The sequence below is a fragment of the Serratia sp. ME47 genome (assembly GCF_903970925.1).
Classification (GTDB): domain Bacteria; phylum Pseudomonadota; class Gammaproteobacteria; order Enterobacterales; family Enterobacteriaceae; genus Serratia; species Serratia ureilytica.
Genome location: NZ_CAJCKE010000015.1, coordinates 1 through 115343, shown reverse-complemented (window position 1 = coordinate 115343; position 115343 = coordinate 1). Strand labels below are relative to the sequence as shown.

Here is a 115343-nt window from a genome sequence, read left to right as displayed (position 1 = left end):
TGCTGTTGAAAGACTGCCTGTGGCACGATCTCACCTCGCTGAAGCTGCTGCAACAGCAGATCGATCAACTGCTGACCGAATCGGCCTATCAGCAGCAGTCGATGTTGATCCAACTGCAACAGATCCATACCCGCTGGATGCAGGACCAGCAGCAACAAAGCGACCGACAGGCCATCAGCCTGGTGAAAAAAGGCGGGATGTTCAGCCGCAAACCGCAATACGCGCCGGCCACGCCGTTCGCCGGCGGCACCCTCACCCTGCTGCTGCAAAAACCGCTGCAGCTGCATGACATTCAGGTCAATCATCTGAGCATCGAAAGCAGCGCGCTGGACAACTGGCTGCAAAAAGGCGGCGACGTGCGCGCCAAGCTGAACGGCATCGGCTTTGCGCAGCCGATCGACCTGGAAGTGGACGATCAACTGCACCTCACGGTGTTGGACGTCAGCCGTCAGCCGTCGCTGCTGGCGCTGCCGGGCAAACAGGCTACCGCTACGCCGCAGGCGCTGCTGGATGAAATGGACGCATTGGCCCAGCGCCTGGCGGAGCAGCGCCGCGCCTTCAGCCAACATCAGCCCTGCCTGTTCACGTCCGCCGCCGGTCTGGCCAAGATCGAAGCCAGTCTGCTGCAGGTCGCGGAACAGGTTAAACAGCAACAGCACCAAATGCGCGGCCAGTAACCATGCTCAGTCTGGAGACGCTCGATCTGCTGCTGGCGATCACCGAAGGCGAGATGATCGAGGAGATGATCGTCGGCATGCTGGCCGCGCCGCAGCTGTCGGTATTCTTTAAAAAGTTTCCGACCCTACGGCGGGCGCTGGATCGCGATCTGCCGCGCTGGAAGCTGCAGCTAAAGGAGCGTTTGCAGGAGGCCATGGTGCCGCCGGCGCTGGCGCAGGAATTTTACCGCTACCAACAGTGCCAGTTGGAGAACAATACCCAGTTCTATCACAACCTCAACGACACGATGGAGCTGCTGCGCCAGCTGGTTTCCCCATTTTATGAACAGGCGCGCGCGCTGGTGGACGCCGCCGATCTGCCTAATCATCCGCTTGACGACAGCTTTCAAACGCTGTTTCTGCAGCGCTGGCGCATCAGCCTGACGCTGCAGGCCACCATGTTGCACCACCAGCTGCTGGAACAAGAGCGCGAGCAGCTGATGGCGGAACTGCAGGAACGCCTGGCGCTGAGCGGCGCGCTGGAACCGCTGCTGTCGGAAAACGACACCGCCGCCGGCAGGCTGTGGGACATGAGCAAAGGCCAGCTGCAGCGCGGCGATTACCAGCGGCTGGTGGAGTACGGCAACTTTTTGCAGCAGCAGCCGGAGCTGAAAAAGCTGGCGCAGCAGCTGGGCCGCAGCTATCAGGCCAAGGCGGTGCCGCAGCAGGACGCGCAGCCGGAGCCGTTCAGGGTTATGGTGCAGGTGCCGGCCACGCTGCCGGAAGAAGTGAGCGGCATTCATCAAAGCGACGACATTCTGCGCCTGCTGCCGCCGGAGCTGGCGACGCTGGGGATTGAAGAGCTGGAATTCGAGTTTTATCGCCGCCTGCTGGAAAAACGACTGCTGAGCTACCGACTGCAGGGCGACGTCTGGCAGGAACAGATCCTGATCCGTCAGGTCACCCACCAACAGCAGGATCAGCAGCCGCGCGGGCCGTTTATCGTCTGCGTGGACACCTCAGGATCGATGGGCGGCTTCAACGAACAGTGCGCCAAGGCGTTCTGTCTGGCGCTGCTGCGCATTGCGCTGGCGGACAACCGCCGCTGCTACATCATGCTGTTCGCCAACCAGATCGTACATTACGAACTCACCGCCGCCAGCGGCATTGAGCAGGCGGTGCGTTTTCTCGGCCAGCAGTTTCGCGGCGGCACCGATCTGGCGGCCTGCCTGAACGCCACCGTCACCAAAATGGCGGAGAGCGGCTGGTTCGACGCCGATGCGGTGATCATTTCTGATTTTATCGCCCAGCGGTTGCCGGAGGAGGTAATAAAGAAGGTGAAACAGCAGCAGCAAAGTCACCAGCAGCGTTTCCACGCGGTGGCGATGTCCGCCTACGGCAAACCCGGCATCATGCGCATCTTCGATCACATCTGGCGCTTCGATACCGGGTTGAAAAGCCGGTTGATGCGCCGCTGGCGGCGCTAGGCAGAATCAGAGCAGGCCTTCAACCGCGCCGCGCACTTCCGGTGACCACACGCCGCACTGCACCTGGCCGATATGCGACAGCTGCAACAGCAACATCACCAAACGCGACTGACCGATGCCGCCGCCGATGGTCTGCGGCATATCGCCGCGCAGCAACGACTGATGCCATTCCAGCTTCATGCGATCTTCATCGCCGGTCAGCGCCAGCTGATGTTTCAGCGCCGCGGCGTCGACGCGGATGCCCATGGAAGAAAGCTCGAAAGCGTCCTGCAGCACCGGGTTCCACACCACGATATCGCCGTTCAGGCCCGCCAGGCCATCCGCCGTCGGCGTGGTCCAGTCATCATAATCCGGCGCACGCACATCGTGCGATTTGCCGTGCGACAGCTTGCCGCCGATGCCGATCAGGAACACCGCGCCCAATTCTTTGGCGATCGCCCGCTCACGCCCTTTGGCGTCCAGATCCGGATAGCGCTGCAGCAGGGTTTCGCTGTGCACGAAGTGGATCTGTTCCGGCAGGAACGGGGTCAGGCCATGCTCACGGCTGACTTCCGCTTCCGTCGCCTTGATCGCGGCGTAAATGCTGCGCACGGTACTTTTCAGATAGTCCAGACCGCGCTCACCGTCGCCCATCACCCGCTCCCAGTCCCACTGATCGACGTACACCGAGTGGATTGGCGTCAGGCGGTCTTCATCCGGGCGCAGCGCCTTCATATGGGTATACAGGCCTTCGCCGGCACCGAAATCGTAGCTGCCCAGGGTTTTGCGTTTCCATTTCGCCAGTGAGTGCACCACTTCGAAGGTGGCGTCCGGCAAAGTTTTGACTTTGACCTGCACCGCTTTCTCGCTGCCGGAGAGGTTATCCTGCGTGCCGTCGCCCAGGCGGCTAAGGATCGGGGCCTGCACTTCGATCAGACCGAGCTGCTGTTCCAGCTGGCGGGAGAAGAAGGATTTGACCTGGCTGATTTGTTGTTGTTTTTGGATAAACTGTTTTTTCATTGCCGTATCTCTTATAAACCTGTCTCTGTTGCCATCGATTAAGCAACAAAATGACACGCCAATTCAATATCCGTTAATCAATATTGCCTTTTCACTTTTAATCGTTCATTTTTACCCGGACTGAATTCAACAATCGTTAATTAATGGGGGATTAAATGGCGGAAATTTATCAGATCGATAATCTCGATCGCGGCATCCTCAACGCCCTGATGGACAATGCGCGCACACCGTACGCCGAACTGGCGAAAAACTTCGCCGTCAGCCCCGGCACCATTCACGTGCGGGTGGAGAAGATGAAACAGGCCGGGATCATCACCGGCGCGCGTATCGACGTCAGCCCCAAACAGCTGGGCTACGACGTGTGCTGCTTTATCGGCATCATATTAAAGAGCGCCAAGGACTACCCTTCGGCACTGAAGAAGCTGGAAAGCCTGGAGGAAGTGGTGGAAGCCTATTACACCACCGGCCACTACAGCGTCTTTATTAAAGTGATGTGCCGCTCGATCGACGCGTTGCAACAGGTACTTATCAACAAGATCCAGACCATCGACGAGATCCAGTCCACCGAAACGCTGATCTCGCTGCAGAACCCCATTATGCGCACCATCGTGCCGTAACCCGCCAAATTGCATACCCACATTATCCACAGGTAGATCCCAGCCGATTCACAGCGTACAATGCAGCCACTTTGAGTGAGAAGGTTGGGATCGTTGGTTCATGGCAGACATTACTCTGATCAGTGGCAGTACGCTTGGCAGCGCCGAATACGTGGCTGAACATTTGGCTGAAAAGCTGGAAGACACCGGCTTCTCTACCGAGATGCTGCACGGCCCTGAACTGGATGAACTGCCGTTGAACGGCCGCTGGCTGGTGGTCTCTTCCACGCACGGTGCCGGCGAACTGCCGGATAACCTTCAGCCGCTGTTGGAACAGATCGCTGAGCAGCAGCCGGATCTTTCCGAGGTGCAGTTCGGCGCCGTCGGTTTAGGCAGTTCGGAATACGACACCTTCTGCGGTGCGATCAAACAGATCGACGATCTATTGATCGCCAGAGGCGCTAAAAGGATCGGCGATCGTCTCGAGATCGACGTGACCGAGCATGAAATTCCCGAGGATCCGGCCGAGGAATGGGTAAAAAACTGGATTAATTTACTCTAATTCGTCTAAAGATCGTGCGAACGATTGTGGATAACTAAGCTTAAAAGCAGGGTAAAAGCCGTAGTTATCCCAATAACAACCGTAGTGCGCTTTTTGTCCTGTGTATAACAAGCCTTTTAGATCCCAGCTTATCTGCGTCGGGATCACCGATCATTCACAGCAAACGATCCTCCTTAATCTGCTGATCTTCATCGTGAATAGTCACTTATCCACAGAGGATCGCAATCCTAATAAGAGATCTAATAAAGAGATCTTTAAATAAAAAAGATCTTCTTTTAATTACCGACGATCCTGACCACTTGGTCGATCGTCTAAACTTGAGTAGAATCCCCGACCCCAGGGCAAATACGATCGTTCGCAATACGGCGAGGTGCAGTTCCATGTTTTATCCAGATCAATTTGACGTCATCATCATCGGTGGTGGCCATGCAGGTACCGAGGCCGCCATGGCTGCGGCGCGCATGGGACGTCAGACTTTATTATTGACACACAATATCGACACGCTGGGACAGATGTCCTGTAACCCGGCGATTGGCGGTATTGGTAAAGGGCATCTGGTTAAGGAAATTGATGCACTCGGCGGCCTGATGGCGACAGCGATCGACCACGCCGGCATCCAGTTTAGGATACTAAACGCCAGCAAAGGCCCAGCCGTTCGCGCCACACGCGCTCAGGCGGATCGCGTGTTGTATCGCCAGGCGATCCGTACCGCGTTGGAGAACCAGCCCAATCTGATGATCTTCCAACAGCCGGTTGAGGATCTGATCGTCGAAAACGATCGCGTCGTGGGCGCCGTCACCCAAATGGGCCTGAAATTCCGCGCCAAAGCGGTGGTATTGACCGTAGGCACCTTCCTGGACGGCAAGATCCATATCGGCCTGGAAAATTACAGCGGCGGCCGCGCCGGGGATCCGCCTTCGATCTCGCTGTCTCAGCGTTTGCGTGAACTGCCGCTGCGCGTCAACCGCTTGAAAACCGGGACACCGCCACGCATCGACGCCCGCACTATCGATTTCAGCGTACTGGCGCCGCAACACGGCGATACGCCGGTGCCGGTATTCTCGTTCCTGGGCGATGCCAGCCAGCATCCGGAACAAATGGCGTGCTATATCACCCATACCAATGAAAAAACCCATGACGTGATCCGCAATAACCTCGATCGCAGCCCGATGTATGCCGGGATCATCGAAGGGATCGGCCCACGTTACTGCCCGTCGATCGAAGACAAGGTCATGCGTTTTGCCGATCGCAACGCGCACCAGATCTTCCTCGAGCCGGAAGGCCTGACCAGCAATGAGATTTACCCTAACGGGATCTCCACCAGCCTGCCGTTCGACGTGCAGATGCAGATCGTCCGTTCGATGGAAGGGATGCAAAACGCGCGTATTATTCGCCCTGGTTATGCTATCGAGTACGATTTCTTCGATCCGCGCGACCTGAAACCGACGCTGGAAAGCAAATTCATTCAGGGGCTGTTCTTTGCCGGCCAGATCAACGGCACCACCGGGTATGAAGAAGCCGCCGCACAGGGGCTGCTGGCCGGTCTGAACGCCGGTCGCTTCGCTGCCGAACAAGAAGGCTGGGCGCCACGTCGCGATCAGGCTTATCTCGGCGTGCTGGTGGACGACCTCAGCACCCTCGGCACCAAAGAACCGTACCGCATGTTTACCTCACGCGCCGAGTATCGTCTGATGCTGCGCGAAGACAACGCCGATCTCCGCCTGACGGAAAAAGGCCGTGAACTCGGCCTGGTGGACGACGTGCGTTGGGCGCGCTACAGCGAGAAGCTGGAGCGGATCGAACGTGAACGTCAGCGCCTGCGCGACATCTGGATGCACCCGCACGCCGAGAACGTCGAACAGGTCAATGCGTTGCTGAAAGCGCCGCTGTCACGCGAAGTAAACGGCGAAGAGCTGCTGCGCCGTCCGGAAATGGACTACGCGCAATTGACCGCCACCGAGGCCTTCGCGCCGCCGTTGGACGATGTACAAGCCGCCGAGCAGGTTGAGATCCAGGTCAAATACGAAGGCTACATCGCTCGCCAGCAGGAAGAGATCGAAAAACAGCAGCGCAACGAGAACACCGTGTTGCCGTTGGATCTCGACTACCGTCAGGTTTCGGGGTTGTCGAACGAAGTGATCGCCAAACTGAACGATCACAAACCGAACTCCATCGGCCAGGCTTCACGCATCTCCGGCATTACGCCGGCGGCGATCTCGATTTTGCTGATTTGGCTGAAAAAGCAGGGGCTGCTGCGCCGCAGCGCATAAATCCCGCATCCAGGCGGCCGTTTGCTCAACCCGTAGCCAAACGGCCGCTGACATCACCTGCGCGCTGAATTATCATAGGCGCCTCATTGCGCCAGCTAACCATCCGCTGGTCGTTCAGCGCCTGCCAGAGGATCCGTTGTGCAAAAAAAATTAGACTCGCTGCTCGCGGCAGCAGGCATTGAGCTGCCCGATCAGCAGAAACAGCAGTTGCTGGGCTATGTCGGCATGCTGGATAAGTGGAACAAGGCTTATAACCTCACGTCGGTGCGCGATCCGCAGCAAATGCTGGTGCGCCACATCCTCGACAGCATCGTGGTCAACCCGCATCTGCAGGGATCGCGTTTTATCGATGTCGGCACCGGCCCCGGTTTACCGGGCATTCCGCTGGCGATCGTGCGTCCGGATGCGCATTTCACGCTGCTCGACAGCCTGGGCAAGCGCGTGCGTTTCCTGCGCCAGGTGCAGCATGAACTGGGCCTGAACAATATCGAGCCGGTTCAGAGCCGCGTTGAAGCGTTTCCGGCCGAGCCGCCGTTCGACGGCGTGATCAGCCGGGCGTTCGCTTCGCTGCAGGATATGCTGTCCTGGTGCCATCACCTGCCGGCGAAAGGGCAGGGGCGTTTTTACGCATTGAAAGGCGTGCGCCCGGATGAAGAATTGGCGCACCTGCCGGAGGGCGTTAGCCTGGAGTCTATCGTGCGGTTGCAGGTGCCTGAACTGGAAGGCGAACGCCATCTGGTGGTGCTTAAGGCAAACTGAGTTTGTTTTTGATCAAACAAGCGTGAATTAACGGTAGTACGGCGTGTAAAGGTAAGCAGGCTAATTAGTTGGTCGCTTTTTTTAGTTAATTTACTTTCTATTAACACAAAAAACGCGGCTAATTAGCGACAATAGAGTAATTGCAATTAGAAATAGTCACGTTAGCAATCATGTGCGAAAGAGTGGCCTTTGCTGCTAATGTTAATTGGCTGTTGGAATATTGCCCCGTTGCTTGTCAATAAAAGGTTTTCATCGGGTATACGGATTGTTTTTGAACAGTTAACTGATAATGTTTTGATTTATATAATCTTTTGATCGCTCAAATTGCTAAAGACGGTTTGATTGTCCATCGGCTATAAATCAGTGAAGGGCATTATTGTGATCGGCTTCGCGTTTCTAAACGCAACACTGGAATAATCAGACAATTAAATGCGCCCTATTATTCCGACCGTTTTCTTGTGAAAATAGGCTGGAATAGGGAAATTTAAATAATTGTTCACCTTTTCGCTACTTATCGATTGAATTCGTTGGTATGCCCCGTATAATTTGCTCGTTTTTTGCTGCTTGACTCAGGACAGCAAAAACAGTTGTATACGTCACTCAGCATACCCCCTCTGGGGTACGGAGAGAACAAACGTCATGTCTGTGTCCCTATACAGCGGGAAAGTCGCACGCAAACTGCTGTTTTTGCAGTTAATGACTTTTGTTCTGATCAGCGTTGCTTTCTGGCTGAAAAGCCCGGAATGGAGCGCTTCGGCGTTGGCAGGCGGTCTCGCCGCCTGGTTGCCGAGTGCAATGTTTATGCTGTTTGCCTTGCGCCATCAGGCGCAAACGCCGGCGCCCGGTAGGGTTGCCTGGTCGTTCGCCATCGGCGAGGGGCTAAAGGTCGTGATCACCATCGTTTTGCTGATCGTGGCGCTGGGGGTGTTCAAGGCGGAGTTTATACCGCTTGGCCTGACCTATTTAGCGGTGTTAGTGGTGCAGATAGTGGCACCGGCCGTGATTAACAGTTACCGAACTTAACTAAATAAGGGTAAGAGGCATCATGTCTGCAGGAGAAGTCTTGACTCCACAGGAGTATATCGGTCACCACCTGACGCAGCTTCAGGTCGGGACTGGGTTCTGGTCGATCAACATCGACTCGATGTTTTTCTCCGTCGTCCTCGGGGCGCTTTTCCTGGTGATCTTCCGCAAAGTGGCCAAAAACGCCACCAGCGGCGTGCCGGGTAAACTGCAAACCGCCGTGGAGCTGGTAGTCGGTTTCGTCGACAGCAGCGTGCGCGACATGTACCACGGCAAGAGCAAGGTGATTGCGCCGCTGGCGCTGACCGTGTTCGTCTGGGTGTTCCTGATGAACCTGATGGACTTGCTGCCCATCGACTTCCTGCCTTACGTTGGCGAACACATCCTCGGCCTGCCTGCGCTGCGCGTCGTGCCTACCGCCGATGTGAACGTCACGCTGTCGATGGCGCTGGGCGTGTTTATCCTGATTCTGTTCTATAGCATCAAAATGAAAGGCGTTGGCGGGTTCGTTAAAGAGTTGACCATGCAGCCGTTCAACCACCCTGTATTTATTCCTATCAACCTGATTCTTGAAGGTGTCAGCCTGCTGTCCAAACCTGTTTCACTGGGTCTGCGACTGTTCGGCAACATGTATGCGGGTGAGTTGATCTTCATCCTGATTGCCGGCCTGTTGCCGTGGTGGTCACAGTGGGTCCTGAGCTTGCCTTGGGCTATCTTCCACATCCTGATCATTACGCTTCAAGCCTTTATTTTCATGGTTCTGACGATCGTCTATCTGTCGATGGCATCTGAAGAGCACTGATTTTCTTAAAACACTTGCACTTTTAAACTGAAACAAACTGGAGACTGTCATGGAAAACCTGAGTATGGATCTGCTGTACATGGCTGCCGCTGTGATGATGGGTTTAGCGGCAATCGGTGCTGCGATCGGTATCGGCATCCTGGGTGGTAAATTCTTGGAAGGCGCTGCTCGTCAGCCTGACCTGATTCCTCTGCTGCGTACACAGTTCTTTATCGTTATGGGTCTGGTCGACGCCATCCCGATGATCGCTGTAGGTCTGGGTCTGTACGTGATGTTCGCCGTCGCGTAAGTAGAGCAACCCTCTACGACGTAACCAAACTATTAACTTTTAAAGAGGCATTGTGCTGTGAATCTTAACGCAACAATCCTCGGCCAGGCCATCGCGTTCGTTCTGTTTGTCTGGTTCTGCATGAAGTACGTATGGCCGCCGATCATGGCTGCCATCGAGAAACGTCAGAAAGAAATCGCTGACGGCCTCGCTTCTGCAGAGCGTGCCAAAAAAGATCTGGACTTAGCGCAAGCCAATGCGACCGACCAGCTGAAAACTGCCAAAGCAGAAGCTCAGGTGATCATCGAGCAAGCGAACAAACGCAAAGCTCAGATCATGGATGAAGCGAAAGCCGAAGCCGAGCAGGAACGTAACAAAATCGTGGCGCAGGCTCAGGCTGAGATCGAAGCCGAACGTAAGCGCGCTCGTGAAGAGTTGCGTAAGCAAGTCGCGATGCTGGCAATTGCCGGCGCCGAGAAGATCATCGAACGTTCCGTGGATGAAGCTGCTAACAGCGACATCGTTGATAAACTGGTCGCTGAACTGTAAGGAGGGAGGGGCTGATGTCTGAATTTGTAACTGTAGCTCGCCCCTACGCCAAAGCAGCTTTTGACTTTGCCGTTGAGCACCAAAGCGTAGAGCGCTGGCAGGACATGCTGGCGTTTGCGGCTGAAGTCACTCGCAATGAACAGATTTCTGAACTGCTGTCTGGCGCGGTTGCGCCAGAAACGCTGTCCAAGACGTTCATCGCGGTTTGTGGCGATCGGCTCGACGAACATGGCCAGAACTTTATCCGTGTAATGGCCGAAAATGGACGTTTACTGGTTCTTCCTGCCGTGCTGCAGCAGTTCATCGAACTGCGCGCCTCGCTGGAATCCACCGTCGAAGTCGAAGTGCTCTCTGCGAGTGCGCTGAGCGACGAACAGCAGGCGAAAATCGCCGCTGCGATGGAAAAACGTCTGTCACGCAAAGTTAAGCTGAATTGCAAAATTGACAAGTCTGTACTGGCCGGCATCGTTGTTCGCGCCGGCGATATGGTGATTGATGGCAGCGTTCGCGGTCGTCTTGAACGCCTGACAGACGTCTTGCAGTCTTAAGGGGACTGGAGCATGCAACTGAATTCCACCGAAATCAGCGAACTGATCAAGCAGCGCATTGCTCAGTTCAATGTAGTGAGCGAAGCTCACAATGAAGGTACTATCGTTTCCGTCAGCGACGGGATCATCCGCGTACACGGCCTGGCCGAAGTTATGCAGGGCGAAATGATCGCGCTGCCTGGCAACCGTTACGCAATCGCATTGAACCTGGAGCGCGACTCCGTTGGTGCCGTGGTCATGGGTCCGTACGCGGATCTGGCCGAAGGCATGAAGGTTAAATGCACCGGCCGTATCCTGGAAGTTCCAGTCGGTCGTGGTCTGCTGGGCCGCGTCGTTAACACCCTGGGCGCGCCAATCGACGGCAAAGGCCCGATTGAAAACGACGGTTTCTCTCCGGTAGAAGCTATCGCCCCAGGCGTTATCGAGCGTCAGTCCGTTGATCAGCCGGTTCAGACTGGCTACAAATCCGTTGACGCCATGATTCCAATCGGCCGCGGCCAGCGTGAGCTGGTGATCGGTGACCGTCAGACCGGTAAAACCGCGCTGGCGATCGATGCGATCATCAACCAACGCGACTCCGGCATCAAATGCGTTTACGTGGCTATCGGCCAGAAAGCGTCCACCATCGCTAACGTGGTGCGCAAACTGGAAGAGCACGGCGCACTGGCCAACACCATCGTGGTGGTGGCGACCGCTTCCGAATCCGCTGCACTGCAATACCTGGCGCCATACGCCGGTTGCGCAATGGGCGAATACTTCCGTGACCGCGGTGAAGATGCGCTGATCGTGTACGATGACCTGTCCAAACAGGCCGTTGCTTACCGCCAGATTTCCCTGCTGCTTCGTCGTCCGCCAGGTCGTGAAGCTTACCCAGGCGACGTATTCTACCTGCACTCCCGCTTGCTGGAGCGTGCAGCGCGCGTTAACGCCGAGTACGTTGAAGCCTTCACCAAAGGTGAAGTTAAAGGTAAAACCGGTTCACTGACCGCTCTGCCGATCATTGAAACCCAGGCGGGTGACGTTTCCGCGTTCGTTCCGACCAACGTAATCTCGATTACCGATGGTCAGATCTTCCTGGAATCCAACCTGTTCAACTCCGGTATTCGTCCGGCAGTTAACCCGGGTATCTCCGTATCCCGTGTTGGTGGTGCCGCGCAGACCAAGATCATGAAGAAACTGTCCGGTGGTATCCGTACCGCGCTGGCGCAGTATCGTGAACTGGCTGCGTTCTCCCAGTTCGCCTCCGATCTGGACGACGCGACCCGCAAACAGCTGAGCCACGGTCAGAAAGTGACCGAGCTGCTGAAACAGAAACAGTATGCGCCGATGTCGGTTGCACAACAGTCTCTGGTGCTGTTTGCCGCAGAACGCGGTTACCTGAACGACGTCGAAGTCGCCAAAGTGGTGAGCTTCGAAGCCGCGCTGGTGGCCTATGCGGACCGCGAGCACGCCGAACTGCTGAACCACATCAACCAAACTGGCAACTTCAATGATGAGATCGAGGGCAAGTTGAAAGACGTCCTCGAGACCTTCAAGAAAACCCAGTCCTGGTAACGCCGAACGGTCCTGCTGTTGAAAGACAGCAGGCCGTCTGGCACTGAGGAGAAGCAGAGATGGCCGGCGCAAAAGAGATACGTAGTAAGATCGCTAGCGTGCAAAACACGCAAAAGATCACTAAAGCGATGGAAATGGTCGCCGCCTCCAAAATGCGTAAATCGCAGGATCGCATGGCGGCCAGCCGTCCTTATGCAGAGACCATGCGCAAAGTGATTGGTCACCTTGCGTTAGGGAATCTGGAGTACAAGCACCCGTACCTGGATGAGCGTGACGTTAAGCGCGTTGGGTATCTGGTGGTGTCTACTGACCGTGGTCTCTGCGGCGGCTTGAACATCAACCTGTTCAAAAAGCTGCTGGCGGAGATGAAAGCCTGGTCCGAAAAAGGCGTCGAAACCGATTTGGCGCTGATTGGCTCTAAAGCGGCCTCTTTCTTTGGTTCCGTGGGCGGCAACGTGGTTGCCCAGGTGACCGGCATGGGGGATAAACCTTCCCTGTCGGATCTGATCGGGCCGGTGAAAGTGATGCTGCAGGCCTACGACGAAGGTCGTTTGGACAAGCTGTACATTGTCAGCAACAAATTTGTTAATACGATGTCCCAAGAGCCGCAAGTGCTTCAGCTGCTGCCGTTACCGCCAGCCGATGACGAAGAGCTGAAGAAAACGCCTTGGGATTACCTGTATGAACCGGATCCAAAAGTGCTGCTTGATACCTTGCTGCGCCGCTATGTGGAGTCGCAGGTTTATCAGGGCGTCGTGGAAAACCTGGCCAGCGAGCAGGCCGCACGAATGGTCGCGATGAAAGCCGCAACCGATAACGGCGGTAGCCTGATCAAAGAGCTGCAGTTGGTATACAACAAGGCGCGTCAGGCCAGCATCACTCAGGAACTCACCGAGATCGTTTCGGGAGCCTCCGCGGTTTAAGCTAGGTTTACGAATTACGTAGAGGATTCAAGATGGCTACTGGAAAGATTATCCAGGTAATCGGCGCTGTGGTGGACGTCGAGTTCCCTCAGGATGCCGTACCAAAAGTGTACGACGCCCTTGAGGTAGAAAACGGCACCGAAAAACTGGTGTTGGAAGTTCAGCAACAGCTGGGCGGTGGCGTGGTTCGCTGTATCGCAATGGGGACCTCCGACGGTCTGCGTCGCGGTCTGAAAGTGAACAACCTGGACCACCCGATTGAAGTGCCGGTGGGTAAAGCTACCCTGGGCCGTATCATGAACGTATTGGGTCAACCCATCGACATGAAAGGCGACATCGGCGAAGAAGAGCGTTGGGCGATTCACCGCGCGGCGCCAAGCTACGAAGAGCTGTCCAGCTCCCAGGAACTGCTGGAAACCGGTATCAAGGTAATGGACCTGATTTGTCCATTCGCCAAGGGCGGTAAAGTCGGTCTGTTCGGCGGTGCGGGCGTAGGTAAAACCGTAAACATGATGGAGCTGATCCGTAACATCGCGATCGAGCACTCCGGTTATTCCGTGTTTGCGGGCGTGGGCGAGCGTACTCGTGAGGGTAACGACTTCTACCACGAAATGACCGACTCCAACGTTCTGGACAAAGTATCCCTGGTTTACGGCCAGATGAACGAGCCACCAGGTAACCGTCTGCGCGTTGCGCTGACCGGTCTGACCATGGCGGAGAAATTCCGTGACGAAGGCCGTGACGTTCTGCTGTTCGTTGACAACATCTACCGTTATACCCTGGCCGGTACCGAAGTGTCCGCACTTCTGGGCCGTATGCCATCCGCGGTAGGTTATCAGCCAACGCTGGCGGAAGAGATGGGCGTTCTGCAAGAACGTATCACCTCGACCAAGACCGGTTCCATCACTTCCGTACAGGCCGTTTACGTTCCTGCGGATGACTTGACTGACCCGTCTCCAGCCACCACCTTTGCGCACTTGGACGCAACCGTGGTACTGAGCCGTAACATCGCTTCTCTGGGTATCTACCCGGCCGTTGACCCGCTGGATTCTACCAGCCGTCAGCTGGATCCGCTGGTTGTTGGCCAGGAGCACTACGACGTAGCGCGTGGCGTGCAGTCCATTCTGCAACGCTACCAGGAACTGAAAGATATCATCGCGATCCTGGGTATGGACGAGCTGTCTGAAGAAGACAAACTGGTCGTATCCCGTGCGCGTAAGATCCAACGCTTCCTGTCTCAGCCGTTCTTCGTGGCAGAAGTCTTCACCGGTTCTCCGGGCAAGTTCGTATCGCTGAAAGACACCATCCGTGGTTTCAAAGGCATTATGGACGGCGACTATGACCACCTGCCGGAGCAGGCGTTCTACATGGTTGGCACCATTGAAGAAGCAGTGGAAAAAGCCAAGAAACTGTAACGCCTTGAGAGGAGGGTGATATGGCTATGACTTACCATCTGGATGTAGTCAGCGCGGAAAAACAGATGTTTTCCGGCCTGGTGCAGAAGATCCAGGTGACAGGCAGCGAAGGTGAACTGGGGATCTTCCCTGGCCATGCGCCGCTGCTGACTGCCATCAAGCCTGGCATGGTGCGTATTGTTAAGCAGCACGGTGAAGAAGAGTTCATCTACCTGTCCGGCGGCATCCTCGAGGTGCAGCCGAGCGTGGTTACCGTGCTGGCGGACACTGCTATCCGTGGTACTGACCTCGACGAAGCGAGAGCGTTGGAAGCTAAGCGTAAAGCTGAAGAACACATTCGCAGCTCTCATGGCGATGTCGACTATGCTCAGGCATCCGCTGAACTGGCGAAAGCGATCGCAAAACTGCGCGTTATCGAGCTCACCAGAAAAGCGATGTAATGTTTGGGTGCAGAGCACCCAACTTTAAGAAAGCGGCCTATAGGGTCGCTTTTTTTTTACTTTAAAATAAGCATTTCAGCCCGGCGTACAGAGTGGTGTATAACCCCTGATATCGGGAAAGAAACGTCGCCGATCGCCGACAGTTTTTTCGTCCCAGCGTCGAATTGGCCGCGATAGCGGCAGGCCAAGGCCCACGCGGCCTGCGCCGGGTTCGTGCAGAGAAATATGTAGTAATATCGCCGCTAAACGGTTTTACTTTCGTCTATCAAAATGGAGTTATCAGGTTGCTTATGTCGAACAGCGCAATGAGCGTGGTTATCCTCGCCGCGGGCAAGGGAACACGCATGTATTCCGATCTTCCCAAGGTCTTACATCCGTTGGCCGGCAAGCCGATGGTGCAACACGTCATTGATGCCGCGATGAAACTGGGCGCGCAACATGTACACCTGGTATACGGCCACGGCGGCGATCTGCTGAAAAGCACACTGACCGAGGGCGCGCTGAACTGGGTGCTGCAGGCCGAGCAATTGGGTACCGGCCATGCGATGCAGCAGGCGGCGCCGCATTTTGCCGACGATGAAGACGTATTGATGCTGTATGGCGACGTGCCGTTGATCTCCGTGGATACGCTGCAGCGCCTGTTGGCGGCCAAGCCGCAGGGCGGCATTGGCCTGCTGACGGTCAAGCTGGACGACCCGAGCGGCTATGGCCGCATCGTGCGCGAGCAGGGTGACGTGGTGGGCATCGTCGAACACAAGGACGCCAGCGAAGCGCAGCGTCAGATCAATGAGATCAATACCGGCATCCTGGTGGCGAATGGGCGCGATCTGAAGCGCTGGCTGGGGATGTTGAACAACGACAACGCTCAGGGCGAGTTTTACATCACCGATATCATTGCGTTGGCGCATGCCGACGGCAAGAAAATTGAAGCCGTGCACCCATCGCGTTTGAGCGAAGTGGAAGGCGTGAACAACCGTCTGCAGCTGGCGACCCTGGAGCGCGTGTTCCAGTCGGAACAGTCTGAAAAACTGCTGCTGGCCGGCGTAATGCTGTTGGATCCGGCGCGTTTCGACCTGCGCGGTGAACTTGTTCACGGCCGCGACATCACTATTGATGCGAATGTGATTATCGAAGGTCACGTCAAGCTGGGCGACCGGGTGAAAATCGGCGCCGGCTGCGTGCTGAAAAACTGCGTGATCGGTGATGACTGCGAGATCAGTCCTTACAGCGTACTGGAAGACAGCGTGCTGGAAGCCGACTGCACCGTGGGGCCGTTCGCCCGCCTGCGCCCTGGCGCGGAGCTGGCAACAGGGGCTCACGTCGGTAACTTCGTGGAAATGAAAAAGGCGCGTTTGGGCAAAGGCTCCAAGGCCGGTCACCTCAGCTACCTGGGCGATGCCGACATTGGCGATGACGTGAATATCGGCGCCGGCACCATCACCTGCAATTACGATGGCGCCAACAAGCACAAGACGCTGATCGGCGATGGCGTGTTCGTCGGTTCCGATACTCAGCTGGTGGCGCCGGTGTCGGTCGGCAAAGGCTCCACCATTGCCGCCGGCACTACGGTGACGCGAGATATCGCCGAAAACGAACTGGTCCTGAGCCGCGTCAAGCAGGTGCACATTCAGGGCTGGCAGCGCCCGGTGAAGAAGAAGCCATAGTGTGTTTTGCGTTGGGCTCTATTCACGAGCCCAATACAAAACATAATAACCCCACCATCTACAGGCTCGGGGACGCACGGTAAAACCGGCAAAAATCAGGTCAAGGCATCGAAAACGTCCACGAAGGACGTTCATTAGGAATACAACTGATGTGTGGAATTGTAGGCGCAGTAGCGCAACGTGATATCGCAGAAATTCTGTTGGAAGGTTTACGCCGTCTCGAGTACCGCGGTTATGACTCCGCCGGTCTGGCGGTGGTCGACTCGCAGGGTAACGTCAGTCGCCTGCGCCGCGTAGGCAAGGTGCAAAAACTGGCCGAAGCGGCGGAGCAGACCGATCTGCACGGCGGCACCGGCATCGCTCACACCCGTTGGGCAACGCACGGTGAACCGACCGAGGCGAACGCGCACCCGCATGTTTCCGACTACATTACCGTGGTGCATAACGGCATCATCGAAAACCACGAGCCGCTGCGCGAACTGCTGATCGAACGCGGTTACCGCTTCAACTCTGAAACCGACACCGAAGTGATCGCGCACCTGGTGCACTGGGAACAGCTGCAGGGCGGTACGCTGCTCGACGTGGTTCAGCGCGTGATCCCACAGCTGCGCGGCGCTTACGGCACCGTGGTGATGGACAGCCGCGATCCGAGCGTATTGGTCGCGGCGCGCTCCGGCAGCCCGCTGGTTATCGGCCGCGGCGTCGGGGAAAACTTCATCGCTTCCGATCAGCTGGCGTTGCTGCCGGTCACCCGCCGCTTCATCTTCCTGGAAGAAGGCGATGTGGTGGAGGTGACTCGCCGCACCGTCAACATCTTCGACAAACAGGGTAACGCCATCGAGCGCCCTGAGATCGAGTCCCAGGTGCAGTATGACGCCGGCGACAAGGGCGCTTACCGCCACTACATGCAAAAAGAGATTTACGAACAGCCGCTGGCGCTGAAAAACACCCTGGAAGGGCGTTTCAGTCATGGCCAAATCAACCTGAGCGAGCTGGGCCCGCACGCCGACGAGCTGCTGGCCAAGGTGCAGCACGTGCAGATCATCGCCTGCGGGACGTCTTACCACTCCGGGATGGTGGCGCGTTACTGGTTCGAAGCGCTGGCCGGCGTGCCGTGCGATGTCGAGATCGCGTCCGAATTCCGTTACCGCAAATCGGCGGTGCGTCCGGGCAGCCTGATCATCACCCTGTCGCAGTCCGGCGAAACCGCCGACACGTTAGCGGCGCTGCGTCTGTCCAAAGAGCTGGGTTATCTCGGTTCGCTGGCCGTTTGTAACGTTGCGGGGTCTTCGCTGGTGCGCGAATCCGATTTGGCGTTGATGACCAAAGCGGGCACGGAAATCGGCGTTGCTTCGACCAAAGCCTTTACCACGCAGCTCACCGTGTTGTTGATGCTGGTGGCGCGCCTGGGCCGTCTGAAAGGCATGGCGGAAAGCGTGGAGCAGGAGATTGTGCACGGCCTGCAGGCGCTGCCGGCGCGTATTGAGCAGATGCTGTCGATGGATAAAGAAATCGAAGCGCTGGCGGAAGGTTTCTCGGACAAACATCATGCGCTGTTCCTCGGCCGCGGCGATCAGTACCCGATCGCCATGGAAGGGGCGCTGAAGCTGAAAGAGATCTCCTATATTCACGCTGAAGCCTATGCGGCGGGTGAGTTGAAACACGGCCCGCTGGCGCTGATCGACGCCGATATGCCGGTGATCGTGGTGGCGCCGAACAACGAACTGCTGGAAAAGCTGAAGTCCAACATTGAAGAAGTGCGCGCGCGCGGCGGTCAGCTGTACGTGTTCGCCGATCAGGACGCCGGCTTCGTCAGCAGCGAAGGCATGACCATCATTCCTCTGCCGCACGTTGAGGAAATCGTGGCGCCGATCTTCTACACCGTGCCGTTGCAGCTGCTGTCTTACCACGTGGCGCTGATCAAGGGCACCGACGTTGACCAACCGCGCAACCTGGCGAAGTCTGTCACCGTAGAGTAACCTGCCGCAGGTAAACTGCAAAAGCCGGCCTTCGCGCCGGCTTTTTTCATGAGCGACCTTAAAGATGACAGCGCGACCGATTCGGCGATAAACATTGTCATATTCAAGCTGATAGGCCGTGCCCAAACGGTTTTTTTGTTGTTTGGCAATTGCGCTATTTTTGAGTTAATTGATTGATTTTTAAATAAACAAACCCCATTCAAACGCACTGTAATATAACTGTCATATTGCGTACATTTTTCTGTCACCAAACTGTCCTATTTTCCCTCCTGCAGCAATACTTACTCTGATTAAAACGACTCGACGTCGATTTTAAGTATCCCATTAGGAGGGATTATGAAACTGATGCGTACCACCGTCGCCAGTATTGTGGCAGCGACCTTCTCCCTGACCGCCGTGTCCGCGTTCGCTGCTGCCAGCCTGACCGGTGCAGGTGCGACATTCCCCGCTCCGGTTTACGCCAAGTGGGCAGATTCTTATCAGAAAGAAACCGGCAACAAAGTTAACTATCAGGGCATCGGCTCCTCTGGCGGCGTGAAGCAAATCGTAGCCAACACCGTTGACTTTGGCGCTTCCGACGCCCCGCTGTCTGACGACAAACTGGCGGCCGATGGCCTGTTCCAGTTCCCGACCGTGATCGGCGGCGTGGTGCTGGCTGTGAATATCCCGGGCATCAAATCCGGCGAACTGACGCTGGACGGTAAAACCTTGGGCGATATCTACCTGGGCAACGTCAAAAAGTGGAACGATCCGGCTATCACCAAGTTGAACCCAGGCGTGAAACTGCCTGACCAGAACATTGCCGTGGTGCGCCGCGCCGACGGTTCCGGCACCTCGTTCGTGTTTACCAGCTACCTGTCCAAGGTGAACGCGCAGTGGAAAGAGAAGATCGGCGCCGGTTCTACCGTTAACTGGCCGACCGGTCTGGGCGGCAAAGGCAACGACGGCATCGCCGCCTTCGTTCAGCGTCTGCCTGGCTCTATCGGCTACGTAGAATACGCTTACGCCAAGCAGAACAACCTGGCTTACACCAAGCTGGTGTCCGCCGACGGCAAACCGGTCAGCCCGACCGAAGAGAGCTTCAGCAACGCCGCCAAGGGTGCGGATTGGAGCAAAACCTTCGCTCAGGATCTGACTGACCAGAAAGGCGACAACGTGTGGCCAATCACCTCCACCACCTTCATCCTGGTGCATAAAGAGCAGAAAAACCCTGCTCAGGGCGCCGAAGTGCTGAAGTTCTTCGACTGGGCCTACAAAACCGGCGGCAAGCAGGCTAACGAACTGGATTACGCCACCCTGCCGAAAGAAGTGGTTGAGCAGGTGCGTGCGGCCTGGAAAACCAACGTAAAAGACAGTTCAGGTAAAGCGCTGTACTAACAACGCAGGGGCGCGGGTTCGCCGCGCCCCACACAGTTCTTCAGGCTCCGATCCCGGTTGGGGCTGCCAGGGTTCAAACAGAGAGTAATCTATGGCTGAGTACAAGCCGACCATCAAAGCACCGGGCAAAAACGGTGACATCATTTTCAGCGCGCTGGTGAGACTGGCTGCGCTGATTACCCTATTGTTGCTGGGCGGCATCATCGTTTCGCTGATCTTCGCCTCCTGGCCAAGCATGCAGAAATTCGGCTTCGCCTTCCTGTGGACCAAAGAGTGGGATGCGCCGGCGGAGCAGTTCGGCGCGCTGGTGCCTATCTACGGCACCGTGGTCACCTCGCTCATCGCGCTGATTATCGCCGTGCCGGTGAGTTTCGGCATCGCGCTGTTCCTGACCGAACTGGCGCCGAACTGGTTGAAGCGGCCGCTGGGCATCGCCATTGAGCTGCTGGCGGCCATCCCGAGCATCGTCTACGGCATGTGGGGCCTGTTCGTGTTCGCCCCGCTGTTCGCCGAATATTTCCAGACGCCGGTGGGCGACGTGCTGTCGGGCATTCCTATCGTCGGCGAGCTGTTCTCCGGCCCGGCCTTCGGCATCGGCATTCTGGCCGCCGGGGTGATCCTGGCTATCATGATCATTCCTTACATCGCCGCGGTGATGCGCGACGTGTTCGAACAGACGCCGGTAATGATGAAAGAGTCGGCCTACGGCATCGGCTGCACCACCTGGGAAGTCATCTGGCGCATCGTGCTGCCGTTCACCAAAAACGGCGTCATCGGCGGCGTGATGCTGGGTCTGGGCCGAGCGCTGGGGGAGACCATGGCGGTAACCTTTATCATCGGCAACACCTACCAGCTCGACAGCGCTTCGCTGTACATGCCGGGCAACAGCATCACCTCGGCGCTGGCCAACGAATTCGCCGAAGCCGAATCCGGCGTGCACACCGCCGCACTGATGGAGCTGGGCCTGATTCTGTTTGTTATCACCTTTATCGTGCTGGCGCTGTCGAAACTGATGATCATGCGTCTGGCCAAGAATGAGGGGCGTTAACATGGCGACGATGGATATGCAAAACGCAGTCGTTCTGGCGGAAAGCCGCCGCAAAATGCAGGCCTGGCGCCGGCAGAAAAACCGCCTCGCGCTGTTCCTGTCGATGGCGACCATGGCGTTCGGGCTGTTCTGGCTGATCTGGATCCTTATCGCCACCGTGACCAAAGGTTTCGACGGCATGTCGCTGGCGCTGTTCACCGAGATGACCCCGCCGCCGAACACCGCGGGCGGCGGCTTGGCCAACGCCATCGCCGGCAGCGGGCTGTTGATCCTGTGGGCGACCATCTTCGGCACGCCGCTGGGCATCATGGCCGGTATTTATCTGGCGGAATACGGACGTAAATCCTGGTTGGCGGAAGTGATCCGCTTTATCAACGATATTCTGTTGTCTGCACCGTCGATCGTGGTGGGCCTGTTCGTTTACACCATTGTGGTGGCGAAGATGGAACACTTCTCCGGTTGGGCCGGCATCGTGGCGCTGGCGCTGCTGCAGGTGCCGATCGTCATTCGCACCACCGAGAACATGCTGAAACTGGTGCCGGATACGCTGCGCGAGGCCGCTTATGCGCTGGGCACGCCGAAATGGCGCATGATTTCCGCCATCACGCTGAAGGCGTCGGTGTCCGGCATCATCACCGGCGTGCTGCTGGCGATTGCGCGCATTGCGGGGGAAACGGCGCCGCTGCTGTTCACCTCGCTGTCGAACCAGTTCTGGAGCACCGACCTGATGCAGCCGATCGCCAACCTGCCGGTGACCATCTTCAAATTCGCCATGAGCCCGTTCGCCGAATGGCAACAGCTGGCCTGGGCCGGGGTGCTGTTAATCACCCTGTGCGTACTGTTACTGAATATCCTGGCGCGCGTGATTTTCGCCAAGAAAAAGCATTCATAAAATTTTGAGCGCCGCTTTGGCGGCGCTGATGAAAAGAGAGAAGTCTTGATGAGTATGGTTACTGACGCTTCCAGCAGCAAAATTCAGGTACGCGATCTGAACTTCTACTACGGCAAATTCCATGCGCTGAAGAACATCACGCTGGATATCGCCAAGAACAAGGTCACCGCGTTTATCGGCCCATCCGGCTGTGGCAAGTCCACTCTGCTGCGCACCTTCAACAAGATGTACCAGCTGTACCCGGAACAGCGTGCGGAAGGCGGCATCCTGCTGGACGGCCAGAACATCCTGACCGACAACTCGGATATCGCGCTGCTGCGCGCCAAGGTCGGCATGGTGTTCCAAAAGCCGACGCCGTTCCCGATGTCGATTTACGACAACATCGCCTTCGGCGTTCGCCTGTTTGAAAAGCTGTCGCGCGCTGATATGGACGAGCGCGTGCAGTGGGCGCTGACCAAAGCGGCGCTGTGGAACGAAACCAAGGACAAGCTGCACCAGAGCGGCTACAGCCTCTCCGGCGGCCAGCAGCAGCGTCTGTGCATCGCCCGCGGCATCGCCATTCGTCCGGAAGTGCTGTTGCTGGATGAGCCTTGCTCGGCGCTGGATCCGATCTCCACCGGCAAGATTGAAGAGCTGATCAGCGAGCTGAAGGCTGATTACACCGTGGTGATCGTGACGCACAACATGCAGCAGGCGGCGCGCTGCTCCGACTCTACCGCATTTATGTATCTGGGCGAGCTGATCGAGTTCAGTGATACTGATAACCTGTTCACTGCGCCGCAGAAAAAGCAGACTGAAGACTACATCACTGGCCGTTATGGTTGATAGGAAGCATCATGGATAACCTGAATTTAAACAAACACATTTCCGGCCAGTTCAACGCAGAGCTCGAGCATATCCGCACCCAGGTGCTGACCATGGGCGGGCTGGTGGAGCAGCAGCTGACCGACGCCATCACCGCGATGCACAATCAGGATGGCGAGCTGGCCAAGCGCGTGATCGAAGGCGACGCCAAGGTCAACATGATGGAAGTGGCGATCGACGAAGCCTGCGTGCGCATTATCGCCAAGCGCCAGCCGACCGCCAGCGATCTGCGTCTGGTGATGGCGATCATCAAAACCATTTCCGAGCTGGAACGCATCGGCGACGTGGCGGACAAGATCTGCCGCACCGCGCTGGAGAAGTTCTCGCACCAGCACCAGCCGCTGCTGGTCAGCCTGGAGTCGCTGGGGCGCCACACCGTGCAGATGCTGCACGACGTGCTGGACGCGTTCGCGCGCATGGATCTGGACGAAGCGATCCGTATTTACCGTGAAGATAAAAAGGTCGACCAGGAATACGAAGGCATCGTGCGTCAGCTGATGACCTACATGATGGAAGATTCGCGCACCATTCCGAGCGTGCTGACCGCGTTGTTCTGCGCCCGTTCTATCGAGCGTATCGGCGATCGCTGCCAGAACATCTGCGAATTTATCTTCTATTTCGTCAAAGGACAGGATTTCCGTCATTTGGGCGGCGACGCCCTGGAAAAGCTGCTGTCTCCGGGCGGTAAAGACGAAAAAGACGACTAACCCTTTCCGGGTAATATCCTTCCAAGGCGCGGTTTCCCGCGCCTTTATTCCATCTTAAGTGCGTAAAGATAAAAAGGTTATAAATATAGCTTTTTATATTATTTCCTGACCTATGTGGCGCTTGCTAGCTTATCCGCCAGCAGGACATCAACCACTTAGGAGCTTTCTATGAAACATCGCGCTTTGGCCTTAACGTTGTTAGCCAGTCTGACCGGTTTCGCCGCCGGCGCCGCGCACGCGGACAAACTTGACGATATCAAGCAAGCCGGCGTGGTGCGCATCGCGGTGTTCGACAGCAACCCGCCGTTCGGCTACATCGATCCGCAGAGCAAGAAGCTGGTGGGCTACGATGTGGATGTCGCCGACGCGATCGGCAAAGCGCTGGGGGTGAAAGTGGAGCTGCGCGCCACCAACCCGGCCAACCGCATTCCGCTGCTGGTGTCGAAGAAGGTTGACCTGATTGCCGCCAACTTCACCATTACCGACGAGCGCGCCAAGGAAGTGAACTTCAGCGTGCCGTACTTCGCCACTGGCCAGAAATTCATCGCCCGCAAAGGCGTGTTGAAAACGCCGGAAGACATCAAGAAGCTGCGCATCGGCGCGGATAAGGGCACGGTGCAGGAAATCACCCTGCGCGAGCGTTTCCCGACGGCGAAAGTGATCTCCTACGATGATACCCCGCTGGCGTTCGTGGCGCTGCGTAACGGCAACGTGCAGGCGATCACTCAGGACGACGCCAAGCTGGTCGGCCTGCTCGGCAACCTGCCGGCGGCGCAAAAGGCGGAGTTTGAAATTTCGCCGTTCAGCCTGACCAAAGAGTATCAGGGCGTCGGCATTCCCAAGGGTGAAGATCGCCTGACCGCCGCGGTGAACGAGACGCTGATCAAGCTGGAAAAAGACGGCGAAGCGGTTAAGATTTACGATCGCTGGTTCGGGCCGGAAACCAAATCCGCCCAGCCGCGCGGCGTTTTCAAAATCGCGCCTTTGGATCAGCAACCAAAAGCCTGACTTAACCGCTTGCGGTGAGATAGGCACGGAGGGGCGCAGCTTGCTGCGCCCCTGATGCATTCTGCAAGACAAGGATTGAACATGAACCTGGACTGGCTGCTGGCGCCGCAATACCTGAGCTGGCTGTGGCACGGTTTTCTGCTGACGCTGTGGCTTTCCGCCTGTGCGGGGCTGGCGGCTACGCTGCTGGGCTTTGTGCTGGCGGCGATGCGCGACAGCAGCCTGCGGCCGTTGCGCTGGCTGGCGATGGGGTACAGTTCGCTGTTTCGCAATACGCCGCTGCTGGTGCAGCTGTTCTTCTGGTACTTCGCCGCCGGGCAGATCCTGCCGTCCGCCGCCATGCAGTGGCTGAACAGCGCCCATCAGGTTGGCCCGCTTGAGTGGCCGTCATTCGAGTTTCTCGCCGGTTTCTTCGGCCTGACGCTGTACTCCACCGCCTTTATCGCCGAAGAGATCCGCTCCGGCATTCGCGGCGTCGCCGGCGGGCAGAAATATGCCGCTCAGGCGCTGGGGCTGACCGGCTGGCAGGCGATGCGCTATGTGGTGCTGCCGCAGGCGCTGAAAATCGCGCTGCCGCCGTTGCTGGGCCAATACATGAACGTGATCAAGAACTCGTCGTTGACCATGGCGATCGGCGTGGCCGAACTCTCTTACGCCTCGCGTCAGGTCGAAACCGAAACCCTGCGCACTTTCCAGGCGTTCGGCGTGGCGACGGTGCTGTATATCGCCATCATCGCGCTGCTGGAAGGCTGGGGCATGTGGCGACAACAGCGTAAACCGCTGGGAGGGCATTGAGATGGATTTCAGCGTGATTCACGACAACCTGGGCTACCTGCTGTGGGGCACCTGGCCGGATGGGCCGCTGGGCGGCGCGGCGCTGACGTTGGCGATCAGTCTGATGGCCGGGGTCGCCTCGGCGGTGCTCGGCACCCTGCTCGGCGTGGCGCTGGCGATGTCGCGCGGCATCGCCGCCGGGCTGCTGGCGGCGGTGTTGGGCTTTTTCCGCGCCATTCCGGTCATCATGCTGATCTTCTGGACCTATTTCCTGTTGCCGATGGTGTTTGGCGTCGAGATCCCGGAAATCACCACCGTCGTGTGCGCGCTGGCGCTGATCGCCTCGGCCTATCTGGCCCATGCGGTGAAAGCCGGCATCGCCGCGATCGGCCCCGGCCAGTGGCAGGCCGGGCTTTCTCTGGGGCTGACCCGCTGGCAGACGCTGCGCATGATCGTGCTGCCGCAGGCGCTGCGCATGATGGTGCCGTCGTTCATCAATCAGTGGATTTCTCTGATCAAAGACACCTCGTTGGCTTATATCGTCGGCGTTGGCGAACTGACCTTCCTGGCGACCCAGGTCAACAACCGCAGCATGGTCTACCCGATGGAAGTCTTCCTGTTCGTGGCGCTGGTCTATTTCGTGTTCTGCCTGGCGCTCGATCTGCTGGCCAACGCGGTCAACCGCCATTTCGGCGCGCAAACCCGCGGCCTGAAGCGCTCCTGGCGCTGGTGGCGCAACAAGCCGCCGTTGCCGGCCAGTTAATCGGCCGTCAGCCGCCAACCGCGTTCGCGCCACAGCGCGGGCAATTGAGCCAGGTCGTCAAACGTTGTCACCAGCGGGTGGTCGATCGGCGGGTTATGCGGATCGGCGCAGAAGTAAAAGACCGGGATGCCGGCATTGATGCCGGCCTGCGCGCCGGCGGGCGAATCGTCCACCAGGATGCAGCGCGTCACCGGCACCTGCATCTGTTCGGCGGCGTGAAACACGATCGCCGGATCCGGCTTCCAGCGCTGAATGTCATAGCCGCTGAACAACCGGTCATCAAAATAAGGCAGCATGCCGGTCAGGCCGAGCGAGTGCTGCATCTTGCTGACCGGCCCGTTGGAGACGGTGCAGACTGGCACCGTCACCTGCGCCAGCAGCTCGCGGGCGCCGGCAATCTGTTGCAGTTCGCTGTCGAACAGCCGCGCCACTTCCTGCCGATACAGCGGCTCCAGCGTCTCTTTTGCCAGGTCAGTGCCCTGCTCGGCGTTGACCCGATCGATGATCTCGTACAGCTTCACCCCTTTGTATTTCTTGAATACCTCTTCCAGCGACAGATGAATGCCGTAGCGGGCGAACATATGGACATAGGCTTTGCTGCACAGCACTTCGCTGTCCACCAGCGTGCCGTCGCAGTCGAACAAAATGCAGTCAATCTGATTCATGCGGGACAGGTTCCTTCGGGTTAACGCCGCTGAGGCCGCTCAGCGATCACTTGATCAGGCTACGCGCCTTGAGATCGTGCAAAATCAGCGCGGCGACGTGTGAACACTGTGGCAGATCGCGGCTGTCGCACCACTTCAGCTCGGCGATTTCGGCGGCCGGTTGCAACTGCCCGGTAAAGTCGGCCTGGTAGCAACGAATGCGCACCTGGGTGCCGTCCTGCTTGCCGTCCGCCGGGCCGGTGAACTCGCCGTAAAACGCGATGGATTGCGGCTGCAGCGCAACGGTCAGCTCTTCGTCGATTTCGCGGCACAGCGCCTGCTCATCGGTTTCACCCGCTTCGCGCTTTCCGCCCGGTACATAAAACAGCGTCTTGTTGTGCGAGCGCACCAGCGCCACTTTGTCATCTTTCAGCGCGATCAACGCGAGCTTATCGATAAAGGTCGAAGACATGCGGGTTCCTGTTTTTTTAGCGGGTAGGGTAAGAGATGCGATAGGCCATTTTATCGGCCGTGCCGGCAAACGGCAACGCGGCGGGCTGTGATGGAGAATGAATGCCTGTAAATACAAGCCGTTGACGCGTTTAGCCGTAAAGACGGCGAAAAAAACTTGTGACCGGCGTCAAAAGCCCCATTTTTTGTTATAGGATAGCCGGCGACTGTCCATTCCCATTTTCGGAATTCTGATAATGACCAAACCAGTATCTGGCCTTGACGCTGAGCAAGGCTTGCTTGGGCGTGTGTTTAAACTCAAGCAACATGGCACGACGGCGCGTACGGAAACGATTGCCGGTATCACCACTTTCCTCACCATGGTGTATATCGTGTTCGTTAACCCGCAAATTTTGGGCGCGGCGGGCATGGATACCCAGGCGGTATTTGTCACCACCTGTTTGATCGCCGCCTTCGGCAGCATCTTTATGGGCCTGCTGGCGAACCTGCCGGTGGCGTTGGCGCCGGCGATGGGCCTGAACGCCTTCTTCGCCTTCGTGGTGGTCGGCGCGATGGGCATCTCCTGGCAGGTGGGCATGGGCGCCATCTTCTGGGGTGCGGTCGGCCTGCTGCTGCTGACCATTTTCCGCATTCGCTACTGGATGATCGCCAACATTCCGGTCAGCCTGCGGGTCGGCATCACCAGCGGCATCGGTCTGTTCATCGGCATGATGGGGCTGAAAAACGCCGGCATCGTGGTGGCCAACCCGGACACGCTGGTGACCATTGGCAGCCTGACCTCGCACAATGTGCTGCTGGGGGCACTTGGCTTCTTCATCATCGCCGTGCTCTCTTCGCGCAACTTCCACGCGGCGGTGCTGGTATCGATCGTGGTCACTACCCTGATCGGCTGGATGCTGGGCGACGTGAAATACGGCGGCCTGTTCTCCTTGCCGCCGAGCATCACCTCGGTAGTGGGCCAGGTCGACGTGGCCGGCGCGCTGAACATCGGGCTGGCCGGGGTCATCTTCTCGTTTATGCTGGTGAACCTGTTCGACTCCTCCGGCACCCTGATCGGCGTTACCGATAAAGCCGGTTTGACCGACAATCAGGGCAAGTTCCCGCGCATGAAGCAGGCGCTGTACGTTGACAGCATCAGCTCGGTGGCCGGCTCGCTGGCGGGCACTTCTTCCGTAACCGCTTACATCGAAAGCTCATCCGGCGTCGCCGTGGGCGGCCGCACCGGTTTGACGGCGGTGGTCACCGGCCTGCTGTTCCTGCTGGTGATCTTCCTGTCGCCGCTGGCGGGTATGGTGCCGGCGTATGCCGCCGCCGGCGCGCTGATCTACGTCGGCGTGCTGATGACCTCCAGCCTGGCGCGGGTGAAATGGGACGATCTGACCGAAGCGGTACCGGCGTTTGTCACCGCGGTGATGATGCCGTTCAGCTTCTCGATCACCGAAGGCATTGCGCTCGGCTTTATCTCCTACTGCGTGATGAAGCTCGGTACCGGCCGCTGGCGTGAAATCAGCCCGTGCGTGGTGGTCGTGGCGCTGCTGTTCGTGCTGAAGATCGTTTTCGTCGACGGCCATTGACAGCCAAAGGGCCGACGTCCGTCGGCCCTGAAACCCTAGACTCCCGGCGTCGCATCCGGCGCCCGATCCAGCACCCATTGCAATGGCCGCCTGAAGCGCGCCTGCCAACTGCCGGCGGCATCCTCCCCCTGGGCGAAGTGCAGCGTTTGCACCTGATTATCCTCTCCGAACAGATTGGCGAAGTGCAACGCCAGCGCCTGCTCGCTGAAGTTCTGCCGATCGTAATACGCCATCACGATTTTCTTTTTCGCCGCCAGCGACTGCTGGGCCGGCTTGATCTCGCCGTTGGGGGCGATCAATAGCGCGCCGGCGTAAAACTGCGGGTACTTCGCGATCAGATTGGCGGCGTGCAGCGCACCCTGGCCGCGAGCGCTGAGATAAATCCGTTGGGGGTTCAGCTTTAACTGTGGAGCCAGCTGTTGCACCGTACGCTGAAGGGCGGCCTGGGTGCTCTCGTCGCTGTAATTCGACCAGCGGAAGCTGTTTTCCGACAACATCTGCGTGCCGTTGATCTCGATATAGGCCACGCCCATTTCGCCGAACAGCAGCCGTTCCTCGGGGCTGATGGCGGCGGCCTTGCCGTAGGTATGCAGGAAGATCACCGTTGGCCAACCTTCGGGCGGCGCTTCGCCGTCCGGTATCGCGTAGCTGGCTTTGCCTTCATAGCGGCGGGCGTGCTGCAGATAGCGCGCTTTGGTGGCGGCCAGAATGGATTGGTAGGTGGCGGAGTGCTGGATGCTGTTGAAGGCGTCGTCCTCCAGCAGATTGTAGTAGTACCACAGGCCGCGATCGGCGCTCAGCTGCAGATAGCGCTCCGCCAGCTCGGTTTGCCCTTTCTCCGCCGACGATACCGCCAGCTGGTAGGGGGCCCAGACGTTGCGGCCGTCTTCGCGCATCAGCGTCAGGTACAGCGACATGGCGCCCAGCTTTTTATCTTCCTGGTTTTGCGCTGATCGCGACAGTTGGGCGTTAAGCGCACTGTGCGCAGGCAGCTCCAGCGGCTCTTCACCGGCGGGATAACGCATGTCTGCGGCGAAAGCGGGACTGGTGATGGAAACGAAAAATAACGCTAAAATGAAAAAATACATGATGCTATAGCTTTAAATTCAATAAATTGGCGGACTTCATGTCCTGTTGCGGCGCCCTGCGGGCGCCGCGAGACCGTCATTCCACGCGGCGAATGAAATCGCTGAACGCGGACAGCTGGCCGGTCAGGAAATCCAACGTTCCCTGATCGCTCAGTTCACCGGCCTGTTCATCGACCTTGTTCTGGATCACGCCGCCCATAAACTCGGGCTTGTTCATCACCATCGCATCCAGGAACACCAGGATCTGGCGCAGGTGGTACTGGCAGCGGGCACCGCCGATGGGCCCCATCGAGCTGGTTTGAATGGCCACCGGCTTGCCGGCCAGCGGTTGATTCGGCAAGCGAGACAACCAGTCGATGGCGTTTTTCAACCCGCCGGGCACGGAATAGTTGTATTCGGGGGTGACGATGATCACGCCGTCGGCCTGGCGGATCTGCTCTGCTATCGCTTCGACCGCGGCAGGGAAACCCTCACCCTGTTGCATGTCGGCGTCGTACAGCGGGATATCGCGGATGGAAGGCAGCGCTTCAATGGTGACGCCCTGCGGAGCCAGGCCTGGCAGAGCGCGGGCCACCATGGCGTTGTAGGAGCCTTTGCGCAGGCTGCCGAGCAGAGTGACGATTTTTAAGGCTTGGTCTGACATGATGATTCTCCCTTTCGAATGAGCAGATTCAGCGGACAACATGGGCGAATAGTAGGCTAAAGCTCGGGTCGAGAATAGGCGATTGCTCAACATTTAGCTGTTTTTACAAATTACGGCAGAAATTCGTGCGGTAAAAACGGCTTTATCCGCCTTGCGCCACGTTAACCGGGCGTCTTCAGACCCGTCAGTTTGACGAAGCGCGAGGACGCCGCCGGGCTGCGGGGCGAGATTTCCCCGTCTTTGTGCAGGCCGCGGCGCTCTTCGTAGCGCCAGCACAGCAGGCGATCCAGCCCGGGGCTGCCGGCGCAGGCCCAGCTCAGGTATTCATCGGCGTCGCTCATCACCTGAACGTCCGGCGTGGCGCTGGAGCGCAGGTGCCCTGAGAACGGATGCAGACGCAGCGTAGACTGGCCGCTGTTGCCCAGGCCGGAAATTTTCAGCACGCTTTGCCGGATGCTCCACAGCTGAGTTTCCGCCTCCAGCCGATCGTCCTGCGCGCCGATCCAGGCACTTTCCGCCGGCGTCTGATGCGCGTGTTGCAGCGCGCTTTGCCGGGTACCGCGCGCCCGCATCACTTCGATATCCAGTCCGACTTTGCCTTCGTCGCTGAGCAGCACGCCCACGGTGTTGCTGGCGTAGGCGAGGCTAAAATCGGGCAGCTGATGATCGGCGAAGCAGGGGCGGCCGGTCGGGGTGGTGGCTATAGGGGGAAGCGTCGGCAGGCCGTACAGGTAAAACATCATTTCGGCGAGCAGAATGCGCCCTTGCAGGTAACGCGTGCGGCGCTTAACGGAAAAGGTGCGGGTGGCGGCTATAACTTCGTCGGAGAGTCTCTGGGTATCCAGGACAGCGGAGGCCGGGGTCCATCGGGCAAAATGACACGCCATTGTTCACTCCATGACAGAGGGTCGCTAAGAACGCAGGGGTGTTAGATTAAGGCTAAGTTGAGGATTTATCATCAAAAAACACTATGCGGATTATCCTATTTATTAACGATGGAAGAGATATCGTCCGACGCGGCATCGCTCCACCATTGGATCATTGATGTGTTCGGTGCCAAATCAAAGTATGGCTTGCCCAGCAAGTGATTGAGGATGCGCGCTGAACGCCAGGCCATCAGGCTCAGTCCGCCTTCTGCGCTGCCATGGCTGTGTATCCCGGCATTTACCGCATAAATTCGATTTTGTTCCGGGCCGAGCCATTCAAGATTAAAATTTGGCAGCAGCGGTAGATGCTGCTTCGAATCGAGCGGGATGCGTGGCACCAGGGGTTTCAGATAAGCGGGCAGAGTGGCGCGATAGCCGGTGGCCAGAATGACGATATCGGCTCTGAAACTTTCCTGGCGATTTTCCAGACCGTGAAGCGTGCGCAGATGAAAAGCCCCATCCTTTGATTCTACGGTCAGTAGAGTGCGATGGGGCAGTAAACGCACATTGCGTGTCTGGCGCATCACGTCAAAACGCATATAAAGCTCACGGTACAAGGTTCGCAGCGTATGATTGCTGATGCCGTCTGCCGGCAATTTCTGTGTTTTGATTTCACGTGCGCGGATCTCGGCCGGCAGCGTATAGAAATAGTCGACGTACTCAGGAGTGAAATATTCGTTGGTGAAGGGGGACTCATCCAGCGGCTGAAAATTGGGACGGCGCGAGAGCCAATCCAGCTGTGCCGGCTCGCCCCAGTGTCCCTGCAACGCGTTCAAAAAAACATCGGCGCCGCTTTGGCCGCCGCCCACTACCATAACCCGCTTGCCGCTGAAGTCTGGATTGCGCAGGGCTATTTCAGCGGCATGCATGCAGTTTTCACCCAGCGCCGGGTAAAATGCTTCCGGCAACCAAGGGTCATGTCCGGTACCCAGACAGATATTTTTCGCCCACAGAGTCTGGTTGTGGGTACTTACCTTGAACAAACCCTTTTCATCGTCAAAATCAATACGCTCTACGGACTGTGAAAACTGTAGTCCGTCTAACCTTTCGCACGCCCAACTCAGGTAGTCGGAAAATTCTTCCCGGCTGATAATTTGCTGCTCGGTGATTAAAAAACGATAAATTTTTTTCTTTTCGACCAAGTAATTAATAAATGAAAATTGGCTGCGTGGGCTGACGGCGGTAACCAGATCCTGCAGTACATAGGTTTGCATATAAGCTGAGGGCAACAGCATACCGGGATGCCAGCGGAAGCTGGCGTTACGATCGAGAAAGGTATAATTGACGGCGTTGCTTTCGGCGGCCAGAGCGGCCAGACTGAGATTGAAAGGCCCCAATCCCACGCCGATCAAGTCTAAAGATTCGTTCATGTAAGCTTATCTCTCAAGCATCAAAATTGATGAGATAAGCTTAGGTGAGTTTTGATGCCGCCGGGAGAAGTAACATGCGGGCGCCGAGTAGGATACGGCGCTCGCAGTCGATTATTTCCCGATACAGAAGCTGGAGAAAATGCGGCCCAGCAGATCGTCGGAGGTGAATTCGCCGGTGATTTCGCTCAGGGCCAGCTGCGCCTGGCGCAGTTCCTCGGCCAGCAGCTCCCCCGCGTAAGCGCTCACTAACTGTTCTTTGCCCTGTACCAGATGCTGCGCCGCCAGTTCCAGCGCCTGCAGGTGGCGACGGCGCGCCAGGAAGCCGCCTTCCATGTTGCTGGTGAAGCCCATGCTCTGTTTAAGATGATCGCGCAGCACATCGACGCCTTCGCCGGTGCGAGCCGACAGGCGAATAAGTGAGTGGTTATTCACTTCCGTCATACCCAGCGTTTCACCGGTGATGTCGGCTTTGTTGCGCACCACGGTGATCGGCAGCGTGTCCGGCAGGCGCGCCATAAATTCCGGCCAGATCTCCGCCGGCTCGGTGGCGGCGGTGGTGGTGCCGTCAACCATAAACAGCACTCTGTCGGCCTGTTCGATCTCGTTCCATGCACGTTCGATGCCGATGCGCTCCACTTCGTCGCTGGCGTCGCGCAGGCCGGCGGTGTCGATGATGTGCAGCGGCATGCCGTCGATATGGATGTGTTCGCGCAGAACGTCGCGGGTGGTGCCGGCGATATCGGTGACGATCGCCGCCTCGCGTCCGGCCAGCGCATTGAGCAGGCTCGATTTGCCGGCATTGGGGCGCCCGGCGATCACCACCTTCATCCCTTCGCGCAGCAGGCTGCCCTGGCGCGCTTCACCGCGCACGTTGTCCAGATCCGCCATCACGTCGTTGAGCTGCGCCTCGATTTTACCGTCGGACAGGAAGTCGATTTCCTCGTCCGGGAAGTCGATCGCCGCTTCCACATAGATTCGCAGGTGAGTGAGCGCTTCCACGAGCTGGTGGATGCGGGTGGAGAACGCGCCTTGCAGCGAGTTCATCGCCGAACGCGCCGCCTGCTCGGAGCTGGCGTCGATCAGATCGGCAATCGCTTCGGCCTGCGCCAGATCGAGTTTGTCGTTGAGAAACGCGCGCTCGGAGAACTCGCCCGGCCGCGCGATGCGCACGTCGGGCAGCGCCAGCACGCGCTTGAGCAGCAGATCGAGGATCACCGGCCCGCCGTGGCCCTGCAGTTCCAGCACGTCTTCGCCGGTAAAGGAGTTCGGCCCCGGGAACCACAGCGCGATGCCCTGATCGAGGGTGGCGCCCGTGGCGTCGCGGAACGGCAGATAGTCAGCGTAGCGCGGCTTCGGCAGCTTGCCGAGCAACGCCAGGGCGACGTCTTTGGCCTTGCTTCCGGAAATGCGCAGAATGCCGACGCCGCCGCGTCCCGGCGGGGTGGCTTGGGCTACGATGGTATCGGTGGTGCTCATAACGGTTCTCTCTGACGATTAAGATGCAAAAAGGCGGTCTAATGACCGCCTTTGGGGTGACTGCAAGGGTCGGCGCGCCGAACCCCTACAATACGCTTAGCTTTTTTTCTTGTCGCGGCTGTGCAGACCGCGTTTTTCCAGACCACGGTAAATCAGCTGCTGCTGCAGGATGGTCACCAGGTTGCTGACGATGTAGTACAGCACCAGACCGGACGGGAACCACAGGAAGAACACTGTGAAGATCACCGGCATGAAGGTCATGATTTTCTGCTGCATCGGGTCAGTCACGGTGGTCGGCGACATCTTCTGAATGAAGAACATCGTCACGCCCATCAGGATTGGCAGGATGTAGTACGGGTCTTGCGCCGACAAGTCATGGATCCACAGGGCGAACGGCGCGTGGCGCAGCTCGACCGAACCCATCAGCATGTAGTACAGCGCCAGGAAGATCGGCATCTGAATGATCAGCGGCAGGCAGCCGCCGAGCGGGTTCACTTTCTCCGCCTTGTACAGCGCCATCATCTCTTGGCTCATGCGCTGCTTGTCATCGCCGATGCGTTCGCGCATCGCCTGCAGCTTCGGCTGCAGCATGCGCATTTTCGCCATCGAGGTGTACTGCGCCTTGGTCAGCGGGTACATGATGCCGCGCACGATGAAGGTGATGATGATGATGGAGAAGCCCCAGTTGCCGATAAAGCCGTGGATGAACTTCAGCAGTTTGAACAGCGGCTGGGAGATGAACCACAGCCAGCCGTAATCCACGGTCAGGTCCAGGTGCGGCGCCAGTTGGGCCATCTGGTCCTGCAGCTCCGGGCCGACCCACAGGGTCGCGTTCAGCTGCTGCTGAGCGCCAGGCTGCACCACGACCGGGGTAGATTTGAAGCCGATGGTGGACAGGTTGTCACCCGGTTTGGCGGTGTAGAAGGTGTTGTCACCCTTGGTCGCCGGTACCCACGCGGTGGCGAAGTACTGCTGCAGCATGGCGACCCAACCGTCTTTGGTGGTGACTCTCAGGTTTTCGTCTTTGTCGAACGCGTATTTCTGGTACTTGTCCTCGCTGGACGAGTACGCCGCGCCGCGGAAGGTGTGCAACGCGAAGTTGCTGCTGCCGGTATCGCGGTGCTTAGGCAATTCGGTGGTCTGCTTCAGCTGGCCGAACAGGGTCAGCTCCAGCGGCGCCGCGCCTTTGTTGTCGATGCTGTAATCCACGCCGACCGCATAGTGGTTGCGTTTGAGCACGAAGGTCTTGGTGTAGACCGCGCCGTCTTTATCGGTGTAGGTCAGCGGGATGCGCAGCTCGTCCTGGCCTTCCGGCAGGGTGTAGCTGTCCTGCGCCGCTTGGTACAGCGGGCGTTCGCCTTTGGCCGGGTTGTCCGGGCCGTTTTTACCGGTCAGGCCGCTTTGCGCCTGATAGACGAACGACGGAGTGGTTTCCAGCAGTTGGAACGGAGTCGATGAACCCAGAGTTTCCGGGTAGGCCAACAGTTTAGCCTGCTCGATATCGCCACCACGGGTGTTGATGGTCAGTGACAGCACGTCGGTGTTCACGGTAATCAGCTTACCCTGACCACTGGCTGGCACGGCCTGGCTGGCGGCATCACCGGCTACTGCGTTCGAAGTCTGTTGCGTGGTCTGTGCGGCCGGCTGCGGAGCGTTGTCCGTTTGCCATGCCTGCCAGATCATGAAAGACACGAACAGCAGAGCGATGAGGAGAAGATTGCGTTGCGAATCCATCGTTAGTGTTCTCTGTTATCGTCGGTTTTTGGCGGCACCGGATCATCGCCACCTGGGTTCAAAGGGTGGCATTTTAATACGCGTTTCAATGCTAACCAACTGCCTTTTATCATGCCAAACCTGCTTAATGCCTCAATTGCGTAATGAGAGCATGTCGGCTGGAAGCGACAACGAGGCCCTAGCAGCGGACTGATGACGAGCTGATAGGCCCGCACCAGCCCGATCAGGATGCGGGAGCCTGGCGACAGTGGCGACGCCATAATTTATCCAAAGCTTCCGTCAGCGCGCGGTTATCCAAATCCGCTATCCCCTTTTTGGCCACCACGACAAAATCCATCGCCGGTAATTCGTGCTGGCGCAGGCGGAAGCTTTCGCGGGTTAGGCGTTTGATCCGATTACGCTCGTGCGCGCGTTTGACGTGTTTTTTGGCGACGGTAAGACCGATGCGGGGATGCCCCAGCTGGTTCAGGCGGCCGAGGATGGTGATTTGCGGCGTGCCAGCCCGTTGTGGCTGCTGGAAGACGAAAGTGAAATGAGTGGGAGTTAACAAACGTAACTCCCTGGGAAAAGCGAGCTTAACCACTCAGCGGGTTAGCTTTATTACTTAGAAACAGTCAGACGAGCACGGCCTTTCGCACGACGGCGGGCCAGAACTTGACGACCATTTTTGGTGGCCATACGAGCACGGAAACCGTGGCTACGGTTGCGCTTCAATACGGACGGTTGGAAAGTGCGTTTCATAGCGATTTCTACCTAAACTTAAAATAATTACTGATCAGTAAACGCGTTTGGCTACTCGGCGTGAAGATGACCGACGCCTCAATCGCAATACATAAAGAAGCGGGATTGTAATAATTGTACAGTCCTGAGTCAATTCGCATCGCGCCAGCCTACCTGGTTGTCTGCCAATAACGGCACAAAATCCGGTCTTGGCCCGTGGTCACCGCAGAATCCTGTCTGGCTAATGACGCACCATAAGGAACCAGGTATCACACGTAGGGCGAAGATTATACGGACTCGGGGTGAAATCGCAAGGATCCCCGTGAGATCCTTTGCGCGCGATCCCAGGATCCGACGTGGATAACAGGGTATAACCGGTTGACAATGTAAAAAACGCGGCGCAGCGGCCGGGATCTGCGCGGTCATTCGGCGCCGGCGGCGAAAAGATCGCCGCCGGCCGCGGCCTGTGGATAAAATGGATCTAATCTGTGAGGAAGGGGAGGATCTCTTGCGCGGATTGCGCTATGATCCGTCATTCCGATCGCGATCCCTCATGCCGGGATCGTGAGGGACACAAACCGTGAAAGGCGGTTCGCATCCCCCACAGGCAAACAGCCGATGCCGGGTATGTGTCAAAAATCATGAGTTATAAAAAAGTTGCCCGTTTCTTTTCTTTATTGATCTTGTTCGAGTGGAGTCCGCCGTGTCACTTTCGCTTTGGCAGCAGTGTCTTGCCCGATTGCAGGATGAGTTACCTGCCACAGAATTTAGTATGTGGATTCGCCCATTGCAGGCGGAACTGAGTGACAACACCCTGGCGCTGTACGCGCCTAACCGTTTTGTGCTGGATTGGGTTCGCGATAAGTACTTAAACAATATCAATGGTCTGCTGAATGATTTCTGCGGCACGGATGCGCCTTTGCTGCGTTTTGAAGTCGGCAGCAAGCCGATCACGCAGGTGATCAGCCAGACCGTGACCGCCAGCGTCAGCAGCGCCCCTGCGGCCCCGGCGGCGCGCACGGCCGCGCCTTCGCGCCCGAGCTGGGACAACGCGGCGGCGCAGCCCGAGCTCTCTTACCGCTCCAACGTCAACCCCAAACACACCTTCGACAACTTCGTCGAGGGTAAGTCAAACCAGCTGGCGCGCGCGGCGGCTCGCCAGGTGGCGGACAATCCGGGCGGCGCCTACAACCCTTTGTTCCTGTATGGCGGCACCGGCCTGGGTAAAACTCACCTGCTGCACGCGGTCGGCAACGGCATCATGGCGCGCAAGGCCAACGCCAAAGTGGTCTACATGCACTCGGAACGCTTCGTACAAGACATGGTCAAAGCGTTGCAGAACAATGCCATCGAAGAGTTTAAGCGCTACTACCGTTCGGTCGATGCGTTGCTGATCGATGACATCCAATTCTTCGCCAACAAGGAGCGTTCGCAGGAAGAGTTCTTCCATACCTTTAACGCCCTGTTGGAAGGCAATCAGCAGATCATCCTGACTTCGGATCGCTACCCTAAAGAGATCAACGGGGTGGAAGATCGTCTGAAGTCCCGCTTCGGCTGGGGGCTGACGGTGGCGATCGAGCCGCCGGAGCTGGAAACCCGCGTGGCGATCCTGATGAAAAAGGCCGACGAAAACGACATTCGCCTGCCGGGCGAAGTGGCGTTCTTCATCGCCAAACGCCTGCGTTCCAACGTGCGTGAGCTCGAAGGGGCGCTGAACCGCGTGATCGCCAACGCCAACTTTACCGGCCGGGCCATCACCATCGATTTCGTGCGCGAAGCGCTGCGCGATCTGCTGGCGCTGCAGGAAAAGCTGGTCACCATCGACAATATCCAAAAGACGGTGGCGGAGTATTACAAGATTAAAGTCGCGGATTTGCTGTCCAAGCGGCGTTCGCGATCCGTTGCCCGCCCGCGCCAGATGGCGATGGCGCTGGCGAAGGAACTCACCAACCACAGCCTGCCGGAAATCGGCGATGCGTTTGGTGGCCGCGACCATACCACGGTGTTGCACGCCTGCCGGAAGATCGAGCAGCTGCGTGAGGAAAGTCACGACATCAAAGAAGATTTCTCCAATTTAATCAGAACATTATCTTCATAGCGCTATGAAATTTATCGTTGAACGTGAGCATCTGCTAAAACCGCTGCAACAGGTGAGCAGCCCGCTGGGCGGCCGCCCGACCTTGCCGATCCTGGGCAACCTGCTGTTGCAGGTGACGGAAGGCTCCCTGCTGCTGACCGGCACCGATCTGGAGATGGAGATGGTGGCGCGCGTCGCCCTGTCCCAGCCGCACGAGCCGGGCGCGACCACCGTGCCCGCGCGCAAATTCTTTGATATCTGCCGTGGCCTGCCGGAAGGGGCGGAGATCGCCGTCACGCTGGAGAGCGAGCGCATGCTGGTGCGATCCGGCCGCAGCCGTTTCTCGCTGTCCACGCTGCCCGCGGCGGACTTCCCGAACCTGGACGACTGGCAGAGCGAGGTGGAATTCACCTTGCCGCAGGCGACGCTGAAGCGCCTGATCGAAGCCACCCAGTTCTCGATGGCCCATCAGGACGTGCGTTACTACCTGAACGGCATGCTGTTTGAAACCGAAGGCGAAGAGCTGCGCACCGTCGCGACCGACGGCCACCGCCTGGCGGTGTGCTCGATGCCGATCGGCCAGCAGCTGCCGTCGCATTCGGTGATCGTGCCGCGTAAAGGGGTGATGGAGCTGGTGCGCTTGCTGGACGGCGGCGATTCGCTGCTGCAGCTGCAGATCGGCAGCAACAACATTCGCGCCCACGTCGGCGATTTCATCTTCACGTCCAAGCTGGTTGACGGCCGTTTCCCGGACTATCGCCGCGTCTTGCCGAAGAACCCGGACAAAACGCTGGAAGCCGGCTGCGATCTGCTCAAGCAGGCGTTCGCCCGCGCGGCCATTCTCTCGAACGAGAAATTCCGCGGCGTGCGGCTGTACGTCAGCCAGAATCAGCTGAAGATCACCGCCAACAACCCGGAACAGGAAGAGGCGGAAGAGATCCTCGACGTCAGCTACGACGGCGCGGAGATGGAGATCGGCTTCAACGTCAGCTACGTGCTGGACGTGTTGAACGCGCTCAAGTGTGAAGACGTGCGCCTGCTGTTGACCGACTCGGTCTCCAGCGTGCAGATCGAAGACGGCGCCAGTCAGGCGGCGGCCTACGTTGTCATGCCAATGCGGTTGTAGTCTCGTTACCTTGAATTACAGCACCGTCATCGGTAAAGAGATTGCATGGCTCTGACGCGTTTATTGATTAAAGATTTCCGCAATATCGAGGCGGCGGATTTGGCGCTGGCGCCGGGATTCAACTTCCTGGTCGGCGCTAACGGCAGCGGCAAGACCAGCGTGCTGGAGGCGGTGTATACGCTCGGCCATGGCCGCGCCTTTCGCAGTCTGCAGGCCGGTCGGGTGATCCGCCACGACCAACCGGAGTTCGTGCTGCATGGCCGCATCGAAGGCGCGGAGCGCGAGCTATCGGTAGGATTGAGCAAGAGCCGTCAGGGTGACAGCAAAGTACGCATCGATGGCAGCGACGGCCACAAGGTGGCCGAGCTGGCGCAGCTGCTGCCCATGCAGCTGATCACCCCCGAAGGTTTTACCCTGCTGAACGGCGGGCCGAAATTCCGGCGCGCTTTCCTGGACTGGGGCTGTTTTCATAACGAACCCGGTTTTTTCACCGCCTGGAGCAACCTGAAACGGTTACTGAAGCAGCGCAATGCCGCGCTGCGCCAGGTGAGTCGCTATGCGCAGATCCGCGCCTGGGATCAGGAACTGATCCCGCTCGCGGAGCGCATCAGCGAATGGCGGGCGGAATACAGCGACGCGATCGCCGCGGATATCACCGCGACCTGCGCGCAGTTTCTGCCTGAATTCGCCCTGAGCTTCTCCTTCCAGCGCGGCTGGGACAAAGAGAGCGACTACGGCGAGCTGCTGGAGCGCCAGTTTGAGCGCGACAGGGCGTTGACCTATACCGCGGTGGGGCCGCATAAAGCGGACTTTCGCATTCGTGCCGACGGCACGCCGGTAGAGGATTTGTTATCGCGCGGTCAGCTTAAGCTGCTGATGTGCGCGTTGCGCTTGGCGCAGGGTGAGTTTCTCACCCGGCAGAGCGGGCGGCGTTGCCTGTATCTGATTGATGATTTTGCCTCCGAGCTGGACACCGGCCGTCGCCGGTTGCTGGCCGATCGCCTGAAAGCCACCCAGGCCCAGGTTTTTGTCAGCGCGGTCAGCGCTGAACAAGTGACCGACATGGCCGGTGAAAAGGGCAAGATGTTCCGCGTGGAACAGGGTAAAATAGAGGTTCAACCACAGGACTAAAATGAGCGAGAAACGTTGATGTCGAATTCTTATGACTCCTCAAGTATCAAGGTATTAAAAGGGCTGGATGCGGTGCGCAAGCGCCCGGGCATGTATATCGGCGATACCGATGACGGCACCGGTCTGCACCACATGGTATTCGAGGTTGTGGACAACGCTATCGACGAAGCGCTCGCGGGCCACTGTAGTGACATTCAGGTCACCATCCATGCCGACAACTCGGTATCGGTGCAGGATGACGGCCGCGGCATTCCGACCGGCATTCACCCGGAAGAAGGGGTTTCAGCCGCAGAGGTCATCATGACCGTGCTGCACGCCGGCGGTAAATTCGACGACAACTCCTATAAAGTTTCCGGCGGCCTGCACGGCGTGGGCGTCTCGGTGGTTAACGCCCTGTCGGAGAAACTGGAGCTGGTGATCCGCCGCGAAGGCAAAGTGCACGAACAAACTTACAGCCACGGCGAGCCGCAGGCGCCGCTGAACGTGGTGGGCGAAACCGAGCAGACCGGCACCATGGTCCGCTTCTGGCCGAGCCACCAGACCTTCACCAATGTGACCGAATTCGAGTACGACATTCTGGCCAAGCGTCTGCGCGAGCTGTCCTTCCTCAACTCCGGCGTGTCTATTCGCCTGAAGGACAAGCGCACCGACCGTGAAGACCACTTCCATTACGAAGGCGGCATCAAGGCGTTTGTCGAGTACCTGAACAAGAACAAAACCCCGATCCACCCGAACGTGTTCTACTTCTCCACCGTGAAAGACGACATCGGCGTGGAAGTGGCGCTGCAGTGGAACGACGGTTTCCAGGAAAACATCTACTGCTTCACCAACAACATTCCGCAGCGCGACGGCGGCACGCACCTGGTCGGTTTCCGTACCGCGATGACCCGTACGCTGAACAGCTACATGGAGAAGGAAGGTTACAGCAAGAAGGCCAAAGTCAGCGCCACTGGCGATGACGCGCGTGAAGGCCTGATCGCCGTGGTGTCGGTGAAGGTGCCGGATCCGAAGTTCTCTTCTCAGACCAAGGACAAGTTGGTCTCTTCCGAGGTGAAAACCGCGGTTGAAACGCTGATGAACGAGAAGCTGGTGGATTACCTGATGGAGAATCCGGGCGACGCGAAAATCGTGGTCGGCAAAATCATCGACGCGGCGCGCGCGCGCGAAGCGGCGCGTAAAGCGCGTGAGATGACCCGCCGCAAAGGCGCGCTGGATCTGGCCGGCCTGCCGGGCAAGCTGGCGGACTGCCAGGAACGCGATCCGGCGCTGTCCGAACTGTACCTGGTGGAAGGGGACTCCGCGGGCGGCTCTGCCAAGCAGGGGCGCAACCGCAAGAATCAGGCTATCTTGCCGCTGAAGGGGAAAATCCTCAACGTCGAGAAAGCGCGTTTCGACAAAATGCTCTCTTCGCAGGAAGTGGCGACGTTGATCACCGCGCTGGGTTGCGGCATCGGCCGCGACGAGTACAGCCCGGACAAGCTGCGTTACCACAGCATCATCATCATGACCGATGCCGACGTCGACGGTTCGCACATCCGTACGCTGCTGTTGACCTTCTTCTACCGCCAGATGCCGGAAATCATCGAGCGTGGCCACGTGTTCATCGCACAGCCGCCGCTGTACAAGGTGAAGAAAGGCAAGCAGGAGCAGTACATCAAAGATGACGAGGCGATGGATCAGTATCAGATCGCCATCGCGATGGACGGCGCTACGCTGCACACCAATGCCAGCGCACCGGCGCTCGGCGGCGAGCAGTTGGAGAAACTGGTGGCCGAGCACTACGGCGTGCAGAAGCTGATTGGCCGCATGGAGCGCCGCTACCCGCGCGCGCTGCTGAACAGCCTGATCTATCAGCCGACGCTGAACGAAGGCGATCTCAGCGATGAAGCCAAGGTGAAAACCTGGATCGCGTCGCTGGTGCAGGCGCTGAACGACAAAGAGCAGCACGGCAGCAGCTATGACTTCGTGATCTTCGAGAACCGCGAGCGCCAGATGTTCGAGCCGGCGTTGCGCATCCGTACCCACGGCGTGGATACCGACTATAAGCTGGACTTCGACTTCATCCACGGCGGTGAATACCGCAAGATCTGCCAGCTGGGCGAGCAGCTGCGCGGGCTGATCGAAGAGGGCGCGTTCATCGAGCGCGGCGAACGCCGTCAGCCGGTAGACAGCTTTGAACAGGCGCTGGAGTGGCTGGTGAAAGAGTCGCGCCGCGGCCTGTCGGTGCAGCGTTATAAAGGTCTGGGCGAGATGAACCCGGAGCAGCTGTGGGAAACCACCATGGATCCGGAAAGCCGCCGCATGCTGCGCGTGACCGTCAAGGATGCCATCGCTGCCGATCAGCTGTTCACCACGCTGATGGGCGATGCGGTTGAACCGCGTCGCGCCTTTATCGAAGAAAACGCCCTGAAAGCGGCGAACATCGATATCTGATGCGTTAATGGCTGTGAAAATCCGCGCCGGGCGACCCGCGCGGATTTTTTTTGGCCTTTTTTGGCGCTGACAGCCGAGGCTGAAACGCGTTAGCATGAATAAAAATCACTGGGAGAAGCGTTGAATGGCTATTGAACTGATTGCGATCGACATGGACGGCACGTTGCTGGATCCGCAGCATCAAATCACGCCGGCGGTAAAGCAGGCTATCGCGGCGGCGCGGCGCAAAGGGGTGCACGTGGTGCTGGCCACCGGGCGGCCTTATGTCGGCGTGCAGGATTATCTGCGCCAGTTGGACATTCAAGGCCCCGGCGATTTCTGTATCACTTATAACGGCGCGCTAGTGCTGCGTGCGGTCGACGGCGCCTGCATTCTGCAAGAAACGCTGGGCTTTGAGGATTATCTGCATTTCGAGCAGATGGCGCGCGAGTTCGGCGTTCACTTCCAGGCGTTTGATTTCGATACCCTGTATACCCCGAACAAGGACATCGGCAAGTACACCATACACGAGGCGGAAATGACCGGTATTCCGCTGAAATACCGCAGCGTGGAAGAGATGGATCGCCAGATGCGTTTCCCTAAAGTGATGATGATCGACGAGCCGGAGCTGCTGGACCGCGCTATCGCGCGCATCCCGGAAGAAACGCGCGCGCGTTACACCATCCTGAAAAGCGCGCCTTACTACCTTGAGATCTTGCACAAAAACGTCGATAAAGGCGCCGGGGTGAGAATGCTGGCCGAGCATCTCGGCGTGGCGCGGGAGAACATCATGACGCTGGGGGATCAGGCCAACGATACGGCGATGATCGAATATGCCGGCGTCGGCGTGGCGATGGGCAATGCCATTCCCGAGCTGAAAGCGGTGGCGCAGTTTGTCACCAGCGCCAATACCGAAGACGGCGTGGCGCGCGCTATCGAGAAGTTCGTGCTCAACGCCTGATCAAGCGGGGCGCTGCGGCGCCCTTTTTATACCTTCGCCAACACCCCTTTGGCGATCTGCAGATCCTGAATCGCCAAGCCGGTGAGATCGGCGATGGTGATGTGCTGCGGCTCGCGTCGTACCCGCCCTCCCTGCGCCAAGACGGCGCCAATTTCGACGATTGGCGTTGAAATCAGCCTATTTTGCCGATAAGCCGTCGCGATCTCGCCATAGTCCGTACACTGCGCCAGGGCATCAACCAGCAGCGCGTCTGCGCGGGCCACCAGCTCGGTCGCCAGTTCCTGCTTGCCGGGCGTGTCGGCGCCCACGGCGGTGATGTGCGTACCGGGCCGAATATCCGCCGCCTGCAATATCGGTTCGCGGCTGGGCGTGGTAGTCACGATCAGCTGACAGTGCGCCGCCAGTTCCGCCGCATTCTGCGTAACCCGCGCCCGGAAACCCTCGGCTTCGGCATCGCGCCGATACGCCGCCAGCGCCTGTTCGTCTCGCCCCCACACCCATACCTCGCGGCAATCGGTCACCGGTTTCAGGCATTGCAGCTGCAGCCGCGCCTGCAGGCCCGTGCCGACAATGCCGATCGCCTGAATATGCGGCGGCGCGCACAGCTCGGCGACGATGCGGCCGGCCAGGGCGGTGCGCAGCGCGGTCAGCCAACCTTCATCTTGCAGCAGCGCCTGCGGCTCGCCGGTTTGGGCGGAGAACGCCATCATCAGCCCCTGATTGCTCGGCAGGCCGTGTTCGGCATTGCGATAGAAACCGGTAGAGATCTTGACCACGAACAGTTCGTCGCCTTCCAACCAGGCGGACTTGATGCAGCAGTCGCCGTCGGCCCGCTCGAACAGGAAATGCTGCACCGGCGGCTGTTGCACCCGCTGTTGCGAGTAGGCGATAAAACCCTGCTTCAGCAGCGGCGTTATGGTCTCGGCGTCGAACGCGGCGAGGATTTGCTGCCGATTAAGGATGTGCATCGGCGATGGCCTTGAGGTATTTCTCCAGCACGATGTTCTTGCCGCACAGCACCACCGCCACCTTTTTACCCTGGTATTCCGGCGCCAGTTTGATCGCCGCCGCCAGCGCCACGCCGGCCGCGCCTTCGATAATCCAGCGATCGCTGGCGGCTATCCGGCGCATCGCGTGTTTAATCTCCGCTTCGCTGACCAGCACTTTGCGGTCGATCAGCTGTTGGCACAGCGGAAAGGTCACGGCGCCCGGCTCGACGCCGCCGGCGGTGCCGTCGGACAGGGTTTCTTGCTCTTCCACCGGGAAGATATGGCCCGCTTCCAGCGCGCTGTACAGGCTGGTGGCGTTTTCCGGCCAGCAGGCGATAAGCTGCGTGTTCGGCGACAGTTGCCGCAGAACGGTGCCGATGCCGGCGATATAACCCCCGCCGCCGACCGCCACGAACACCGCGTCCAGATCGGTGAGCTGTTCAACCAGCTCCATGCCGCAGGTGCCCTGGCCGGCGATCACCTGCTCGTCGTTATACGGCGAGATATAGGTTTTTCCCTGTTCGCGTGCGGCCTGTTCCCCCGCCAGTTCGGCGTTCAGCGCATCGCCCGGCACCAATTCCACGGTGCCGCCCAACGCGCGAATGGTGTCGAGCTTGATGCTCGCCGCCGTCTCCGGCGCATAAACCGTGACGCCAACGCCCATCAGTTGCCCCGCCAAAGCGACGGCCTGACCGTGGTTGCCGGTAGAGGCGGCGATCACGCCGCGCCGGCGTTGCTCGTTATCCAGCAGCCGCAGCTTGTTGCTGGCGCCGCGAAATTTAAAGGAACCGGTGTGCTGCAGGTGATCGCATTTCAAATACAGCTCGCAACCCAATTGCTGAGAAAGCAGCACGCTGCGCTCCAATGGCGTGACTCGCACCTGAGGGCGCAGTTGCTGATGGGCAGAAACAATGGCATCGAAAAGGGGGTTCATACCGGCTCCGAGTTTTTAGACTTAAAATCCAGTTTGTACTTTTTTGTATGGATTGTAAACCCCGTCGGGCAACCCGGCCAGAAAGCGGAAATGGCCGGGGGTACGCATCGCGTATGCGGTGAAAATAAACATTACCGGGCGTTTAGCGGCACAATTTTTTATTTATTTGCGTTAAGTAAGGTGTCGCTGCGGGCGTATTTAATGAGGAGAAGGATAATCAATAAAATAATGCTCGCTTCCTTTACTTATACCGTTTGGGCGTCGTTGAGTTTCCCCATCAGGAATGTGGCCGGCTAGCCGGGCGTTTATTTCCTGCCGGCGTCGTCGATGGGCTTAACGGATAAGTCTCATGGAAATTTCGACGCGGGAAAGCCCCCGGCTCGTCCTCGCCGGCCATATGAAACGCGGCTGCCGATCCGGTAAGATGGCCGTTCAGTGCCAGCATGCGCAGGAGAGCCGCCATGAGCCATCGGGAAAAACAACTGACTTTCGACCCACGCGGGCATCAGTTAACCAATATCAACGTCTGGACGCCGGACAGCCAATGGCTGGCTTATGACGTGCGCCCGCGCGGCGCCTCTTTCACCGGCCTGAGCATCGAGCGGGTTAACGTCGCCAGCGGCGCGGTGGAAGTGGTTTATCGCGCCCAGCACGGCGCACACGTCGGCGTGGTCACGGTCAGCCCCGATGCGCCGGCGCGTTACGTCTTCATCCACGGCCCGGAACACCCGGACAGCGCCTGGCAGTATGATTTTCATCACCGCCGCGGGGTGATCGTCAGCGAACCGGATCGCGAGTTGGCCATTACCCTCGACGCGCTGGATATCACGGCGCCCTACACGCCCGGCGCGCTGCGCGGCGGCAGCCATGTGCACGTTTTCAGCCCGGACGGCAGCCGCCTCAGCTTTACCTACAACGATCACGTGATGCATGAATGCGATCCGGCGCGCGATCTGCGCAACGTCGGCGTGGCTGTACCGCTGCACGGGGTCAATCCGCCGAAACAGCATCCCCGTGAATATGACGGCAGCCACTATTGCGTGCTGGTTAGCGAGACCGTGCCGCAGCCGCAGCCGGGCAGCGATCAGATCAATCGCGCCTACGAAGAAGGCTGGATTGGCCGCGAAGGCTACCGTAAGGCTGACGGCAGTCGGCAGCGTTGGGCGCTGGCGTTCATCGGCGATACGCTGTCCGCCGCCGGCGAGAAACTGCCGGAGGTGTTTATCGTCGATCTGCCGGAGAACGACGCCGACTACGCCAGGGCCGGCGCTGTGCCGCTGCAGGGGACGGAAAGCGAGCTGCCGGCGCCGCCGCTTGGCGTCAGGCAGCGGCGGGTGACCTTTACCGGTGAACGCCGTTTTCCGGGCGTGGTCGGTGCGCCGCGCCATTGGCTGCGCAGCTCGCCGGACGGCAGCCAGATAGCTTTTCTGATGAAGGATGACGGCGGCGTGGTGCAACTGTGGACGGTGTCGCCGAACGGCGGTGAGCCGCGCCAGGTCAGCCGCGGCGAGCATGACATCCAGTCGGCGTTCAGCTGGCACCCGCAGGGCGGGACGATAGCCCTGGTGTGTGACAACAGCGTGATGCTGTGTGAGGTCGCCAGCGGCCGCCTGCAGCGTTTAACGCAGCGCAGCGTGCAGCCGCCGTCGGGGGATGCCGTGGTGTTTTCGCCGGATGGCAAGAAAGTGGCATTTATGCGCGAGATTGCCGGATTCAACCAGATCTTTGTGGTTGAGGCGTAAGGCGGGCCTGATGGCCCGCTGCGTGCGTGATTAGTGTGTGGCGGTGCTGTCGTTGCCCTCGCCGGGGTTGCCGGTTGCCGCCAGATTCTGTTGCTCGCTGCGCAGGATGCGCGCTTTTGGCGAGTCTGCGGTGGCGTCATTGCCTGAACGCAGATAGTCGTAAGGCAGCAGCACGGTATCCATCACTGCGGAGAACGGCAGATCCAGCGCCACCAGCGGCATCATCGCCCAGCTGGTGTTGTCGTCCTTCAGCATGTCCACGCTGGCGCGGGTGCCGGGATAGTAACCCTGATTCGGGCCGGTATGGCTCATCACGCTGGAGCAACCGCTGGTCGCCAACAACATGCAGCCCGTCGCTATCGCTTTCATCGTCGTCATTAATCCATCCTGCAGGGTTGCTGTGCCCCTAAATTAAGCTGATTTATAACATCCTGTTGCTGCTTTAAAAGAAGCAAAATCCCGCTCTGTGGCGGCTCTCTCACTTTAGTGTAAGTGGTAAAAAAACTTTCACCTAACCGAAAAGCGCTTTTTTTGATCCTCGCCCGTTGAATTGATGAAATCAACCCCCATTTTATCATCAGAGCCGGATTGAGAATTTGCCGTAAGGAAATTCTGGCTTAATTAGCCTGTCCAGAATGGAAGGCGTATTTATTTCAACCTCGCTGAAGTGCCTTAGGAGGCTGTTTTATGCGTAATTTCGATCTTTCTCCGCTATACCGTTCCGCCATTGGTTTCGATCGCCTGTTCAACGCGCTGGAGGCCGGCCAGAGCCAGGGCAACGGCGGTTATCCCCCTTATAATGTCGAGCTGGTGGACGAAAATCATTATCGCATCGCCATTGCGGTAGCCGGGTTTGCCGAGCAGGAGCTGGAGATCACCACGCAAGATAATCTGCTGATCGTGCGCGGTGCGCACAATAACGAACCGGCAGAAAAAACCTATTTATATCAGGGCATCGCTGAGCGTAATTTCGAGCGTAAATTCCAGCTGGCCGAACATATTCAAATTAAAGGCGCCAAACTGGAAAACGGTCTGCTGTATATCGATATGCAGCGCATCGTGCCGGAAACATTAAAACCGCGCCGTATCGAAATTAAATAATTCCGTTTTCGCCGGCAGGAACGCTGTCGGCAAATATGCAGTAATAATCCGCCTGCCGTCAGGGGGCTGAATAAACACATCTCGCTTAATGAAAGGAGTTGTTCCTATGCGTAATTACGATCTATCCCCGCTTCTGCGTCAATGGATTGGTTTTGATAAACTGGCCAGTTCCATGGGGGGCCAGGAACCCCAGGGGTTCCCGCCGTATAACATCGAGAAAAGCGATGACAATCACTACCGCATTTCTCTGGCGCTGGCCGGTTTCCGGCAGAGCGAACTGAATATCGAAGTGGAAGGGCCGCGGCTGACCGTCAGCGGTAAACCCACGCCGCCGGAAAAACAGGTCGAGTACCTGCATCAGGGGCTGGTGTGCAAAGAGTTCCAGCTGACCTTCACTCTGGCGGAACACCTGCAGGTGTCCGAGGCCAAATTTGAAAATGGCCTGTTGCACATCGATCTGGTGCGTCAGGTTCCGGAAGCCTTGCAGCCTCAGCGCATCGCCATCGGCGCGACGCCGGAGCTGGAAGCCAAATAACCGACTGAAAAACGGTCATCATCATGCGGGGGAGATCCAGACGGATCTCCCCCGTTGCGTTATGTGGCGCACGCCACAGTCCCCCCGTCTGCCCGATGCCATAATCCTTGTTAATTGTGTGTCTATGTCCGCAAATCCCCTATTCAACTTTGGCAAGGATGTGACCTATGAGCGATATCGCCCTGACCGTCAGCATGTTGGCGTTGGCGGCCGTCATTGGGCTGTGGATGGGGAACTGGAAGTTGTACGGTGTCGGGCTGGGGATTGGCGGCGTGCTGTTCGGCGGCATCCTGGTCGGCCACTTCGCCCAGAGCGGGCAAATCAGCCTGAACGGGGACATGCTGCACTTCATCCAGGAGTTTGGCCTGATCCTGTTCGTTTACACCATCGGCATTCAGGTTGGCCCCGGCTTCTTCTCTTCGCTGCGCGTCTCCGGTCTGCGGCTCAACGCCTTCGCGGTGCTGCTGGTGCTGACCGGCGGCGCAGTGGCGGCGGCGGTGCACAAGCTGTTCGACGTGCCGCTGCCGATCATCCTCGGCGTGTTCTCCGGCGCGGTCACCAACACGCCGGCGCTGGGCGCCGGTCAGCAAATCCTGACCGATCTCGGTTCCGATCCGGCATTGGTGGACGGCATGGGCATGGGTTACGCCATGGCCTATCCGTTCGGCATTTGCGGCATCCTGCTGGTGATGTGGCTGATCCGATTGGTTTTTCGCATCAACATCGAGCGCGAGGCGCAGGCGTTTGAAAGCAGCCTGGGCAATCAGCGCGAGCTGTTGCACGCCATGAACGTGGCGGTGCGTAACCCCAATCTGCAGGGCATGGCGATCAAAAGCGTGCCGCTGCTCAACGGTGAAGCGATCGTCTGTTCGCGCCTCAAACGCGGCGAGATGTTGATGGTGCCGGCGCCGCATGAGCGGCTGGAGCTCGGCGACTATCTGCACCTGGTGGGCAAACGCGAAGATCTGGAGAACGCCCGGCTGGTGATCGGCGAAGAGGTCGACGCTTCGCTGTCCACGCGCGGCACTGCGCTGCAGGTGGTGAGGGCGGCGGTGACCAACGAGCAGGTGCTGGGGAAAAAAATCCGCGATCTGAACCTGAAGCAGAAATATGACGTGGTGATTTCACGCCTCAACCGCGCCGGCGTGGAGCTGGTGGCCGGCAGCAACGTGACGCTGCAGTTTGGCGATATTCTCAACCTGGTCGGCCGGCCGGAGGCCATCGACGCGGTGACGGCAATCGTCGGCAACGCCCAACAAAAGCTGCAGCAGGTGCAGATGCTGCCGGTCTTTATCGGCATCGGCCTCGGGGTGCTGCTGGGCTCCATTCCGCTGTTTGTGCCCGGCTTCCCGGCGGCATTGCGGCTGGGGCTGGCCGGCGGGCCGTTGGTGGCGGCGCTGATCCTGGGGCGCATCGGCAGTATCGGCAAGCTGTACTGGTTTATGCCGCCGAGCGCCAACCTGGCGCTGCGCGAACTGGGCATCGTGCTGTTTCTGGCGGTGGTCGGTTTGAAATCGGGCGGCAATTTTATCGATACGTTGCTGCATGGCGAGGGGCTGACATGGATTGGTTATGGCGCGTTGATCACCGCCATTCCGCTGCTGAGCGTCGGCATTCTGGCGCGCACGGTGGGCAAGATGAACTATCTGACGCTGTCCGGCATGTTGGCGGGGTCGATGACCGATCCGCCGGCGCTGGCGTTCGCCAACGGCCTGCATCCCACCAGCGGCGCTGCCGCGCTGTCTTACGCCACCGTATATCCGCTGGCGATGTTCCTGCGCATCATGTCGCCGCAGCTGCTGGCGGTGCTGTTCTGGACGTTGTAGTGCGGATCGTCTACAGCCGATAAGGCATCAACACGCCATTGTCAGTGCCGAAATCTTTGGGGTTGCGGGAGATGAGCATCCGGAATCCCACCTGCGCGGTGGCCCAGATAATGGCGTCTGGCAGTTTCACATGTTGTGAGTGGCGCAGTTCTACGGCGCGTTCGGCGACTTCATCGGTAATAGGCAGCAGCAGAAATTGCCCTAAAAACTGACGTGTTTTCAGCTCCAGTGCCGGACCCTGTTTTTTAGCACCTACCATCACTTCCATCCAGGTGATGGCGCTGATGGCCGGATTGATGTGATACTCGACCAGAACGTCCCTGGCTTGAGGAATGCCGTTGAGATAATCGATCAGGATATTGGTGTCGAATAACGCCCGTTGAGCCACCATTATTCCCACTCCTCGCGCTGACGATTTTCGTACTCCACGCCATCTCCCATCGCCCCGGACCAGAGCCCGAAAGCGTTGCTGGGATCTTCCACGTGGTTCTCCGTCAGATAGCGGGAGACTGCTTGACGAATGATTTCGGCCCGGGGAACGTGGCGGATATTTTTCAGATTATCGAGCTGCCGCAGGTCTTCTTCAGGTAAATCGATCACGATGCGAGTCATCGTTGGCCCTCCAAAAAAGATATACGATATATGCATCGTATATCTTTGTCGGTCGATTTTCAATCAGTCGGCGTTAGCCTTCCTGATGTGCGCGTTCGATCTCTTCCGCCAGAATAGCCACGCCGCGCTCGATTTTCTCCGGATCGGGCACGTAGTTCATGCGCATGCACTGGTGGGTATGTGGCCATTCATGCTCCAGTCCCGGGAAGAAGTAGTGGCCGGGCACCATCAGCACGCCGCGCTTTTTCAGGCGCTGATACAGCACTTCGGTGGTGATCGGCAGATCCTTGAACCACAGCCAGAGGAAGATAGCCCCTTCCGGTTTGTGGATCAGGCAGCGTTCCGGCGACAGGTAGCGGCGAATGATCTCGATGGTGTGCTCGACGCGCTGTTTGTAAAACGGGCGAATCACCTCGTTCGACAGGCGCAGCAGATCGCCGCGCTCGATCATTTCCGTCGCCATCGCCGGCCCCATGCTGCCTGGGGACAGGCTGATGATGCCGTTCATGTTGGTCAGCGCGGTGATCACCTTCTCGTCGGCGATCACGATGCCGCAGCGCGAGCCGGGCAGGCCGAGCTTGGACAGGCTCATGCACAGGATGGTGTTTGGGTTCCACAGCGGCGTGGCGTCGCTGAAGATAATGCCGGGGAACGGCACGCCGTAGGCGTTGTCGATGACCAGCGGAATATCGCGCTGTTGCGCCAGCAGATCGAGCTTCATCAGCTCTTCGTCGGTGATCACGTTGCCGGTCGGGTTGGTCGGCCGTGAAACGCAGATCATGCCGATGTCATCGCCGATGGTGAGATGTTCGAAATCGACGTGATACTTGAACTGGCCGTCCGGCAGCAGCTCGATGTTCGGTTTGGCGGAGACGAACAGCCCTTCATCCAGCCCGGCATCGGCATAGCCGATATATTCCGGCGCCAGTGGGAACAACACGCGGCGGCGCGAGCCGTCGGCGTAGCGGCCGGCGAACAGGTTGAACAAGTAGAAAAACGCGCTCTGACTGCCGTTAGTCAGTGCAATATTCTGTGGCGAGATCTCCCAGCCGAGCTCGTCGCGCAACAGATTGGCCAGCGCTTTCAGCAGCGCGTCCTTGCCTTGCGGGCCGTCGTAGTTGCACAGCGCTTCGGTCAGTTTGCCCTGGTCGAGCATCTCCTGGCACAGCTGTTTGAAATACGCTTCCATCTCTGGGATCTGTGCGGGGTTGCCGCCGCCGAGCATGATGGCGCCGGGGGTGCGCAGGCCTTCGTTCAGGTCGTCCATCAAACGGGTAATGCCCGCATAACGGGTAAATTTTTCGCCGAAAAGTGAGAAAGTCATAGGTGCAGCAGTACTGTTTTTTAGCAGGTAATCACCCACCATACCGCCAGATAAACCCCGCTGCAATGCGGCTGACAAATCGACCGGTGGGCACAAGTTTTGCCCTGCGTTCGATTAGCAGCATATTACGCTGGATTATTATGACCGTTCGCCGGCCCACGTCATTATCGCCTCAACCTTTCAGCCACGCGATCTTAGGGTTGGCACAGGTTTTGCGGTCCCGACCCAGATCACACTTTTTCGCTGCATTTCATTAACACCATGGCAATTTATAACCATATCGAGTAACTTCCGCATCCGTTAAATTTAGCTTAACAATAAAGATTGTCTAAACTAATGCTCGGAAAGGGATGAGTAGTGCGGTAGCGTGGATGAAGCCATGCCAAAAGCACGGCTTTCAAGGCGATTTTACTTGCCTGACCATGGGTTGATTGCCAGTTTCGTCCCTGTCTCTCTACAGAGTAATCGGTTTGATGAGCGGTGTCTCCTGCTGGCCGGCATGGGGCATGTACGTTGCCGTTGCTGAAAATTGGCTATTTTGTATAAAAAACACTAATCATACTACCCGCGAGGGAGCCGCAAATAGCATTCAGCGGCGTAACGCCAGGGTAGGGCGCTCTGTGTCCGGCAGATGCGCATCGCCAGGCATCGCAGCCCATTAGGCGGGTAGGGTTGGAGGATAAAGGTTTCGCGCCGATTCACCTGGCGTCATTTGAAAACCCGTATGCAGCGTAGACTTTCGCTCACCGCGCACAAGTGAGATGAGGTCAGGTAGCAATGAAAAACAGCGCAAGTCTGGTTTCGATAAATAAGTGGAAAAGAAATTTATAAAATTCTCTTTCGCACTTTTTAGCGTGCAGGAAGTTTAAATAATAAATAATCAAGCTCTTTTATTTGTGAGATGAATTCCTTCACTTGAAAAACAGGGAAGCATTTGCTGTTCAATGTTCATGAGCATTGCGGTGAACATCAATATGTCGTTATTCCAATCAGAGTAAAAAGGAAGATTGCACGATGATTCGTGGTAACATTAAAGAGTTTGAGAACACACTTGAGTGCCGTGTGAGCGCATACCCCATGATGACAGATGTAGGGTATTGCAAATTGGCTTCGGATGACTTTAACCTTACCGATGCGCAAAAATCAGACTTAAGTATTATTCAGCGGCATTTCGATACGCTTGCTCTGGATCCCTACGGCGAAAATGCGGGGCGCTATCGGCAGCACAGTAAATATGTGCTTTTACCTTGCTTTAATCTCTTGATTCCTCAATCTTCCGAACACGCCTACAGTTACAAACAAGATGTCGGATTTAATGATGAAGTCGTTGAGGAGGCAAGGAAGTTTCAGCCTGTTCCAAACGAAATTTTGTCAAATAATCTGATCACATCGCTTGTCCTGCATGATTTTAAAAACTCCCCGTTACATGAGTATGCTTCCACGATTCCCATGGAGGTCGGCATTCACTTCATCAGAATGAAAGCGACGGTTGATGCGCCGGGGATTTCCGTACCGAATCGACTTCATAAGGATGGCGAGCCTTGCACCTGGATACATTTGATCAATCGTGATGGTGTTTCTGGCGGTGAGAACATCATTACAGATAACACCAAGACGAACATCCTGTGTAATGAGGCGATGCTCAAACCGCTGGACTCCATCGGCATCGTTGATGATCTAGTCTGGCACCAGGTGAAACCGGTTCATGTGGATGGGCACGGTAAGGTGGGCTTCCGCGATGTCATTTTAATCGATTTCACCCCGATGTTCGCGGTGCCAAATAACCCATCGTAATAAAGACTCACATGAACGGGGGGATCCTTTATTCAAGGCATGCCCCCCACTTCCTGATACTCGAAAATAGGCAGTAACCGTGTTAGCAAAAGAAACTCTTGCCGTTCACAGCGGGACCATTATCGACGAAATGCATGGTGGCATTCTTTCTCCGCTATTCTCCGCGAGTTCTCACAAGCATCTTGATATGACAGAAGATGTCTATCCAAGACATGGTAACTTACCCAATCAGCGCGCCGTTGCCGAGAAGATGTGTGCATTGGAAAGCGGTGGTGAGGCCGCTCTGGTATTCAGTTCCGGTATGGCGGCTTTCGCGACGGCGATGCTTTCGCATTTAAAAGCCGGTGACCATATTGTTTTACAAAACGGCGTGTATTCAGGTGCGCTCAAGTTTGTACAGAATCATTTTGCAAAATTAGGCATCACATACAGCGTTTCGGAGAGTTGTGAAGTAGAGAGCATCATCGCATTAGTCAATTCGAATACGCGAATGATATATATCGAAACACCGACTAATCCATTGCTTAAAATCCTGAACATTGAGCTATTGACCCGATTCGCCAAGAGTCGGGGGGTGTTCACCATTATTGATAACACCGTGGCGACGCCGATCAACCAAAACCCTCTGGAATATGGCGTCGATTTGGTATTGCACAGCGCCACCAAGTTTTTGGGTGGCCACGGCGATGTGTCAGGCGGCGTGGCTGTCGGCAGTGAAGAGTCCATTGCTGCAATGGCCGAATATATGAATGACTTTGGCGGGTGTCTGAACGCGCAGTCATGTCATCTGCTTGAGCGAAGCTTGCGCACGTTGGCCATTCGAATGAATGCCATTAACCGCAACGCGATGGAACTGGCCAGCCGTTTAAATGAGCACCCTAATGTGACGAACGTGTTCTATCCGGGGTTGCCGAGTCATCATAATCATAGCGTTGCCCGCGAACAGATGCGGGGGTTCGGCGGCATGGTCAGCTTTGAAATCGCCCCGCGGTTTGACGCGACAAGTTTTCAGAAGAAGTTAAATCTCATCGTCCCTTCCAACAGTTTGGGGGATTTGGAGACCACGCTGAACTCGCCTTATCAGGCCTCATCGTCGTTCAGAAGTCTTAGCGAGCAGGAGCAGAAAAAATCAGGGATTACGAGGCAATTAATACGAATGTCAGTCGGCATCGAAGACGTTAATGACTTGTATGAAGATTTGCATCAAGCGCTCAAGTGAATGATATGGAATTAGAAATGCAAACAGGCTCAACGTTGAATAGTGATGAAGTTCACCGCATAGAATCTCTTTATGGGCTGACGGTAAAAAGCAGCGCCTTCTTGGGGATGGGATCCGGCAATACCAATTACTGCCTCGAAACGGATATCGGCCGCTGTGTTTTCAGCATTATTGAAGAGCAAAGCCGTGATGACGTTGAGATCATGGCGAAGACGCTGGTATGGCTGGAAGCACATGATTATGAGACCTCCTTGCTGGTCAAACCCAAAGGGCAAGAAAGCTATTCAATTATATTAAGGGGCAAGCACTCTCTATTAAGAACCTATATGGATGGCGCCGTCCGCCGGGATTTCAACGAACATATGCTCAGGCAGCTCGGCGTTGCCATGGCGAAACTGCATACGATCCCCGTCCCTAATTTCTTAACAGACTCAGTCTTCTATGAGCAGAAAAAGTTCATGGATGCCCTCGATGCCAATATCGATCAGGATTATGAGCGCTGGGCCAAAGACAGACTCAGGCATCTTGCCGTAGAACGCATCAGCGGCTTGCCTACCTCTGTCATCCATTCCGATCTTTTCTACGACAATATGCTGTTTGAAGGCGAGCAGTTCGTCGGCATGATAGATTTTGAGTTGACCTGTATTTATCACTCCGTTTTCGATATCGCCATGGCGATTGTCGGCACCTGCGGCATCAATGGGACGCTGTCGCCGGAAAAAGCGAAGCATATCATCGCGGGTTATAATTCTGTAAGAATGCTTGAAGCGCGCGAAATTAAGGTGTTGAAAACCTATACGGAATACGCCGCCATCCTGACATCTCTTTGGCGTTATTGGCGGTATAAAATCTATCAGCCGGGTGGTGATAAATCTGATAAATATCGCGAAATGACAAACCTGGCTAAAAGTATTGAACGCACCGACTTCTCACAAATTTGCTGACACGTTCCCTTCATAAAGTAAAAGGGCGTCGAGCGTAAATTCGACGCCAAGACAATCGAACGTTAATATTCGGCCCTGATTATAGTACGGAGTAACCCGCTGCATGGACATCAAAGACACGAAAAAAATCGTCATCCTCGTTGACGCCTACTCATCCGGAAATGATGTGGCACCGGAATTCAATAAAAAAGGATACGGGTGCGCGCACATTCAAAGTCGAGAAGATATCCCGGCGAAGCTGCTGAATAGCTACAGAGGGGATGATTTCTTTATCAGTTTGCAATATACGGGGGATGAGATCCTCAATCAATTGCAAGAGTATGATGTTATCGCGGTGATTGCAGGCTGTGAAACAGGCATTGAACTCGCAGATCATCTGGCTGAGCTTCTGGACCTGCCCGGTAACGCTACCGGCACGAGCCGTTCTCGCAGGAATAAATACCTGATGCAGGAGTGCCTGAAAAATAGCGCGATCAATCATATCCCCACGCACCGGTTAACTACCCTTAAAGACGCTACGCAATATGCGACCGAGCTGTTTAAAAAATACCGGAAGCTGGTCCTAAAACCCGTTGACAGCGCAGGCACGGACTCCGTTTTTGTTTGCAAAACGGTTGAAGAAGTTGAAGCTCATTCGGGTGATTTGTTCAAAAAAAGCAATCAGCTCAATTTAAAAAATGAAGTCATTATTCTGCAGCCTTTTATTGAGGGGGAAGAGTACGTCGTCGATACTGTCAGTTATCAAGGCCGTCACAAGATCTGTGCGATATGGAAGATGGGTAAGGGCAGTTACAACGGGGCCGATTCCATCTGTGAGTTCACCGAACTGACCTCCTTCGATGCGCAGAATCACGCTCAGCTCAAAGATTACATCTTTAGCTGTCTGGATGCTTTAGGGATCACGTTTGGCGCAGCGCACTCGGAACTGTTTTTAACCAAAGACGGTTGGACGCTAATTGAAACCGGGGCCAGACCGCACGGCGCGGGTTTTCCGGCGTTGTCATCCCTGGCGTTGAAGCGCACGCAGATTGACGAACTGGTACTGAGCGTGTGTTCAACCGAGGCATTCCTGGAAGCGGTCGCAGAGGAATATAAACCGTTAAACTATTTAAAAATTAAAGAGCTGATATCTTTTAGCGCTGGCACTATCAAGGCCGTTAAGCATGTCGATACCATTGCCGGTTTGCCTTCCTACAAGAAATCAAATCTGCCGGATGTTGATCAGGAAATAAAACTCACGACGGACGTTTACAGCTCTCCGGGCTGGATTGCGTTAAGCCACCGTTGCGCCGATCAGCTCAATGCCGACTATCAATATATCGTTGGCCTTGAAAGTAAGGGCATGTTTGAAGTCTATGAACACTAAAATCAAGGCGTCCGGCCCAACGTACATTCTTGGATATTGCATCTTGGGTGCGGCCATAGATGTTTTTCTCTCAGGTTTGTTGCAGAGCATCGATCTGTTCGTATTATTGTTTTGGACTTTCACCTTGACCTGGCTCGGTTTCTTTGTGATCTCCGTGCTGTTTTTCCCCGTCAAGCTGCGAGCTTGCCTCAACGCCTGGAAATTAATTCTATTATTGAATATCTCTACGCTGGGAGCTTGGGTTGGGCTTTTCGTTGGGTTGAAATGGACGGAGCCCTCCATTCTGGTGGCCATGCTTTTTGGACTGAGTCCGATCATTTCTGTTTTCATTGAGATTTATAACCGAAACTCGGTGGGTGCAAAAAACATCGTTATAGCCGTGATGCTGGCTTTTATTGTCGCCGTTCTGATGATATTGGCCGTGAAAGGGCAGCGTTTTAACCCCTTCGATTCAAACACCCTATTTGTTCTGGCGCTTGGCTTAGTGTGTCTCGTCACCTCAACCTGTATGGCTGTCGGCACCTATATTGCAAAATCATTGTCCAAACAAGCGTTTAACGCCGTCAATATTCAGTCGTTCAGATTTCCCTTGCTCATTGGCGTTTGCGCGCTGATGTTGCCGAGCGAAGGCGTATTGGCAACAACGCAATCCAGCTTCTGGATGTACCTGCCGATCATCGTCATATTAGGGAATATATTGCCGCTATGGATGCTGCAAAAGGGTATTGAACTCACCAGCGCCTTGACCACCAACATTATTGTGAATGTTTCACCCTGCATTACGCTGTTGCTGGAGGCTTTTGACCCGTCGATAGCCTACAGCCATATGAAACTGGCGGTGTTGGTGATGCTGCTGCTGGTCATGCTGATCGCCAATGACGACGTGGGCAAATTTGTCGTCAGCAAGATAAGGGGGAAGCCCGTGAGGTTGACGGAGTGAAGATACTCCGTCGATAGCCGCAAAAAGCGGCGAGGCCGGCGATCCGCAGATCGCCGGCCTCGATAAGTTATTTCTGCAACAGCTGCGGGTTGACGCAGTTTTCTTTCACCGTGCCGGTCAATGCCGCGATCAAGTTATCCACCGCGCAGGCGGCCATGCCGTAGCGCGTTTCATGGGTGGCGGAGCCGATGTGCGGCAACGCCACCACGTTCGGCATGCTGAGCAGCGGCGAGTCGGCCGGCAGCGGTTCCTTCTCGAACACATCCAACCCCGCGGCGTGGATCACGCCGTTTTGCAGCGCTTCGATCAGCGCCTGCTCATCCACCACCGGCCCGCGGCCGGCGTTGATCAGAATGCCGCTTTTCTTCATCTTCGCCAGCTGATCGCGGCCGATCAGATGGAAAGTTTGTTCGGTCAGCGGCAGCGTGATGCAAACGAAATCCGACTCGGCCAGCAGGGTATCCAGATCGCAGCGGCGGGCGTTGAAGCGTTGCTCCGCCTCTTCGTGCGTGCGGCGGGCGTTGTACAGCACCGGCATGCCGAAGCCGAAGTGCGCGCGCTGCGCCAGCGCCAGGCCGATGCGGCCCATGCCGAGGATGCCGATGGTTTTGTGGTGCACGTCGACGCCGAACCAGTCCGGCCCGATGCTGCCGCGCCATTCGCCGGCCTTGACCCGTTCCGCCACTTCCACCACCCGGCGCGCCGTCGCCAGCACCAGACTCATGATGGTGTCGGCGACGGTTTCGGTCAGCACCGTCGGGGTGTGCATCAACAGCACGTTATGGGCGTTGAGCGCCTCGACGTCGAAGTTGTCGTAGCCGACGGAAACGGTCGAAGCCGCGCGCAGTTTGGGCGCCTGCTGCAGGAAGGCTTCGTCAATTTTGCCGCCGGAACCGATGATCCCTTCGGCCTGCTGCAACGCCTGGCGCAGTTCCTCGCGGTTCTCCGGCTGCAGGCCGTTGAACGCGTGTACGGTGAAGTGTTGTTCCAGACGTTCACGCAGGTCGGCGGGCAGGCTTTTGTACAATACGATAGAAGGTTTCATCACGAACTCCAGCTGGGCCAAAGGGGGCCTGGCGCCCCCTCGGGTTGATTGACAGAGAAAAAGTATAACCGGATCAAGCCATCTGCGGCTGGATCTCGTTGCGGGCGGGCTTGACGATCAGCGTCAACACCACCGCCACCACCAGTGCGATAGCCATAAACATGTAGGAAGCCGCCGGGCTGCCGGTGGCGCCGTTCAGGTAACAGACGAACCAGGAACCGAAGAACGAACCCAGCGCGCCCATGCTGTTGATCAGCGCCATGGCGCCGCCGGCGACGTTTTTCGGCAGCATTTCCGGAATGATGGCGAAGAACGGCCCATAAGGGGCGTACATCGCGGCGCCGGCGACCACCAGCAGGCCGTAAGAGATCCAGAAATGGTTGGTGCCGACGGCGTAAGAGCCGAAGAACGCCAGCGCGCCGATCAGCAGCAGCGGCCAGACAAACAGCTTGCGGTTTTGCATTTTGTCCGACGCCCAGGAGACCACGATCATGGCGATGGTCGCCGCCAGGTAAGGCACCGCCGACAGCCAGCCGGCTTCCACCATGCCCATCTGCATGCCGCTGCGCAGGATGGAAGGCAGCCACAGCACGAAGCCGTATACGCCGATGCTCCAGGCGAAGTACTGCACGCACAGCAGGATCACGTTGCGCGAACGGAAGGCTTCGCCGTAGTTGCGCACGGCCTTGATGCCTTTCTGTTCTTCGTCCAGCTGCTGTTGCAGCGCCTGTTTCTCATCGGCGCTCAACCAGCCAGCCTGCGCCGGTTTGTCTTTCGCCAGCACCCACCAGCAGAACGCCCAGATGACCGCCGGAATGCCCTCGATGATGAACATTTCGCGCCAGCCGAAGGCGTGGATCAGGTAACCGGACACCACCGACATCCACAGCACCGTCACCGGGTTGCCGAGGATCAGGAAGGTATTGGCGCGTGAACGCTCCGATTTGGTGAACCAGTTGCTGATGTAGATCAGCATTGCCGGCATCACCGCCGCTTCCACCACGCCGAGGATAAAGCGGATGGCGGCCAGCATCGGGATATTGCTCACCACGCCGGTCAGCGAGGCGCAGCCGCCCCACAGGATCAGGCACCAGAAGATCAGTTTTTTGACGCTGCGGCGCTCGGCGTAGATGGCGCCGGGAATTTGGAAGAAGAAATAACCGAGGAAAAACAGCGCGCCCAGCAGCGAGGCCATGCCCTTGGTGATGCCGAGATCCTCATTGATGCCGGCGGCGGAGGCGAAGCTGAAGTTGGCGCGATCGAGATAGGCCAGGCTGTAGGTGATAAACACGATGGGCATGATGTACCACCAGCGTTTGGCCGCGACAGTCGCTTTGTTCATGTTCAGTATCCTTCAGTGGTGTTGCATCCCCTTCGCCCAGCCCGTTGGGCATGAAAGACGAAGGGGCAGATGCTCTCCCGACGCGTCCCGGTTGTAGGGCCAGAGGCTGACGTCATGGGGAGAAGTCGTTTTTTTATTGTTATTCGGCCAGCGCCGCGCGGGTCGGCAAGCCTTCGCTGTCGCCGATGGCCTGGATCGCCAGCGAGCCGATTTTGTTGCCACGTTGCACCGCCTGTACCAGCGTTTTGCCTTCCAGCAGGGCGCTGAGGGTGCCGACGGCAAAGCCGTCACCCGCCCCTACGGTATCCACCACGTTGTCGACCTTGACCGCGGCCACCGCCGCTTTATCGCCGGCGGCGGTTTTAAACCAGGCGCCGTCCGGGCCGGTTTTGATGATCACCGCCTGCACGCCGCGCTCCAGATAGAAATCGGCGATGCCTTCCGGCGTCGACTGGCCGGTGAGGATCTGTCCCTCTTTCAACCCCGGCAGCACCCAGTCGGCGGCGAACGCCAGCTGGTTCAGCTGCTCGATCATCACCTCGCGGCTGGGCCACAGCACCGGGCGCAGATTGGGATCGAACGAAATGGTTTTGCCCATGGCGCGCATCTCGCGCGCCGCATGGTGGCACAGCGCCAGCGATTCGCCGGACAGCGCCGCCGCCACGCCGCTCAGGTGCAGGTGACGCGCGGAACCGAAATATTCGCGGTTAAAATCGGCGACTGACAGGCGGCTGGCCGCCGAGCCTTTACGGAAATATTCCACGCTGGGATCGGTACCATCGATAGTCTTGGATTTCACCTGAAAACCGGTGGGATAGTGGCCGTCGACCGTCACCTGCCGGTAGTTGATGCCTTCTTTTTTCAGCTGCTGCAGGGTGAAGCGGCCAAACGAGTCGTTGCCGACGCGGCTGACCCAGCCGACGTTCATGCCCAGACGGGCCAGGCCGATCGCCACGTTCAGTTCGGCGCCGGCGATGCGTTTGGTGAAGGTTTCCACCTCCGCCAAATCGCCGGTCTGCGCCGCCACGAACATCGCCATGGCTTCACCCAGCGTGACCACATCCAGGGGCGCTTGGTGCGCCGTCGTTGCCGTTAACGTTGTCATCATGGGGTTACTCCGCACGCAAAATATTGACGTAATGGCGGGTGACGGCTTCCAGGTCATCACCCTGCAACGGGAATTCGATGCCGCGCGGCGCATCGTGCGGCAGGCGGGCCAGCAGATCGCGCCAGCTGCCGTCGGTCTCGTCCAGCGCAATGGCGCGCCAGCCGCGCGGGCCTTGCGTCGCGGCCTTGACGTGCACGTAACCCACGTGGCGGGCCAGGCGCTCGGCGGCGGCGGAGGCGTCTTGCCCCACCCACAGCCAGTTGGCCATATCGAAGGTCATGCTGACCGGCAGGTGGCTATCTTCCGCTGCATGGAAAAAGGCGTTCAGCATCGACAAAATGCCGCAGTCCGGCGTTTGGTCGTTCTCGACCACCAGTTTGACCGGATGTTGCTCCAGCGCCACTTTCAGCTCGGTAAAATCGAAGCCGGGGCGGAAATGGCCGAGGGAGAGCTTCAGCTGGCGCGCGTTCAGCGCCTGCGCTTCCGCCAGCAGCGCCGGCAGGTTGGGATTCAGCGTATGTTGCGGAGTGAACAGCGCCTCAGGGGCGGAATAGACGGCGAACAGCTGCTGGCGTTCTATCTCCTGGGCCAGCACAGGCAGGCTGTCCAGTTCGCCGGCGGCGAACAGTTCGCGGCGGATCTCCACCCCGTCGGCGCCCGCGCCGGCGATGATGGGCAACAGCGCGCGCTGGCCGCCCTGTTGTTTGACGGTATCGGCGCCGTAGGCGCCGGTGACCACGATGATTTCTGTTTTCATTTTGACTCCTGAGGCGGCATTGTCGCCGCCGCTGCTGTTACCGGTACGTTAAATGGAACCGGTTCCAGTAGAAAGCGACAGAGTGTAAAAATATGATCGCAATCACGAAGCTGAGCAAAAAACAGCCGATGAAGGCGGGGCGGTTAAGGCCCCGGAGAAGGCGGGTTAGCGGGTGGTGGAGCCGCGGACGATCAGCTCGCCGGAGAACATCTGCTCGCCGCTGGGGGCGGCCAGACCCTGAATACGCTGCACCAGCCGCTCCAGCGCCGCGTGCCCCATTTGGTAGGTGGGTTGTTTCAGCGTGGTGATGCCGACGCCCGCCAGTTCCGCCCACTCCAGCTCGTCGAAGCCCAGCAGGCCGATGTCGTTGCCCCACTGGATGCCGAGCCGGCGCATGGCGCGCGCCACCTGCAGCGTCAGGGCGCCGTTGGCGGAGATCACCGCCTTGCGCATGCCGCGATGACGGCCGCTGAAATCGCTCAGCACCTGTTCCAGTTTTTGCCGATCGTTGAGCGGCGTTTCGGCCTGCTCCGCCAACAGCGCAGGGTACTGCGCCATGGTATGCCTGAAGGCGTGCAGGCGTTCCAGGCGGGTATTGACCGTACCGAGCGGTTCGCTGAGGAACAGGATCGCTTCGAAGCCTTGTTGCAGCAGGTGCTCGGTGGCGACGGTGGCGGCTTCACGGTTGTTCAGCCCGACTACGTCGCAGGCGAAGTCGGGGATTTTGCGGTCGATCAGCACCATCGGCAGCATCGACTGTTGCAGCGTGGATAACGCTTCCTCGCGCATGCCGACCGCGTTGACCACGATGCCTTCCACCCGGTAACTGCTGAGCAGCTGCAGGTAGTGCTGTTCCTGATTGACTTCGTTGTTGGTGTTGCACACCAGCAGGGTAAAGCCGTGTTGGCGGCAGGCGGCCTCGATGCCGCGCATCACGTCCACCGAATAGGGGTTGGTGATATCGGCGAGGATCAGGCCGATCAGGCGCGTTTGGCCGCCCTTCAGGCTGCGCGCCATCTGGCTTGGGCGGTAGTCGAGCTGCTGGATCGCCTGTTCGATGCGCTGTTTGAGATCGTCGGAAAGCAGGTGCTGTTCACCATTCAGATAGCGTGACACGCTGGTCTTGCCGGTTTTGGCGATGCTCGCTACATCGCTGATGGTGGCGCGTCCTGAGGCGCGCGTTGCCTTGACAGTGCTCACAGCCGATCCCTCCTGCGGTTAATTGCCAAGGAGACTACCATACCCGGCGTGCGGGCGGGAATGTTGAAGGATAAGGAGAAAATCGCAGGGAAGCGGCGGGGCGCCGGTGGCGCCCCGCGCGGGATTATTGCAGCGGGCTGAGGGTGATCTCGACGCGGCGGTTTTGCGCCTTGCCTTCCGCGGTGCTGTTGGACGCGATCGGGTTGTCCGGGCCGGCACCGGCGGTGCGGATACGGTTCGCCGCCACGCCCTGGGTGATCAGCGCGCTGGCTACGCCATCGGCGCGCTGCTGCGACAGGTTCATGTTGAGCGAACGGGAACCGGTGCTGTCGGTGTAGCCGATGACGTTGACTGCGGTTTTCGGATACTCTTTCAGCACCATGGCGACGCCGGTCAGGGTGTTGGCACCCGCCGGTTTCAGCGTGGCGCTGCTGCTGTCGAAGGTCACGTTGTTCGGCATGTTCAGCACGATGTTGTCGCCCTGACGGGTGACGCTGACGCCGGTGCCTTTCATCTTGTCGCGCAGTTTGGCTTCCTGCACGTCCATGTAATAGCCAGCGCCGCCACCGAGCGCCGCACCGGCCGCCGCGCCGATCAGCGCGCCCTTGCCGCGATCTTTCTTGGAAGAGGACAGTACGCCGACGCCGGCGCCCAGTGCGGCCCCGAGGCCCGCGCCGATGCCGGACTTGCCGACTTCGGATTCGCCGGTGTAAGGGTTGGTGGTACAGGCCGACAGCGTGAGCGCGACGCTCACTGCGCCGGCAATAATTGCAATGCGTTTTTTCATGTTCTTGTCCTTAATGGCATCAATATCTGTACGCGCCGGCCCAACACGGGGGCGCAAAAAAGTAGGCGACGCAGGTGGGGCCCGCATCACCGCGCTACTATGACGCGTTGGCTCGCCGGCAGTTCCGGAGAAAAACGTGACAAATGATGAGCGCGGGTAAGTGCTGGGGGAGTTATGCGACAAAACGCCGGGCGGCGCCATGCAGCGGATTCCTAATTGCGCGCCGCCAGGGCGCGAATGCGCCTTTTTTAACCGTAACCGGTTGAATTCTCGATTGCCGGCCAGTTCATGATCAGCGTATAGGCCTGGGTTTCGTCGTTAAACAGGCGCTGCGTCACCTGAAAACCGTGCTTGTGATAAAACGCGCAGGCGCGCAGGTTTTGCTGATAAACCTCCAGGCTGAGCCGGCGGTAGCGCTGCTGCACGTGCGTCATCAGCGCCCGGGCTACGCCGCGGCCGTGATACGCCCGATCGACAAACAGCGCGCCGATGAACTGTTCGTCCAGCACGCTGATAAAGCCGACGATCTCGTTTTCATGCCAGCAGGCCCAGCTCTGCGCGCGCGGCAGGTAATTTTCCCGCACCAGTGCGGCGCTTTCACGCCAGTATTTTTCCGCCACGAACGGATGGGCGGCGATGGTGCTGGGCAGCCACAGCGCCATCAGCCGGTCGATATCCGCCGGGCCACAGGGGCGGATCACCGTGGCTTTGGGTAGCACATGCACCCCGTGAGATGATCGTTCACCAGCCCGCTGGCCTGCATGAAGGCGTAACAGATGGTGGAGCCGATAAACTTGAAGCCGCGCTTTTTCAACGCCTTGGACATGGCGTCGGACTGCTCGGTTTTGGCCGGAACCTGGTTCAGCGCCTGCCAGCGGTTGAGCTGCGGCCTGCCGCCGACGAAGTCCCATATGAAGGTGACGAAATTCTCGCCGGCCGCCTCCATCGCCAGATAGGCTTTGGCGTTGGTGATGATGGCTTCTATCTTGCCGCGGTGACGGATGATGCCGCTGTCTTGCAGCAGCCTTTCCACGTCTTGTTCGGTCATGGCGGCGACCCGCTGCGGATCGAAATCATGGAAGGCGCGGCGGTAGTTCTCGCGCTTTTTCAGCACGGTGATCCAGGAAAGACCGGCCTGTTGTCCCTCCAGACACAGCATTTCAAACAGCTCGCGCGCGTCGGTGGTGGGCGTGCCCCATTCCTTGTCGTGATACTCGAGATACAACGGATCGGCCGTCACCCAACCGCAACGTTCGTCTGCCATCCTGAATGTCCTTGTGCTGTATTTATGAACAGTAATCATCGCTCGAAGCGGCGAACTTGGCAAGCCTCTGATTGTTTTGTCCGCAGCCCCGCTTGACGTGACGAAAAAGCCGACAATAGTTACTACATGGCCGGTGGAAAACCGGCCAACGATAAAAACGACATTGCCTTCATTTGCAGGCTCTCAGGAGTCGATTCATGCCTCTAAAAATAACATGCATGCCCCGCCCGGCGGCGCTTGCAGTGGCGTTACTTTGCAGTGTGACCCTTCCGGTTCAGGCGTATGACCAACTCTACGTCTTTGGCGACAGCCTGAGTGATACCGGCAACAACGGCCGGTTCACCTATGACGGCAGTCAGCACCTGCTGTACGACGAAGCGTTGGCGCAACGCATCGGCGCGGCGCTGGTGGCCTCGGACAACGGCGGTGAAAACTACGCCGCCGGCGGCGCCGTGGCGGTGCCGGGCCTGAACCCGGTCGACAACACTCAGGATCAGGTGCAGCGCTACCTGAATCGGGTTAACGGCCAGGCCGATGGCGACGGTTTGTATATTCACTGGATCGGCGGTAACGATTTGGCGGCGGCGGCGCTGAACGCCGCTACCGCGCCCGGCGTGGCCTATAACAGCGCCGCGGCCGCCGCCGCGCAGGTGCATTCGCTGCTGAACGCCGGCGCCGGCACGGTGATCGTGCCGACGGTGCCGAACATCGGCTCCACGCCGCAGCTGATGGAGCTGATCATTCAGCAGGCGCTGCCGCCGGTACAGGGGGCGGCGATTCAGGCGGCCTATGCCACGCTCAATTCGGTGGCTACCCCGGACAACGCTTCGCGCACGCAGGCGATCCACGCGGCGTTGGCCGCCGCGGCGAAGCAGGGCAGCGCGATCCCTCAGGTGCAGCAGGCGATCGCCGCCCAGCTTGTGGCGGCGTATGACAGCCTGAGCGCGCAGGCCGCTCAGCTGACCGATTTCTATAATCAAAGCGAAGACCGTTTGCTGGCGCAGGGGGGCGGCAATATCGTGCGGGTGGACGTGAACAAGCTGTTCGCCGAAGCGATCGCCAATCCGGCGCAGTTCGGCTTCGCCAACACGGCCGGCATGGCTTGTCCGGCGGGCGTTTCCTCGGCGGTTTGCCGTTCCGACATGCCTGGCTTCGACGCCGGCCAGTCCTATCTGTTCTCCGACCATTTCCACCCCAGCCCGCAGGCGCACCTGCTGATTGCGGATTATATCCAGGCGGTGTTGGATGGCCCGGCGCAGGTGGTGGCGCTGAATCAGGCGACGGCGGCGATGGCGCGTGACAGCCGCGCCACGCTCGACAGCCGTTTCCAGCAGCTGCGCAACGGCGACAATCCGCAGGGCTCGCTGGGCGTGTTCGGCGGCTACGCAGGCCAACACTATGACTATGCCGATAACCGGGCGGCGGGGGATGGCAACGCCACCACCCACAACCTGACCGTCGGCGTGGACTATCAGCTGACCGACAGCTGGTTGATCGGTGCGTTGATCGCCGGTTCCAACGACGATCAGCATCCTTCCAGCCGCTATGACTACAAGGCGCGTGGGGTGCTGCTGTCGGCCTTCAGTTCGCTGGCCATATTCGAGCAGGGGTGGGTCAATGCCGATCTGCACTATGCGACGATGGATTATGACGACATCCGTCGCAGCATGCGGTTGGGGCCGCTGACGCGCACCGAAACCGGTTCGACCTCCGGCAAGCAGTGGGGCGCGCGCGTGACCGCCGGCTATGACTTCCCTATCGCTGCTTACCTCACCACCGGGCCGGTGGCGCAGTTCGCCTGGGATTACAGCCATGTGTCCGGCTACAGCGAAGACGGTGATGACAGCACCGCCATGCGCTTCAACGATCAAACCTATCATTCGCAGATCGGCGCGTTGGGCTGGCGGTTGGATACGCAATTCGGCGTGTTTAACCCCTATGCGGAAGTGAGTTATCAGCATCAGTTCGGCGATGACGTCTACCGCGCCGGCGGCGGCCTGAAATCGACGCAAACCTCATTTACTCGCGACAGTGCGGGTCAGGACAAAAACTGGGTGGATGTCACGCTGGGGGCCAACATGCCGTTGACGGACAGAGTGTCGGCCTTCGCCACCGTCTCGCAAACCGGCGGCCTGAGCAGCGGCGAGCAGTTTATGTATAACGTCGGCGTCAGCGCGCGCTTCTGAGAACTCTCGGGAGAGGATGGAGCCTGTGACGGCGAGATGGCGAGGCGATGTGGGCGGATGAGACTGTACTTTAGTACAACTATCATTTATCGCTGAAAGTTCTTATCGTTATTGCATAACGATAAAATACAGCGCTACAAAAAAAAACTGATCCTATAAAGGATCAGGTAGCCACTTGGCCAACACCAGGGAAAATTTTGGTTATTATTGTATATCCAAATCTTCACTGTCAATGGCTTTTTCCCTTCATCATCGGATGCGGGGCGTTTTCGCCTGCCTGTCTGGCCCCCTCTCATCTTCAACGCGACAGAACGCTTTTGTCAGATGCATGTCATGATGCCGAGTTGTTATGATTTTGTTTTCTTTGTGTTTCTTTGCCGGATAATGCCCTCTGCCGCCCCTTCTTCAGCGACGCGCTTATTTCTCGATTAAATTAATTTCCCCTCCGAAATTATTTTAATTGACTCTTTAAAACGCCTGTTGATTATTAACGCTTCCTATTATGCCTGTCGGTTTAATTTACTTGGCGGCGCAACCGGGTTATACTCTTCTCAGTTTTATAGTGATGTTATTTCTTGAAGAGGATTGGTGAGTGTCTAACTTTTTTTTCAATAATGAAACCATTAATGCCTCTATAAAAGAAGAGTTGGAAAGCGGGCTGAGCAAATACAATAATATAAAATATGCCTATGCTATAATGAATAAAAGAAATCCGACTAGCTTTTCAATCATTTCCAATAGAACGGAGTGGTTCGAGTTTTATATCAAAAACAACTATCAGTTTATTGATCCCGTTTTGATTACCGCATCGCATAGAATCACCCCGTTTACCTGGGATAAAGATTTGGAAATTGGCGCAGGATTAAAATTGCCAAAGATTTTTGATATGGCCAAGAACTACAATATTATTAATGGGTATACTTTCGTCTTGCACGATCATCATCATAATCTGGTGGTGTTATCCATTATGTTGGATAAGCATTGTGATGCGGATGTTGAACAGCAGATTGACAATAATAAGGCCGAAATTCAAATGCTGCTGATTACCATGCACGGCAAAATGACTGCGCTCTACCAGGAAATGAGCACGCCTGCTGACTTTGAAAAAATGAACCAGCGAGAGTTTTTCTCCAAGCGTGAAAATGAGATCATCTACTGGGCGAGCTTAGGTAAATCCTATCAAGAAATTGCCCTTATCCTGGGAATAAAACTCACCACCGTAAAATATCACATCGGCAACGCCGTCAAAAAGCTTGGCGTCACCAATGCCAAACATGCCATCAGGTTAGGTGTGGAGCTGCAGCTCATCCGGCCGCTTCTCGCTGACTCGGAAGGATAATGGCCAGGAATCCAACGGGTTATCCCACTTTGTGGCGTGTTGGTTGATGCGCGCCAGCAATCTGTTCCGGTTGGCATCGTCTATCGGCAGATAGATCAGATAAATATTTTTATTCTTTTCGGAGCATCCGGTTTTTACCACCGAGATATGCCAGCCGGAGCGTTGGAAAATAATGCGCATCGGGTGACTGATAATGGCGTATATGCCTTCGTAGCCGCAGCTTCTTGCATAGTTTATCATCGACAGGAAAAGCATGGTGCTAATTGGCGCTTGATGGAGTTGAAGTGCTTGAATGCGCGCCTTGTCTATAAATAATCTGCTGGCTTCAACGTAATTCCCTTCGGGGAGTTTTATATCGTTAAAGTAATTGTCGAATACGCCATCGCTGATCATGTTTGGGTATTTCGTTTCGATAAATCGCAAGCTGCAAATGACGTGATCTTGGTAGGTACCGAAAATATAGGTGGCGTGACGGTTGTCGTATTCGTCAAACTCCATGTTATTTTCGCAATTAACGAGCCAGTCTAAACGGTCTTTAAACGTTTTTTTTCTTAAAGAGAATAGTTCTTTCGATCTGTTATCTGGCAGCAAATTATAGTCTACGTCAAAGAGCTCTATCATTTTCAATCTTTTTCCTAAGCGACTTAAATGGCTTTTTAGCTGCGGCTGTTATTTGTTCTTGTTATACTACCAGAGTCACTATGGCAAGTAAATTTCAGTCGATGCCGCGTTGGTGAGAATAAAGTAAATATATAACACTGAGTTATGTTTTTTTTCATTCCATTCACTTATTTGAATATTGTTCAACACGCCTGTTGTTTGTCGAAGAAGCCTCAAGCTGCCGGTAGTGGAAGCATGCGGGAGATGAATCGGCGTTTCTCTAAAGCCAGCCGATACCCGAGCCTGCGAAAGCGGTGCGGTTACCTCGCCCTCTGCGGCGCCGATGCCGCCGACGTTTTTCTTGGCCGACGGGTGAAAATCCAGCGCTTCTCGCCCCGATTCGCACTTGTTGCCGGATTCTGGCTGTATATCTTACGGTCAAAGGGTATACTGGCGCATTCCATATAAATCCACTTGTATCGCGTGCGAATTCAACATGCAAAAGTTTGATACCAAGACCTTCCAGGGCCTGATCCTGACACTGCAGGATTATTGGGCGCGCCAGGGCTGCACCATCGTTCAACCATTGGACATGGAAGTCGGCGCGGGAACCTCACACCCGATGACGTGCCTGCGCGCACTGGGGCCGGAGCCGATGGCCGCCGCTTATGTGCAGCCATCCCGTCGCCCGACCGACGGCCGCTACGGCGAAAACCCGAACCGTCTGCAGCACTACTATCAGTTCCAGGTGGTGATTAAGCCATCGCCGGACAACATTCAGGAACTCTACCTGGGCTCGCTGAAAGAGCTGGGTCTGGATCCGACTATCCACGACATCCGCTTCGTGGAAGACAACTGGGAAAACCCGACGCTCGGCGCCTGGGGCCTGGGTTGGGAAGTGTGGCTGAACGGCATGGAAGTGACGCAGTTCACCTACTTCCAGCAGGTCGGCGGCCTGGAGTGCAAGCCGGTGACCGGCGAGATCACCTATGGCCTGGAGCGTCTGGCGATGTACATCCAGGGCGTGGACAGCGTGTACGATCTGGTGTGGAGCAACGGCCCGCTGGGCGTCACCACCTACGGCGACGTGTTCCATCAGAACGAAGTGGAGCAGTCCACCTACAACTTCGAATACGCCGACGTCGACTTCCTGTTCTCCTGCTTCGAGCAGTACGAGAAAGAAGCCCAATCGCTGCTGGCGCTGGAAAAACCGCTGCCGCTGCCGGCCTACGAACGCATCCTGAAGGCGGGCCATACCTTCAACCTGCTGGACGCGCGCAAGGCGATTTCGGTGACCGAGCGTCAACGCTACATTCTGCGCATCCGCACGCTGACCAAAGCCGTTGCCGAAGCCTACTACGCTTCCCGCGAAGCGCTGGGCTTCCCGATGTGCAACAAGAAGAACGAGAACTAAGAGGCAGCCATGACTCAACAGACTTTCCTGGTGGAAATCGGCACGGAAGAGCTGCCGCCGAAGGCTCTTCGTTCCCTGGCGGAATCTTTCGCCGCCAACTTCACCGCCGAGCTGGACAACGCCGGCCTGGAACACGGTGACGTGAGCTGGTTCGCCGCACCGCGCCGCCTGGCGCTGAAAGTGGCCAACCTGAGCGCGGCGCAGGCCGATCGCGAAATTGAAAAACGCGGCCCGGCGATCGCTCAGGCGTTCGACGCCGAAGGCAAACCGAGCAAAGCGGCCGAAGGCTGGGCGCGCGGCTGCGGCATCACCGTCGATCAGGCGGAGCGCCTGGTGACCGACAAGGGCGAGTGGTTGATGTACCGCGCCCATGTCAAAGGCCAGTCGGCGCAACAACTGCTGGCCGGCATGGTCAGCACCGCGCTCGGCAAGCTGCCGATCCCGAAACTGATGCGCTGGGGCGATTCCGACGTGCAGTTCGTGCGTCCGGTGCACACCGTCACGATGCTGCTGGGCGCCGATCTGATCCCGGGCACCGTGCTGGGCATCGAATCCGCGCGCACCGTGCGCGGCCACCGCTTCATGGGCGAAGCCGAGTTCACCCTCGACAATGCCGACCAATATCCGCAGATCCTGCTGGAGCGCGGCAAAGTGGTCGCTGACTACGAAGCGCGCAAAGCCCTTATCAAACGCGACGCCGAACTGGCGGCGCAGAAGATCGGCGGCAAGGCCGATCTGAGCGACAGCCTGCTGGAAGAAGTGGCCTCGCTGGTGGAATGGCCGGTGGTGCTGACCGCCAAATTCGAAGAGAAATTCCTGGCGGTGCCGGCGGAAGCGCTGGTGTACACCATGAAGGGCGACCAGAAGTATTTCCCGGTGTACGACGCCGCGGGCAAACTGCTGCCTAACTTTATCTTCGTGGCCAACATCGAGTCGAAAGACCCGCAGCAGATCATCTCCGGCAACGAGAAGGTGGTGCGTCCGCGTTTGGCCGACGCCGAGTTCTTCTTCAACACCGACCGCAAAAAACGTCTGGAAGACAACCTGCCGCGCCTGGAAACCGTGCTGTTCCAACAGCAGCTGGGCACCCTGCGCGACAAAACCGATCGCATCCAGGCGCTGGCGGGCTGGGTTGCCGGCCAGATTGGCGCCGACGTCAACCACGCCACCCGCGCTGGCCTGTTGTCGAAGTGCGACCTGATGACCAACATGGTGTTCGAATTCACCGACACCCAGGGCGTGATGGGCATGCACTATGCGCGCCACGACGGTGAGGCGGAAGATGTCGCCGTTGCCCTGAACGAGCAGTATCAGCCGCGCTACGCCGGTGATGCGCTGCCGCAGTCGCTGGTGGCCTGCTCGCTGGCGATCGCCGACAAGATGGACACCCTGGCCGGCATCTTCGGCATCGGGCAGCATCCGAAGGGCGATAAAGACCCGTTCGCGCTGCGCCGCGCCGCGCTGGGCGTGTTGCGTATCATCGTCGAGAAAAACCTGCCGCTGGATCTGCAGACTCTGACCGAAGAGGCCGTGCGCCTGTACGGCAGCAAGTTGACCAATGCCAAGGTGGTCGACGACGTGGTGGAATTCATGCTGGGTCGTTTCCGCGCCTGGTATCAGGAAGAAGGCCACGCGGTCGATACCATTCAGGCGGTGCTGGCGCGCCGTCCGACCAAACCGGCCGACTTCGACGCGCGCGTCAAGGCGGTATCCCATTTCCGCACGCTGGACGAGGCGGCGGCATTGGCTGCGGCCAACAAACGCGTCTCCAACATTCTGGCCAAGTCTAGCGAAACGCTGAACGACAGCGTGCGCGCCTCGGTGCTGAAGGATGCGGCGGAGATCCAGCTGGCGACTCACCTGGTGGTGCTGCGCGACAAGCTGCAGCCGTACTTCGCGGCGGGCAACTACCAGGAAGCGCTGGTGGAACTGGCCGCGCTGCGTGAGCCGGTGGATGCGTTCTTCGACAACGTGATGGTGATGGCGGACGATGCGGAAGTGCGCGTTAACCGTCTGACGCTGCTGAGCAAACTGCGCGAGCTGTTCCTGCAGGTGGCGGATATCTCCGTGCTGCAGTAAGCGATTCTTTGCTGTGAAAAGGCGCCTGCGGGCGCCTTTTTTATTTCCGTTTCCTGGGTGCGAAGGCAAGGTCGCCTGGCGACTTGGGGGGCGACTTGGGGGGCGACTTGGGGGGCGACTTGGGGGGCGACTTGGGGAAATTGAAGCGTCCGGTCGCCGACGGCAATGAACCTCAGTGCGTTTTGCGCACGATGTTCAACCGCCTCCGGCCGAGACAATGTTCACCGCAAGCGGAATCGCGTATCGGAACGCCGCCAGTTGATCTATTCTTATAGGCGCACGGAGTGCGGAAAAAGGGGCGGAGTCCAATGAAAAAGCAGGTTTATAACAGGAGTTATGTCACATGGCGGTAGGGATCCAGAGCAGAGGTTTCGCGCGTTGGTTGGCACCGGTATTGGCATTGTTGGTGGTCATGCAATTGACCGCCTGCGGCGATAAAGAGCCGGAACAGCGCAAAGCATTTATCGATTACTTACAGAATACCGTGATGCGCAGCGGGGCGAACATCCCCACGCTGAGCGAAGATCAGAAGCAGAAGTTCGGCAACTATGCCGGCGATTACGCGATTTTGGTCGGTTTTTCGCAGCAGTTGTCCAAATCGGTCGGCGCCAGCCTGACCCCGGCGCTGGATCAGATTAACCAGATCCGCACCGCGCAGGACTACCTGAACAAACGCGACGCGCTGCAGCAATCGGTCGGGGCGTTGAACCTGTTGGGCCAGCAGATCCAGTCGGCCAAATCGCAGGCGGATACTGCCCACGCGGCGCTGAAGCAGCCTGACGATCTGAAGGCGGTGTACAACCAGGCCTATGACAAGATAGTCACCGCACCGGCCAACGCCTTGATGCCGGCGATCCCGACTACCGCCAGCTTTGTGCAGGATCTGGTGCAGGTCGGCGACTTCCTGCAGAGCCAGGGCAATCAGGTCAGCTTCAACAACAACGGCGTGCAGTTCCGCACTGCGCAGCAGGTGGCGCAATACAACACCATGATGTCGAATCTGGTGGCTAAGCAGCAGAACCTGATGAATGCGCAGAAAACCATTCAAAGCGTGACGCAATAATAACGCGTCCAGGCGCGAAACAGGCCGGCATTGCCGGCCTGTTTTATTTCCCCTCAGCGTTTCCAATCGCTTGCTGGTTTATTGCGCAGGCTTCTGTACTACACTTCAATTAATCCATTCATTAGGCAATGTAGTTTTCTTTCATTCATCACTTCGCTAGTTCCCGGCGGGATGAGTGCTCACAGGGAAGATCAAACAGAGCGTTGCGATCGGCGCTGCAGCTAAAAATAAATTGTGACTAATGTCACAATTCAAAAACAAAACGCCAATTTAAAAATGTGATCATAGTCACCTTATTGGGGGTTTTGTGGCGACTTTGTTCTCACTGTGCTTTTTTTACACGTCATAAGTGTGATCTAAATCACTATAAATGAGGGTTTGTTGGGGTGTTGTGTGTGATTTGTATCACAAAAAATCCGTGAAGTTCGCGTGACAAAAACAGCGTGATAGAGTCCGTTTCGCATACAGCGGCAACACGGCTGGATCGTCACAACAATAATCACGCGCTCTATTGTCAGCGCGTAACAATAGGGGTGTGTTTTATGTTTTCACCAGACATCAAGGTTAAAGTGCAAAACTTTGGCCGCTTCCTGAGCAACATGGTGATGCCCAACATCGGCGCCTTTATCGCCTGGGGGATTATCACCGCGCTATTCATTCCAACCGGCTGGCTGCCGAATGAAACCTTAGCCAAGCTGGTCGGCCCGATGATCACCTACCTGCTGCCGCTGCTGATCGGCTACACCGGCGGGCGGCTGGTGGGTGGCGATCGCGGCGGCGTGGTCGGCGCCATCACCACCATGGGCGTCATCGTCGGCGCCGACATGCCGATGTTCCTCGGCGCGATGATCGCCGGCCCGCTGGGCGGCTGGGCCATCAAGCATTTCGACCGCTGGGTGGACGGCAAGATCAAAAGCGGCTTTGAAATGCTGGTGAACAACTTCTCCGCCGGCATCATCGGCATGCTGCTGGCGATCCTGGCCTTCCTGGGCATCGGGCCGCTGGTGGAGGTGCTCTCCAAACTGTTGGCCGCGGGCGTGCACGTGATGGTGACGAACAACCTGCTGCCATTGGCGTCCATCTTCGTTGAACCGGCGAAAATCCTGTTCCTGAACAACGCCATCAACCACGGCATCTTCTCGCCGCTGGGTATTCAGCAGGCCACGGAAGCCGGCAAATCGGTGTTCTTCCTGATAGAAGCCAACCCAGGTCCGGGCATGGGCGTGCTGATGGCCTACATGTTCTTTGGCCGAGGTAGCGCCAAGCAATCCGCCGGCGGTGCGGCGATCATTCACTTCCTGGGCGGCATCCACGAAATCTACTTCCCCTACGTGCTGATGAACCCACGCTTGCTGCTGGCGGTGATCCTGGGCGGCATGACCGGCGTCTTCACCCTGACGATGCTGAACGGCGGCCTGGTTTCTCCGGCTTCCCCGGGTTCGATTTTGGCGGTGCTGGCGATGACGCCGAAAGGCGCTTACTTCGCCAACATTGCGGCGGTATGCGCAGCCTTCGCCGTCTCCTTCGTGGTATCCGCTTTCCTGCTGAAAACCTCCAAGGTGAAAGAGGATGACGATCTGGAAGCCGCGACCCGTCGCATGCAAGAGATGAAATCGCAGTCCAAAGGCGGCGCGGCGGCGCCGGCATCGGTCGACGGCGATCTGAGCACCGTGCGCAAAATCATCGTCGCCTGCGATGCGGGCATGGGTTCCAGCGCCATGGGCGCCGGGGTGCTGCGCAAGAAAGTGGCCGACGCCGGGCTGAAGAACATCTCGGTGACCAACAGCGCCATCAACAGCCTGCCGGACGACGTGGATCTGGTGATCACCCACCGCGATCTGACCGAGCGCGCGATGCGCCACGCGCCGCAGGCCCAGCACATCTCGCTGACCAACTTCCTCGACAGCAAGCTGTACAGCGATCTGGTCGAGCGTTTGGTGGCGGTCAACAAAACCACCGACAACCAGCAGAAGGTGCTGGGCGCGCTGGACGACAGCTTTGAAGCCGGGGAACCGAACCTGTTCAAGCTGAGCGAGAGCAACGTGTTCCTCAACCTGCAGGCCAGCGACAAAGAGCAGGCGATCCGCTTCGCCGGCGAGCAGCTGGTGAAGGGCGGCTACGTCGAGGCGGAATACGTGCCGGCGATGCTGGAGCGCGAAAAGCTCACCTCCACTTACCTGGGCGAATCGATCGCCGTGCCGCACGGCACCATCGAGGCCAAAGACCGGGTGCTGCGCACCGGCGTGGTGTTCTGTCAGTACCCACAGGGCGTGCGCTTCGGCGATGAAGAGGATGAAGTGGCCCGTCTGGTGATCGGCATCGCCGCGCGCAACAACGAGCATATTCAGGTGATCACCAGCCTGACCAACGCGCTGGATGACGAGAGCGTGATCGAGCGGCTGGCGAATACCACCAGCGTTCAGGAAGTGCTGGACCTGCTCGGCGGCAAAAAAGCCGGATAACGGAATCATTTTAAAGGGTGCAGCTTGCTGCACCCTTCGACATTAAGAAGGTAGAGTTATGAAAGCATTACATTTTGGCGCAGGGAATATCGGCCGTGGTTTTATCGGCAAGCTGCTGGCGGACGCGGGGGTTGAGGTGACCTTCGCCGACGTCAATCAAACGGTGCTGGATCTGCTGAACAGCCGAAAAAGCTACTCGGTGCACGTGGTGGGCGAGCAAGAGCGCGTGGAGCGCGTCAACAACGTCAGCGCCGTCAACAGCGGCAGCGAGGCCGCGGCGGCGCTGATCGCCGAGGCGGATCTGGTGACCACCGCCGTTGGCCCGCAAATTCTCGCCAAAATCGCCGGCACGATCGCCAAAGGGCTGGTGCTGCGCCATCAGCAGGGCAATGTGCAGCCGCTGAACATCATCGCCTGCGAGAACATGGTGCGCGGCACCAGCCAGCTGAAGCAGCACGTGTTCGCCGCGCTGCCGCAGGACGAGCAGGCATGGGTTGAACAGCACGTCGGCTTCGTCGATTCGGCGGTCGACCGCATTGTGCCGCCGGCGGACAGCAGCGATCCGCTGGAAGTGACGGTGGAAACCTTCAGCGAATGGATCGTCGATCAGACGCAGTTTAAAGGCCAGCCACCGGCGATCGCCGGCATGGAACTGACCGACAACCTGATGGCGTTCGTCGAGCGCAAGCTGTTCACCCTCAACACCGGCCACGCCATCACCGCCTACCTCGGTCAACGGGCCGGGCTGCAAACCATTCGCGACGCCATTCTCGACCCGGCGATCCGCCGCGTGGTGAAAGGGGCGATGGAAGAGAGCGGCGCGGTGCTGATCAAGCGTTACGGCTTCGACGCCGACAAGCATGCCGCCTACATCAACAAAATCCTCGGCCGCTTTGAAAATCCGTATCTGCACGACGACGTCGAGCGCGTAGGGCGCCAGCCGCTGCGTAAACTGAGCGCCGGCGATCGCCTGATCAAACCGCTGCTGGGCACGCTGGAATACGGCCTGCCGCATGCCAACCTGATCCAGGGCATCGCCGCCGCCATGAGCTACCGCAGCGAACAGGATCCGCAGGCGCAGGAACTGGCGGAACTGCTGAACACGCTCGGGCCGAAAGCCGCGCTGGCGCAAATTTCCGGCCTGCCGGCGGAAAGCGAGGTTGTAGAAGAGGCCGTTGCTGTGTATAACGCCATGCACAAGTAGAATCGTGATGATGAACACCCGAGCGCAGCTTGCTGCGCTCCTGGAACCCGAGTTCGGCATCGACGGCCCTCCCCACGCCTTTCGAAAAGCGACGATGGAAGAAGCACAGGCATTTGAAAACCAGGTTCTGGAAAAGCTGAACGCGGGCAAAACGGTGCGCAGCTTCCTGATCGCGGCGGTAGAGCTGCTGGCGGAAGCGCTCAACGTGCTGGTGGTGCAGGTATTCCGCAAGGACGACTATGCGGTGAAATATGCCGTCGAACCGCTATTGTCCGGCAGCGGCCCGCTGGGGGAGCTGTCGGTACGCCTGAAGCTGATGTACGGGCTGGGGGTGATCTCCCGCCACGAATATGAAGACGCCGAACTGCTGATGGCGATGCGCGAAGAGCTGAACCACGACGGTTCGGAATACCGCTTCGTCGACGACGAAATCCTCGGGCCGTTCGGCGAGCTGCACTGCGTGGCCGCGCTGCCGCCGGTGCCGACCTTCCTGCAGCCGGGCGAGGCGGATGAAGCGCTGATCGCCATGCAGCGCCAGCGCTATCAGCAGATGGTGCGCTCCACCATGGTGCTGTCCATTACCGACCTGATCGCCGGCATCGGCGCCAAACAACCTTCCCGACTCTCTCCTCTCGGCCGCGGCTAAGCGAAGGCCGCGCGCCATTCGTCGAACAGCAACCACAGCGCGGTGGCGGCCATCAGCCCGGACATCACGCCGTTGAAGGCGCGCAGTTTCCAGGTGACCCGCAGCGCGTTGCGCAACCGGTCGCCCAACACCGCCCACAGCAGCACGCACGGCAAGTTCAGCAGCGCGAAACCGGCGATGATAGACAGCGTATGGACGAAAGTGGCGCCTTCGCGCGGGGTGAACAGGATCGCCACGTTGATCACCATCAGCCAGGCCTTGGGGTTGACCGCCTGAAACAGCGCGCCGCTGAGCAGGCTCATCGGCTGCGCCTGTTCTTTGGCGTCCGGCGAGGCCGCCTGAAACAGCTTCCATGACAGCCACAGCAGATAGGCGCAGCCGATCACCGCCAGCGGCAGGCGGATGACGCCGGCCCAGCTCAGCGCCAGCGCCAGCAGCGGGATAATGATCGCCAGCTGTACCGCACAACCGACGCAGATGCCGAACAGCATCGGCAGGGTGCGGCGCAGGCCGAAGTTAACGCCCGACGAGGCCAGCAGCAGGTTGTTGGGGCCGGGAGTGATCGACATGACGGTGACGTAGCTGACAAAGGCGGAGTCCAGCATGGCAGGTTCCTTGAACGTGAAAATGACGGTAATAACGAGAGGATCAGCATAATCGCTGCGATGGGATGGTGACAGAATCACAAATCGGATATTGTCATGGTTACAGTTGTATGAAATGTAAACTGTACCCATTGCCTGGAGAGAAACTGTGACCTTGCTCGATGAAACCCCGGATACCCGTTACCTGCAGCTGGCGGATACGCTGGCCGAAGCCATTCGCCGCGGCACGCTACAGCCCGGCGACCGCTTGCCTTCGGTGCGGCGCTGTGCGCAAACCCATCGCGTCAGCATCAATACCGTCGTGTCGGCTTACCGCACGCTGGAGGATCGCGGGCTGATCGAAGCGCGGCCGCAGTCGGGGTTTTATGTCCGCAGCACGCTGCCGGCGCTGAAGATGGCCTCGGCGCCCAGCGGCCGCATCGAGCCGCCGGCGGACGACGTGCTGGCGTTGATCGATACGGTGTTCGCCGCCCAGCAGAACCCGGCCTTCACCAACATTGCGCTGGCCTGCCCGCAGACCAGTGATTTCTATCCCGGCGGCAAACTGGGGCGCATGCTGTCTTCCCAACTGCGCCGCCAGCCGGATCTGATCGGACAATATCCGTTGCCGCCCGGCAGCCTGCGGCTGCGTCAGCAGATCGCCCGCCGCTCAATGACGCTCGGCATGCTGTTGGAGCCGGGCGACGTGGTGTTGACCCACGGCTGCATGGAGGCGCTGCAGCTGGCGCTGCGCGTCACCACCAAACCGGGCGACTGCGTCGGGCTGGAGTCGCCGACCTACTTTTATCTGCTGCCGCTGCTGGCCAGCCTGGGGCTGAAAGCGTTGGAAATCCCTACCGATCCCCAGCTGGGGCTGTCGCTGGACGCGCTGGAGCTGCTGCTGAACGAGAAGCGGCTGAATGCGGTGATCGCCATGCCGACGGTGCAAAACCCGCTGGGTTGCACCATGCCGCTGGCGGCGAAAAAGCGGCTGGCGCGGCTGATGAACGATCATCAGGTGCCGTTGATTGAAGATGGGCTGTATGCCGAGATCCAGTTTGGCGGCGCGCTGTCGCCGGCGGTGAAGGCGTTCGATCGCGACGGCTGGGTGCTGTTTTGCTCCAGCTTCACCAAAACGCTGGCGCCGGATTTTCGCGTCGGCTGGATCTGCGGCGGCCGTTTTCACGAGGCGTTGCGCAAGCTGAAGGCGGTGTCGTCGATGTCCGAGTCGCAGCTGCTGTCGGAAACGCTGGCGACCTTCCTGGAGAGCGGCGGCTACGATCACCATTTGCGCAACCTGCGCAAGCGCTATGCGGCGCAGGTCGACGAGGCGAGGGCGCTGATCGCCCGGCATTTCCCGCGCGGCACGCTGGCCACGCAGCCGGCGGGCGGCTTCGTGTTCTGGGTCGAATTCCCTCCCGGCGTGGACAGCGTGGCGCTGTTCCATCAGCTGCTGGAGGAGCAGATCTGTTTGACGCCGGGCACCCTGTATTCCCCGAGCGGGCGCTACCGCAACGCGCTGCGGCTCTCCTGCTGCTACCCGTTCAACGCGCGCTACACCCAGGCGCTGGCTCGGCTCGGCGCCAGGGCCTGCGAGATGAGCGGCCTGCCGCCCGGCATTGCGCAGGACGGGTAACGGCGCGCGCCTTTTGCTACAATGCCGGTATCATTGATTAGCGTGCCATTTTGGGCACAACGGGCCAGAGACCATGAAAGAGAAAGAAAAGGCAGAGATCAAGCGCCTGAGCGACCTGCTGGACGCCTTGAACCACAAAGACGCCACCGTGATCCAACAGGGCAACCCTGAGTTGATCGCGCAGCACACCAAAGAGAAAGAGAAACTGGCGACGGAGATCGAGCGCCTGAAAAACGTGCGCGGCGAGAAGCTGAGCGCCGAAGCGCAGAAGCTGAGCCAGCTGCCGTTCAGCCGCGAGATCACCAAGAAAGAGCAGGCCGATATGGGCGCGCTGAAGAAAAGCGCGCGCGGGCTGATCGTAGTGCACCCGATGACCGCGTTGGGCCGCGAGATGGGCCTGAAAGCGGTCACCGGCTACGCCAAGAAAGCGTTCTGAATCCCCGGGCGTCAGACCTTGGTGGTGAAATACGCCTTGGTCTGATAGGGCACGGTGACCGTGTCCTTGCCCCGCAGTTCCTCTTCTTCCGCCACCAGTTGGCGCAACCGATCGATAACCTGCTCCTGTTGCGGCTGCGGCAGCGCGGCGATAAAGCTGGTTGAACGCACGCGGTTGTAGATCACGTCCTCCACCGCGCCGCGGTGGCCGAGCATAAACACCTGCTCCTGCAGCGGTTCAAAGCCTTTGAACGGGAAGAGTTTGCGCCATTCGCCGGTATAGAAACGCGGCGCATCGCCTTCGTGGCTATCGACGATCTGATTCAGTTTACGCACCCAACCGACGCGCGCATCGCGCATGTTCCACACCAGGCCGAGTTTGCCGTCGGGCTTGAGAATGCGCTGGATTTCCGCCAGCGCCTGCGGCGTGGCGAACCAGTGGAAGGACTGGGCGCACACCACGGCATCCACCGACTCGTCCGGTAGCGGGATCGCGTCGGCGGTGCCCGCCAGCGTTTTCACCTGCGGCAGCGCCGCCGACAGTTTTTCCAGCATTTGCGGCACCGGTTCGACGGCGATCACCTGCGCGCCGGTTTCCAGCAGGCGCGGGGTGAACTTGCCGGTGCCGGCGCCGAGATCGATGACCGTCATGCCGGCGTGCAGGCCGATGACGTCACGCAGCCAGGCGGCGATTTCCGGCGGGTAATCCGGCCGGCCTTTCACATAGCGATCGGCATTGGCCTGATAGCCCTCGGCGGCGGCGTGATGAATCGAATGGGTCGGGGTGGTCATATACCTGGCTCCTGGCTGAAAAAACGTGCGGCTACAGTATAGGCGGAAGAAAAGGGTTAACGCGGCATTCGGCGCACGTTTTTCATTTTTCCGCCCGCGCTTTCAATGGCCGAGCAGGCGGCGGTTGAAATCCTCAAGGCGCCCTTCGGCGAGCCGAGTGAGCATGGTCTTGCTCCAGCTGGCGGAGAGGCCGGCCACCGCCAACAGGCGGCGATACTGTTCCGCATCGAACGGCATGTGCCAGGCGATGGCGATGGCTTCGGCCACCGACACATCGCTGTTGCGCGCCGCCAGCGCCAGCGGACGATCGCCGCTGACCGCGCCCGGCGACACCACCCGATACAGCCAGCCGCAGCGGCCGCTTTGCTGCATCAGCACCGAAATGTCCTCGATGGCGAAGTGATAATTGAGCTTGAAGCACGGCGAGCGCGGCTGGGTGACCTGGATCAGCACCTCGCCCCAGCGGAAGATGTCGCCCATAAACACATTGTGTTCGGTCAGCCCTTCGGTGGAGATATTCTCGCCGAAGGCCGGGGCGCAAAATTGCTCGGCCTGCGCCGGAAACTGCTCGCGCCAGTGGGCATAATGCTCGCGCGGGTAGTGGCACAGCGCGCGGTCCGGCCCGCCGTGGTAGCTTTTTTCGGCCTGTTCGTCGCCTTCCAGGCCGAGCGGCGTGAGCCGGATGGCGCCATCCACCTGGCGTTTGGCGATGGCGCTGGGGCGCCCGCCTTCATAGGGTTGAATGCTGCCGATGTAAACGTCTGGGTGATGCATGTGCGCCTCCGTGTCTCGCGTCGAGGGCTCAGCATAGCCTGAGTTGTTCTCGTACACTACCCGGCGTTTACCTGTACGGAAGGATGTGTTTTTCCTGTCTATATTTAGGCTTTTATCGTCGAGAAAAAACCATGCGTTTCATTGTATTGAGGCATGCGGAGTCAGAATGGAACCGCTCGGGGATTATTCAGGGGCGAAGTGACAGTCCGCTGACAGAAGAGGGGCGACGTCAAATCGCTGGGCTTGGCGCTCGCTTGCAAATGTTATCGGTCACTTTGTTGATCAGTTCACCGGCTGGTCGGGCTTTTACGACAGCGGAGACGTTGGCTGAGAGATGTGGCTGCACTGTGCAAATGGATGAGCGTTTGCAGGAGCAAGATTTTGGCCGACTGGAAGGATTATCTTATGCGCAGGCCATGCGCGATTATCCAGAAGCGACGCAGTGCCTCTTTGCCGGTAAGGCAGAGGCGTCGGCTCCGGGAGGGGAGAATGCTTATGAGGTTGCCTGGCGCCTGATGGCTTGTCTGTCCGATCTGGCTGTCGATGGACAAAATCAAACGCTTGGTGTTGTTACGCACGGCCATGCTCTGCAGGCACTGATTTGGTGGCTTAAAGGGGCCGACCCGCAGGAGGACCTCCGCAGATACGGTCATCGCAATTGCGGCTACGCAATGCTTGATGCGACCGCCTCTGGTTTTAACTTGTTGAATTGGGGAGTCGCGACCCACCTGTTGCCACAAAGATAGGGCGAGGAACGGATATTCCTCGCCTGAGGGCGTCAGAAGGTGGTCCAGTTCTCTTCCGCTGCGGCGTTGGCGGCCGCGGGTTTTACGGCCGGCGCTTTCGGCGCAGCGGCTTTCACGGCGGCGGGTTCGGTCTGCTCCGCCAAACGGAACACCGAAACGCTCTGCAACAGCATGTCGGCCTGCTCTTCCAGCGAATCGGCGGCGGCGGCGGACTCTTCCACCAGCGCGGCGTTCTGCTGAGTGGTATGGTCCATTTCGACGATCGCCTGGCCAATCTGGGCGATGCCGCGCGTCTGTTCATCGGAGGCGGCGGCGATCTCGGCCATGATGTCGCGCACGTGGGTGACCGAGCGGACGATCTGTTCCATGGTATTGCCGGTGCTTTCCACCAACTCAGTGCCGGTTTTCACCCGGCTGACCGATTCGGCGATCAGTCCTTCGATCTCCTTCGCCGCCTGGGCGCTGCGGCTCGCCAGGCTGCGCACTTCGCTGGCGACCACCGAGAAGCCGCGTCCCTGTTCGCCGGCGCGCGCCGCTTCCACCGCGGCGTTGAGCGCCAGGATGTTGGTCTGGAAGGCAATACCGTTGATCAGGGTGGTAATTTCTGCGATACGCTGCGAACTGCTGGAAATATCGCGCATGGTGCTGACCACGTTCTCCACCAGCTTGCCGCCCTGTTGCGCGGTCTGCGAGGCGTCGGTGGCCAGCTGATTGGCATGATGGGCGTTGTCGGCGTTCTGTTTCACCGTGGCGGTCAGCTGTTCCATGCTGGCGGCGGTTTCCTCGACCGCCGCCGCCTGCTGCTCGGTGCGGGAGGAGAGATCGGTGTTGCCGGCGGCGATTTCCGCGGAAGCGGTGGAGACCTGGCTGACCCCCATCTGGATCTTCTCAATCATGGTGCGCAGATTTTGGCTCATCGCCGCCACCGCGTTCAGCAACTGCCCCAACTCATCGCGGCGGGTGCTGGTCTGCGCCTGGCGCAGATCGCCGCCGGCGATGCGTTCCGCCATCGCCAGCGTGCTTTGCAGCGGACGGGTGATCTGCAGCGTGATGCGCCAGGCGATAAGCACTCCGGCGATAATCGCGATCAGGGTGGTGATGCCCATCTGCAGCTGCGCCAGGTTGATGTTGCTGCGCGTCTGCGCCAGTTCGTCCTGCATAAAGGCGTTCACCAGCGTGCCGATCTCATGCGCGCGTTCACCGAGCTGTCGGCTGATCTGCTGCTCGTGCTCATAGGCCGGCAGGTAGGCCGCGATACGGTTTTTGTAATCGTCCAGGGCAGCCAGCAGCGGTTGCAGCTGCGGGCGCTGCGCGTCGTTGACCCGGCGGCTCAAGGCGTTGGCCGCGTCGCGCGCGTCGTCGATGGCCGCCATCAGCGGCGCTTCGGTTTCCTTGTTCAGGCTCAGCAGCAGACCGCGCGCGCCGTAGCGCACCTGGGTCAGCTTCTGGTTCAGCTGGATGAAGGCCAACTGCAGATCGCCGTTGGTGAGCTGGCGCTCCACCTGGCTCAGGCTGGCCTGCACTTCCGACATGTTCCAGCTCTGGCGCACCGCGTCTTTCGCCGAGACCGCCTGCTCAAAGATTTTTTGCTGTTGCTGATATTCCCCAATCAGCGTCACCAGACGCTGCAGATCCTTGCGGCTTTGGGCGTCCCAGTCCAACGCCTGGCCCTGGTCTATCAGTTTGACGGCGTTATCGATATTGGCGCGGTTGTTCTGCAGATACTCCGGCTGGTAGGTCTGGCCGTACATGGCGCGGTTGTATTTGGCCTGGTTGATCTCCTCATTCAGCCGGTTGCTGAAGTCGATGCGATCGGCGCGGGATTCGATGATGTGCAGGTATTGCGCCCCGGTGCCGGCGATGACGACCGCCAACAGCAGCAACAGCGCGAAGCCGAGGCCGAGCTTTTTACCTACGGTGAGATGGGTGAACTTTCCTGCCAATGCTTGCAATGCCGCCATAGCGTTTTTCCTTCTCCGGGCGAACGTCAATTGAACAAACCATCGGCAAGAAGTGGTCAAACTTTAGCGGATTTCAGGCAAAAAAATACCCGCCGGCGGCGGGCATCTTCATCAACGGGGGCGAATTACTTCTTCGCGGCGAAGCGTGCGGCCGCTTCGTCCCAGTTGACCACGTTCCAGAACGCCTTGATGTAGTCAGGGCGTTTGTTCTGATATTTCAGGTAGTAAGCGTGTTCCCACACGTCCAGACCGATGATTGGGAAACCGGAAGCGCCGGCGACGGCTTCGCCCATCAGCGGGCTGTCCTGGTTAGCGGTAGACACCACGGCCAGTTTGCCGTCTTTCAGCACCAGCCAGGCCCAACCGGAACCGAAGCGGGTGGCTGCGGCTTTCTCGAACTCTTCCTGGAATTTCTCAACGCTGCCGAAATCGCGCTCGATGGCCGCTTTCAGATCGCCGCCCAGCGTGGTGCCGGTTTTCAGGTTTTTCCAGAAGAAGCTGTGGTTGGCGTGGCCGCCGGCGTTGTTGCGCATGAAGGTGCGTTTGTCGGCAGGGACTTTATCCAGATCCTGGATCAGCTCTTCAACGCTGTATTTGGCCAGCTCAGGGTAAGCTTCCAGCACGGTGTTGGCGTTGTTGACGTAGGTCTGATGGTGTTTGGTGTGATGGATTTCCATCGTCTGCTTGTCGAAATGCGGTTCCAGTGCGTCGTAAGCGTACGGCAGGGATGGCAGTGAATAACTCATAATCATCATCTCCAGTGGTGTATGGGCGGCGCAAAGGGCGAGCACCGCGTAAGCAGTCGGATCATTATAGTTAATTAAATGATATTGAAAATGATTATCAATGCCCTGCTGACTGTGTGGTTAATGAACAAATCGCTGCGTTAACATACTGATAGAAAAGAGGCCTTGAGCGCCTCTTCATGCCTTGGCGCCGATGCGTTGGTTGCTCTCTATACTGTAGAGAGCGCCGAGCCTGCTGCGACGCCGAAATGTATCGAAATGTGCCAATGCGTTCACTGAATGAGCACGAGTGTGTAACAACCACAAGCACGCTGTGGTAATATCGCCGCGTCGCGTATCAGCATAACAACAGTGACATTAGCGCTCCGCCGTTTTGGCGAGGAGCGCCATTTGAACAATGTGACAATCGAGAGTAAAGGAGACCCCCATGCAGGTCAGCAGAAGGCAGTTCTTTAAGATCTGCGCTGGCGGTATGGCAGGAACGACGGTGGCCGCGCTGGGCTTTGCCCCCGAAGTGGCGTTGGCGGAAACCCGGCAGTACAAACTGCTGCGCGCCCGCGAGACCCGTAATACCTGTACGTATTGTTCCGTCGGCTGTGGGCTGTTGATGTACAGCCTTGGTGATGGCGCCAAAAACGCCAAAGAAAGCATTTTCCATATCGAAGGGGATCCTGATCACCCGGTAAACCGCGGTGCGCTTTGCCCGAAAGGCGCCGGCCTGGTTGACTTTATCCACAGCGAAAGCCGCCTCAAGTACCCGGAATACCGGGCGCCGGGGTCGGACAAATGGCAGCGCATCAGCTGGGACGACGCCTTTACCCGCATCGCCAAGCTGGTGAAAGAAGACCGTGACGCTAACTTCATCAAAACCAACGACCAGGGCGTTACCGTCAACCGTTGGCTGACCACCGGCATGCTGTGCGCCTCGGCCGCCAGCAACGAAACCGGTTTTCTGTCGCAAAAATTTAGTCGCGCTCTCGGCATGCTTGCCGTAGACAACCAGGCGCGTGTCTGACACGGACCAACGGTAGCAAGTCTTGCTCCAACATTTGGTCGCGGTGCGATGACCAACCACTGGGTTGATATCAAGAACGCGAATTTGATTATCGTCATGGGCGGTAATGCGGCGGAAGCGCATCCGGTGGGGTTCCGCTGGGCGATGGAAGCCAAAATACACAACAATGCCAAGCTGATCGTGATCGATCCGCGCTTTACCCGAACCGCATCGGTGGCGGACTTCTACACGCCGATCCGCTCCGGGACCGACATCGCTTTCCTGTCGGGCGTGTTGCTGTATCTGATGACCAACAACAAGTTTAACCGCGAGTACGTCGAGGCCTACACCAACGCCAGCCTGCTGGTGCGGGAAGACTTTGCCTTCGAAGACGGCTTGTTCAGCGGCTACGACGCGGAAAACCGCAAGTACGACAAAACCACCTGGAACTACCAGTTCGACGAGAACGGCTTCGCCAAGCGCGACGTCACGTTGCAGGATCCGCGCTGCGTGTGGAACCTGCTGAAGCAGCACGTGAGCCGCTACACGCCTGACGTGGTGACCAACATCTGCGGCACGCCGAAGGACGATTTCCTCAAGGTGTGCGAATACATCGCCGAAACCTGCGTCGCGGATAAAACCGCTTCGTTCCTGTATGCCCTGGGCTGGACTCAGCACTCGGTCGGCGCGCAGAACATCCGTACCATGGCGATGATCCAGCTGCTGCTCGGCAACATGGGCATGGCGGGCGGCGGCGTCAACGCGCTGCGCGGCCACTCCAACATCCAGGGGCTGACCGATCTCGGCCTGCTGTCGCAGAGCCTGCCGGGTTACATGACGCTGCCGTCGGAGAAACAGACCGATCTCGAGACCTACCTGAAGGCCAACACGCCGAAGGCGCTGCTGCCGGGCCAGGTGAACTACTGGGGCAACTACCCGAAATTCTTCGTCAGCATGATGAAGACCTTCTACGGCGACAAGGCGCAGAAGGACAACAGCTGGGGCTTTGACTGGCTGCCGAAGTGGGACAAGGGCTACGACGTGCTGCAGTACTTCGAGATGATGTCGCAGGGCAAGGTCAACGGCTACTTCTGCCAAGGCTTTAACCCGGTGGCGTCGTTCCCGAACAAAAACAAGGTGGTGGCTTCGCTGTCCAAGCTGAAGTTCCTGGTGACCATCGATCCGTTGAACACCGAGACCTCCAACTTCTGGCAGAACCACGGCGAGTTCAACGAGGTGGATTCCTCGCAGATCCAGACCGAAGTGTTCCGCCTGCCGTCCACCTGCTTCGCCGAAGAGAACGGCTCGATCGTCAACTCAGGCCGCTGGCTGCAGTGGCACTGGAAAGGCGCGGACGCCCCGGGTGAAGCGCTGAACGACGGCGAGATCCTGGCGGGCATCTTCAGCCGCCTGCGCGAGATGTATGCGCGCGACGGCGGCGCGGTGCCGGAACAGGTGCTGAACATGCGCTGGGACTACCTGACGCCGGACAACCCGGCCCCGGAAGAGGTGGCACAGGAGAACAACGGCAAGGCGCTGGCGGATCTGCTGGATGCCGACGGCAAAGTGGTGGTGAAAAAAGGCGAGCTGCTCAGCTCGTTCGCGCAGCTGCGCGACGACGGCACCACCGCCAGCGGTTGCTGGATCTTCGCCGGCAGCTGGACGCCGGCCGGCAACCAGATGGCGCGGCGCGACAACGCCGATCCGTCCGGCCTCGGCAACACGCTGGGCTGGGCCTGGGCATGGCCGCTCAACCGCCGCATTCTGTACAACCGCGCCTCGGCGGATCCGCAGGGTAAACCGTGGGATCCGAAACGCCAGCTGCTGGAGTGGGACGGCGCCAAGTGGGTCGGGGCCGATATCCCGGACTACAGCACCGCCGCGCCGGGCAGCGACGTCGGGCCGTTCATCATGCAGCCGGAAGGCATGGGCCGCCTGTTCGCCACCGACAAAATGGCGGAAGGGCCGTTCCCTGAACACTACGAGCCGTTCGAAACGCCGCTCGGCACCAACCCGCTGCACCCGAACGTGGTGTCCAACCCGGCGGCGCGCGTGTTCAAGGACGATCTGGCGGCGATGGGCAAATCCGACAAGTTCCCTTACGTCGGCACCACCTATCGTCTGACCGAGCACTTCCACTACTGGACCAAGCACGCGCGGCTGAACGCCATCGCCCAGCCGGAACAGTTCGTGGAAATCGGCGAAAAGCTGGCGGAGAAGAAGGGCATCAAGCAGGGCGATACCGTGAAGGTCAGTTCCAACCGCGGCTACATCAAGGCCAAGGCGGTGGTGACCAAGCGTATTCGCACGCTGCAGGTGCACGGCCAGGAAGTCGACACCATCGGCATCCCGATTCACTGGGGTTACGAAGGGGTGGCGAAGAAAGGCTTTATCGCCAACACGCTGACGCCGTTCGTCGGCGATGCCAATACGCAAACGCCGGAGTTCAAGGCGTTCCTGGTCAACGTGGAAAAGGTGTAACGGAGACGAATTATGGCCATGCAATCTCAAGACATCATTCGTAAATCCGCCACCAATGGCTTCACGCCGGCGCCGCGCGCCCGTGACCACCAGGAAGAAGTGGCCAAACTGATCGATGTCACCACCTGTATCGGCTGCAAGGCCTGTCAGGTGGCCTGTTCCGAATGGAACGACATCCGCGACGAAGTGGGGCACAACGTCGGGGTGTACGATAACCCCGCCGATCTGACCGCCAAGTCGTGGACGGTGATGCGCTTCTCCGAGGTGGAGGAAAACGGCAAGCTGGAATGGCTGATCCGCAAGGATGGCTGTATGCACTGCGCCGATCCGGGCTGCCTGAAGGCCTGCCCGTCGGAAGGCGCGATCATTCAGTACGCCAACGGCATCGTCGACTTCCAGTCCGAGCACTGCATCGGCTGCGGCTACTGCATCGCCGGCTGCCCGTTCGACGTGCCGCGCATGAACAAGGACGACAACCGGGTGTACAAGTGCACCCTGTGCGTCGACCGCGTGGACGTCGGCCAGGAACCGGCCTGCGTGAAAACCTGCCCGACCGGCGCGATTCACTTCGGCACCAAGGAAGCGATGAAGCAGGTGGCGGCGGATCGCGTCAGCGAGCTGAATACCCGCGGCTACCAGAACGCCGGTCTGTACGATCCGGCGGGGGTGGGCGGCACGCACGTGATGTACGTGTTGCACCACGCCGACAAACCGCAGCTGTACCACGGTTTGCCGGACAACCCGAGCATCAGCCCGGCGGTGACCTTCTGGAAGGGCGTGTGGAAACCCCTGGCGGCCATCGGCTTTGCCGCCACCTTCGCGGCCAGCGTGTTCCACTATGTCGGCGTCGGGCCTAACCGCGTCGAGGATGAGGACGAGCACGACGAGTCGCATGACGAGGAGACGCGCAAATGAGAAAGGAAAAGCCCATTCAGCGTTACAGCGCGCCGGAGCGCATCAACCACTGGATAGTGGCGTTCTGCTTCGTGTTCGCCGCCATCAGCGGGCTGGGGTTCTTCTTCCCCTCCTTCAACTGGCTGATGAACATCTTCGGGACGCCGCAGCTGGCGCGCATTCTGCACCCGTTTGTCGGGGTCATCATGTTCGCCGCGTTCCTGCTGATGTTCCTGCGCTACTGGAAGCATAACCTGATCAACCGGGAAGATATCGTCTGGGCCAAGAACATCCACAAAATCGCCATGAACGAGGAAGTGGGTGACACCGGGCGCTATAATTTCGGCCAGAAGTGCGTGTTCTGGGCGGCGATTATCAGCCTGGTGCTGCTGCTGGCCAGCGGCGTGGTGATCTGGCGGCCGTATTTTGCGCCGTCGTTCTCCATCCCGCTGATCCGCATCGCGCTGCTGGTGCATTCGCTGGCCGCGGTCGGCCTTATCATCGTGATTATGGTGCACATTTACGCCGCATTGTGGGTAAAAGGCACCATTACCGCGATGGTGGAAGGCTGGGTGCCGGCGGCCTGGGCCAAGAAACATCATCCGCGCTGGTACCGTGAGGTCCGCGAGAAACGACAGGAAGATAAACCCTGATGAGTATCCGCATCGTTCCTAAAGAGCAGTTAGGGGCACAGCGTGAGAAGTCCACAACGGCGGAGAACATCCCGCCGTTACTTTTCGCCAACCTGAAAAGCCTGTACAGCCGCCGCGCCGATCGTCTGCGTCAGCTGGCGGTCGACAACCCGCTGGGTGACTACCTGAACTTTGCCGCCGAGCTGGCGCAGGCGCAGCAGCATGCGCTGCACGATAACCCGCTGCAGCTCGATCTGAGTGAAGCGTTGGTGCAGGGCGCCGCCAGCGGCAAACCGCCGCTCGATCTGAGCGTGTTCCCGCGCAGCGAGCACTGGCGCAAGCTGCTGACGTCGCTGATCGCCGAGCTGCGTCCGCAGGCGCCGGAACACATTCTGGCGGTGCTGGACAACCTGGAGAAGACCTCGGCGCACGAGCTGGAGCTGATGGCCGACGCCTTGCTCAACCGCGAGTTCGGCAAGGTGGGCAGCGAGAAGGCGCCGTTCCTCTGGGCCGCACTGTCGCTCTATTGGGCGCAGATGGCCAGCCTGATCCCCGGCAAGGCGCGCGCCGAATACGGCGAGCAGCGCCAGTTCTGCCCGGTGTGCGGCAGCATCCCGGTTTCCAGCATGGTGCATATCGGCACCGTCAACGGCCTGCGCTACCTGCACTGCAACCTGTGCGAAAGCGAATGGCACGTGGTGCGGGTGAAGTGCAGCAACTGCGAGCAGACCCGCGATCTCAACTACTGGTCGCTGGACAGCGAGCAGGCGGCGGTGAAGGCGGAAAGCTGCGGCGACTGCGGCACTTACCTGAAGATCCTCTATCAGGAAAAAGACCCGCAGGTCGAAGCGGTGGCCGACGATCTGGCTTCGCTGGTGCTGGACGCCCGCATGGAAGAGGAAGGCTTCGGCCGCAGCAGCATCAATCCGTTCCTGTTCCCGGCGGAGTAACCGCCCGGCCCCGTTCGCGCGGGGCCGGACAAGCAATTTCAGAACGGGCTTCTGGCATTCGCCCGGGCGAGTTGCTACGTTTAGGCCATGACGCGCCAAGCGAAAGGAACCACGATGTTAAACACCCTGGCAAAACTGACCGCGGTCGCCGTGCTGGCGATCGGACTGGCGGCCTGCGACAACAAGGACGACACCAAACCGGCGGTGCCGCCACCGGACACCAAGCCGACCGTGACGCAGCCCGCGCCACCGCCGCCGCCTGCGCCGGTAGAGGCCCCACCCGCGCCGCCGGGGCTGAACGTGTCGCTGCAGAAGGGCAAGATCACCTTCGAGTTGCCGCCGGGCTTTAGCGATCAAACGCTGAACAGCGGCATCGTCAATGACAGCACCTCCACCATCCAGCGCTTCCTCGACGGCAAGTCGCGCCAGAGCGCGGTTTCGTCCGAAGTGATCCCGCCGGACGGCATGAAGATCAATACCAGCGACAAAATGCTGAAAGAGCTGACGCAGAGCGCCATCACGGTGCTGGCCGAGCGCTATCAGAATATCCAGACCACCAAAGAAGAGAACTTCACCGTCGGCAAACAGAAGTTTCGCCGGGTGGATACCGAGCAGACCGTCAACGGCCAAAAGGTGGTGTCCACCCTGGTGTTGACGGTGTTCAACAAACGGGTGGTAACGCTGCAAATGCTGTCGCCGGCCAAAACGCCGGAAGTGCATCAGGCGCTGGTGCAGCGGATTATCGATACTCTGGCGGTGAAGTAAGGGCATTGCGCCGCGGCCAGGACGAAGCGGAGGAGACCGGATGAAGCTTATCGGCAGTTACACCAGCCCCTTTGTGCGCAAGATTTCCGTGATGCTGCTGGAGAAGGGGATCGCGTTTGAATTCGTCAACGATCCGCCGTATGAGCCCGGCAGCCGGGTGAAGGAGCAGAACCCGCTCGGCAAAGTACCGGTGCTGATCGCCGATGACGGCGAGGTGTTTTACGACTCGCCGATCGTGGCCGAATACCTCGAACTGCTGACGGTGGAGCCGGCGTTTTTGCCGGCCGATCGCGCCGTGGCGCTGCGCGTCCGCCAGGTGGCGGCGCTGGCGGACGGCGTGACCGAAGCGGCGGCGACGCTGTACCGCGAAAGCCGGCGCGCGCCGGAAAAGCAGGACGAAAACTGGATGCTGCGCCAGCGTGACAAGCTGACGCACGGTCTGGATGCGCTGGAGGCGCTGGCGCAGGAAAAAACGTGGCTCAATGCCGAGCGGCTGACGCTGGCGGATATTGCCACCGGCTGCGCGCTGGGCTACCTGAATTTCCGCCGCATCCTGCCCAACTGGTGCGTCCAACGTCCGGCGCTGGTCAAGTTGGCCGAACGCCTGTTCGCCCGCGAAAGTTTCGCCCGCACGGCGCCGCCCTGAACGTTCTTTTCTCCCCGCCGCGGCGGGGTTTTGCTATGCCGATACGTCTAAACTGAAAACCGAGCGACCATGAGCACTGAATCCCACCTTCTTTACAGCCAACTGCCCGCCATCGACCGCCTGCTGCGTGAACCCGCGATTGAATCGCTGGTGGCGCAGCATGGCCAGACGCTGATCGGCGAACTGCTGCGCCGGCTGCAGGCCGAGGCGCGCGACGCGATAAAACAGCAGCAACGTTTACCGGCCTGGTGCGGCGACTGGCCGCAGGCGCTGCGGGCCGAGCTGGCCCGGCAGCAACGCCCGGCGTTATTGCCGGTGTTCAACCTCAGCGGCACCGTGCTGCACACCAACCTCGGGCGCGCCCTGCTGGCGCAGCCGGTGCAGGATGCGGTAAGCGCGGTGATGGGGGAGGCGGTGACGCTGGAGTACGATCTGGACGGCGCCGGGCGCGGCCATCGCGATCGGGCGGTGGCGAGTCTGCTGTGCCGGCTGACCGGCGCGGAAGACGCTTGCATCGTCAATAACAACGCGGCGGCGGTGCTGCTGATGCTGGCGGCGATCGCCCCCGGCAAAGAGGTGGTGGTGTCGCGCGGCGAGCTGGTGGAGATCGGCGGCGCGTTCCGCATTCCCGACGTGATGCGCCAGGCCGGCTGTCAATTGGTTGAGGTCGGCACCACCAACCGCACCCATCTGAAGGATTACCGCCAGGCCATCAACGAGCAGACCGGCCTGTTGATGAAAGTGCACACCAGCAACTACAGCATTCAGGGCTTTACCGCTGCGGTCGATGAGGCCGAACTGGCGCAGCTCGGGGCCGAACAGGGCGTGCCGACCGCCACCGATCTGGGCAGCGGCTCGCTGATCGATATGGCGCAGTACGGCCTGCCCGCCGAACCGATGCCGCAGCGGTTGCTGGCCGCCGGCGTCGATCTGGTGACGTTCTCCGGCGATAAGCTGCTGGGCGGCCCGCAAGCCGGCATCATCGTCGGCAAAAAGGCGCTGATCGCGCGCCTGCAGCAGCACCCGCTCAAGCGCGCGCTGCGCGTCGGCAAGCTGACGCTGGCGGCCCTGGAGGCCACGCTGCGGCTTTATTTGCAGCCGGAAAAACTGGCTGAGCAGCTGCCGACGCTGCGGCTGCTGACCCGCCCGCAGCAGGAGATGCAACAGGCGGCCGAGCGGCTGCTGACGGCGCTGACGCCACGGTTCACCGCCGATTTCGAGCTGCGCGCCGAACCATGCTGGTCGCAGATTGGCAGCGGTTCGCTGCCGGTGGATCGCCTGCCCAGCTATGCGCTGACCTTCACGCCGCGTGACGGCCGCGGCGCCACGCTGGAAGCGCTGGCTGAACGCTGGCGCCGCCTGCCGCAGCCGGTGATCGGCCGCCTCGGCGACGGCCGGCTGTGGCTGGATCTGCGCTGTCTGGAACAGGAAGGGGCGCTGATCGACGCGTTGAGCGCATCATGATCATCGCCACCGCCGGCCATGTCGATCATGGCAAAACCACTCTGCTGCAGGCGATCTCCGGGATCAACGCGGATCGCCTGCCGGAAGAAAAGCGCCGCGGCATGACCATCGATCTGGGCTACGCCTACTGGCCGCAGCCGGACGGCCGGGTGCTGGGCTTTATCGACGTGCCCGGCCACGAAAAATTCCTCGCCAATATGCTGGCGGGCGTCGGCGGCATTGACCATGCGCTGCTGGTGGTGGCCTGCGACGACGGTGTGATGGCGCAGACCCGCGAGCATCTGGCGATCCTGCGCCTGAGCGGGCGCCCGGCGCTGACGGTGGCGCTGACCAAGGCCGACCGGGTGGAGGCGGCGCGTGTTGACGAGGTGCGCGTTCAGGTGCGCGACGAGCTGGCGCGCCAGGGCTGGCCCGATGCGCCGCTGTTTGTCACCGCGGCGGCGGCGGCGGGCGAGGGCATTGAGGCGCTGCGCGCGCATTTGCTGGCGCTGTCGCCCGGCGAGCATGCGCTGACGCGCCGTTTTCGTCTGGCGGTAGACCGTGCGTTCAGCGTCAAAGGGGCGGGGCTGGTGGTGACCGGCACCGCGCTCGGCGGCCGGGTGAAGGTGGGGGATACGCTGTGGCTGACCGGCGCCGACGCGCCGGTGCGGGTGCGCGGCCTGCATGCCCAGAATCAGACCGTGGAACAGGCGCAGGCCGGGCAACGCATCGCGCTTAACATCAGCGGCGATGTCGATAAAGACCGGATCGCGCGCGGCGATTGGCTGCTGGCGCAGCGTCCGCCGGAGGCGGCGGAACGCATTCTGGTGGCGCTGGAGACGGATCGGCCGATCCGCCATTGGCAGCCGCTGCATCTGCACCATGCCGCCAGCCACATCACCGGGCGCATTTCGCTGCTGAACGACGGGCTGGCGGAACTGATCCTCGATCGTCCGCTGTGGCTGGCGGAGAACGATCGGCTGGTGCTGCGCGATATCGGCGCGCGGCAAACGCTGGGCGCGGCCCGGGTACTCAGGCTGAATGCGCCCAAGCGCGGCAAGCGCCAGCCGGACTATCTGGCTTGGCTGCAGGCCCTGGCGCAGGCGCAAGACGATGCGCAGGCGCTGGCGCTTGAGTTGCCGCACGGCGCGCTGTCGCTGGCGGCGTTTGCCTGGGCGCGTCAGTTGACCGACGACGGCCTGGCGGCACTGCTGGCGAACCGCGATCTGCTGATTGTCGGTGACCGGGCGCTGGCGCAGGATCAGGTGCAACAGGCGGAAAGCCGCCTGTTGCAGGTGCTGGCGGAGTATCACCAACAGCACGCCGATCAGCTGGGCTTAGGGCGCGCCCGCCTGCGGCGCATGGCTCTGCCTCAGCAGCCGGAGGCGTTGGTGTTTATGATGATCGATCGGCTGCTGAAGGCCGGCGCGCTGCGCAATACGCGCGGCTGGCTGCACCTGCCGGAACACGGCCTGGCGTTCAGCGCCGACGAGGCGCCGCTGTGGGCGCGCATCGAGCCGCTGTTCGGCGACGAGCCGTGGTGGGTGCGCGATCTGGCGAGCGAGCTGGGCGAAGAGGAAAGCCGGGTGCGCGCGCTGCTGCGCAAGGCGGCTCAGCTGGGCCATGTGACGGCGGTGGTGGTGGATCGCTACTACCTCAGCCGACGCATCGATCAGTTCGCGGCGCTGATCCGCGAGCTGGATGCGGAGCGCGGGGGCGCCAACGCCGCCGATTTCCGCGATCGGCTCGGCGTCGGGCGCAAGCTGGCGATCCAGGTGCTGGAGTTCTTCGATCGCAGCGGCTTTACCCGCCGCAAGGGCAACGAGCATCTGCTGCGCGACGGCGGGCTGTTCGGCAACTGATTGCGTGTTTTTTGTTCTCTGATGGCGGTGTAATCAGCTTTAATCACTTTGATTGATATTGATTGTACTGAGGAGCAAGACGATGAATACGAAAGTCATCACCGCTCATGTCCCGCTGCCGTTGGCTGAAAAGGTGGATGAAATGGCCGCCAAACTTGACCGTTCACGGGGATGGATAGTGAAGCAAGCCCTCGCCGCCTGGCTTGAGCAAGAGGAAGAGCGCCGTCGGTTAACGCTGGCGGCGCTGGCCGATGTCGAACAGCAAAACGTTATCGATCATGAGTCGGTAGAAGCCTGGGCGGCCAGCCTGGACAGTGACGAGCCGCTGCCGGTACCGCGCTGATGGAGTTAAAATGGACGAGTAAGGTGCTACCGGATTTGGCGCGTTTGTTTGAGTTTCTTGCCTTGGCTAACCGCACTGCGGCAGCGAATTCGGTGAAGGCCTTGGTCGCCGCGCCTAAAGCGTTGCTCGATAATCCTCGCCTGGGTGAAAGACTGGACGAGTTTTTACCGCAGGAAGTGAGGCGTATTCTGGTCGGCCGTTATGAGATACGTTACCAGGTGCAGCCGGCAACGATTTATGTTCTGCGTATTTGGCATACCCGCGAAGAGCGATAGGCCGAATTCCCCTACCCGATAAACCTGACGCCGTGCCCGGCGGGCGATCTCCGTCCTGTCGGCGTTGCTGTTGTTGGCGGTAGCGGTGGTGGGGGCGGGGTATGCGCTGGGGGGGCTGCTCGGCTGAAGCCGCATAAAAAACGCCGGTCGGGAAACCAGACCGGCGTTTTATCGTCGCGCTTATGCCGCGCCGTTCGGCTGCGGCGTGGGGTCGCCGTTGCGGCGTTTGGCGAGGAACAGCGCCACCAACGTCAGCCAGCACAGGCCGCTGATGAGGTTGAACAGGTTGAACAACCCGCTGCCGCCCCAGACGTAGGCGACCTTGGCCAGCTCGATGCCGACGGTGAACACCATCATGCTCAGCATGCCCATGGTGGCGGACACGGTGCCTTTGCTGACGTTGCTGGAGAACAGCGTCAGGCGGTACAGCCCGGCGTTGGCGAGGCCGATGCCGAAGGCGTACAGGCTCAGGCCGGCGGTCATCCACAGGTAGGCGTGGCTGGAGAACTGAGTCGCCAGCGTGGCGATCAGCAGCCCCAGCAGCATCGGGCCTGCGCCCAGCTTGATCAGGCGCTCCACGCTGTTTTTGCCGGTCAGGCGCGCCAGCGTCAGGTTGCCGAGGATCAGCGCGCCGAACACCGGGATTTGCAGCAGGCCGTAATCCAGCGTCGACAACGACTCCCCGCTGATCAGGATCACCGGCGACTGGGCGATCCAGGCCAGCAGCGGCAGGCTGGCGAAACCGATCGCCAGGGCGCCGCACAGGAAGCGGCGGTTGCCCAGCACCTGGCGGTAGTCGCGCCACAGGTTGGCGGCGGAGAACGCCTCGCCCTGCAGCGTGGCGGTCTCCGGCATGGCTTTCCACAGGCCGTAGAAGGCGATGGCCGCCAGCGCGGCAAACAGCACGAACATGCTTTGCCACGGTGCGACGTGGATTAGCGCCGCACCGGCCAGCGGCCCCAGCAGCGGGGCGATCAGCGCCACGTTAGCCATCAGGGCGGTGATTTTGATGCACACCGCCTCTTCGAACGACTCCTGGATCGTGGCGTAGCCGACCGCGCCGATAAAGCACAGGCCGATGCCCTGCAGGAAACGCATGGCGATGAACTGCTCGATGGTGGTGACCAGCAGGATCGCCAGGCAGGAGACGATAAAGAACGCCACCCCGGCCAGCATCACCGGGCGACGGCCGCGGCGATCCGACAGCGGCCCGAGCAGCCACTGCAGGAAGATGCCGCCGGCCAGATAGGCGGTCATCGAGGTGGGCACCCACTCTTCGCCGGCGTTGAAATCCGCCACGACGGCCAGCATGCCGGGCTGAATCATATCGTTGCCGATATAGGTGGCGAACTCGAACAGCACCAGACAAAGAGGGAATAAAAGCGCCTGCCGGCCCAAACGTGCCGCAGGTGGTAATGTTGTTTTCATATTATTGTACTGATAGTAAAAGAGAAAAAGGAACTGCCAGGGCGGGAAGCGCAAACTGAGCGAGTTATGGCGGCTATTTTGCCGCCAATTGTTCACCTTCGCAATCATAAGGTGTTGTTTAAGTGCATTCTGATATTTCGCTTTTGGGTTGTCGCCGAACGCCGTGCCCGATAACCTCTTCTTAACATATCAATATGACACAAGATCGGGCGAGCGTTTGAGCGAGAAAATCGGCTGGATAGACAACCTGCGGGCGATGGCGTGCATGATGGTGGTGATGATCCACGCCACCACCTATTACGTCACCAACGGCGCGGCGATAGGGTTGCACAACTGGGACATCGCCAACGTGCTGAACTCACTGTCGCGCGTGTCGGTGCCGCTGTTCTTCATGATTTCCGGCTACCTGTTCTTCGGCGAAAAGAGCGCCGGCCGGCGGCATTTCACCCGCATCCTCTGCTGCATTCTGTTCTACAGCGCCATTGCGCTGATCTATATCGCGGCTTTCACCAAGATCGGTTTCTGGCCGTCGCTGCGCGGCATCCTGCAAAAGCCGGTGTTCTATCATCTGTGGTTTTTCTACGCCATCGCGGTGATTTACCTGCTGTCGCCGCTGATTAGCGTCAAACCGGTATCGCGCCGCTACCTGGCCGCCGCGCTGGTGGTGTTGGCGGCGATCGCCAACCCGAATACCGATAAGCTGACCTTCGGCAACTCGCATCTGCTGCCGGTTAACCTGTATATCTACGGCGATACCTTCTACTACCTGCTGTATGCGTTGGCCGGACGGGCGATTGGCATGATGGAGGCGCGCGGGCGCGCCGTGGGCTGGCTGGCGGCGTTGGGATTTGCGCTGTGCGTGGCGCTGATCGCGCGCGGCACCAAACATCAGCTGTTCATCAACGGCAACTTCGCTGATACCTATTACATCTACAGCGGCCCGCTGGTGTTTATGGCGGCGGTGGCGCTGCTGGTGTGGGTGAAACACTGTCTGCCGCAGCCGATCGGCTGGCTGAGCGTATTTTCCCGTCATTCGCTGGCGATTTACGGTTTTCACGCCCTTATCGTCAACGTGATGCGCAATCGGCACCTGGATTTCACCGGCCACCCGCTGCTGGATATCTTCTGGGTGTTCGGCGTGGCGCTGGGGGGCAGCCTGCTGCTGTCTGTCGGCCTGCAGCGGCTGGATACCCGCCGGCTGGTGTCATAGCGGCGAGCGCTGGCGCTGCTGGGCGCGGCGCAGCTGCCGCCCGGAAGAAAACCCAGCTGCCAGCGCGGCCTTCTCCAAGCCATACCCTTGCTGCAGGCGCTGTTGCGCCACCGCCAACCGCAGCTGCTCATGATATTCCCGCACGCTGATGCCGACGTGGCTGCGAAACAGCCGCGCCAGATGGCGGCTGCTGACGTGCGCCTTCTCCGCCACCTGCGGCACCGACCAGTCGGCCTCCGGCTCGGCGGCCATCACGTCCTGCGCGCGGTGCACCGCCGGGTGCAGGTGGTTGCGGTAGCGCAGCCAGGGCGACAGCTGCGGATCGTCGCCGGCGCGGCGGAAATAAACCACCATGTCGCGTGCGACGTCGCGCGCCCGGCCGGAGCCGCAGTGGCGGTGGACCAGGTGCAGCGCCAAATCGATGCCGGTGGTGATGCCCGCGCTGGTGTAGACGCCACGGTCTTCGACGAAGATGCGGTTCTCTTTCACCTGCGCCGCCGGCGCCTGGAGGCGGATACGTTCGATGACGTCGTGGTGGGTGGTGCACTGATAGCCGTCGAGCAGCCCGGCCTGCGCCGCCAGCAGCGCGCCGGAACAGATGCACACCAGGGTGATGCGCTGCCGTTGCAGATCGGGCCGCAGCGTCGCCAGCCAGCGGCGCGCCTGCTCGGCCTCCTCTCCGGCGAAATAGCGCTGCGAATCGCCGACGCCCGGCAGCACCAGGATGGCGCCGTCTTCCAGGCGTTCGGGCAACGGCTGCAGGCCGCTCAGCGTCATGCCGATGGAGCAGACGATCTGCGGCGCCGGGCCGAGGTAACGCAGGCTGAACTGCCCGGCGAGGCGCAGGGTTTCCGCCGGGCCGCTGACGTCCAGCGACAGCACGTTGGGCAACAGCAGAAAATAGACGGCCTGCGACATGGTTACTCCTGTGCGAGTTGCGCCAGCGCCTCATCCACGCTGGCGATGCGGGCGAAACGATCGACCAGTACGGTTTCAGTATGCCGCTTCAACTGCGCGGGGGTAAAGACTTCGCCGTCGGGATGGCGCATCGGGAAGGTTAACGTCGCCTCGGTGACGAAAGTCACCCGATAACCGAGATCGAACGCCACCCGAGTGGTGGTTTCGCAGCACTGCTCGGTGCGGATGCCGGAGACGATCAGGTGGTTGATGTCCCGCTCGCGCAGCCAGGCGTTGAGGCCGGATTCGGTCAGCGCATTGTGCACATGTTTGTGTACGGTGATATCCGCCTGGTGGGTGAGGAACGGCAGGCGCTGCACATGGCCCGAAGCCAATGAGAACGGGCCCTGCGGCGAAACGTGCAGCACGTCGACCAGGGCCGCGCCGCGCTGTCGGCAGCCCGCAATCAGGCGGGTCAGCGCCTGTTGAAACGCAGGCAAATCGTCCTCCTGCCAGAATGGACGGTGCTGGAATGATTGCTGGACATCGATGATCAATAACGCGCTCTGTGACATTTTCGGCCCTCCGCCAGTGTGTGTAGCGACCATCTTGCGCCGCGCCTTACTCTGGCAGAAGGCCAAAAACGGCCATCATGATGACAACAACGGACCGACCTTAGGCTTTGCTCACCTGGCCGGCGACCAGGCGCCCCTGATGGAAGGTGGCGCTGCGCGCCGGCAGACGGGCGACCGCCTCGGCGGAACAGCTGGCGTTGACCAGCACGAACTCGGCGGCATCGCCGGCTTTCGGCCAGGCGCGCTGCCCCTTATCGTCCAGCGGCAGCACGCCGCCGGTGGAGATGGCCATGGCGCGCGACAGGTGATACTCGTCGGAACCGCGGTACAGCTGGGCGTACAGATTGGCCTTCTCCAGGATGTCGCCGGTGCCGAACGGCGACCAGTGGTCGATCACGCTGTCGGTGCCGGTCATCACGAACACTCCTTTTTCACTGAGCTGCGGCAGCGGCATCATCAGGCCGCCGATTGGCACCGTGGAGGCGATGGTGATCTGCTGCGCCGCCAGCCGGGTGGCGGTTTCCGCCAGTTCGCCCGGCGTCAGCGTGGTCAGGGCGAAAGCGTGGCTGATGGTGACCTTGCCGCGCAGCGCCGGGTTTTTCTCCACGGTGGCGATCATGTAGTTGATGGCGGCGACCCCGGCCGGGCTGGTTTCATGCAGGTGGATATCCACGCCTTTGCCGGTATCGAGGGCGATCTGGAACATGGCGTCGAGCGATTTCTCCATCGCGCCGTCGACGTTGGTCGGATCCAGCCCGCCGACGTACTGCACGCCCATCTGCATCGCTTCGCGCATCAGCGCGTCGACCCTGGAGTGCAGCAGCCCGTGCTGCGGGAAAGCGACGATTTCACAGCTGAAATCCGCCCGGTGATTTTCCAGCGCGCGCTGCAGGTGCTCCAGGCTTTTCAGGCCGCTGACCGGATCGATATTGCAATGGCTGCGCGCCACGGTGCTGCCTTTGGACTGCAGCAAGGCGATCAGGTTTTCCGCCCGTTGCTGCGAGGTGGGCAGCAGTTTCGGGATCAGCGTCTGCTCCAGCGCGATCATGTCCATGATGGTTTTGCCCTGGCGCGGGCGCGGCGCCTGCCACGGGCCGCTGTAGAAGGTTTTGTCCAGGTGGATGTGCATATCGCGGAATGCCGGCAGCAGCAGCTGGCCCTGCGCCTTATAGCGGGGCACGCCGGCGGGTAACGCGTCGTTGGCGGCGTGAATGGCGGCGATCTTGCCGTCTTTGATCTCCAGTGTGTACAGCGCGGTGCGGGTGCCGATCACCGTTTCGCCGTCGTATTCAAAGCCGTCTTCCAGCCGCACCTCGCTCAGGCAGTAGTGACGATCGGTCAGGGCCATCGGCGTTGGCGCACACGGCTCGCCGCCAGGCGAAGCGGCCTGCGCCATGCCGCCGGTCAGGCCGATCACCGCGCAGGCGGTGGTGAGTTTGCCGGTTTGGCTGAGGAAGGCTCTGCGGCCCGGTTGCTGAGGGTTTTCCACGTTCGGTTCCTTAATCCAGAGGTGAGGTGGGTGAAAACATCCCCCAATTTAGGAGAGGAACCGGCCGGTTGGCAGCGACATTTGCCACTAGTGACTATTCGATTTGGTAATGACCGGCGTGCGCCGGGGCAAGGATTTTCCTGGCTTGCTCTTTCGTAGCTTTAATGGCTACATTTGTAGCCATTAAAGCTACATTGAGGTCAGCGTTATGCACGATCCGATGCTCGAGTTGCTGTTCAGCGAATACCGTAGAAAAGTGCTAAGCCTGCTGTTTATTGAAGCCGGGCGTGCGTTTCATGTGCGAGAAATTGCGCGGCGCACCGCAACTCAGGCCGGCACTTTACATAAAGAGTTGAGCAGGTTGGCGGAGAGCGGCATCTTGCTCAGGCAGCGGCAGGGCAACCAAATTTGCTATCAGGCCAACGCCGATTGCCTGATTTTCCCTGAGCTGGCGGCGATTTTCCGCAAGGTTTGCGGGCCGGCGGAGTTCTTAAGGCAGACATTGGCAGCGTTTGGCGAAGCTATTGAACGCGCTTTTATTTTTGGTTCTGTCGCCAGTGGCAAAGCGACGGCGGCCAGTGATATCGATGTTCTGATCGTCGGCAAACTGTCTTTTGCGGAGGTGATTCAGGCGGTTTACCCGCTGCAGGCAACGCTGGGTCGGGAAATTAACCCCAAACTGTATTCGCCTGAAGAGTGGCGAGCGGCTTTGGCCGAGAACTCCGCGTTTATTCAGGACATTATGGATAAACCCCAACTCTGGATTGTGGGAGACAAGGATGACGCTGGACAATCTGGTCGGGCTGGGACTGGAGGTGATAACGCCTGACGCGGGGGCGATTAAAAAATTGCTGGCCGCCGCCGCTCGCAACCGACGCGATGCGGGTATCACTCAGCTTAGCAATGAGAGCCGTTTCGACACGGCATATAAGGCGGTCATGCAAATGGCGAATGCCGCTTTACAAGCCAAAGGATACCGCACGCTGACCAGCAAACCCGGCCATCACCAGATCATGATCCAATCGTTGCCGCTCACCGTAGGGCTGCCGCGAGAGGAAATGATCTGCCTGGATGCATTGCGAAAACAGCGCAACGTGGCGGATTATTCCGGCGACTTGGTGACGGACGCGGCGGTACAGGCTTGCCTTGAGCAGACAGAAGCGCTGTGGGTACGGATTATCGACTGGCTGCAGCGCGAACATCCGCAGATAGTGGCGTAAGCTGCCTTACTTCAGCCCGCAAAACGCCGCCAGCCGCTGGGCCAGCGCCAGCGTGGCGGCGGGGGCGCCGTCGCGGTAGTAGAGCGCCAGTTCGAAGCTGTCTATCGGCGGCAATCCTTCGGCCGCGCCCAGCACCCGGTGCGTCGGCAAACGGCAGCCGGCCGGCAGCAGGGTGACGCCCAGCCCGGCGGCGGAGGCGGCGGTCAGCGCCGCCAGGCTGGCGCTGCTGTAGCCGATGCGCCAGCGTTTGCCGAGGGTGTCCAGCGCCTGGCACAGCTCGTCGCGGTACAGGCCGTTCAGTGGAAATACCGCCAGCGGCACCGGCGATTGCTCGATGGCCGGGAAGGCCAGGCTGTCCAGCCACAGCAGCGGTTCCGGCCGCGCGGCGCGCGGCGGTTGCCGGCGGCGCTGCTTCACCAGGATCAGATCCAGCTCTTCACGCGCGTAGGCGTTGTGCAGATCGGCGCTCAGGCCGCTGGCGACGTCCAGCCGCAGGTGCGGGTGCTCGCGGCTGAATTCGGCCAGCAGCCCGGTGGTGGGCACGGCGAAATCTTCCGGCATGCCGATCCGCAGCACGCCGTCGCGCCAGATGCCGGTCAGCGCATCGTGGGCTTCTTCATTCAGCGCGATAATGCGGCGCGCGTAGCTCAACAGCTTGACGCCTTCTTCGGTCAGCAGCACCTGATGCGAGGAACGCTCAAACAGCGGCTTGCCCAGCATCTCTTCCAGCCGGCGCACCTGCTGGCTGACGGTGGACTGCGACAAAAACACCCGCTCTGCGGCGCGGGTGAAGCTGTTGCTGTCGCACACGGCGACGAAGCTGAGCAGCAGCTGCGGATTGAACATCGGGTAGCGATTCATTTTCCCACTGTTGGCTATTTTATTATTTAATTTCCCAATACTAGCGGCGTTGCCTACAGTAACGCAACGCTGCGGCGATCGCGCTGTGACGCCGCACTCTTCATTTCGCAGTACCAGGAATATGCCGTGTTAAACCATTCTGTTAATTCACCTTCTCCACGCCGTTGGCTCAACCCCCTGTTGCTGGCGCTGGTGTTGATCGGCCTGAACATGCGGCCGCTGTTAACCTCGATCGGCCCGTTGCTGCCGACGTTGCGCCAGGCCACCGGGCTGAGTTTTGGCGGCGCGGCGCTGTTGACCACGCTGCCGGTGCTGATGATGGGCCTGATGGCGCTGGCGGGCGGCGCCATCAACCGACTGTTCAGCGAACGCAGCGCCGTGGCGTTGAGCCTGTTGGCGATCGGGCTGGGCGCGCTTTGGCGCGAACTGGCCCCCGGCAGCGTGCAACTGCTGATGAGCGCGGTGCTGGGCGGGCTCGGCATCGGAGTGATCCAGGCGGTGATGCCCGGCATCATCAAGCATCACTTCCTCAAAAGCATGGCGCTGGTGGCCGGGCTGTGGTCGGCGGCGCTGATGGGCGGTGGCGGGTTGGGGGCGGCGATCACGCCGTGGCTGATGAGCGTAGGGCACGACTGGCACAGCGCACTGGCCTGGTGGGCGTTGCCGGCCCTGGTGGCGCTGCTGGCCTGGTGGCCGGTCAGCCGTGGGCTGTCTCGCCTGGGCGCGGCGGGCGAAAACCGCGGGCCAGGCCTGCTGCGCAACCGGCGCGCCTGGCTGCTCGGCGCCTATTTCGGCCTGATCAATGGCGGCTATACCAGCCTGATTGCGTGGCTGCCGCCGTATTACATGCAGCTCGGCTGGCAGCCGCAGGCCAGCGGTTCGCTGCTGGCGCTGATGACCTTCGGCCAGGTGGTGGGCGCGCTGCTGTTGCCGGCGCTGGCGCGCAATCATGACCGGCGGCCGCTGCTGTTGCTGGCGCTGATGATGCAACTGATTGGTTTTATCGGCCTGATTTATATGCCGCAGACGCTGCCGTGGCTGTGGGTGTTGCTTTCCGGGCTGGGGCTGGGCGGCGCGTTCCCGCTGTGTCTGGTGCTGGCGCTCGATCACTTGCACCAGCCGGCGGCGGCCGGGCGACTGGTGGCCTTCATGCAGGGCGTCGGTTTCCTGCTGGCGGGCGTCACGCCTTACCTTTCCGGCCTGCTGCGCGACTACAGCGGCGGCTTCGTGCTGGACTGGCAGATCCACGCGCTGCTGGTGGTGGTGTTGATCGCCATCACCTGGCGCTTCCATCCGCACAGCTACCGGCGGGCGTTCGCCGAATAATATTTCTGTCATTGCCGTTCCCTATAGTGACGTTGCTTTTACTTCTGGGCGATAACAACGAAAAGGGACAATGACATGCACAACACCAAAACCCGGCTGGCGCTGCTGGTCGGCTGCATGGCGCTGAGCGCCAACCTGTGGGCCGACGCGCAGCCGGTGCCGGCGACGTTGGCGGGGCATGCGCTGCTGCCGGTGAAATCCGCCGTTTCCACACCGAAGGACGCGCCGAGCGATCTGCAGCAGAGCGGCAAATACACCAGCGGGAAACGCGTCACCGAGTTGGGCAGCGTGGCGGGTAAATCCGCCGATCGACTGACCGGCATCGGCCTGCCGATCAACGGCCAGCCGCTGCAGGGCCACTCCGGCATCAAACACATGCCCGACGGCACCTACTGGGTGCTGACCGACAATGGTTTCGGCAGCAAGGCCAACTCCCCGGACGCCATGCTGTACCTCAACCACTACAAGATCGATTTCAAAGACGGCACGGTCGCGCCGCTGAAGACGGTGTTCCTGCACGATCCGGATAAAAAGGTGCCGTTCCACATCATCAACGAGAGCACCGAGCAGCGCTATCTGACCGGCAGCGATTTCGATCCGGAAAGTTTCCAGTTTGCCGACGATGCCTTATGGATCGGCGAAGAGTTTGGGCCTTACCTGATCAAGGCTGACCTGAACGGCAAGGTGCTGGCGGTGTTCGACACCAAAGTGGACGGCAAGGTGGTGAAATCGCCGGACAACCCGACGCTAACCCTGCCGGGCGCGCCGGACGGCAAACAGAACTTCCAGGTGGCGCGTTCCAAAGGCTTTGAAGGCATGGCCGCCTCACCGGACGGCAGCAAGCTGTACCCGCTGCTGGAAGGGGCGCTGTGGGATGGCGAACAGTTCGAGAACGTCGGCGGCAAACGCTACCTGCGGGTGCTGGAGTTCGACGTCAAACAGCAGGCATGGACCGGCCGCAGCTGGCAGTACGTACTGGAAGACAACCAGAATGCCATCGGCGACTTCAACATGATCGACGCCACCCACGGGCTGGTGATCGAGCGCGACAACGGCGAAGGCACGCCGGATAAAGCCTGCGCCGCCGGCGCGCCAACCGACAACTGCTTCAGCCAGGTGGCCAAGTTCAAGCGAGTGTATAAAATCGCTTTCTCGGACGCCAACGTCGGCAAACCGGTCGAAAAACTGGGCTATATCGACCTGATGAACATTCAGGATCCGAACAAGCTGGCGCGCAAGCCACTGAACGACGGCGTGCTGACCTTCCCGTTCTTCACCATTGAGAACGTGGACGTGGTGGACGCCAACCACATCATCGTCGGCAACGACAACAACTTCCCGTTCTCCTCCAGCCGCCAGCCCAATATGGCGGATGACAACGAGTTCATCCTGCTGGACGTGAAGGATTTCCTGAAGTAGCGCTCCCCGGCCGCCGAATCGCCGGCGGCCGCCATTTCCCGCTTAGCGCAGCGAACAAACTGCGCTATAATCAGCGCCTTGCTTCTTATCTTCTCCAAGGAAGATCCTCGTCCCCGGTGGGGCGGCCGGACTTCAAATCCGGTTGGGGCCGCCAGCGGTCCTGGGCAGGTTCGACTCCTGTGATCTTCCGCCAATCCCTGACCATTTTCCTATGCTGAACGATACGGCTATCTTTAATGCAATGAGCAAGCTCGGCCGTGCGCGTCATTCGGAGGTCAACATGCGAAGTCTGGAAGATCAACTGGCCGCTTATGCCGCCTATCACCGCGATGCGCGCAATATCGCCACGCATTTTATCGGCATCCCCCTGATCGTCGTCAGCCTGCTGGCGCTGCTCTCCCGGCCGGCATGGGGCGCGGGGTGGCTGCCGTTTTCGCCGGCCTGCGCGGTGGTGATCGTCTCGGCTCTCTATTACCTGCGGCTGAGTCTGCGCCTTGGCGTCATGATGCTGGCGTTGCTGCTGCTGTGCCTCGTGTTCGGCGCCTGGATAGCGTCGCTGTCGACGGCGGCGTGGCTGAGCGTCGGCATCGGCGGCTTCGTCATCGGCTGGCTGTTTCAGTTTGTCGGGCATTTCTGGGAGGGGCGAAAACCGGCGTTTATGGACGACGTGACGGGCCTGATCATCGGCCCACTGTTCGTGCTGGCGGAAGCCTGCTTCCTGGTCGGCGGGCTGCGCGAACTGCAGCAGAACATCGAAATGCGCGCGGGCAAGGTGCGCAGCGGGAAGAGATGAAATAAGGAATGAATACGTTTTCTCTGCGAGGCCCCTTTTGAAAAAAGAGGCCTGAAGACGACGGATTATGCGTATTGGATCAATTTCCAGGTGACCCCTTTGCCGCCATAGGGCGGCATGATATTGCCTTTAGCGATTGGCGCTGTGGTTGAGGGTTTGCCGACCACTTCCCAGACGCCGCTTTCCGGGCATTTTTGCCCTGTCGTGGCTGTAGTGCCAATAGGTGATTTAGACATAAGATCTTTCCTTAATCAACGCAGCGCCACAATAGCGCTGTTCGGAAAGATATTTACACGTTCGCATATATATTCAACCCTGTTCGGGAAATACGGGTTATGTGTTTAAATTTTGATTTAATATTGTGTTTTAAGTTTTCATTTTTCTTGGTTTCATTGTTTTTATTTCAATTTATATTGTTTTTATATGTTTTGTTTTTTTGTATTCTAATAAAAAATTGCAATGAAAATGTTTAATTTATTATTTTATATCTAAGGTTTTCGATTTATTTTTTATTTATCGTGCGGACACTGAAAATCTGGGTTATGTCGCTTATTCAGAAGAGCGTTGTTTACCAAGCCAGCGAAGCCCCCCGCACTTGCAGGCTCGGGGGGCTGAACATATTTACCCGATCGTCGGGTAATCAGTGTAGCCTTCCCGGCTGCCGCCGAAGAATTTCTCTTTGATTGGCGCATTCAGCGCCAGCCCATGTTGCAGGCGGTGAGGCAGATCCGGGTTGGCGATGAACGGGCGGCCGAAGCCGATCAGATCCGCCCAGCCTTTGGCCAGCGCTTCTTCAGCGCGTTCACGCGTGTATTTGCCCGAGTAAATCAGCGTGCCGCGGAAAATCAGGCGCAGCGACTCTTTGAACGCCGCCGGCATCACCGGAGCGTCATCCCAGTCCGCTTCGGCGATGTGAATGTAAGCGGCGCCGATATCGTTCAGCACGCTGGCCGCCGCCAGATAGGTGGCTTCCGGGGTATCGTCCTGCGAGCCCATCAGGGTGGTCAGCGGCGCCAGACGCACGCCCAGTTTCTCTTTACCGATGGCGTCCGCCACCGCCTGCGCCACTTCCCGTAGGAAACGCAGGCGATTTTGCAGTGAACCGCCGTATTCGTCGTCGCGCTGATTTTCCCGCGAGTCGATAAACTGATTGATCAGATAGCCATTCGCGCCGTGCAGCTCTACGCCGTCGAAACCGGCGGCAATGGCGTTGCGGGCCGCCCGGGCGTAGTCGTTGACGATCGCCGGAATTTCTTCCCGCGTTAAGGCGCGCGGTGCGGAGTGCTGCACCATTTCACCCACGCCATGCTCTGGCCCGCGGCCTTCGACATCCACGAACACCTTGACCCCGTCGGCCTGGATGGCGGAGGAGGAGACCGGCGCGGCGTGGCCAGGCTGTAAAATGGTATGCGACACGCGGCCGACGTGCCAAAGCTGCGCGAAGATCTTGCCGCCGGCCTGATGTACGGCGTCGGTGACTTTTTTCCAACCGGCGATGTGTTCCGGGGTGTAAATGCCGGGCGTCCAGGCATAACCCTGGCCCTGCTGGCTGATCTGCGTGCCTTCGCTGACGATCAGCCCGGCGCTGGCGCGCTGGGCATAATATTCAGCCATCATGTCGGTGGCGACGTCGCCGGCGCCGGCCCGTGAACGGGTCATGGGTGGCATGACGATGCGATTGTTCAGCAATAAACCGTTTAAAGAATACGAGTCAAAAAGCATGGCGCTTCCCTCATGTGAATTAGGCCGTGGGACGATGATGTTTTGCTGAGGCCATTATATTTCGTCGTTTAATTCTAAAAACGCGCACAATAACAAAACACTTTTGCTCTGTGTTCAATAGTCGCGGCAGCCGCCGGTGAGCCGGTATGGCGGGTGGGCCAGATGGCGAGAATGAACCCGATGTGCGCACGGGCGATGGCGGCTATTGCCTGTCGGCGCGTGGCTGAGATAGCGTCGGCTGCTGTTTTCCCCACGATTTTTAACAAAATCGCAAAAGTCTTTTAGCCTTCCGCCTGCTTATCTTTGGTGTGATCAATGTCATACTTTTGGCATCTTAACTTTCCCGCGCTTCGGCAGCGGTTAACCGGAGTTGTTGAATGAAAATTAACTTTCCCTTATTAGCCCTGGCGGTGGGGGCGTTCGGCATCGGCACGACCGAGTTTTCCCCGATGGGGTTGCTGCCGACGATCGCCAAAGGGGTGGACGTCTCCATCCCGATGGCTGGCATGTTGATCAGCGCCTACGCCGTTGGCGTGATGGTCGGCGCTCCGCTGATGACGTTGCTGCTTTCTCACCGGGCGCGCAGAAGCGCGCTGATCTTCCTGATGGCGATCTTTACCCTGGGTAACGTGCTGTCGGCGGTTGCGCCTGACTACACCACCCTGATGCTGTCGCGCATCATCACCAGCCTGAACCACGGCGCGTTCTTTGGCCTCGGTTCAGTGGTGGCCGCCAGCGTGGTGCCGAAAGAGAAACAGGCCAGCGCCGTGGCGACCATGTTTATGGGCCTGACCATCGCCAATATCGGCGGGGTGCCGGCTGCGACCTGGCTGGGTGAAACCATTGGCTGGCGCATGTCGTTCCTGGCGACGGCCGGGCTGGGCGTGATCGCCATGCTGGGGCTGTGGTTCTCGTTGCCGAAAGGCAGCGCCGGCGCACGCCCTGATGTGAAACGCGAGCTGTCGGTGTTGGTGCGCCCGCAGGTGCTGTCCGCCTTGCTGACGACCGTGCTGGGCGCCGGCGCGATGTTCACGCTCTATACCTATATCTCGCCGGTGTTGCAGCACATCACCGATGCGACGCCGCTGTTCGTGACGGTCATGCTGGTGTTGATCGGCGTCGGTTTCTCCATCGGCAACTACCTGGGCGGTAAATTCGCCGACCGCTCCGAGAGCGCAACGCTGAAGGGTTTCTTGTTGCTGCTGGTGGTCATTATGCTGGTGATCCCGTTCCTGGCGCGCAGTGAAATCGGCGCCGCGGTCAGCATGGTGATTTGGGGGGCGGCGACCTTTGCCGTGGTGCCGCCGCTGCAGATGCGCGTGATGCGTGTCGCCAGCGAAGCGCCGGGCCTGTCGTCCTCGGTCAACATCGGCGCCTTTAACCTGGGCAATGCGCTGGGCGCCGCCGCCGGTGGCGCGGTAGTCTCCGCCGGGCTGGGATACAGCTTCGTGCCGGTGATGGGGGCTATTATTGCCGGATTGGCGCTGTTGCTGGTGCTGTTCACCCACCGTCAGGCCGAAAAAGTGGCCTACGCCAACGGTTAAACGATAACGTGCGGCGGGGTTCCCCGCCGCGCTCACTCAAAGCCGAGCAGGCTGAACGCATCGTCCTGCGGGGTGTAGCCGAGCAGGCGACGGGTCTCTTCCAGCGACAAACGCGTATAGCGGTTATTGGAAACCCCGTGCACCACCGCATATTGCACCCCTTCGACACGAATGCAGCGATCCAGCAGATCGGTGGCGTCGCGATGGCTGAGAAAAGCGCTCATGTCGCGGGCGCTAAGCTGTTCGCCCCGGCACAGAGTGGTGAAGTTGGCGATGCGCACCGACAGGGCGGAAAGCCCCTCCTGATGGGCGAAATAGGCGGCGATGCCTTCGCCGAACGCCTTGCTGGCGCCGTACAGATTTTTCGGCTTCGGCGCGTCATCCGGGCGGATTTGATAATCGAGCGGGTAGCCTTCCACCGCCTGCGCGCTGCTGGCGAATACCACCCGGCGGCAGCCGGCGTCTTTCGCCGCGCGGAAGATATTGAAGGTGCCGAGAATGTTGTTGTCCATCAGCGAACCGCAAAAATCGGCGTCGGGAGCCGGATCGGCGGCCAGGTGCAACACGGTGTCGATATTGGCGCAGGCCTCACGGCAGGCGTCGAGATCGGCGATGTTGAAGCTGATGACCTCATCGTCGGGCCGGCGATCGCGCAACAGAGCGAGATCTCGTTCCGCCAGCCGCAATGCATAGCGATCGCCCACTGCCTGGCGAAACGCGGTGGCGACTCGGCCGCCGGCGCCGGTAATCAAAATCCGTCCTACATCAGTACGCAACACCATGGTGACTGTCATCCCTACTCTCGATTAAGCGTTGACCAGTAATAATCCCCCGTGTGATTTTTGTCTAGTTGTTTTAATTAGTTATTCTGATGTTTATTCGCCGTATTCAATTGCGCACGGTGATTTTTGCGCGGGTGAATATCGTGGAATGCTAACAATATTCGATGAGGTTTGGCGATGTATTTGCCTTAATGGCTGCGAATATTGCCAGAAAAGCCGATTGGCCGCTGGAAAATGCGTGTTTCGCTTTAGCTTGATAGTGAATTATTAGGTTAGTTAATCTTATGTTTTTTGGCGTGAAGCCAGGCGATACTCTCTCATCCCTCTCTATCGCTCGCGCGATATATCATCGGCGCAGTGATTCCGGTAGAGGGCGGCATGCATTATTTCGCGCATTGAGGCCGTTTTGCCTTTGCGATCACAGTTCGGCAATTTGCCGTCGCAAAGCCTTGCTCCGCTAAAATCTGCGGTGTTAACGTCATAACTCAACCGATTTAGGGTTGTTACTGCTGCGGCAGGCAAAACCTAAACCTCGCGTTTCTGTTCCCCGATGGGGCAGAGGCCGCGAGGTTTAGGTTTTTTTTTGCGCCGAATTTCGCTCCTGCGCCAGGCCAGCGCAAAGGCGGGATCGGCAGAACGCGAAGTCTAAGGATAACCGTATGAAATATGACACATTAGCCAGTGAGATTTTGGCCGGCGTCGGTGGCCGCGACAATGTGAAAAGCCTGGTGCATTGCGCCACCCGCCTGCGTTTCAAGCTGCGTGACGACCGCCGCGCCAACGCGGCAGCGCTGAAGAAAAACCCGGGCGTCATCATGGTGGTGGAGAGCGGCGGCCAGTTTCAGGTGGTGGTGGGCAACCACGTGGCCGAGGTGTTCGACGCGGTCAACCGGGTCGGCGGGTTGGCCGAAAGCGCGTCGAGCGGCAGCGATGCGGACGGTAAAAAAGACAATCTGCTCAGCCGCTTTATCGACGTGGTTTCCGGCATCTTCACCCCATTGCTCGGGGTGATGGCT

109 protein-coding genes and 1 tRNA gene (1 of these 110 running past the window's edge) are annotated in these 115343 nt (G+C 59.1%); 70 read left to right on the top strand and 40 right to left on the bottom strand.

Features of this window, described 5'->3' with window-relative positions:
- Positions 1-677: the end of an ATPase RavA gene (gene ravA, locus H7A77_RS16000; protein WP_182074405.1), read on the top strand. 832 nt of this gene lie to the left of the window's left edge; only the last 677 of its 1509 coding nucleotides appear in the window; the start codon falls outside the window, past its left edge; the stop codon is at positions 675-677.
- Positions 678-679: 2 nt separating this feature from the next.
- On the top strand, positions 680-2143 hold the full coding sequence (viaA, locus tag H7A77_RS15995; RefSeq protein WP_182074404.1) for an ATPase RavA stimulator ViaA: 1464 nt from the start codon (positions 680-682) through the stop codon (positions 2141-2143).
- A gap of 6 nt (positions 2144-2149) precedes the next feature.
- Here the strand turns inward: viaA and asnA are convergent, their stop codons facing one another.
- The gene (gene asnA, locus H7A77_RS15990) at positions 2150-3142 is read right to left on the bottom strand and encodes an aspartate--ammonia ligase (protein ID WP_033645159.1); all 993 of its coding nucleotides are present in this window, start codon (positions 3140-3142) and stop codon (positions 2150-2152) included.
- A gap of 155 nt (positions 3143-3297) precedes the next feature.
- Here asnA and asnC point away from each other — a divergent pair, with 155 nt between their 5' ends.
- From asnC to H7A77_RS15875, 23 genes are all read left to right on the top strand, one after another.
- Positions 3298-3759, top strand: a complete 462-nt coding sequence (asnC, locus tag H7A77_RS15985) for a transcriptional regulator AsnC (RefSeq protein ID WP_004933786.1) — start codon at positions 3298-3300, stop codon at positions 3757-3759.
- A gap of 100 nt (positions 3760-3859) precedes the next feature.
- On the top strand, positions 3860-4300 hold the full coding sequence (mioC, locus tag H7A77_RS15980) for an FMN-binding protein MioC (RefSeq protein ID WP_182074403.1): 441 nt from the start codon (positions 3860-3862) through the stop codon (positions 4298-4300).
- A 380-nt stretch (positions 4301-4680) separates the two neighbouring features.
- Complete coding sequence (mnmG, locus tag H7A77_RS15975; protein ID WP_182074402.1) at positions 4681-6570, top strand: tRNA uridine-5-carboxymethylaminomethyl(34) synthesis enzyme MnmG; 1890 nt, start codon at positions 4681-4683, stop codon at positions 6568-6570.
- Between the two features lie 138 nt (positions 6571-6708).
- Positions 6709-7329 (top strand): 16S rRNA (guanine(527)-N(7))-methyltransferase RsmG, encoded by a 621-nt coding sequence (gene rsmG, locus H7A77_RS15970; RefSeq protein WP_025304738.1) that lies wholly within the window; start codon positions 6709-6711, stop codon positions 7327-7329.
- 639 nt (positions 7330-7968) lie between these two features.
- Complete coding sequence (atpI, locus tag H7A77_RS15965) at positions 7969-8352, top strand: F0F1 ATP synthase subunit I (RefSeq protein ID WP_004933796.1); 384 nt, start codon at positions 7969-7971, stop codon at positions 8350-8352.
- 22 nt (positions 8353-8374) lie between these two features.
- Complete coding sequence (gene atpB / locus H7A77_RS15960; RefSeq protein ID WP_015376132.1) at positions 8375-9154, top strand: F0F1 ATP synthase subunit A; 780 nt, start codon at positions 8375-8377, stop codon at positions 9152-9154.
- 49 nt (positions 9155-9203) lie between these two features.
- A complete protein-coding gene (atpE, locus tag H7A77_RS15955; protein ID WP_004093904.1) occupies positions 9204-9443 on the top strand; it encodes a F0F1 ATP synthase subunit C in 240 nt (79 codons plus the stop codon).
- A gap of 57 nt (positions 9444-9500) precedes the next feature.
- Entirely contained in the window at positions 9501-9971 is a 471-nt protein-coding gene (atpF, locus tag H7A77_RS15950) for a F0F1 ATP synthase subunit B (protein WP_004933804.1), read from the top strand.
- 14 nt (positions 9972-9985) lie between these two features.
- Positions 9986-10519 carry a F0F1 ATP synthase subunit delta gene (gene atpH, locus H7A77_RS15945; protein ID WP_025160298.1) on the top strand — a complete coding sequence of 178 codons (534 nt, stop codon included), beginning with the start codon at positions 9986-9988 and terminating at the stop codon, positions 10517-10519.
- A gap of 12 nt (positions 10520-10531) precedes the next feature.
- Positions 10532-12073, top strand: a complete 1542-nt coding sequence (atpA, locus tag H7A77_RS15940) for a F0F1 ATP synthase subunit alpha (protein ID WP_033652328.1) — start codon at positions 10532-10534, stop codon at positions 12071-12073.
- A 59-nt stretch (positions 12074-12132) separates the two neighbouring features.
- A complete protein-coding gene (gene atpG, locus H7A77_RS15935) occupies positions 12133-12996 on the top strand; it encodes a F0F1 ATP synthase subunit gamma (RefSeq protein ID WP_004933811.1) in 864 nt (287 codons plus the stop codon).
- A gap of 32 nt (positions 12997-13028) precedes the next feature.
- Positions 13029-14411: a F0F1 ATP synthase subunit beta gene (gene atpD / locus H7A77_RS15930; RefSeq protein ID WP_004933813.1), complete on the top strand. Its 1383-nt coding sequence runs from the start codon at positions 13029-13031 to the stop codon at positions 14409-14411.
- 20 nt (positions 14412-14431) lie between these two features.
- Entirely contained in the window at positions 14432-14851 is a 420-nt protein-coding gene (locus H7A77_RS15925; protein WP_004933814.1) for a F0F1 ATP synthase subunit epsilon, read from the top strand.
- 290 nt (positions 14852-15141) lie between these two features.
- Positions 15142-16515, top strand: coding sequence for a bifunctional UDP-N-acetylglucosamine diphosphorylase/glucosamine-1-phosphate N-acetyltransferase GlmU (glmU, locus tag H7A77_RS15920; RefSeq protein WP_033652327.1), 1374 nt, complete (start codon positions 15142-15144; stop codon positions 16513-16515).
- 149 nt (positions 16516-16664) lie between these two features.
- Positions 16665-18494: a glutamine--fructose-6-phosphate transaminase (isomerizing) gene (glmS, locus tag H7A77_RS15915; protein WP_117188760.1), complete on the top strand. Its 1830-nt coding sequence runs from the start codon at positions 16665-16667 to the stop codon at positions 18492-18494.
- Between the two features lie 336 nt (positions 18495-18830).
- Positions 18831-19871: a phosphate ABC transporter substrate-binding protein PstS gene (gene pstS / locus H7A77_RS15910; RefSeq protein ID WP_033645155.1), complete on the top strand. Its 1041-nt coding sequence runs from the start codon at positions 18831-18833 to the stop codon at positions 19869-19871.
- Positions 19872-19962: 91 nt separating this feature from the next.
- Positions 19963-20919 (top strand): phosphate ABC transporter permease PstC, encoded by a 957-nt coding sequence (gene pstC, locus H7A77_RS15905; RefSeq protein WP_016929615.1) that lies wholly within the window; start codon positions 19963-19965, stop codon positions 20917-20919.
- 1 nt (position 20920) lies between these two features.
- Entirely contained in the window at positions 20921-21811 is an 891-nt protein-coding gene (gene pstA, locus H7A77_RS15900; RefSeq protein ID WP_019455481.1) for a phosphate ABC transporter permease PstA, read from the top strand.
- 54 nt (positions 21812-21865) lie between these two features.
- Entirely contained in the window at positions 21866-22636 is a 771-nt protein-coding gene (gene pstB, locus H7A77_RS15895) for a phosphate ABC transporter ATP-binding protein PstB (RefSeq protein WP_016929614.1), read from the top strand.
- 11 nt (positions 22637-22647) lie between these two features.
- Positions 22648-23382, top strand: a complete 735-nt coding sequence (phoU, locus tag H7A77_RS15890; RefSeq protein WP_004933833.1) for a phosphate signaling complex protein PhoU — start codon at positions 22648-22650, stop codon at positions 23380-23382.
- A gap of 168 nt (positions 23383-23550) precedes the next feature.
- The gene (locus H7A77_RS15885; protein WP_182074401.1) at positions 23551-24390 is read left to right on the top strand and encodes an ABC transporter substrate-binding protein; all 840 of its coding nucleotides are present in this window, start codon (positions 23551-23553) and stop codon (positions 24388-24390) included.
- Between the two features lie 81 nt (positions 24391-24471).
- Positions 24472-25185 carry an amino acid ABC transporter permease gene (locus H7A77_RS15880; RefSeq protein ID WP_033645154.1) on the top strand — a complete coding sequence of 238 codons (714 nt, stop codon included), beginning with the start codon at positions 24472-24474 and terminating at the stop codon, positions 25183-25185.
- A gap of 1 nt (position 25186) precedes the next feature.
- Positions 25187-25927, top strand: a complete 741-nt coding sequence (locus H7A77_RS15875) for an amino acid ABC transporter permease (protein WP_047026001.1) — start codon at positions 25187-25189, stop codon at positions 25925-25927.
- On the opposite strand, the gene yieH is transcribed toward H7A77_RS15875, so the two are convergent.
- Positions 25924-26592 (bottom strand): 6-phosphogluconate phosphatase, encoded by a 669-nt coding sequence (gene yieH, locus H7A77_RS15870; RefSeq protein ID WP_004933845.1) that lies wholly within the window; start codon positions 26590-26592, stop codon positions 25924-25926. The two genes, H7A77_RS15875 and yieH, sit on opposite strands and share 4 nt — an antisense overlap.
- 46 nt (positions 26593-26638) lie before the next feature.
- Positions 26639-27043 carry an NUDIX domain-containing protein gene (locus H7A77_RS15865; RefSeq protein ID WP_033645151.1) on the bottom strand — a complete coding sequence of 135 codons (405 nt, stop codon included), beginning with the start codon at positions 27041-27043 and terminating at the stop codon, positions 26639-26641.
- Positions 27044-27278: 235 nt separating this feature from the next.
- On the opposite strand from H7A77_RS15865, the gene H7A77_RS15860 reads away from it, so the two are divergent.
- A complete protein-coding gene (locus H7A77_RS15860) occupies positions 27279-28616 on the top strand; it encodes an NCS2 family permease (protein ID WP_004933851.1) in 1338 nt (445 codons plus the stop codon).
- Positions 28617-28651: 35 nt separating this feature from the next.
- Here the strand turns inward: H7A77_RS15860 and H7A77_RS15855 are convergent, their stop codons facing one another.
- The 9 genes from H7A77_RS15855 to rpmH form a co-directional block, all read right to left on the bottom strand.
- Entirely contained in the window at positions 28652-29704 is a 1053-nt protein-coding gene (locus H7A77_RS15855; protein WP_033645149.1) for a hypothetical protein, read from the bottom strand.
- Positions 29705-29780: 76 nt separating this feature from the next.
- Entirely contained in the window at positions 29781-30347 is a 567-nt protein-coding gene (locus H7A77_RS15850; protein ID WP_033645148.1) for an NADPH-dependent FMN reductase, read from the bottom strand.
- Between the two features lie 161 nt (positions 30348-30508).
- Positions 30509-31234 (bottom strand): 4'-phosphopantetheinyl transferase superfamily protein, encoded by a 726-nt coding sequence (locus tag H7A77_RS15845; protein WP_033645147.1) that lies wholly within the window; start codon positions 31232-31234, stop codon positions 30509-30511.
- 95 nt (positions 31235-31329) lie between these two features.
- Positions 31330-32643: a lysine N(6)-hydroxylase/L-ornithine N(5)-oxygenase family protein gene (locus H7A77_RS15840; RefSeq protein WP_182074400.1), complete on the bottom strand. Its 1314-nt coding sequence runs from the start codon at positions 32641-32643 to the stop codon at positions 31330-31332.
- Between the two features lie 111 nt (positions 32644-32754).
- On the bottom strand, positions 32755-34119 hold the full coding sequence (gene mnmE / locus H7A77_RS15835) for a tRNA uridine-5-carboxymethylaminomethyl(34) synthesis GTPase MnmE (RefSeq protein ID WP_042783380.1): 1365 nt from the start codon (positions 34117-34119) through the stop codon (positions 32755-32757).
- Positions 34120-34215: 96 nt separating this feature from the next.
- Positions 34216-35853: a membrane protein insertase YidC gene (gene yidC, locus H7A77_RS15830; protein WP_182074399.1), complete on the bottom strand. Its 1638-nt coding sequence runs from the start codon at positions 35851-35853 to the stop codon at positions 34216-34218.
- A gap of 2 nt (positions 35854-35855) precedes the next feature.
- A complete protein-coding gene (gene yidD, locus H7A77_RS15825; protein ID WP_004933881.1) occupies positions 35856-36113 on the bottom strand; it encodes a membrane protein insertion efficiency factor YidD in 258 nt (85 codons plus the stop codon).
- Complete coding sequence (gene rnpA, locus H7A77_RS15820; protein ID WP_004933883.1) at positions 36077-36436, bottom strand: ribonuclease P protein component; 360 nt, start codon at positions 36434-36436, stop codon at positions 36077-36079. The genes yidD and rnpA overlap by 37 nt, the downstream gene beginning before the upstream one ends.
- Positions 36437-36453: 17 nt before the next feature.
- On the bottom strand, positions 36454-36594 hold the full coding sequence (gene rpmH / locus H7A77_RS15815) for a 50S ribosomal protein L34 (RefSeq protein WP_000831330.1): 141 nt from the start codon (positions 36592-36594) through the stop codon (positions 36454-36456).
- 682 nt (positions 36595-37276) lie between these two features.
- Between rpmH and dnaA the strand changes: the two genes are divergently transcribed.
- From dnaA to yidA, 5 genes are all read left to right on the top strand, one after another.
- Positions 37277-38671 carry a chromosomal replication initiator protein DnaA gene (gene dnaA, locus H7A77_RS15810; RefSeq protein WP_004933889.1) on the top strand — a complete coding sequence of 465 codons (1395 nt, stop codon included), beginning with the start codon at positions 37277-37279 and terminating at the stop codon, positions 38669-38671.
- A gap of 4 nt (positions 38672-38675) precedes the next feature.
- A complete protein-coding gene (gene dnaN, locus H7A77_RS15805) occupies positions 38676-39776 on the top strand; it encodes a DNA polymerase III subunit beta (protein WP_004933892.1) in 1101 nt (366 codons plus the stop codon).
- 45 nt (positions 39777-39821) lie between these two features.
- Complete coding sequence (recF, locus tag H7A77_RS15800) at positions 39822-40907, top strand: DNA replication/repair protein RecF (RefSeq protein ID WP_004933895.1); 1086 nt, start codon at positions 39822-39824, stop codon at positions 40905-40907.
- A gap of 18 nt (positions 40908-40925) precedes the next feature.
- Complete coding sequence (gyrB, locus tag H7A77_RS15795) at positions 40926-43340, top strand: DNA topoisomerase (ATP-hydrolyzing) subunit B (RefSeq protein ID WP_004933898.1); 2415 nt, start codon at positions 40926-40928, stop codon at positions 43338-43340.
- Between the two features lie 124 nt (positions 43341-43464).
- Positions 43465-44280 carry a sugar-phosphatase gene (yidA, locus tag H7A77_RS15790; RefSeq protein WP_047025996.1) on the top strand — a complete coding sequence of 272 codons (816 nt, stop codon included), beginning with the start codon at positions 43465-43467 and terminating at the stop codon, positions 44278-44280.
- 26 nt (positions 44281-44306) lie between these two features.
- Here yidA and H7A77_RS15785 read toward each other — a convergent pair whose 3' ends face one another.
- Together H7A77_RS15785 and H7A77_RS15780 are read right to left on the bottom strand one after the other, a co-directional pair.
- Entirely contained in the window at positions 44307-45248 is a 942-nt protein-coding gene (locus tag H7A77_RS15785; RefSeq protein ID WP_182074398.1) for an ornithine cyclodeaminase family protein, read from the bottom strand.
- Positions 45235-46203 carry a threonine/serine dehydratase gene (locus tag H7A77_RS15780; protein ID WP_042783385.1) on the bottom strand — a complete coding sequence of 323 codons (969 nt, stop codon included), beginning with the start codon at positions 46201-46203 and terminating at the stop codon, positions 45235-45237. The genes H7A77_RS15785 and H7A77_RS15780 overlap by 14 nt, the downstream gene beginning before the upstream one ends.
- 461 nt (positions 46204-46664) lie before the next feature.
- Here H7A77_RS15780 and H7A77_RS15775 point away from each other — a divergent pair, with 461 nt between their 5' ends.
- Entirely contained in the window at positions 46665-47945 is a 1281-nt protein-coding gene (locus H7A77_RS15775) for a DUF3748 domain-containing protein (protein ID WP_033652318.1), read from the top strand.
- Positions 47946-47975: 30 nt separating this feature from the next.
- Here H7A77_RS15775 and H7A77_RS15770 read toward each other — a convergent pair whose 3' ends face one another.
- Positions 47976-48323, bottom strand: a complete 348-nt coding sequence (locus tag H7A77_RS15770) for a YceK/YidQ family lipoprotein (RefSeq protein WP_016929593.1) — start codon at positions 48321-48323, stop codon at positions 47976-47978.
- A gap of 309 nt (positions 48324-48632) precedes the next feature.
- Here H7A77_RS15770 and ibpA point away from each other — a divergent pair, with 309 nt between their 5' ends.
- The 3 genes from ibpA to H7A77_RS15755 all read left to right on the top strand — a co-directional run bounded on the left by ibpA (position 48633) and on the right by H7A77_RS15755 (position 51407).
- Entirely contained in the window at positions 48633-49046 is a 414-nt protein-coding gene (gene ibpA, locus H7A77_RS15765) for a small heat shock chaperone IbpA (RefSeq protein ID WP_004933919.1), read from the top strand.
- A 106-nt stretch (positions 49047-49152) separates the two neighbouring features.
- On the top strand, positions 49153-49581 hold the full coding sequence (ibpB, locus tag H7A77_RS15760) for a small heat shock chaperone IbpB (protein ID WP_004933922.1): 429 nt from the start codon (positions 49153-49155) through the stop codon (positions 49579-49581).
- A gap of 167 nt (positions 49582-49748) precedes the next feature.
- Positions 49749-51407: a putative transporter gene (locus tag H7A77_RS15755; RefSeq protein WP_042783386.1), complete on the top strand. Its 1659-nt coding sequence runs from the start codon at positions 49749-49751 to the stop codon at positions 51405-51407.
- A gap of 10 nt (positions 51408-51417) precedes the next feature.
- Here the strand turns inward: H7A77_RS15755 and H7A77_RS15750 are convergent, their stop codons facing one another.
- The 3 genes from H7A77_RS15750 to H7A77_RS15740 all read right to left on the bottom strand — a co-directional run bounded on the left by H7A77_RS15750 (position 51418) and on the right by H7A77_RS15740 (position 53343).
- Positions 51418-51798, bottom strand: a complete 381-nt coding sequence (locus tag H7A77_RS15750; RefSeq protein WP_025304766.1) for a type II toxin-antitoxin system VapC family toxin — start codon at positions 51796-51798, stop codon at positions 51418-51420.
- Positions 51798-52019, bottom strand: coding sequence for a ribbon-helix-helix domain-containing protein (locus H7A77_RS15745; protein ID WP_025304767.1), 222 nt, complete (start codon positions 52017-52019; stop codon positions 51798-51800). Before H7A77_RS15745 ends, H7A77_RS15750 begins: the two co-directional genes overlap by 1 nt.
- Positions 52020-52092: 73 nt before the next feature.
- Positions 52093-53343, bottom strand: a complete 1251-nt coding sequence (locus tag H7A77_RS15740) for a valine--pyruvate transaminase (RefSeq protein WP_047025992.1) — start codon at positions 53341-53343, stop codon at positions 52093-52095.
- A gap of 1014 nt (positions 53344-54357) precedes the next feature.
- On the opposite strand from H7A77_RS15740, the gene H7A77_RS15735 reads away from it, so the two are divergent.
- From H7A77_RS15735 to H7A77_RS15715, 5 genes are all read left to right on the top strand, one after another.
- Positions 54358-55137 carry a 2OG-Fe dioxygenase family protein gene (locus H7A77_RS15735; protein ID WP_033645137.1) on the top strand — a complete coding sequence of 260 codons (780 nt, stop codon included), beginning with the start codon at positions 54358-54360 and terminating at the stop codon, positions 55135-55137.
- A gap of 79 nt (positions 55138-55216) precedes the next feature.
- Positions 55217-56356 carry a PLP-dependent aspartate aminotransferase family protein gene (locus H7A77_RS15730; protein WP_046687995.1) on the top strand — a complete coding sequence of 380 codons (1140 nt, stop codon included), beginning with the start codon at positions 55217-55219 and terminating at the stop codon, positions 56354-56356.
- A gap of 5 nt (positions 56357-56361) precedes the next feature.
- On the top strand, positions 56362-57300 hold the full coding sequence (locus H7A77_RS15725) for a phosphotransferase (protein WP_182074397.1): 939 nt from the start codon (positions 56362-56364) through the stop codon (positions 57298-57300).
- A gap of 103 nt (positions 57301-57403) precedes the next feature.
- Positions 57404-58666, top strand: coding sequence for an ATP-grasp domain-containing protein (locus H7A77_RS15720; RefSeq protein ID WP_182074396.1), 1263 nt, complete (start codon positions 57404-57406; stop codon positions 58664-58666).
- A complete protein-coding gene (locus tag H7A77_RS15715) occupies positions 58656-59606 on the top strand; it encodes a hypothetical protein (protein WP_182074395.1) in 951 nt (316 codons plus the stop codon). Before H7A77_RS15720 ends, H7A77_RS15715 begins: the two co-directional genes overlap by 11 nt.
- 67 nt (positions 59607-59673) lie before the next feature.
- Here H7A77_RS15715 and ghrB read toward each other — a convergent pair whose 3' ends face one another.
- From ghrB to H7A77_RS15675, 8 genes are all read right to left on the bottom strand, one after another.
- Positions 59674-60651, bottom strand: a complete 978-nt coding sequence (gene ghrB, locus H7A77_RS15710) for a glyoxylate/hydroxypyruvate reductase GhrB (RefSeq protein WP_033645132.1) — start codon at positions 60649-60651, stop codon at positions 59674-59676.
- A 73-nt stretch (positions 60652-60724) separates the two neighbouring features.
- Positions 60725-61993 carry an MFS transporter gene (locus tag H7A77_RS15705; protein ID WP_182074394.1) on the bottom strand — a complete coding sequence of 423 codons (1269 nt, stop codon included), beginning with the start codon at positions 61991-61993 and terminating at the stop codon, positions 60725-60727.
- Positions 61994-62132: 139 nt separating this feature from the next.
- Positions 62133-63098, bottom strand: coding sequence for a sugar kinase (locus tag H7A77_RS15700; RefSeq protein ID WP_182074408.1), 966 nt, complete (start codon positions 63096-63098; stop codon positions 62133-62135).
- 7 nt (positions 63099-63105) lie between these two features.
- Entirely contained in the window at positions 63106-63858 is a 753-nt protein-coding gene (locus H7A77_RS15695; RefSeq protein ID WP_182074393.1) for a sugar phosphate isomerase/epimerase, read from the bottom strand.
- Between the two features lie 165 nt (positions 63859-64023).
- Positions 64024-65058 (bottom strand): LacI family DNA-binding transcriptional regulator, encoded by a 1035-nt coding sequence (locus H7A77_RS15690; protein WP_182074392.1) that lies wholly within the window; start codon positions 65056-65058, stop codon positions 64024-64026.
- Between the two features lie 124 nt (positions 65059-65182).
- A complete protein-coding gene (locus H7A77_RS15685; RefSeq protein ID WP_033645129.1) occupies positions 65183-65845 on the bottom strand; it encodes an OmpA family lipoprotein in 663 nt (220 codons plus the stop codon).
- A 248-nt stretch (positions 65846-66093) separates the two neighbouring features.
- A complete protein-coding gene (locus H7A77_RS15680; protein ID WP_033645128.1) occupies positions 66094-66546 on the bottom strand; it encodes an N-acetyltransferase in 453 nt (150 codons plus the stop codon).
- A complete protein-coding gene (locus H7A77_RS15675) occupies positions 66543-67109 on the bottom strand; it encodes a DNA-3-methyladenine glycosylase I (protein WP_042783395.1) in 567 nt (188 codons plus the stop codon). Before H7A77_RS15675 ends, H7A77_RS15680 begins: the two co-directional genes overlap by 4 nt.
- A 197-nt stretch (positions 67110-67306) precedes the next feature.
- Between H7A77_RS15675 and H7A77_RS15670 the strand changes: the two genes are divergently transcribed.
- A complete protein-coding gene (locus tag H7A77_RS15670) occupies positions 67307-69295 on the top strand; it encodes an autotransporter domain-containing esterase (RefSeq protein ID WP_033645126.1) in 1989 nt (662 codons plus the stop codon).
- Positions 69296-69887: 592 nt separating this feature from the next.
- Positions 69888-70634: a LuxR family transcriptional regulator gene (locus H7A77_RS15665; RefSeq protein ID WP_033652310.1), complete on the top strand. Its 747-nt coding sequence runs from the start codon at positions 69888-69890 to the stop codon at positions 70632-70634.
- Here the strand turns inward: H7A77_RS15665 and H7A77_RS15660 are convergent.
- Positions 70581-71255: an acyl-homoserine-lactone synthase gene (locus H7A77_RS15660; RefSeq protein WP_042783396.1), complete on the bottom strand. Its 675-nt coding sequence runs from the start codon at positions 71253-71255 to the stop codon at positions 70581-70583. The genes H7A77_RS15665 and H7A77_RS15660 overlap by 54 nt on opposite strands.
- A 475-nt stretch (positions 71256-71730) precedes the next feature.
- On the opposite strand from H7A77_RS15660, the gene glyQ reads away from it, so the two are divergent.
- The 6 genes from glyQ to H7A77_RS15630 all read left to right on the top strand — a co-directional run bounded on the left by glyQ (position 71731) and on the right by H7A77_RS15630 (position 80102).
- Complete coding sequence (glyQ, locus tag H7A77_RS15655) at positions 71731-72648, top strand: glycine--tRNA ligase subunit alpha (protein WP_004933966.1); 918 nt, start codon at positions 71731-71733, stop codon at positions 72646-72648.
- A gap of 9 nt (positions 72649-72657) precedes the next feature.
- Entirely contained in the window at positions 72658-74727 is a 2070-nt protein-coding gene (gene glyS / locus H7A77_RS15650; RefSeq protein WP_042783397.1) for a glycine--tRNA ligase subunit beta, read from the top strand.
- Positions 74728-75070: 343 nt separating this feature from the next.
- A complete protein-coding gene (locus H7A77_RS15645) occupies positions 75071-75790 on the top strand; it encodes a DUF3053 domain-containing protein (RefSeq protein WP_025304780.1) in 720 nt (239 codons plus the stop codon).
- 542 nt (positions 75791-76332) lie between these two features.
- Positions 76333-78252, top strand: coding sequence for a PTS mannitol transporter subunit IICBA (locus H7A77_RS15640; RefSeq protein ID WP_042783401.1), 1920 nt, complete (start codon positions 76333-76335; stop codon positions 78250-78252).
- A gap of 58 nt (positions 78253-78310) precedes the next feature.
- Positions 78311-79456 carry a mannitol-1-phosphate 5-dehydrogenase gene (locus tag H7A77_RS15635; RefSeq protein ID WP_033652306.1) on the top strand — a complete coding sequence of 382 codons (1146 nt, stop codon included), beginning with the start codon at positions 78311-78313 and terminating at the stop codon, positions 79454-79456.
- A gap of 94 nt (positions 79457-79550) precedes the next feature.
- The gene (locus tag H7A77_RS15630) at positions 79551-80102 is read left to right on the top strand and encodes an MltR family transcriptional regulator (protein WP_016929575.1); all 552 of its coding nucleotides are present in this window, start codon (positions 79551-79553) and stop codon (positions 80100-80102) included.
- Here H7A77_RS15630 and H7A77_RS15625 read toward each other — a convergent pair.
- Complete coding sequence (locus tag H7A77_RS15625; protein ID WP_033652305.1) at positions 80099-80707, bottom strand: LysE family translocator; 609 nt, start codon at positions 80705-80707, stop codon at positions 80099-80101. The two genes, H7A77_RS15630 and H7A77_RS15625, sit on opposite strands and share 4 nt — an antisense overlap.
- A gap of 148 nt (positions 80708-80855) precedes the next feature.
- Here H7A77_RS15625 and H7A77_RS15620 point away from each other — a divergent pair, with 148 nt between their 5' ends.
- Both H7A77_RS15620 and H7A77_RS15615 read left to right on the top strand, forming a co-directional pair.
- Positions 80856-82322 (top strand): PLP-dependent aminotransferase family protein, encoded by a 1467-nt coding sequence (locus H7A77_RS15620; protein ID WP_042783403.1) that lies wholly within the window; start codon positions 80856-80858, stop codon positions 82320-82322.
- 73 nt (positions 82323-82395) lie between these two features.
- On the top strand, positions 82396-82758 hold the full coding sequence (locus H7A77_RS15615) for a YibL family ribosome-associated protein (RefSeq protein ID WP_021504152.1): 363 nt from the start codon (positions 82396-82398) through the stop codon (positions 82756-82758).
- 11 nt (positions 82759-82769) lie between these two features.
- On the opposite strand, the gene H7A77_RS15610 is transcribed toward H7A77_RS15615, so the two are convergent.
- A complete protein-coding gene (locus tag H7A77_RS15610; protein WP_182074391.1) occupies positions 82770-83549 on the bottom strand; it encodes a class I SAM-dependent methyltransferase in 780 nt (259 codons plus the stop codon).
- A 102-nt stretch (positions 83550-83651) separates the two neighbouring features.
- Positions 83652-84323, bottom strand: coding sequence for a 6-hydroxyaminopurine reductase (yiiM, locus tag H7A77_RS15605; RefSeq protein ID WP_182074390.1), 672 nt, complete (start codon positions 84321-84323; stop codon positions 83652-83654).
- Positions 84324-84454: 131 nt separating this feature from the next.
- Here yiiM and H7A77_RS15600 point away from each other — a divergent pair, with 131 nt between their 5' ends.
- Positions 84455-85069 carry a histidine phosphatase family protein gene (locus H7A77_RS15600; protein ID WP_031299772.1) on the top strand — a complete coding sequence of 205 codons (615 nt, stop codon included), beginning with the start codon at positions 84455-84457 and terminating at the stop codon, positions 85067-85069.
- A 32-nt stretch (positions 85070-85101) separates the two neighbouring features.
- Here H7A77_RS15600 and H7A77_RS15595 read toward each other — a convergent pair whose 3' ends face one another.
- Together H7A77_RS15595 and sodA are read right to left on the bottom strand one after the other, a co-directional pair.
- On the bottom strand, positions 85102-87030 hold the full coding sequence (locus H7A77_RS15595) for a methyl-accepting chemotaxis protein (protein ID WP_072626474.1): 1929 nt from the start codon (positions 87028-87030) through the stop codon (positions 85102-85104).
- A gap of 125 nt (positions 87031-87155) precedes the next feature.
- Positions 87156-87776 (bottom strand): superoxide dismutase [Mn], encoded by a 621-nt coding sequence (sodA, locus tag H7A77_RS15590; RefSeq protein ID WP_004934003.1) that lies wholly within the window; start codon positions 87774-87776, stop codon positions 87156-87158.
- Between the two features lie 427 nt (positions 87777-88203).
- On the opposite strand from sodA, the gene fdnG reads away from it, so the two are divergent.
- The 10 genes from fdnG (at position 88204) to H7A77_RS15540 (ending at position 99061) form a co-directional block, all read left to right on the top strand.
- Positions 88204-91251 (top strand): formate dehydrogenase-N subunit alpha, encoded by a 3048-nt coding sequence (gene fdnG / locus H7A77_RS15585; RefSeq protein WP_159085256.1) that lies wholly within the window; start codon positions 88204-88206, stop codon positions 91249-91251.
- Positions 91252-91263: 12 nt separating this feature from the next.
- Positions 91264-92166, top strand: coding sequence for a formate dehydrogenase subunit beta (gene fdxH / locus H7A77_RS15580; protein WP_004934014.1), 903 nt, complete (start codon positions 91264-91266; stop codon positions 92164-92166).
- Entirely contained in the window at positions 92163-92798 is a 636-nt protein-coding gene (gene fdoI, locus H7A77_RS15575; RefSeq protein ID WP_004934017.1) for a formate dehydrogenase cytochrome b556 subunit, read from the top strand. Before fdxH ends, fdoI begins: the two co-directional genes overlap by 4 nt.
- Positions 92798-93727, top strand: coding sequence for a formate dehydrogenase accessory protein FdhE (fdhE, locus tag H7A77_RS15570; RefSeq protein WP_089192377.1), 930 nt, complete (start codon positions 92798-92800; stop codon positions 93725-93727). The genes fdoI and fdhE overlap by 1 nt, the downstream gene beginning before the upstream one ends.
- A 114-nt stretch (positions 93728-93841) precedes the next feature.
- Positions 93842-94492 (top strand): DcrB-related protein, encoded by a 651-nt coding sequence (locus H7A77_RS15565; protein ID WP_033645112.1) that lies wholly within the window; start codon positions 93842-93844, stop codon positions 94490-94492.
- 40 nt (positions 94493-94532) lie between these two features.
- Positions 94533-95138: a glutathione S-transferase gene (locus tag H7A77_RS15560; RefSeq protein WP_033645111.1), complete on the top strand. Its 606-nt coding sequence runs from the start codon at positions 94533-94535 to the stop codon at positions 95136-95138.
- A 69-nt stretch (positions 95139-95207) separates the two neighbouring features.
- Positions 95208-96602 (top strand): L-seryl-tRNA(Sec) selenium transferase, encoded by a 1395-nt coding sequence (gene selA / locus H7A77_RS15555; RefSeq protein ID WP_182074389.1) that lies wholly within the window; start codon positions 95208-95210, stop codon positions 96600-96602.
- Complete coding sequence (gene selB, locus H7A77_RS15550) at positions 96599-98443, top strand: selenocysteine-specific translation elongation factor (protein WP_182074388.1); 1845 nt, start codon at positions 96599-96601, stop codon at positions 98441-98443. Before selA ends, selB begins: the two co-directional genes overlap by 4 nt.
- 82 nt (positions 98444-98525) lie before the next feature.
- Positions 98526-98786, top strand: a complete 261-nt coding sequence (locus tag H7A77_RS15545) for a CopG family ribbon-helix-helix protein (RefSeq protein ID WP_047025978.1) — start codon at positions 98526-98528, stop codon at positions 98784-98786.
- The gene (locus tag H7A77_RS15540) at positions 98786-99061 is read left to right on the top strand and encodes a type II toxin-antitoxin system RelE/ParE family toxin (protein ID WP_164057663.1); all 276 of its coding nucleotides are present in this window, start codon (positions 98786-98788) and stop codon (positions 99059-99061) included. The genes H7A77_RS15545 and H7A77_RS15540 overlap by 1 nt, the downstream gene beginning before the upstream one ends.
- A 180-nt stretch (positions 99062-99241) precedes the next feature.
- On the opposite strand, the gene H7A77_RS15535 is transcribed toward H7A77_RS15540, so the two are convergent.
- A complete protein-coding gene (locus H7A77_RS15535; RefSeq protein WP_182074387.1) occupies positions 99242-100489 on the bottom strand; it encodes an MFS transporter in 1248 nt (415 codons plus the stop codon).
- A gap of 217 nt (positions 100490-100706) precedes the next feature.
- Here H7A77_RS15535 and H7A77_RS15530 point away from each other — a divergent pair, with 217 nt between their 5' ends.
- Positions 100707-101699 (top strand): acyltransferase, encoded by a 993-nt coding sequence (locus H7A77_RS15530; RefSeq protein ID WP_182074386.1) that lies wholly within the window; start codon positions 100707-100709, stop codon positions 101697-101699.
- Here H7A77_RS15530 and H7A77_RS15525 read toward each other — a convergent pair.
- The 3 genes from H7A77_RS15525 to H7A77_RS15515 form a co-directional block, all read right to left on the bottom strand.
- Positions 101694-102617 carry a GlxA family transcriptional regulator gene (locus tag H7A77_RS15525; RefSeq protein ID WP_117188037.1) on the bottom strand — a complete coding sequence of 308 codons (924 nt, stop codon included), beginning with the start codon at positions 102615-102617 and terminating at the stop codon, positions 101694-101696. The two genes, H7A77_RS15530 and H7A77_RS15525, sit on opposite strands and share 6 nt — an antisense overlap.
- A 2-nt stretch (positions 102618-102619) precedes the next feature.
- Complete coding sequence (locus H7A77_RS15520) at positions 102620-103171, bottom strand: isochorismatase family protein (RefSeq protein ID WP_182074385.1); 552 nt, start codon at positions 103169-103171, stop codon at positions 102620-102622.
- A gap of 100 nt (positions 103172-103271) precedes the next feature.
- Entirely contained in the window at positions 103272-104660 is a 1389-nt protein-coding gene (locus H7A77_RS15515; RefSeq protein ID WP_182074384.1) for an amidohydrolase family protein, read from the bottom strand.
- A 208-nt stretch (positions 104661-104868) separates the two neighbouring features.
- Here H7A77_RS15515 and H7A77_RS15510 point away from each other — a divergent pair, with 208 nt between their 5' ends.
- Both H7A77_RS15510 and H7A77_RS15505 read left to right on the top strand, forming a co-directional pair.
- Complete coding sequence (locus tag H7A77_RS15510; RefSeq protein ID WP_033652291.1) at positions 104869-105489, top strand: nucleotidyltransferase domain-containing protein; 621 nt, start codon at positions 104869-104871, stop codon at positions 105487-105489.
- Positions 105440-105880, top strand: a complete 441-nt coding sequence (locus tag H7A77_RS15505) for a hypothetical protein (protein WP_033645101.1) — start codon at positions 105440-105442, stop codon at positions 105878-105880. Before H7A77_RS15510 ends, H7A77_RS15505 begins: the two co-directional genes overlap by 50 nt.
- A gap of 6 nt (positions 105881-105886) precedes the next feature.
- On the opposite strand, the gene H7A77_RS15500 is transcribed toward H7A77_RS15505, so the two are convergent.
- The gene (locus H7A77_RS15500; RefSeq protein ID WP_042783415.1) at positions 105887-106741 is read right to left on the bottom strand and encodes a LysR family transcriptional regulator; all 855 of its coding nucleotides are present in this window, start codon (positions 106739-106741) and stop codon (positions 105887-105889) included.
- 126 nt (positions 106742-106867) lie between these two features.
- Here H7A77_RS15500 and H7A77_RS15495 point away from each other — a divergent pair, with 126 nt between their 5' ends.
- The 4 genes from H7A77_RS15495 (at position 106868) to H7A77_RS15480 (ending at position 110279) form a co-directional block, all read left to right on the top strand.
- Entirely contained in the window at positions 106868-108067 is a 1200-nt protein-coding gene (locus tag H7A77_RS15495) for a cyanate transporter (protein WP_182074383.1), read from the top strand.
- 75 nt (positions 108068-108142) lie between these two features.
- Positions 108143-109486 carry an esterase-like activity of phytase family protein gene (locus H7A77_RS15490; protein ID WP_042783417.1) on the top strand — a complete coding sequence of 448 codons (1344 nt, stop codon included), beginning with the start codon at positions 108143-108145 and terminating at the stop codon, positions 109484-109486.
- Between the two features lie 98 nt (positions 109487-109584).
- Positions 109585-109679: transfer RNA gene (locus H7A77_RS15485), tRNA-Sec, on the top strand.
- Between the two features lie 87 nt (positions 109680-109766).
- Positions 109767-110279: a DUF962 domain-containing protein gene (locus H7A77_RS15480; RefSeq protein ID WP_182074382.1), complete on the top strand. Its 513-nt coding sequence runs from the start codon at positions 109767-109769 to the stop codon at positions 110277-110279.
- A 65-nt stretch (positions 110280-110344) separates the two neighbouring features.
- Here the strand turns inward: H7A77_RS15480 and H7A77_RS15475 are convergent, their stop codons facing one another.
- Both H7A77_RS15475 and H7A77_RS15470 read right to left on the bottom strand, forming a co-directional pair.
- Positions 110345-110515, bottom strand: a complete 171-nt coding sequence (locus H7A77_RS15475) for a hypothetical protein (RefSeq protein ID WP_162837995.1) — start codon at positions 110513-110515, stop codon at positions 110345-110347.
- A gap of 385 nt (positions 110516-110900) precedes the next feature.
- A complete protein-coding gene (locus H7A77_RS15470; RefSeq protein ID WP_182074381.1) occupies positions 110901-112001 on the bottom strand; it encodes an alkene reductase in 1101 nt (366 codons plus the stop codon).
- A 377-nt stretch (positions 112002-112378) separates the two neighbouring features.
- On the opposite strand from H7A77_RS15470, the gene H7A77_RS15465 reads away from it, so the two are divergent.
- Entirely contained in the window at positions 112379-113545 is a 1167-nt protein-coding gene (locus tag H7A77_RS15465) for an MFS transporter (protein WP_033645072.1), read from the top strand.
- A gap of 32 nt (positions 113546-113577) precedes the next feature.
- On the opposite strand, the gene H7A77_RS15460 is transcribed toward H7A77_RS15465, so the two are convergent.
- Positions 113578-114327 (bottom strand): NAD(P)-dependent oxidoreductase, encoded by a 750-nt coding sequence (locus tag H7A77_RS15460; RefSeq protein WP_182074407.1) that lies wholly within the window; start codon positions 114325-114327, stop codon positions 113578-113580.
- Between the two features lie 659 nt (positions 114328-114986).
- Here H7A77_RS15460 and H7A77_RS15455 point away from each other — a divergent pair.
- The coding region (locus H7A77_RS15455) for a PTS transporter subunit EIIB (protein WP_182074380.1) at positions 114987-115343 on the top strand (357 nt) is incomplete at its 3' end.

Bases quoted from the DNA above. Each gene is read 5' to 3' on its own strand.
- viaA (WP_182074404.1), top strand. From the start codon at position 680: ATGCTCAGTCTGGAGACGCTCGATCTGCTGCTGGCGATCACCGAAGGC.
- asnA (WP_033645159.1), bottom strand. From the start codon at position 3,142: ATGAAAAAACAGTTTATCCAAAAACAACAACAAATCAGCCAGGTCAAA.
- asnC (WP_004933786.1), top strand. From the start codon at position 3,298: ATGGCGGAAATTTATCAGATCGATAATCTCGATCGCGGCATCCTCAAC.
- mioC (WP_182074403.1), top strand. From the start codon at position 3,860: ATGGCAGACATTACTCTGATCAGTGGCAGTACGCTTGGCAGCGCCGAA.
- mnmG (WP_182074402.1), top strand. From the start codon at position 4,681: ATGTTTTATCCAGATCAATTTGACGTCATCATCATCGGTGGTGGCCAT.
- atpI (WP_004933796.1), top strand. From the start codon at position 7,969: ATGTCTGTGTCCCTATACAGCGGGAAAGTCGCACGCAAACTGCTGTTT.
- atpB (WP_015376132.1), top strand. From the start codon at position 8,375: ATGTCTGCAGGAGAAGTCTTGACTCCACAGGAGTATATCGGTCACCAC.
- atpE (WP_004093904.1), top strand. From the start codon at position 9,204: ATGGAAAACCTGAGTATGGATCTGCTGTACATGGCTGCCGCTGTGATG.
- atpH (WP_025160298.1), top strand. From the start codon at position 9,986: ATGTCTGAATTTGTAACTGTAGCTCGCCCCTACGCCAAAGCAGCTTTT.
- atpA (WP_033652328.1), top strand. From the start codon at position 10,532: ATGCAACTGAATTCCACCGAAATCAGCGAACTGATCAAGCAGCGCATT.
- atpG (WP_004933811.1), top strand. From the start codon at position 12,133: ATGGCCGGCGCAAAAGAGATACGTAGTAAGATCGCTAGCGTGCAAAAC.
- atpD (WP_004933813.1), top strand. From the start codon at position 13,029: ATGGCTACTGGAAAGATTATCCAGGTAATCGGCGCTGTGGTGGACGTC.
- H7A77_RS15925 (WP_004933814.1), top strand. From the start codon at position 14,432: ATGGCTATGACTTACCATCTGGATGTAGTCAGCGCGGAAAAACAGATG.
- glmU (WP_033652327.1), top strand. From the start codon at position 15,142: ATGTCGAACAGCGCAATGAGCGTGGTTATCCTCGCCGCGGGCAAGGGA.
- glmS (WP_117188760.1), top strand. From the start codon at position 16,665: ATGTGTGGAATTGTAGGCGCAGTAGCGCAACGTGATATCGCAGAAATT.
- pstS (WP_033645155.1), top strand. From the start codon at position 18,831: ATGAAACTGATGCGTACCACCGTCGCCAGTATTGTGGCAGCGACCTTC.
- pstC (WP_016929615.1), top strand. From the start codon at position 19,963: ATGGCTGAGTACAAGCCGACCATCAAAGCACCGGGCAAAAACGGTGAC.
- pstA (WP_019455481.1), top strand. From the start codon at position 20,921: ATGGCGACGATGGATATGCAAAACGCAGTCGTTCTGGCGGAAAGCCGC.
- pstB (WP_016929614.1), top strand. From the start codon at position 21,866: ATGGTTACTGACGCTTCCAGCAGCAAAATTCAGGTACGCGATCTGAAC.
- phoU (WP_004933833.1), top strand. From the start codon at position 22,648: ATGGATAACCTGAATTTAAACAAACACATTTCCGGCCAGTTCAACGCA.
- H7A77_RS15885 (WP_182074401.1), top strand. From the start codon at position 23,551: ATGAAACATCGCGCTTTGGCCTTAACGTTGTTAGCCAGTCTGACCGGT.
- H7A77_RS15880 (WP_033645154.1), top strand. From the start codon at position 24,472: ATGAACCTGGACTGGCTGCTGGCGCCGCAATACCTGAGCTGGCTGTGG.
- H7A77_RS15875 (WP_047026001.1), top strand. From the start codon at position 25,187: ATGGATTTCAGCGTGATTCACGACAACCTGGGCTACCTGCTGTGGGGC.
- yieH (WP_004933845.1), bottom strand. From the start codon at position 26,592: ATGAATCAGATTGACTGCATTTTGTTCGACTGCGACGGCACGCTGGTG.
- H7A77_RS15865 (WP_033645151.1), bottom strand. From the start codon at position 27,043: ATGTCTTCGACCTTTATCGATAAGCTCGCGTTGATCGCGCTGAAAGAT.
- H7A77_RS15860 (WP_004933851.1), top strand. From the start codon at position 27,279: ATGACCAAACCAGTATCTGGCCTTGACGCTGAGCAAGGCTTGCTTGGG.
- H7A77_RS15855 (WP_033645149.1), bottom strand. From the start codon at position 29,704: ATGTATTTTTTCATTTTAGCGTTATTTTTCGTTTCCATCACCAGTCCC.
- H7A77_RS15850 (WP_033645148.1), bottom strand. From the start codon at position 30,347: ATGTCAGACCAAGCCTTAAAAATCGTCACTCTGCTCGGCAGCCTGCGC.
- H7A77_RS15845 (WP_033645147.1), bottom strand. From the start codon at position 31,234: ATGGCGTGTCATTTTGCCCGATGGACCCCGGCCTCCGCTGTCCTGGAT.
- H7A77_RS15840 (WP_182074400.1), bottom strand. From the start codon at position 32,643: ATGAACGAATCTTTAGACTTGATCGGCGTGGGATTGGGGCCTTTCAAT.
- mnmE (WP_042783380.1), bottom strand. From the start codon at position 34,119: ATGAGCACCACCGATACCATCGTAGCCCAAGCCACCCCGCCGGGACGC.
- yidC (WP_182074399.1), bottom strand. From the start codon at position 35,853: ATGGATTCGCAACGCAATCTTCTCCTCATCGCTCTGCTGTTCGTGTCT.
- yidD (WP_004933881.1), bottom strand. From the start codon at position 36,113: ATGGCGTCGCCACTGTCGCCAGGCTCCCGCATCCTGATCGGGCTGGTG.
- rpmH (WP_000831330.1), bottom strand. From the start codon at position 36,594: ATGAAACGCACTTTCCAACCGTCCGTATTGAAGCGCAACCGTAGCCAC.
- dnaN (WP_004933892.1), top strand. From the start codon at position 38,676: ATGAAATTTATCGTTGAACGTGAGCATCTGCTAAAACCGCTGCAACAG.
- recF (WP_004933895.1), top strand. From the start codon at position 39,822: ATGGCTCTGACGCGTTTATTGATTAAAGATTTCCGCAATATCGAGGCG.
- gyrB (WP_004933898.1), top strand. From the start codon at position 40,926: ATGTCGAATTCTTATGACTCCTCAAGTATCAAGGTATTAAAAGGGCTG.
- yidA (WP_047025996.1), top strand. From the start codon at position 43,465: ATGGCTATTGAACTGATTGCGATCGACATGGACGGCACGTTGCTGGAT.
- H7A77_RS15785 (WP_182074398.1), bottom strand. From the start codon at position 45,248: ATGCACATCCTTAATCGGCAGCAAATCCTCGCCGCGTTCGACGCCGAG.
- H7A77_RS15780 (WP_042783385.1), bottom strand. From the start codon at position 46,203: ATGAACCCCCTTTTCGATGCCATTGTTTCTGCCCATCAGCAACTGCGC.
- H7A77_RS15775 (WP_033652318.1), top strand. From the start codon at position 46,665: ATGAGCCATCGGGAAAAACAACTGACTTTCGACCCACGCGGGCATCAG.
- H7A77_RS15770 (WP_016929593.1), bottom strand. From the start codon at position 48,323: ATGACGACGATGAAAGCGATAGCGACGGGCTGCATGTTGTTGGCGACC.
- ibpA (WP_004933919.1), top strand. From the start codon at position 48,633: ATGCGTAATTTCGATCTTTCTCCGCTATACCGTTCCGCCATTGGTTTC.
- ibpB (WP_004933922.1), top strand. From the start codon at position 49,153: ATGCGTAATTACGATCTATCCCCGCTTCTGCGTCAATGGATTGGTTTT.
- H7A77_RS15755 (WP_042783386.1), top strand. From the start codon at position 49,749: ATGAGCGATATCGCCCTGACCGTCAGCATGTTGGCGTTGGCGGCCGTC.
- H7A77_RS15750 (WP_025304766.1), bottom strand. From the start codon at position 51,798: ATGGTGGCTCAACGGGCGTTATTCGACACCAATATCCTGATCGATTAT.
- H7A77_RS15745 (WP_025304767.1), bottom strand. From the start codon at position 52,019: ATGACTCGCATCGTGATCGATTTACCTGAAGAAGACCTGCGGCAGCTC.
- H7A77_RS15740 (WP_047025992.1), bottom strand. From the start codon at position 53,343: ATGACTTTCTCACTTTTCGGCGAAAAATTTACCCGTTATGCGGGCATT.
- H7A77_RS15735 (WP_033645137.1), top strand. From the start codon at position 54,358: ATGATTCGTGGTAACATTAAAGAGTTTGAGAACACACTTGAGTGCCGT.
- H7A77_RS15725 (WP_182074397.1), top strand. From the start codon at position 56,362: ATGGAATTAGAAATGCAAACAGGCTCAACGTTGAATAGTGATGAAGTT.
- H7A77_RS15720 (WP_182074396.1), top strand. From the start codon at position 57,404: ATGGACATCAAAGACACGAAAAAAATCGTCATCCTCGTTGACGCCTAC.
- H7A77_RS15715 (WP_182074395.1), top strand. From the start codon at position 58,656: ATGAACACTAAAATCAAGGCGTCCGGCCCAACGTACATTCTTGGATAT.
- ghrB (WP_033645132.1), bottom strand. From the start codon at position 60,651: ATGAAACCTTCTATCGTATTGTACAAAAGCCTGCCCGCCGACCTGCGT.
- H7A77_RS15705 (WP_182074394.1), bottom strand. From the start codon at position 61,993: ATGAACAAAGCGACTGTCGCGGCCAAACGCTGGTGGTACATCATGCCC.
- H7A77_RS15700 (WP_182074408.1), bottom strand. From the start codon at position 63,098: ATGACAACGTTAACGGCAACGACGGCGCACCAAGCGCCCCTGGATGTG.
- H7A77_RS15695 (WP_182074393.1), bottom strand. From the start codon at position 63,858: ATGAAAACAGAAATCATCGTGGTCACCGGCGCCTACGGCGCCGATACC.
- H7A77_RS15685 (WP_033645129.1), bottom strand. From the start codon at position 65,845: ATGAAAAAACGCATTGCAATTATTGCCGGCGCAGTGAGCGTCGCGCTC.
- H7A77_RS15675 (WP_042783395.1), bottom strand. From the start codon at position 67,109: ATGGCAGACGAACGTTGCGGTTGGGTGACGGCCGATCCGTTGTATCTC.
- H7A77_RS15670 (WP_033645126.1), top strand. From the start codon at position 67,307: ATGCCTCTAAAAATAACATGCATGCCCCGCCCGGCGGCGCTTGCAGTG.
- H7A77_RS15660 (WP_042783396.1), bottom strand. From the start codon at position 71,255: ATGATAGAGCTCTTTGACGTAGACTATAATTTGCTGCCAGATAACAGA.
- glyQ (WP_004933966.1), top strand. From the start codon at position 71,731: ATGCAAAAGTTTGATACCAAGACCTTCCAGGGCCTGATCCTGACACTG.
- glyS (WP_042783397.1), top strand. From the start codon at position 72,658: ATGACTCAACAGACTTTCCTGGTGGAAATCGGCACGGAAGAGCTGCCG.
- H7A77_RS15645 (WP_025304780.1), top strand. From the start codon at position 75,071: ATGGCGGTAGGGATCCAGAGCAGAGGTTTCGCGCGTTGGTTGGCACCG.
- H7A77_RS15640 (WP_042783401.1), top strand. From the start codon at position 76,333: ATGTTTTCACCAGACATCAAGGTTAAAGTGCAAAACTTTGGCCGCTTC.
- H7A77_RS15635 (WP_033652306.1), top strand. From the start codon at position 78,311: ATGAAAGCATTACATTTTGGCGCAGGGAATATCGGCCGTGGTTTTATC.
- H7A77_RS15630 (WP_016929575.1), top strand. From the start codon at position 79,551: ATGGAAGAAGCACAGGCATTTGAAAACCAGGTTCTGGAAAAGCTGAAC.
- H7A77_RS15625 (WP_033652305.1), bottom strand. From the start codon at position 80,707: ATGCTGGACTCCGCCTTTGTCAGCTACGTCACCGTCATGTCGATCACT.
- H7A77_RS15615 (WP_021504152.1), top strand. From the start codon at position 82,396: ATGAAAGAGAAAGAAAAGGCAGAGATCAAGCGCCTGAGCGACCTGCTG.
- H7A77_RS15610 (WP_182074391.1), bottom strand. From the start codon at position 83,549: ATGACCACCCCGACCCATTCGATTCATCACGCCGCCGCCGAGGGCTAT.
- yiiM (WP_182074390.1), bottom strand. From the start codon at position 84,323: ATGCATCACCCAGACGTTTACATCGGCAGCATTCAACCCTATGAAGGC.
- H7A77_RS15600 (WP_031299772.1), top strand. From the start codon at position 84,455: ATGCGTTTCATTGTATTGAGGCATGCGGAGTCAGAATGGAACCGCTCG.
- H7A77_RS15595 (WP_072626474.1), bottom strand. From the start codon at position 87,030: ATGGCGGCATTGCAAGCATTGGCAGGAAAGTTCACCCATCTCACCGTA.
- sodA (WP_004934003.1), bottom strand. From the start codon at position 87,776: ATGAGTTATTCACTGCCATCCCTGCCGTACGCTTACGACGCACTGGAA.
- fdxH (WP_004934014.1), top strand. From the start codon at position 91,264: ATGGCCATGCAATCTCAAGACATCATTCGTAAATCCGCCACCAATGGC.
- fdoI (WP_004934017.1), top strand. From the start codon at position 92,163: ATGAGAAAGGAAAAGCCCATTCAGCGTTACAGCGCGCCGGAGCGCATC.
- fdhE (WP_089192377.1), top strand. From the start codon at position 92,798: ATGAGTATCCGCATCGTTCCTAAAGAGCAGTTAGGGGCACAGCGTGAG.
- H7A77_RS15565 (WP_033645112.1), top strand. From the start codon at position 93,842: ATGTTAAACACCCTGGCAAAACTGACCGCGGTCGCCGTGCTGGCGATC.
- H7A77_RS15560 (WP_033645111.1), top strand. From the start codon at position 94,533: ATGAAGCTTATCGGCAGTTACACCAGCCCCTTTGTGCGCAAGATTTCC.
- selA (WP_182074389.1), top strand. From the start codon at position 95,208: ATGAGCACTGAATCCCACCTTCTTTACAGCCAACTGCCCGCCATCGAC.
- selB (WP_182074388.1), top strand. From the start codon at position 96,599: ATGATCATCGCCACCGCCGGCCATGTCGATCATGGCAAAACCACTCTG.
- H7A77_RS15545 (WP_047025978.1), top strand. From the start codon at position 98,526: ATGAATACGAAAGTCATCACCGCTCATGTCCCGCTGCCGTTGGCTGAA.
- H7A77_RS15540 (WP_164057663.1), top strand. From the start codon at position 98,786: ATGGAGTTAAAATGGACGAGTAAGGTGCTACCGGATTTGGCGCGTTTG.
- H7A77_RS15535 (WP_182074387.1), bottom strand. From the start codon at position 100,489: ATGAAAACAACATTACCACCTGCGGCACGTTTGGGCCGGCAGGCGCTT.
- H7A77_RS15525 (WP_117188037.1), bottom strand. From the start codon at position 102,617: ATGTCGCAGGCCGTCTATTTTCTGCTGTTGCCCAACGTGCTGTCGCTG.
- H7A77_RS15520 (WP_182074385.1), bottom strand. From the start codon at position 103,171: ATGTCACAGAGCGCGTTATTGATCATCGATGTCCAGCAATCATTCCAG.
- H7A77_RS15510 (WP_033652291.1), top strand. From the start codon at position 104,869: ATGCACGATCCGATGCTCGAGTTGCTGTTCAGCGAATACCGTAGAAAA.
- H7A77_RS15505 (WP_033645101.1), top strand. From the start codon at position 105,440: ATGACGCTGGACAATCTGGTCGGGCTGGGACTGGAGGTGATAACGCCT.
- H7A77_RS15500 (WP_042783415.1), bottom strand. From the start codon at position 106,741: ATGAATCGCTACCCGATGTTCAATCCGCAGCTGCTGCTCAGCTTCGTC.
- H7A77_RS15490 (WP_042783417.1), top strand. From the start codon at position 108,143: ATGCACAACACCAAAACCCGGCTGGCGCTGCTGGTCGGCTGCATGGCG.
- H7A77_RS15480 (WP_182074382.1), top strand. From the start codon at position 109,767: ATGCGAAGTCTGGAAGATCAACTGGCCGCTTATGCCGCCTATCACCGC.
- H7A77_RS15475 (WP_162837995.1), bottom strand. From the start codon at position 110,515: ATGTCTAAATCACCTATTGGCACTACAGCCACGACAGGGCAAAAATGC.
- H7A77_RS15470 (WP_182074381.1), bottom strand. From the start codon at position 112,001: ATGCTTTTTGACTCGTATTCTTTAAACGGTTTATTGCTGAACAATCGC.
- H7A77_RS15465 (WP_033645072.1), top strand. From the start codon at position 112,379: ATGAAAATTAACTTTCCCTTATTAGCCCTGGCGGTGGGGGCGTTCGGC.
- H7A77_RS15460 (WP_182074407.1), bottom strand. From the start codon at position 114,327: ATGGTGTTGCGTACTGATGTAGGACGGATTTTGATTACCGGCGCCGGC.